This is a genomic window from Lysobacter sp. Root604 (genome assembly GCF_001427505.1).
Taxonomy (GTDB): Bacteria; Pseudomonadota; Gammaproteobacteria; order Xanthomonadales; family Xanthomonadaceae; genus Lysobacter.
The window spans coordinates 575,127-682,190 of sequence record NZ_LMGS01000009.1; the positions used below are offsets into that span (position 1 = coordinate 575,127).

Below are 107,064 nucleotides of genomic sequence, written 5' to 3' on the forward strand. Positions count from 1 at the left end.
AGAACAGACCGAAGCGCTTTTTGGCGACGTTGCGCCGGTTCGGGGCGATGAGGTCGTCGAGATCGGCGAACTTGTCCAGCAGGCCGTCGGTGCCCTTGCGCAGCTTGAGTTCGCGTTCCTCCGGGTACAGCGGCACCACGGCGAGGAAGTGGATCTCCTTGTCCTCGTCGATGCGCAGGCGGTGGAAGCCGTCCGGCACGGTGACCGAGGGCAGCAGGATCGCCGAATCCAGGCGCGTGTTGGCGGCGTAGGCTTCGGGCGGATCGCCGTTGGCGATGGAATGGCCCCAGCCCAGCCAGGTGCGCTGCTTGTGCGGAAAGCGCGCGAGCATCTTCAGCAGCCGCACCGGCCAGTACCAGCGTTCGTCCTGCATCGATTCCTGATCCAGCCGCCAGTCCGCCGGCAGGGTCGCGATCAGTTCCAGATGGCGCGGCGCGTCGGAGCCGGCGGGCACCGTCATCGCCAGATCGCTCATGCCGGAGGTCACCAGCCGGGTATAGGGGTAGGCGTCGTTGGCCGACAGGAAATGCACGTCGATGTGGACCAGGTCCGAGACCAGCTCGTGGAAGACGCTGCCGATCGGGCCCAGATGGGCTTCGATGTGATCGGAAATCCGCTCCAGGCAGATCTCGCCCTGGACCGGTTCCCACCCGGGCGCCTGATCGTAGTGGTAGATCGGGCTACCGCTGAGGCTGACCACCTCGGCCTTCTTGTCCGTCATCCCCGCCTCCCCCTGAGGCTGGTCCGCGCCGCGGCGCGTCCGTCATTGCGTATCCGTCATTCGACCTTGCCGCGCAGCTTTTCCAGCACGCCGTCCAGCGAGTCCAGGTCGCTGTAATGGATCACCAGGCGGCCCTTGCCGCCGCGGCCGTGCAGCACGTTGACCTGGGTATTGAGCGATTCCGACAGCTCGCGCTCGAGCGTGGCGATGTCGGCCTGCGGCTTGGCCTTGGCCGGTTTGGGCTTGCCCGTGGTCGGGACCTTGCCGGCGGCCAGCTGCTGCACGCGGTGTTCGACGTCGCGCACGGACCAGCCCAGTTCGGCGGCCTGGCGCGCCAGCGCGATCGCGGCCTGCGGGGCCAGGGTCAGCAGGGCGCGCGCGTGGCCCATGTCCAGGGCGCGGGTCTCGACCAGCACCCGGATCTCGGCCGGCAGTTCCAGCAGGCGCAGCAGGTTGGACACCGCCACCCGCGAACGGCCCACCGCTTCGGCGGCCTGGGCGTGGGTGAGGTCGAATTCGTCGATCAGGCGCTGCAGCGCGTTGGCCTCTTCCAGCGGGTTGAGGTCCTCGCGCTGGATGTTCTCGATCAGCGCCATCGCGACCACGGTGCGGTCGTCGACTTCGCGGATCACCACCGGAATTTCGGTCAGCCCGGCCAGTTGGGTCGCGCGCCAGCGGCGTTCGCCGGCGATGATTTCGTAGCGCTTGCCGCCGATGTCGCGCACCACGATCGGCTGGATCACGCCCTGGGCCTTGATCGACTCGGCCAGCTCGGCCAGCTTGTCGTGGTCCCAGGTCTTGCGCGGCTGGTACTTGCCGGCGATCAGCGCGTCCACCGGCAGCTTGCGCATCACGTCGGATTCGGTGGCTTCCAGGATCGGCGCCTCGGCGGCCGCCTTCGGGCCGAGCAGGGCTTCCAGCCCGCGGCCGAGGCCGCGCTTCTTCGCCGCACTCATGCCACGGTCTCCTTGTGGTCGCGTTGCGCCGTCTTGGCGGCCTGCTCGCGCTCGCGCTGGCGGCGCAGCACTTCGCCGGCCAGGCCCAGATAGGCGATGCCGCCGCGGCTGGCCTTGTCGTAGCCGACGATGCTCTGGCCGTGGCTGGGCGCCTCGGCCAGGCGCACGTTGCGCGGCACGATGGTGCGGAACACGCGGTCGCCGAAGTGGTTGGTCAGCTCGGCCGAGACCGCGTTGGCCAGGTTGTTGCGCACGTCGAACATGGTGCGCAGCACGCCTTCGATCTCCAGCTCCGGATTGAGCTTGGCCTTGAGCGCGTTGATGGTGTCGAGCAGGGCGCTGATGCCTTCCAGGGCGTAGTACTCGCACTGCATCGGCACGATGATCGAATCGGCCGCGGTCAGCGCGTTGAGCGTGAGCAGCGACAGCGCCGGCGGGCAGTCGATCAGGATGTAGTCGTAATTGGCGCGCAGCGGCGCCAGCGCGGTCTTCAGACGCTGCTCGCGCGCGTCCTCGCCCATCAGGCGGATTTCGGCCGCGGTCAGCTCGATGTTGGCCGGCAGCAGGTCGAAGTCTTCCGGCGCGCGCAGCAGGATCGAAGCGGCGTCGGCTTCGCCCAGCATCACATCGCAGATCGAGTCCTCGATCGTGCGCTTGTCGATGCCGCTGCCCATCGTGGCGTTGCCCTGCGGGTCCAGATCGACCAGCAGCACGCGCTTGGGCGTGCGCGCGAGCGCGGCGGCCAGGTTGACCGCGGTGGTGGTCTTGCCGACCCCGCCTTTCTGATTGGCGACGGCGATGATGCGGGCCATGCGGCTCGTCCCCTGGCTATACGGGCTGTGAAAAGTGGCCGCTCGGCGCCGGGCGCCGGTCGGACTGGGGATTATGCCCGGACGGGGCGCGTTCGCGCTCCGTCATGCGGGAATTGGGTCCGCGTCCGGGCTCGTGTCCGGATCGGGACCGGCCCCGGCGCGGGCGACCACGACCAGATGGCGCTCGGCGTCCAGCCCAGGCACGGCCAGCGGATGCGAGGCGCGCACGCGCCAGCCCGCGGGCAGCGCGGCGATTTCGTCGGCCGGATGGGCGCCCTTCATCGCCAGCAGCACGCCCTCGGGCTTGAGCAGGTGGCCGCCCAGTTCCAGGATCAGCGGCAGGGTCGCCAACGCGCGCGCGGTGATCGCGTCGTAGGCGCCGGGCTCGTCGAAGGCCTCGATCCGCGACTCGGCCACGCGCGCGTCCTTCAGGCCCAGGGTGCGCAAGGCTTCGCGCATGAAGCGCGCCTTCTTGCCGGCGCTCTCCACCAGGGTCACGCGCAGACCCGGCTTGACGATCGCCAGCGGGATCCCGGGCAGGCCGGCGCCGGTGCCCAGATCGGCCAAGGCCCCGCCGCGCTGGGCGATCGCATCGACGTAGCGATGCATGGCCAGCGAGTCGAGCAGGTGCTTGGTCACCATCTCCTGCGGGTCGCGCACGGCGGTGAGGTTGTAGGTGCGGTTCCAGCGCGCGAGCAGGGCCAGGTAGTCCAGCAGCGGCGCGGCCAGGGCCGGATCCAGGGCCAGCGCGGACAGGCCCGATTCGAGCTCGCGACGGAGCCCGGGCGGAAGGGGAGCGGGTGCGTTCATTGGCGACAGTATCGCCGATGGCGGCGATGGGCTCAGCGCGGGTCGCCGATCGAATCCGCGGGCGCGCCCGGGTGCGGGCGCCAGGCCAGCGCGCCGACGTAACCCGCGGCGGGCGCCAGTTCCTGCAGCCGCCACTCCTCGGGCGCACCCAATTCGGGGTCGCTGTCGACCAGGCGCAGCGCGCCCGCGCGCTCCTCGAAGCGCAGCCGGTGCAGGCCGAAGGACAGCCCGTGCCCGTGCGCCTTGAGCACCGCTTCCTTGGCGCACCACAGGCGCAGGAACGCCCGGTCGCGCTCGGCCTGAGCATCCAGCCAGGCGGTCTCGGCGGCGGTGAAGTAGCGTTCGGACACCGCCAGCGCGCGCGGCCGCGCGCGCAGCCGTTCCAGATCGACTCCGACCCGGCCCTGCCCGGTCAAGGCGATCAGCAGGCTGTCGCCGCTGTGGCTCCAGTTGCAGTCCCAGCCCTGGTACGGCGGTTGCAATGTGGGGCGCTGGCGGCCGTCGCGGACCAGCGGCAGGGCCTCCGCGCTGGTGCCCAATTGCGCGGCCAGCCAATGGCGCGCCTGCGCCTCGGCAGCGCGACCGGGCGTGTGCGGCTGCCAGGTCCAGCGCGGCATGGGAGGCGGATCGGGCGAAGTCATGGCGAACTCAGGGACATGAACGAGGCGTTTGGCGGAACGCCGGCGCGCCAGCGTAAGCTAAAGCAGGGGACGCGGCGCTGGCCGCGATCGATGCCGCGGCCGTAGGGCCGGCGCTCAGGGGAAGGCGGCCGATGCCGTCGGCGCCGGGTCATGCGCGCGCGGCCGGAGTAACCAATGGCGAACGATGTCAGCAGTTGTTGATCACGATGCGGTACCGGGCGGTGAGCGCGTCGCCTTAGTGGCCGGCGCGCAGGCGCGCCTGCTCGCGTACGCGCACGACGATGCGATCGCGCAGTCGCGTTTCGAACGCGAGGTGCGCGCGCTGGCCGCGGCGCTGCCGGCGGCGCGCTATGCGATCAATCTGTGCGAGGACCGTTACCGTTTCCTGGTCGCGTTCTGCGCGGCCGCGCTGCGCGGGCAGACCACGCTGCTGCCGTCCTCGCGCGCGCCGGCGGTGATCGGCGACGCGCTCGCCCAGCACGCCGACAGTTATTGCCTGGGCGACATCGCCCTGGATCCGCCGCCGCCGCAGTACTGGCGCCTGCCCGAGACCCTGGCGCAGGCCGAGGGCGCGCCGCCGACGATAGCGAACGACGCGCTGGTCGCGATCGGTTTCACTTCCGGCAGCACCGGCCAGCCCAAACCCAATCCCAAGACCTGGCGCGCGTTCCGCGCCAGCACCGCGCAGAACCTGGCCGCGCTGGCCGACCTGCTCGCGCCGAACCGGGTTACCCCGCTGGTCGCGACCGTGCCGCCGCAGCATATGTACGGCATGGAGATGTCGGTGCTGCTGCCGCTGCTGGGGCCGATCGCGGTGCATGCGGCGCGGCCGTTCTTCCCCAGCGATGTCGCCCAGGCCCTGGCCGACGCACCGGCGCCGCCCTTGCTGGTGACTACGCCCGTGCATCTGCGCGCGCTGGTCGAATCCGGCATCGTGCTGCCGCCGCTGGCCGGCATCGTTTCGGCCACCGCGCCGCTGGCGCAGGATCTGGCCCTGGCCGCGGAAACGCGCTACGGCTGCGAGGTGCGCGAAGTGTTCGGTTCCACCGAAACCTGCGTGATCGCGCGCCGCCGCACTGCCCACGAGCTGGCCTGGACGCCGCTGCCGGGCGTGCGCGTGTCGCCGCAGCCCGACGGCACCGCGGTGTACGCCCCGCATCTGCCCGAGCCGGTGGTGCTGGCCGATCTGATGGAAGTCGGCGCCGACGGCCGCTTCGTGTTGCGCGGGCGCAGCGCGGATCTGCTGGAGATCGCCGGCAAGCGCGCCTCGCTGGGCGATCTCACCCGCAAGCTGCTCGCGATCGAGGGCGTGGAGGACGGCGTGGTGTTCCAACTCGACGCCGCCGAGGGCGCGGTGCGCCGGATCGCGGCGCTCGCGGTCGCGCCCACCCTGGACGAAGCCGGCATCCTGCACGCGCTGCGCGCGAGCATCGATCCGGTCTTTCTGCCGCGCCCGCTGCGCATCGTCGAGGCCTTGCCGCGCAACGAAACCGGCAAGCTGCCGCGCGATCGCCTGCTGCGATTGCTGCAGGGCGACGCCGGCTGAGTCAGCGCTGTGAATTCGCGCGCGGCGTGTCTACGTTGCGTGAAGCGCACCGGGTCTGCGCTGACATCTCCGTCACGAAGCCACGCCCAGACTGCCTGCGTCCCGAGGCGGCAGAGGCTGCGTATTCGTCGGTGCGAATGCGTATCGGGCGTCATTGGAACGGACAGGAGACAGCATCATGATGGGCATCATTATTTGGTTGGTCGTAGGCGGCGTTATCGGTTGGCTCGCAAGCATGATCATGAAAACCGACGGCCAGCAGGGCATTTTCCTGAACGTGATCGTCGGCATCGTCGGCGCCTTCCTCGGTGGTTGGCTGGGCGGCTTGCTGGGTCTGGGCGCGGGCGACATCAACGACGGCAATTTCAGCCTCAACGGGCTGCTGCTTTCGCTGGTGGGCGCGATCGTGCTGTTGGGCATCGTCAATTTGTTCCGACGCGGCCGCGTGCGTTAAGCGGTTCGCGAGGTCTCGACAAAAAAGCCCGGCGATGCCGGGCTTTTTTTTGTGGGCCGGGCGGACGTGGAGCCGTGTTGCTTACTAGCCACAGGCTCGTGCGTCGCTGAACGCCAGTAGGCTCTTGCACTTAGCCCCCTCCTTTGAAAAAGGAGGGTTGGGGAGGATTTGCTGTTGCTTTGCTTTCGTTGTTTCTGACCGAAGGTCAAAGGCTTCCGCCTGCTGCGCATGCGGGTCACTTTCTCTTGCTAGCCCAAGAGAACGTAACCAAAGAGAAGGGCTAGCGTGACCAACCCTCCCTTGCGAGTTCGGTGCGTGCGCCGGGATTTTTCGATAGGACATCCTTGTCCTATCGAAAAACGGCGCGCGTCCTGCGCGCCGCCCTTCGGGTCTACGGCTGATCGGCGAGTGCGTTGCAATGGATTCCAATGCCGGGGCAACTGCAACGGCGTCTGCCTGATCTTGCTGCGCGCGGAGCTTTAACCCGATGTGGCGGTCGGAGATTCGACTGCGGGCTTGAGCCCGCTTGCGTCTACGTCGAAGGACCGAGGCGGTCTCGCTCGTTTCTCATTGCTCCAGGCTTACTTCAGCCTCGCTCAGCCCAACTCCAGCCAAGCCGGCGCGTGATCGCTGGGGCGCTCCCAAGTGCGGGGTTCGCGGTCGATGCCGGCGCCGGTGCAGCGGGCGCGCAAGGCGTCGGAAATCAGGGCCAGGTCGATGCGCAGGCCGAGGTTGCGGCGGAACGCCGCCTGGCGGTAGTCCCACCAGCTGAATTCGCCGGCGGCATCGTGGTGCATGCGGTAGCTGTCGTGCAGGCCCAGCGCGTACAGGCGCTGCAGGGCGTCGCGTTCGGCGGTGGAGGTGAGTATGTGCGTCTCGTTCCACACCGCCGGGTCGTAGACGTCGCGCTCGTCGGGGGCGATGTTGAAATCGCCCAGCACCACCAGCTGCGGGTGCGCGCGCAGTTCCTCGGCCAGCCAGGCGTGCACCGCATCCAGCCAGCGCAGCTTGTAGGCGTACTTGTCGGTGCCCACGTCCTGGCCGTTGACCACGTACAGGTTGACGATGCGCACGTCGCCGACGGTGGCCGCGATCACGCGCTTTTGTTCGTCGTCCAGGCCGGGCACGCCGATCTGCACGTCTTGCGCCGGTTCGCGCGAGAGAATGGCCACGCCGTTGTAGGTCTTCTGCCCCGCGAACACGCTGCGGTAGCCCAGCGCCGACAGCTCGGTGTCGGGGAAGCGGTGGTCCTCCAGCTTGGTTTCCTGCAGCGCGACCACGTCCGGCGCGCGCAGGCCCAGCCAGGTTTCCAGGTGCGGCATGCGCACGTTGAGCGAGTTGACGTTCCAGCTGACGATTTTCATGGCCGCGAGTGTAACCACGGCCGCCGCGTTTTGGCCTGTGCCGGGCTTGCGCGCCGGCGCCGGCTCACTTGGACAGCAAGCGGATCAGGCGGTCGATCTTTCCGGTGTACGGCGGCTTGAGCCAGTCGCTGGCGGCCATGCGGCGCTGGCGGAACACCGGCAGCAGCTTGCTGAAGGTGTCGAAGCCGTTGCGGCCGTGGATCGCGCCGATGCCGCTGGGGCCGATGCCGCCGAAGGGCAGGTCGTGGGCGCCGAAGTGCAGCAGGGTGTCGTTGACGGTGACGCCGCCGGCCAGGGTCTGGCCGAGAATGCGCTCGACCTGGGCGCGGTCGTAGCCGAACGGGTACAGCGCCAGCGGCCGGTCCAGGGCGTTGATGCGCGCGATCGCTTCGTCCAGGTTGCGGTAGGACAGCACCGGCAGGATCGGGCCGAAGATCTCGTGCTGCATGACCTGGGCGTCGGCGCCGGGTTCGATCACCAGGGTCGGCGCGAACAGGCGTTCGCGCGCGGCGGTGTCCGGATCGATCGCGAAGGGTTCGATCACCTGCAGGCCGCGTGCGCGCGCGTCGTCGAGGTAGCCGCGCAGGCGCGCGTACTGGCTGTCGTTGATGATGCGGGTGTAGTCCTGGGGCGCGTCCAGTTGGCCGTAGCGCCTGCGCAGTTCGGCCTGCAGCGCGGCGACCAGGGCGTCGCGGCGGGCCGCGTCGACCAGCACGTAGTCCACGCCGATGCAGGTCTGGCCGGCGTTGAACCATTTGCCGCTGGCGATGCGCGAGGCCGCCAGTTCGATCGGGAAATCGTCGCAGATCACCGCCGGCGCCTTGCCGCCTAGCTCCAGGGTGACCGGGGTCAGGTTGGGCGCGGCCGCGGCCATGACCTTGCGCCCGACCGCGGTCGAGCCGGTGAACAACAGGTGGTCGAAGGGCAGGGCCGAGAACGCGGCGCCGACTTCGGCGCCGCCCATCGCCACCGCGACGCGGTCGGCCGGGAACACCTCGGCCAGCAGCTCGCGCAGGTAGGCGCTGGTGCGCGGGGTGTGTTCGGAGGGCTTCAGATAGACGTGGTTGCCGGCCGCGATCGCCGACACCAGCGGCACCAGGGCCAGGTTCACCGGGTAGTTCCACGGCGACAGGATGCCGACCACGCCGACCGGCTCGGGCCGGATCTCGGCGCGCGCGGGCCAGAAACGCCAGCCCACCGCGGCCCGGCGCGGGCGCATCCAGCGGCGCAGGCGGCCGATCGCGTGGTCGATCTCGGCCAGGGTGATCATGGCCTCCGACAGCAGGTTCTCGTGGCTGGAGCGGTGGCCGAAATCGGCCTGGATCGCTGCGTCCATCTCCGCCACCCGGGCCCGGAACGCGTCGCGCAGGCGCAGCAGATCGGCGCGGCGCTGGGCGTAGTCGGGCTTGCGCGCGCGCCAGGCCGAGCGCAGACGCTCGCGGGTGGCGGCCAGTTCGCTGGGGGTGGTGTCGGCGGTGATGTCCATACGCCGCAGTGTAGTCGCGCCGGGGCGCCAGGGGGCGTCGCCGGTGGGGCGGAACAGGCCAGGCGTGGGGGGCGGCGCGGCCGTCCTTGGCGCCGGGGCCGGCACGGTGCCGGGATCGCCCGGGCGCGCGGCCAGGTCGGCCTGCGCCGCCATGGCCATCGATGCGTGCGTGTTCGCCCGCACGCGCAGCCAGCATCGCGCGACGGCAAGCGTTGAAACGACCGCGCTTGCGCCCAGCCGTGGCCATGGCGTCGGCGCGCGCGGCTTACAATCCGGGCATGAGCCTGCGTCCCTATCTTGAGCACACCCCCGAACTCGGCGAGCGCGTCTACGTCGATCCCGCCGCCACCGTCATCGGCCAGGTCGCCCTGGGCGACGATGTGTCGATCTGGCCCGGCTGCGTGGTGCGCGGCGATGTGAACTTCATCCGCATCGGCGCGCGCACCAACATCCAGGACGGCACCATCGTCCACGTCACCCACGAGGGGCCGTTCACGCGCCCGGGTGGGCTGCCCACCCTGATCGCCAACGACGTCACCATCGGCCACGGCGCGATCGTGCACGCCTGCCGGATCGAGGAATTCGCCCTGATCGGCATGGGCGCCAAGATCCTCGACGGCGCGACCGTGCAGCGTTTCGGCTTCGTCGGCGCGGGCGCGGTGATCGCGCCCGGCAAGACGGTCGGCGAGGGCGAGCTGTGGCTGGGCAATCCGGCACGTTTAGCGCGCAAGTTGAGTGAGCGCGAGATCGAACAGCTGCAATACAGCGCCCAGCACTACGTGCGCCTGAAGGATCGTTACCTGGGCATGGCGGACGCGGGCTAGGCACGGCCCTGGGCCGCGTTTACAGTCGTCGCAGGGGAGAAGCCGGAAACCGCATGGACGAGTTGCACCGAACACAGGCCGCGCGCTGCCCGACGCGACCGACGCCGCCCGCAGGCGCCGCGCCGCTGTGATGCTGGATACCTACCGCGAAGTGGTGACGCCCGAAGGCGTCGCCCTGCGACTGCCCGCGGCCGGGCCGGTGCCGCGCGCGCTGGCCTGGACCATCGATTTCTGCATCCGCCTGGCCTTGCTGTTCGTCGGCTCGCTGGCGTTCGGCCTGCTCGGCAAGGGCGGCATGGGGTTTTATCTGGTGCTGATGTTCGTGCTGCTGTGGTTCTACCACGTCGCCTTCGAGGCGATGTGGGACGGCCGCACGCCGGGCAAGCGCGCGCTGGGTCTGCGTGTGGTCGCCGAAAACGGCGCGCCGGTGGGCTGGATGCAATCGTTCGTGCGCAACCTGCTGCGGGTGGTCGACATGCTGCCGTTCGGCTACGCCTTCGGCCTGATCGCCAGCTACGCCGATCCTTACGGCCGGCGCCTGGGCGACATGGTCGCCGGCACCCTGGTCGTGCACGAGGCGCGCCGCCACGAAGCGGCGGCCGCGCCGCCCGGGGCGGCGAGCGCGCCGGCGGTGCCGCTGCTGCCTTACGAACAGGCGGCCATGGTCGCCTTCGCCGAACGCGCGCCGCGCTTGGCCGCCGCGCGCCAGATCGAACTGGCCGACCTGGTGCAGCCCCTGACCGGCGCGCGCGGCGAAACCGCGGTCGCGCGGGTCTACGGCATCGCCAACTGGCTGCTGGGGCGCAGATGAGTCAGGTCTCCGTGGTCAAGCAGGAACGTTTCGTCGAGCGCCACCAGGCCGAATGGAACCAGTTGGAGGCGTGGCTGGACGCGCGCGGCGACAGCGCCAAGCGCGCGCGCGCCGATCGCCGCAGCTGGCAAGGCCTGCCCGATTACGAAGTGCCGGCGCGCTATCGCCGCCTGTGCCAGCAGCTCGCGCTGGCGCGCCGTCGCGGTTACAGCGCGGCGGTCACCGATCGCCTGCAGGATCTGATGCAGCGCGGTCACGGCCTGCTGTACCGCGCGCCGCGGCCGCGTTGGCGGCGCGCGCTGGAATTCCTGTTCGCCGGCTTCCCGCGCCTGGTGCGCGCCGAGCGCGGCTGCATGGCCGCCGCCGCGGCCCTGTTCTGGCTGCCGCTGATCACCATGTTCGTGGCGATCCAGATCCAGCCCGAGCTGGCCAGTGCGCTGTTTCCGCCGGAGCAGCTGGCCGAGTTCGAGCACATGTACGACCCCAACAGCCCGCTGCAGAAGCTCGGCCGCGGCGCCGAGACCGATCTGGCGATGTTCGGCTACTACATCCTCAACAACGTCAGCATCGGCTTTCGCACCTTCGCCAGCGGCTTCCTGTTCGGCCTGGGCTCGATCGCGGTGCTGATCATGAACGGCGTGGTGATCGGCGGTGTGGCCGGCCATCTGCAGGCGGTCGGTCACGGCGATCCGTTCTGGCGCTTCGTCGCCGGGCACTCGGCGCCGGAGCTCACCGCGATCTGGATCGCCGGCGGCGCCGGCCTGCGCCTGGGCTTGAACCTGGTCGCGCCCGGCCAGCGCCGGCGCATCGACGCCCTGATCGAAGGCGGCAAGCGCGGCGCCAAGATCTGCGTGGGCGTATTGGCGATGCTGGTGTTCGCCGCGTTCGTGGAAGCGTTCTGGTCGTCGATCGCGACCATACCGGCGGCGGTCAAATACGGCGTGGGCGCGCTGCTGTGGGCGGCGGTCGGCGGCTGGCTGTGGTTCGGCGGCCGCAACCAGAACGTCGCGATCGAGGACCGGGTCGAGTCATGAAGATCGAGTCGCTCACCGTCGCGTTGCGTCCGCGCACGGCCTGGGAAGCGGTCGAGCTGGGCACCGCGCTCACGCGTCGGCATGCCGTCGCGATCTGGAAGCCCTACCTGCTGCTGACCCTGCCGCTGTTCGTCGCGCTCAACGCCGCGGCCTGGGCGCTGGACATGCTGTGGCTGGCCGCGCTGCTGATGTGGTGGCTCAAGCCGGTGTTCGACCGCATCCCGCTGTACGTGCTGTCGCGGGCGGTGTTCGGTGACGTGCCCAGCACCGGCCAGACCGTGCGCGCGCAGCTGCGTTGGGGCGCGCGCTGGGCCCTGCCTTATCTGACCTGGCGTCGGCTCAGTCCGGCGCGCTCGCTGTACCTGCCGGTGGATCTGCTGGAAGGCGGGCGCGGCGCCGAGGCGCGCCAGCGCCGCAGCGCCCTGGGCGCGCCGGTGTACGGCGTGGCCGCGCTGCTGACCCTGGTCTGCTTCCATTTCGAAGGCGCGCTGTACCTGGGCATCGCGGCCGGCGCGGCGATGTTCATTCCCGCCGAATACCTGTCCGAATCCGCGCAGAGCATCTGGCAGGCGCTGTTGGCGGAAGCGACCTGGGTGCAGCTGGCCGGCAACATACTGGCCTGGGCCGCGACCTGTCTGATCGAGCCCTTCTACGTCGGCGCCGGTTTCGGCCTGTATCTCAACCGCCGCACCGAGATCGAGGCCTGGGACATCGAGATCGTGTTCCGGCGCCTGCGCGCGCGCCTGAGCGCCGCCAGCGCGCCGCTGCTGCTGGCGCTGTGTTTCGGCTTGGGCGTGTTGCCGGACGCTTCGGCGCAGCAGGCCGCGCCCAGCGCGCCGAGGGCGCCGTCGGCCGAGGCCGCCGCGATGGACGACGCGGCCGTCGACGAAGAGGCCGTCGACGAAGAGGCGGCGGACGAGTCGAACGAGGAGTTCGTCGAGGCCGCGGATGCGGCTTCGATCGGCGCACCGTTGCGCGATCCGGTGGGGTCGGACGATGTCGAAGCGTCCGAGGACGGCGAGGAGGCACTGCAGAAGGCCGTCGCCGCCAAGGAAGCGCAGGCGCCGCCGACCCTGGACGAGGTGTTCGGCGATGCGCGCGCCGAGGAGGCCGACTTGCGCGAGGCGGTCGATCAGGCCTATCGGGATCCGACGGTCACGCCCAAGCGCAAGGTCACCACCTGGAAAGCGCGCAACCCGGACAAGCCCCGCGAACCCAAATCGCCGCCGGCGCTGGAAGGCCTGGGCGTGGTCCTGGCGCTGATCGGCAAGTACGGCCTGTGGCTGCTGCTCGGTACGCTGGTGGTGTTGATCCTGGTGACCGCGCCGCGTTGGCTGCGTTGGCTGCGCGACAGCGCGCGCGCCGAGGAGCGCGAACCCAAGCCGGTACAGACCGGCGTGGTGGTCGAGGTGGAACCGCTGCCCGATGACATCCCCACCGCCGCGCGCCGGCTGTGGCAGTCCGGCCGGCAGCGCGACGCCCTGGCCCTGCTGTATCGCGCCAGCGTCGAAGCCATGGTCGCGCGCGCCCAGGTCGTGCTGGTGCCCGGCGCGACCGAGGCCGAATGCCTGCGCGCCTCGCGCAAGATGCCGCTGGCCGAGGACCGCGAAGTCTTCGCCAGCGCCGTGCGCACCTGGCAGTACGCGGCCTATGCCCAGCGTCTGCCCGCGCTCGATGAGTTCGACGCCTTGCTGCGCACGCTCAGCCAACGTTTCGGGTGGGCCGCATGAATCTGCGCACCGCATTGGCGACCGCGCTGGTGGTCCTGCTGTTGGCGGGCCTGGGCTATTGGTGGTGGCGCACCCACGAGCGGGTCGAGGAATGGATCGATCTGCCGCGCAGCGGCGAGGCCGCCAGCAATCCGCTGTACGTGCTCAAGCTGGCCCTGAAGAAGGATGGGGTGAAGGCGCTCTCGCGCCAGCGCCTGCAGCCGGATCGGTACCCGCTGGGCGCGCGCGACACCGTGCTGCTGCTGCGCGATCCGCGCCAGCTGTCGGCGTCGGACGCCAAGGCCCTGTTGGCCTGGGTGCATGGCGGCGGCCACCTGATCGTGCGGACGCCGCCGCTGGGCGAGCTCAGCGCGGCCGCGTCGATCCCGGTGCTGACCGAGCTGGGCGTGAAGTTCTTCCCGCAGCGCGAGACCGACTGCGTGGCGATGTACGTCGAGCACCAGGATTCGCACGTCGAGTTCTGCCAGGGCCGGCGCTTCCTGTTGATGGAGCGCGCGCCGGTGCCGCTGCGCGCCTGGGGCGCGGACGACACCGGGTATGTGTTCGCGCGCCTGCCGCAGGGGCGCGGCAGCGTCGACGTGATCGCCGACCTCGACTTCGCGGTCAACGCCGCCGGCGAGGAGCACGAGGAAGCGATCAAGGACGCACCGCACATCGCCCTGCTGCGCCAGCTGCTGGCGCCGAACTATCGCAGCGGCGGCACCGTGCACCTGATCTACGCGGCCGATGTGCCGTCCCTGTGGATGACCCTGCTGACCCGCAGCTGGATGGCCTGGGGCCCGATGCTGTTGGCCCTGCTGCTGTGGCTATGGCGGCGCGCGCAGCGCTTCGGGCCGCTGCTGCCGTCGCCGGCCAGCGAGCGCCGGTCCTTGCTCGAACACGTGCTGGCCAGCGGCGAGCATGTCTACCGCTACGGCTACGGCCATCTGCTGCATGCGGCCGTGCGCAATGCCTTCCTGCTGCGCCTGCGCCGCCGCGACCCGCAGGCCGCCGCGCTCGACGGCGAGCCGCAGGCGGCTCTGTTGGCCGAACGTTTCAAGCTCACGCCCGCGGAAATCCGCGAAGCGTTGGCCACGCCGGTCGCGCGCGATCACGCCGCGTTCCGTTCCCGCATCGCCACTTTGATCCGACTGAGAAACTCGCTATGACCACGCCCGCGAACGTGCCCGCACCGATCACCGGTACCGAACTGGCGCAACGCGCCGCCGCCGTGCGCGACGAGGTCGGCAAGGCCTTCATCGGCCAGGCCGAGGCGCTGGATCAGATCCTGATCGCCCTGCTCGCCGGCGGCCACGCCCTGATCGAGGGCGTGCCCGGCCTGGGCAAGACATTGCTGGTGCGCGCCCTGTCCAAGGCGCTGGACTGCGGCTACGCGCGCGTGCAGTTCACGCCCGACCTGATGCCCAGCGACATCAGCGGCCACGCGGTCTACGACCCCAAGACCGAGAGCTTCAACATCCGCCGCGGCCCGGTGTTCACCAACCTGCTGCTGGCCGACGAAATCAATCGCGCCCCGGCCAAGACCCAGTCGGCGCTGCTGGAGGCGATGCAGGAACTGCAGGTCACCATCGAAGGCCACAGCTTCGAGCTGGCGCCGCCGTTCCTGACCTTGGCCACGCAGAACCCGGTCGAGCAGGAAGGCACCTACCCGTTGCCGGAAGCGCAGCTCGATCGCTTCCTGCTCAAGGTGTTGATCGGCTACCCCAGCCGCGCGGATGAGAAGCGCATGGTGACCGCGGTCAGCCAGGGCCGCAGCGCCTCGGACTTCGATCTCTCGCAGGTGCAGCGCGTGCTCGGGCCGGAGGAGATCGTGGCCATGCAGCACGGCACCTCCCTGATCACGGTCGACGACGCGGTGATCGACTACGCCGTGCGCATCGCCGCGGCCACCCGCGAGTGGGCGGGCATCGCGCTGGGCGCCGGCCCGCGCGGCAGCCTGGCGCTGGTGCGCGCGGCGCGTGCGCAGGCGGTGCTGTCGGGCCGCGACTTCGTCACTCCCGACGACGTGCGCGAGATCGCCAAGCCGGCCCTGCGCCACCGCATCGCGCTGTCGCCGGAAATGCAGATCGAGGGCCAGTCGCCCGACGACGTGCTGCACGCCCTGCTGGCCAAGGTCGAAGCGCCGCGGCAATGAGCGCCGTCGTCGCCCCGGTTCCTGCCACGCCCGCGCGCAGCCTGCCGCGGCCGGCGCCGGCCTTGCTGGCGCTGCTGGTGCTGTGGGGCGCGTTCGGCCTGGTCGCGAGCATCGGCTGGGCGCCGGCGCGCGCCTGGTGGATCGCCGGTGCGGCGCTGGCCGCGATCGCCTTGTTCGATGCCTGGCGCGTGACCCTGGTGGCGACCCCGCGCGTGCAGCGGCACATGCCCGATACCTGGCCGATCGGCCTGGAGCGCGAGGTCGGCCTGACCCTGGACGGCGATGCGCGCCAGCAACCGCTGGACGTGTTCGACCTGCATCCGGGCGGCTGGTCCATGCAGGGGCTGCCGCGTCGCCTGACCCTGCGCCGCGGCGAGAGCAGCAGCATCGACTACCGCCTGCGCGCCAACGCGCGCGGCGATTTCGCCTTCGAAGGCGTGCAGTTGCGCCTGCATTCGCCGTGGCGGCTGTGGTGGCATTCGCGCGTGGCCGGCGCCGCGCAGCCGGTACGCGTGTTCCCCAATTTCGCGCCGCTGGCCAAGTTCGCGATGTTCAGCGCCGAACAGGCCTCGCGCCTGGTCGGCGCGCACCTCAAGCGCCGTCGCGGCGAAGGCACCGACTTCCATCAGATGCGCGAGTACCGCGTCGGCGACAGCCTGCGCCAGATCGACTGGAAGGCGACCGCACGCGCGCGTCGCCTGATCTCGCGCGAGTACCAGGACGAGCGCAACCAGCAACTGGTGCTGATGCTGGACACCGGCCGACGCCTGCTCGCGCGCGACGGCGAGTTCTCTCATTTCGATCGCGTGCTCGACGCCGCGCTGGTGGTGGCCTATCTGGCGCTGCGCCAGGGCGATGCGGTCGGCCTGCTCGCCAGCGGCGGGGCCTCGGCCTGGGTGCCGCCGCGTCGCGGCGTGGGCGCGATCGACAGCCTGCTGCGCGCGAGCTACGCGCTGCAGCCGCAGCCCATCGCCACCGACTTCCTCGCCGCCGCCACCGAGCTGTCGCTGCGCCAGCGCCGACGCTCGCTGGTGATGCTGGTCACCAACCTGCGCGACGAAGACATGGACGACGTGCTGACCGCGGTGCAGATGCTGCGCAAGCGCCATCTGGTGTGCGTGGCGTCCCTGCGCGAGGATTCGCTGGACACCGCCCTGGCCGGCGAGGTCCACGACCTGCGCGACGCGATCCGCGCCGGCGCCACCGCGCAATACCTGGAACAGCGCGCCGCCGCCCACGACGCCCTGCGCAACCACGGCGTGATGGTGCTGGACGTGTCCTGCGATCAGCTCGCCGCGTCGCTGGTGGAGAAGTACCTGGCGGTGAAGCGCGACGGCTTGTTGTAACGGCCGCGCCACTTCGGTGCCGCGCTCATACTCCGCGTTCGCGTCGCCAGCCCCTGTGGAGCGACCTAAGTCGCCATTGGAGCTGGACGCGCAAGCGAATCGTCGAATCCAGGCGGAGTTCGATCGCGACTTAGGTCGCTCCCACAGAAGGCGGCGACGCCGCGTCGGGTTGGGTGGCGAGCTCCAGGGCCGACAGCAGCGCCATCGCTTCGCTGCGACTGGCGCCGCACATGTCGGCTGACGGCCGCAGCGAGGCGCAGAACGCCGGGCGTTCGGGCCGGCCGAACAAACGGCAGCGCAGCTGATCGTCCAACTGCACGCAGGGCATGCCGGCGGGCTTGCCGTGCGGCATGCCGGGAATGGGCGAGGCGATCGAGGGCGCGGTGCAGCAAGCCGCGCAGCCGCCGCGGCAGCTCAGCGCGCTCACTGCGGTGCCTGGAACGGTTCGGCCGTGCGCACCGCCGTCAGCGGGATCGGTCCGTAGACATGCGGATAGGCTTCGCCGCTGCGAGGGCTGAGGTCGTAGCGCAAGGCGTCGCCGAGTGCGACCGCATCGAGGTGCAAGAGGACCAAAGCGCCGCGTCCGCGCTGATGGCGTTCGATCACGCCCGCCAGTTGCGCGGCGGTAGCGCAGTGCAGGAAGCCTTCGCGCTGCAGGCCTGGGTTGCGGTACGCGCCGGTGTCCTGCGCGTGCGCCCAATCGACCGGATCGGCGAAGTGGTAGACGGTGTCCGGATGCGTCCCGTCGTGGTGGCTGGCGTTCGACATGGCTTCAATCGGATGCGGCGTGTTCGGCCGCGCTCAGGCCGCGCGCGCCGGCCGCCGCACCAGGATCGCGGCGATCAGCAGCCCCATCGCGATCGTGTGCAGCAGGGTCGCGAACGCACTGAACATGCCCATGCTCATCGCGATAGAAGCCGCCGAGGGATCGCCGTTCTGGCGCATCCACAACAGCCAGGCATGGCCGCCCAAGCCTAGCAGCGAGCCGAAGATGAACAAGCCGAAGCCCGCGCAGGCGTAGGTGCCGGCCGCGCCCAACGCGGGGCGACGCATCAGGCACAGCACCAGGCCGACCGCGCACACAAGCAGATGCGGCGTGGCGTACAGCACGGGGCCTAGCAGCATGGCGAACAGAGCACTGGAATCCATCGGCGTTCCCGTTGCGTGCCCGCACGTCGACACGGCCGCGCAACGCGGCCGCACGCCGTGCGCGGCGGATCAGTCGGCGGTGACCAGGGCGTCGTCGCGCTCGCGCAGGGCGGCGTACACGGGGTCGGTTTCCGGTCGCACGCGATGCCAGCGTTCGAAGCTCTCCGCCGCCTGTTCGACCAGCATGCCCAGGCCGTCGATGCGGTCGTGGGCGCCGGCCGCCTTGGCCCAGGCCAGGAATGGGATCGCGACTTCGCCGTAGCTCAGGTCCACCGCCGCGGTGCGCTGGGTGACCAGGCCCATTGGCAGCGACGGCAGCTGCGCGTCGCGCGCGGCGGAGGTCGCGTTGACGATCAGGTCGAAGGCGCCCAGCGCGACCGCGTCCTTGAGATAACGCGGATGCACACGGCCGGGCTGGCCCAGCGCGTCGGCCAGGGCGTCGGCGCGCTCCGGGGTGCGGTTGACGATGTAGAGGTCGCCGATGCCGGCGTCGAGCAGGGCCGGCGCTACGCCGCGCGCGGCGCCGCCGGCGCCGATCAGCAGGGTGCGGCGTTCGCGCAGGTCCAGGCCGTGGCGCTCGGTGAGATCGCGCACCAGGCCGACGCCATCGGTGTTGTCGCCTTCCCAGCCGGTGGCGCTGCGGATCAGTGTGTTGGCGGCGCCGGCGCGGCGCGCGCGTTCGCTCAAGTGGCTGCAGATGCCGGCCGCGCGGGTCTTATGCGGCAGGGTGATGTTGGCGCCCAGGCCGCCCTCGGCGGCGAACTCGGCCAGCAAGGCGTCGAACTGCTCCGGTGCGGCGTCGATGGCGACGTACTCCAGGGCGATCCCGAGCTGGCGTCCGAATGCGGCGTGGATACGCGGCGACAGCGAGTGCGCCACCGGGTGGCCGATCACCGCAAAACGTGGAATGGACATGGGCAGCCTCGTTGGTGATGCTGATAGGGAATACTCAAGGGAGACGCACTATGCGGCGCGCCGCGGCCTGGTCTGGCCTCAGTCTACTCTCCGGCTTGCTGCTGGCCATGCCCGCATCGGGCTTTCTGTCGGAGTTCGGCATCGAGGGCATGGGCGTGGTGTCCACCCCGCACTCGGAGGTGCGCGCCAGCGTGAGTCCCGACGGGCAGCGCATCGTCTGGGGCAGCACCGACCGTCCTGGCGGCGCGGGCGGCTGGGATCTGTGGCAGGCCCGCCTGAAACAGGGGCGCTGGCAGGACCCCTCGCCGCTATCCCTGAACACCGGCGCCAAGGAATTCGATCCGGCCTTCAGCGCCGACGGCCGTTGGCTGTACTTCTTTTCCAACCGCCCCGGCGGCCGCGGCGGCGACGACCTGTACCGCGCGCCGGTGCTCGCCGACGGCGGCATCGGGCCCGCCGAACACCTGGGCGCGGGCGTGAACGGCCGCGGCGACGAGTGGGCGCCCACGCCCAGCCGCGACGGCCGCCACCTGCTGTTCGCCAGCGACAGTTTCGGCGGCGCCGGGCGCCACGATCTGTTCGTCGCGACCTGGAACGGCAAGGCCTACGTCGATCCCAAGCCGGTGGCGGGCGTGAACACCGCCGCCGACGAATTCGATGCGGCCTGGCTGGGCGACGGTCGCGCGATCGTGTTCGCGCGCTCGCAAGACGTGGAGCAACAGCCGATCCGGCTCTACCTGGCCCAGTGCGACGGCGCCAAGTACGCCGCCGCCACGCCGCTGGCGCTGTCGTTCAACGGCGAGGACGGCACCACCCTGGGCCCGGCGATCGACTGGAACAAGCCCGGCGAGCTGCTGGTCACCGGCAGCGCTAAATCGCCGAAGGCCGGCAAGCTGGACCTCTATCGCATGAAGGCGCCGGCGGCGACGGGGCAAGGCGGTTGCGTCGCGCCATGAGCGGTGAGAAGAAGATCGTGTTGCATTCCTTGAGCGGCTATCGGCCCGAACTGAACGTGATGGTCCAGGAATGGATCGACGAGGGCGTGGTCTACGTGGGCGTCGTAGGAGTGAGCGCCGCGCACCTGGAGGACTGGATCGACGAGTGCTGCGTCGAGCGCGAGTACTTCATGCTCACCGCTTCGCACGAAGGCGAAACGCTCGACGATGCGATTTCCCTCGCATCCATGCTGACCGGCGAGTATGCGGGGCCGTTTCGACTGGTCGAGTTCTAGTCGTTGGAACTGCCAGCGATCACGGTTGGTATGGGCCTTTGGTGCGTTGCGGCGATGTGATTCACCGTCGATTCACCGCGCCCTGCGAAGCCATGCGGCGCAAGGGTGCTCGAGATCGATGCGCTGAATGTTATCGATAAGGGTTTGGCGGTGAATGCAAGAAAAGCCTGCTTTTCAGCGCTTTTCTCTTAATTATCGATAAATTCCGTCGGTCTGTTCCGAGTCGCCGGGCATCCGAAAGCCCGTGACAGCACGCAACGCGGCTTGCTTATCTGCGCGAGCTACATGACGTAGCGAAAAAAAGGAATTCACCATGCGTATGGATCGCAAAGCAAGCCTGCTGCTTTCTTCGTTGTTGTTGGTCGTTGCCTTGCCGCTCAATGCCACTCAGGTTGGCGGGCCTCGCCCGTCCTTGCCCCCGTTGCAGCCTCTGGAAGGCGTGTGGGAGGCCACCGTTCGATCCTGGCAATACAACTCGGTCACTGGGGGCTACATCGAAGTATTTACGCCCATCAGTGCGTCGACCAGAGAGGGCTGCGAAGCGCAGCTCAGTAATATCGATTCCAGCGCGACGATAGTGAAGTTCTGTACGTTCAGGGCCTACTGATGCAAGCGGCCGCGAGGCTCATCGAGCCTCGCGGCCGTCACCGTGGGATGCGGTCCGCGCCGGTTATTTCGCCTCGCGCAACCAGCGCGCGGCATCCAGCGCGAAGTAGGTGAGGATGCCGTCGGCGCCGGCGCGCTTGATCGAGGTCAGCGCTTCCAGCACGCAGCCGCGCTCGTCCAGCCAGCCGTTCTGGATCGCCGCGCGCAGCATCGCGTACTCGCCGCTGACCTGGTAGACGAAGGTGGGCGCGCCGAACTCGTCCTTGGCGCGGCGCACGATGTCCAGGTAGGGCATGCCCGGCTTGACCATGATCATGTCGGCGCCTTCGTCGAGGTCGAGCGCGATCTCGCGCATGGCTTCGTCGCTGTTGGCCGGGTCCATCTGGTAGGTGTACTTGTTGCCTTTGCCCAGCGCGCCCGCGCTGCCGACGGCGTCGCGGAACGGGCCGTAGAAGCTGGACGCGTACTTGGCGCTGTAGGCCATGATGCGGGTGTGGATGTGGCCGTCGAGCTCCAGCGCTTCGCGGATCCGGCCGATGCGGCCGTCCATCATGTCGCTGGGCGCGACCACGTCGGCGCCGGCGACCGCGTGCGACAGCGCCTGCTTGACCAGGGCCTCCACGGTCTCGTCGTTCATGACGTAACCGCTGTCGTCGATCAGCCCGTCCTGGCCGTGGGTGGTGTAAGGGTCCAGGGCGACGTCGGTGATCACGCCCAGTTCCGGGAAGCGCTGCTTGAGCGCACGCACCGCGCGCTGGCACAGGCCGTCGTCGCGCCAGGCATCCTCGGCGGTCAGCGATTTGGCGTCCGGCGCGGTGACCGGGAACAGGGCCAGGGCCGGCACGCGCAGTTCGCTGGCCTGTTCGGCCACGCGCAGCAGCTCGTCGATCGACAGACGCTCGATGCCGGGCATCGAGGCGACCGCGGCGCGGCCCTGCAGTTCGTGCACGAACACCGGATAGATCAGGTCGTTCGCGGTGAGGACCGTCTCGCGCATCAGGCGGCGCGAGAACTCGTCGCGGCGCATCCGCCGCGGGCGTACGTAGGGATAGCTCATGGGCGCTAGTTTACTCCCGGCTGCGCGCGGGCCGGCTGCTGAGGGCACGGGTGGGACGTTTTGTCATAGGCGGCAAGGCGGCGCTGCCTTTAGCCCCTCTCCCTTCGGCGTGAGGGCCGGGGTATGGGTTGGGGTGAGCGTCCGGCGCGAGCATGTAGCTCCAACCTCATCCCGGACCCATCCGGCCCTAGGGCCACCTTCTCCCGGTGGGAGAAGGGAAAAGCCGCAGCACTACTTATGCCGAATACACCCGGTACCGCAGCGGCCGCACCCCGACCGTCCCGCTGATCGCCGGCACCACCGCATCCGGCGTCGCCACCAGGTCCAGTTCCAGCGCGCGCGCCTGCCCGTCCAGCTGCAGTTCCACGGTGATGCGGTCGGCCAGACGGTGCAGCGCCAGCACGCGTGCGGACAGCCCGTCGCCGGCGGCGGTCAGGGCCAGGTCGTGCGGACGCAGATACAGCTTGGCCGCGCCGTCGGCGACGCCGTCGGCCGGCAGGCGCAGGGCGTGGCCGTCGATCGCGAACTGGCCGCGCTCGACCCGGCCTTCCAGGGTGTTGGCGCGACCGATGAAATCGAACACGTAGGCCGACGACGGCTCGCGGTAGATCTGCTCGGGCGTGCCGACCTGCTCGATGCGCCCGTCGCGCAGCACGACGACGCGGTCGGCCAGCTCCAGCGCTTCTTCCTGGTCGTGGGTGACGAACAGCGTGGTCTGCCCGGTCTGCTCGTGCAGGCGCCGCAGCCAGCGCCGCAGCTCGACCCGGACCTTGGCGTCGAGCGCGCCGAAGGGTTCGTCCAGCAGCAGCACGGTGGGATCGATCGCCAGCGCGCGCGCCAGCGCGACGCGCTGCTTCTGGCCGCCCGACAGCTGCTCGGGATAACGGCCGCCGAGTTCCGGCAACTGGATCAGGTTCAACAACTCCTGCACCCGGCGCGCGATCGTGGCCTTGTCGGGGCGCCGCTTGCGCGGGCGGCTGCGCAGGCCGAAGGCGATGTTCTCGGCCACGGTCATGTGCTTGAACAAAGCGTAGTGCTGGAACACGAAGCCGACGTTGCGCTCGCGCAGGCTCAGGCGGGTCGCGTCTTCGTCGCCGAACAGCAGGCGGCCGCTGTCGGGATGCAGCAGGCCGGCGATCACGCGCAGCAGGGTGGTCTTGCCGGAGCCCGACGGACCCAGCAAGGCGACCAGCTCGCCCGAGGCGATGTCCAGATCGACCGCGTCCAGCGCGGCGACGTTCGCGTACCGCTTGCCGATGCCCTGAATATGCAGGTCCATGCCCTTGCCCTGAACCGTTCCGCGGCCATCATGACGCAAGGGCGGTGAAGGCACGACCTCGACGGGCGAGGCCGCATCCAGCTCCGCCGCGCGCCACAGCGCGGGATCGTTCACTCTCGCAAGATTCATATCAATGCCGCCTGTGTGATTGCGCCAGGGCGTCGCCATGACGCGCTTCCAGCCAGAACTTGATCACCAGCGTGACCAGGGCCAGGCCGGCCAGCAGCGACGCGGCCGCGAAGGCCGCGGTGCTGTCGAATTCGTTGTAGAGGATCTCGATGTGCAGCGGCAGGGTGTTGGTCAGGCCGCGAATGTGGCCGGACACCACCGACACCGCGCCGAACTCGCCCATCGCGCGCGCGCCGCACAGCAGCACGCCGTACAGCAGGCCCCATTTGATGTTGGGCAGGGTCACGCGGCGGAACATGGTCCAGGCGCCGGCGCCCAGCGAGCGCGCGGCCAGCTCCTCGTCGGCGCCCTGCTGCTGCATCAGCGGGATCAGCTCGCGCACCACGAAGGGGAAGGTGATGAACAGCGTCGCCAGTACGATGCCGGGGCGCGCGAACAGGATCTTGATGTCGTACTGCGCCAGCAGCTCGGCGAACCAGCCGTGCGAGCCGAACAGCAGCACCAGGCACAGGCCCGCCACCACCGGCGAGACCGCGAACGGCAAGTCGATCAGGGCCAGCAGCACGCGCTTGCCGGTGAACTCGAAGCGGGTGACCGCCCAGGCCGTGAACACGCCGAACACCGCGTTGAGCGGAATCACGATCGCGGCGGTGAACAGGGTCAGCTTGAGCGCGGCGACCGCATCGGGTTCCTTGAGCGCGGCGAACCAGACGCCGACGCCCTTGGCGAAGGCCGCGCCCAGCACCATCAGCAGCGGCATCACCACCAGCAGCGCCATCACCAACACCGCCGACAGGATCAGAGTCCAGCGCAGCCACGCGGGTTCTTGCAGGTCGTCGCGCTCATGGGCCATGGCGGCGCTCCCGGCGTTCGTGCGCGAACAGCGACGGAATCGCGTTGATCGCCAGCAGACAGACGAAGGACGCCGCCAGCAACAGCGCGGCGATCGCGATGGCGCCGTTGTAGTCGTACTCCTCCAGGCGGATCGTGATCAGCAGCGGCGCGATTTCGGTCTTGTAGGGCAGGTTGCCGGCGATGAAGATCACCGAGCCGTATTCGCCCAGCCCGCGCGCGAACGCGAGCGAGAAACCGGTCAGCAGCGCCGGCAGCAGTTCGGGCAGGATCACCCGGCGCAGCGTGGTCAGGCGCGAGGCGCCCAGCGAGGCGGCGGCCTCTTCCTGTTCGCGCCCCAGCGCTTCCAGCACCGGCTGCACCGTGCGCACCGCGAACGGCAGGCCGATGAACACCAGCGCGATCACGATGCCGGCCGGCGCATAGGCGATCTTGAAGCCGGCCGGTTCCAGCCAGCGCCCGACCCAACCGTTGGAGGAATAGATCGCGGTCAGGGCGATACCGGCCACCGCGGTCGGCAGCGCGAACGGCAGATCGACCAGGGCGTCGAGCAGCCGCCGGCCCGGGAAGCGATAACGCACCAGCACCCAGGCGATCAGCGCGCCGGCGAACAAGGCCAGCACCGAGGCCGCGAACGCGGCGCCGAAACTGAGCTTGAGCGCGGCCTGCACGCGCGGATCCTGCACCGCGCGCAGCCAGCCTTCCGTGCCCAGCCCGGCGGCGCGGATGGTCAGCGCCGCCAGCGGCAGCAGCACCACCAGGCTCAGCCACGCCAGGCCCAGGCCGATGCTGAGGCCGAAGCCCGGCAAAGGGCGGCGCCAGCGTGAGGCGGTTAGGGGTGGGAGGGCGATGGTGCTCATGGGTGGCGTGTCTTCGTCTGCTTCGGTATGCGTGTTTGCGTCTGCTCTTTCTTGCTCGTCATTCCCGCGAAAGCGGAGCCCGCTTTCGCGGGAATGACGGTGACGGAGATGCGATAGGTCGGATGCATTCGTCCGTATCGGGTTCGACTGGCTTCGCAACCGTCGCGCCTCACTTCACCGCACCACCGGTCATCGATCCGCGCTGGGTCCAATAGCCCAGCGCGGCATGCCATCCACCAACCCTCACTTCGGCTGATAAATCCGATCGAAGAACCCGCCGTCGGCGAAATGCTCCGCCTGCGCCTTCTTCCAACCGCCGAAGGCACCGTCGATCGTCACCTGCTTGACCTGGGCGAACTGGTTCAGCTCGGCGGCCGGCACCTTGTCCGGCTCGGCCGGGCGGTAGTGGTGCTTGGCGGCCAGGCGCTGGCCTTGCGGTGTGTAGAGGAAACGCAGATAGGCCTCGGCCTGCTTGCGTGTGCCGTGCTTGGCCACGTTCTTGTCGACCCAGGCCACCGGCGGTTCGGCCTTGATGCTCAGGCTGGGCACGACGATTTCGTACTTGCCGCGATTGCCGGGCTCGTCCAGGGTCAGCAGGGCTTCGTTCTCCCAGGCCAGCAGCACGTCGCCGATGCCGCGCTCGACGAAGGTGGTGGTGGCGCCGCGTGCGCCGGTGTCCAGCACGGGCACGTTCTTGAACAAGCGGGTGAGGTAATCGACGACCTTGCCGCCGTCGCGGTACTGCTGCGAGGCCCAGGCCCAGGCCGCCAGATAGTTCCAACGCGCGCCGCCGGAGGTCTTGGGGTTGGGCGTGATCACCGCCACGCCCGGCTTGACCAGGTCGCCCCAGTCGCGCACGCCCTTGGGGTTGCCCTTGCGCACCAGGAACACGATGGTCGAGGTGTAGGGCGAGCTCTGGTGCGGCAAACGCGACTGCCAGTTGGCCGGCAGCAGCTTGCCGTTGGTGGCGATGGCGTCGATGTCGGCGGCCAGCGCCAGGGTGACCACGTCGGCTTCCAGGCCGTCGATCACCGAGCGCGCCTGCTTGCCCGAACCGCCGTGCGAAGCGCGGATCTTCAGGGTCTCGCCGGTGTCTTGTTTCCACTGCGCGGCGAAGGCGGTGTTGACCTCGGCGTAGAACTCGCGCGTCGGGTCGTAGGAGACGTTGAGCAGTTCCACGTCCTTGGCCACGGCCGAGCCGGTGACCAGGGACAGGGCGACGACGAGGGAGGAGAGTAGGGTTTTCATGTGGGGGTCTCTTTGCGTCGTGACGGGCGCGGTCTAAGCGCCGGTGAGGAGCATGCTCAGAAGGAGAATTGCGCCCGCGTGAAGAAAGCCTTTTCGTCTTCGCGATCGGCGCCGGCCGGCGCGCCGCCCTCGAAGTCGGTCTGGGTGTAGTTGGCGACCAGCTTGAAGTTGCTGGTCAGATACCAGTTCAGGCCCAGGCCCCAACTGCTGGCCTCGGACGCGACCGCGGCCGGATCGGCGTAGCGCGGGAAGGCGTCGTCGTCGATATCGAGACGGCCGTAACGCGCGACCAGTTCGAACGCGCCCCAACCGGCGCCGCCGGGCGTGAACGGCTGACTGGGCTTGACCACGCCCTTGTAGCTGGCGTCCTCGCCGGTGAGCACCCAGCCGGCGGTGAGCTGCCAAGCCTCGTGATCGAGCGCGGCGCGCGCGCCGCTGGCCGGCAGCAGCAGTTCCTGACGCGAGCGGATGTATTCGCCGAGCAGGCCCAGGCGGTTGCGGTAGTAGTAGGCCTGCGGCGACCAGCGCGTGTGTTCGCCGTCGGCAACCACGGTGCTGCGGTAGTTGAAGAACTGCGCCTGTCCCGGCGTGCGGTAGCGCGGCAGGAAGTTGTTGCCGGTGCCGCGCTTGTCGCCCTGGCTGGCGCCGACGCCGAAACCCAGGCCCGACAGCGCAGTGCCGCTGTTCTTCCACGGCTCCACGAACACGCGGCCGATCAGCTCGAATTCGTTGTCGGGATTGGTGGTGGCGCCGTCGCGGCCGTCGGGCGCGCCGTTGAAGGCGCCCACCGCATAGCTGAGCGCGCCGTCGGCGAATTCGCCTTGCAGCTGCACGCCCAGGTCGCGCACCGGCGCCAGTTCGCTGGCGAAACCGCCTTCGACCATCGCGCCGGCGCTGCTGGACTGCAGGCGCTCCAGGCCCAGCGGCACCTTGTAGCGGCCCACGCGCACGGTCGCGCGCGGGCTGAAGCGCACGTCGACATAGGCGTCGTTGACGGTGGCGCTGTCGCCGGCCAGCTGGGCGCCGAGGCGGAACGCGAACAGCGAACCCCAGGTGCCTTCGATGGTGGGTTCGACGCGGCGGAACAGGAAGGTGTCGTTCTGCGGCGCGCGCTGGTCGTCGATGAAGAAACGGCCGTCGGCCTGGATCAGGCCGCGGAACTTGATTTCGAGATCGCCGGGCGGTGCCGATTTCACCGACAGGCCCTTGGCCGCGCTCAGCGTCACCACGGGCGTGGAGGCCACGCGCGCGCTTTCGGCTTCGGCCTGCAGTTCCAGCTTGCGTTCGATCACGCGCAGGCGCTGGTCGAGGTCGGCCGGATCGACCGCGGCGGTGCCGGCGTCGGCGGGCGCGGTGCCCAGGCGTTGTTCGATCGCCTGCAGACGGCGCGCCAGGTCTTCGACGCTGACGCCGGAGGACTGCGCCTGCGCGGGCAGGGCCAGCGCGCAGGCCAGCGCGCCCAGCAGGCGGGCGGAGGAGGCGGTCGCGGTGCCAGGTCGCCGATGTCGATGGGGCATGGCGGGTTCCTTGGTAAAGAGTAGGTGGGAGAGAGAGTAGGGCGTGCGCGGCGTAAGGCCTCAGTCCGTCGAAGCCGGGAGCGGGCGTCGACAGCGGTACGCGGGCCGGCGTGGCGACGCGCTCACAGCGGCCGGCTCCGCGGCTCTTCCACCCGCACGCGCTCGCTGCGCGTGATCTGCACGATCCGCGAGCCGTGCACCACTACTTCCACCTGACCGTAACCGATCTCGCGCAGCGCGGTCAGCACCGCGAATTCGCTGTCGCTGAGGTTGACGATGTTGACCGCAGGTTCGAACTCGCCCACGGGCGTATCGCCCGCGGCCTGTCCGCGCGATTTGCGCCGGGCCGCGTTCATGCCGCGTCTCCGGCCAGCAACGCGGCGCCTTGGCCGCGCGCGAGCTCGCCCAGGCTGCAGCCGTCCAGCACCCGCGACAGCGCATCGCGCGCCTCGCGCATCAGCGCGCGCAGTTCGCATTGGGCCGGGTCCGGGCAGTCGGCGCAGGCGCGGTAAGCGCTGACGCTGGCGCAGCGCACCGGCGCCAGCGGCCCGTCGATGGCGCGGATCAGATCGCCGACCCGGATCTGCTCGGCCGGACGCGCGAGCGCGTGCCCGCCCTTCTGGCCGCGGCGGCTGTGGATGAAGCCCGCCTCGCGCAGGTCGACCAGGATCGATTCCAGGAATTTTTCCGGCGTGCGGCTGTGTTCGGCGATCGCCCGGGCTTGCAGCCGGCCGTCGTCGGCGCGCGCCAGCGCGCACATCGCGCGCAGTGCGTATTTCGCCTTCATCGTCAGCATTTCCTATTCGCCATGTAGGGAATAAGGCCGCAAAGGCCGCCACGACGGAAAAGGCGATGCGTCATCTGCATATGCCCAGGCGGCATGTGCCCGTTAGGATGCGCGCATGCGATCCCTGCGACCCCTCCCGCCCGTGGCCCGCGCCTGCCTGATCGCGCTGGCCGCGTTGGCCGCGCTGTGCTGGCTGGGCCCGTGGCTGAGCGCCTACGACCCGCATACGCCCGATTGGGAGGCGCTGTCGGTCGCGCCGGGTACCGCCGGGCACTGGTTCGGCACCGATGCGATCGGCCGCGATGTGTACGCGCGCACCCTGGCCGGCGGGCGTCTGTCGTTGACCATCGGCCTGCTCGCCAGTGTGGTCGCGCTGGCGATCGGGCTGGGCTACGGCGCCATCGCCGGGCTCGCCGGCGGCCGTGTCGAGCGCGCCCTGCTGCGCGTGCTGGACGTGTTCTCGGCGCTGCCGTTCCTGTTGGTGGTGATCCTGCTGCTGACCCTGTTCGAGCGCTCGCTGGGCCTGTTGCTGGCGGCGATCGGCGGCTATGTCTGGATCGACCTGGCGCGGGTGATGCGCGCGGAGGCCGCGCGCCTGCGCGAGGCGCCGTTCGTGTTGGCCGCCCAGGCCGCCGGCGCCGCGTTCGGCCAGCGCCTGCGCTGGCACGTGCTGCCCAACCTGCTGCCGCTGGCGTTCGTGTATCTGGGCCTGATCCTGCCGCAGGCGATCCTGGTCGAGAGCTTCCTCGGGTTTCTCGGCCTGTCGGTGGACGAACCCTCGGCCAGTTGGGGCACCTTGCTGTCGGAAGGCGTGCAGGAACTCGACAGCGCGCCCTGGACCCTGCTGTTTCCGGCCGGCTTCCTGGTCGCGACCCTGGCCACCTTCCAGTTCCTCGGCGACGGCCTGCGCGATTGGCTGGACGTGCGCGGCGAACACGAGTCCGCGGCCGCATGAGCGCGACCCTGGCGCTGCACGGGTTGGTCGTGGACGCGGGCGCGCGTCGCTTGCTGGGGCCCCTGGACCTGGAACTGCAGGCCGGGCAGTGTCTGGGCGTGGTCGGCGAAAGCGGCAGCGGCAAAAGTCTGAGCGCCTTGTCCCTGCTCGGCCTGCTGCCGCCGGGCCTGCGCGCCGAGGGCCGGCTGAGCGTGGACGGCGAGACGGTCGCGCTGGGTTCGCGCGCGCATGCGGCGCTGCGCGGGCGCGTGTTGGGCTGGGTGCCGCAGGATCCGTTGGCGGCGCTGCATCCGCTGCGCAGCGTCGGCAGCCAGCTGCTGGAAACGCTGCGACGGGTGCGCGGCCTGGCGCGCGACGCCGCCCAGGATGAGGCGCGCGCCTTGCTGGCGCGCGTGCAACTGCCCGATCCGGACGCGGCCTTGCGCCGCTATCCGCACCAGTTCTCCGGCGGCCAGCGCCAACGCATCGCGATCGCGCTGGCGTTGGCGACGCGGCCGCGGCTGTTGATCGCCGACGAACCGACCTCGGCCCTGGATGCGCGCATCGCGCGCGAGATCCTCGACCTGCTCGACGCGCTGCGGCGCGAGGACGGTCTGGCCTTGCTGCTGATCAGCCACGATCTGCCGCTGGTGGGCGCCTACGCGCAGCGCCTGGTGGTGCTGCAACGCGGGCAGGCGGTGGAACGCGGCGATACCGCCACGGTGTTCGCCTCGCCGCAGCACGCCTACACGCGCGAGCTGCTGGCTGCCGATGCGATCGCGCCCGCACCGGCCGACCCCTTGGCCGCGGATGCGCCGGTGCTGCTGCGCGGCGAGGGCCTGGGCATGCGGTATCCGCGCGCAGCGCGCCCCGCCTTGGACGAGGTGTCGATCGAGCTGCGTCGCGGCGAGGGCCTGGCCCTGGTCGGCGAAAGCGGCAGCGGCAAGAGCACGCTGGGTCGCGTCTTGTTGCGGCTCTTGCGCGGCGCGCAGGGCCGCGTGCTGCTGGACGGCATCGATCTGAGCGCCGCGTCGCCGCGCGCCTTGCGCCAGCTGCGCGCACGCACCGGCGTGGTGTTCCAGGACCCCTACGCCTCGCTGGACCCGCGCATGCGCGTGGCCGAGATCGTGGCCGAACCCTTGCGCATCCACGCGCGCGGCGATGCCGCCGCGCGCCGCGTGCGCGCGGGCGAGCTGCTGCGGTCGGTGGGCCTGGACGCATCCATGCTGGACCGCTACCCGCACCAGTTTTCCGGCGGCCAACGCCAGCGCATCGCGATCGCGCGCGCGCTGGCCACCGACCCCGACCTGCTGGTCTGCGACGAGGCGGTATCGGCGCTGGACGCGCACCACCGCGGCGCGATCCTGGCCCTGTTGGCGCAGCTCAAGCGCGAACGCGGCCTGGCCCTGCTGTTCGTCACCCACGACCTGGCCGCGGCGGCCGCGGTGTGCGAGCGCATCGCCGTGCTGGAGGCCGGCCGCATCGTCGAAACCGGCGCCACCGCCGAGGTGTTGCGCGCGCCCAAGCATGCGCATACACAGGCGCTGCTGGCGGCGCGGCCGAAGACGGCTGTGGGGGTAGGAGCGGCGTAAGCCGCGACCGCGCTCCTTCGGCTACGACGTGGTCGCGGCTTACGCCGCTCCTACCCCAAAGCTGAAGCCGTCGCGGCATCACACAGGGCGGCTGCGAAACCACCCTGTGCGGATCACGGTGCTACGTGCGAACTCAGATGATGCCGCCGCCCATCGACAGGCGGATCACGCCGACCACGATCACGATGGCGTTGAGCACCAGGCCGGTCTTGGCGCGGCCGCGGTTCTGCTCGCGCGTGAACAGGATGCCGATCGCGGCGATGATGGCGCCGACCGCCGCGAACGGGATCAGCAGCCAATTGCCCCAGCCCAGCAGCGGAATCAGGGCGATCACCATCCAGATCATCGCGAGGATGCCCCAAATCAGGCTGATCAATCCCATCGTGCGTTCTCCCATGCGGGCGCGGATGCGCTCGCGACCATGATGCTGCCGAATCGCGGCGATTCAAGGGCTGGAGGGGGTGTCTTTCGGCACCCCTGGCGGGTGTGGGCGGCGACGCGGGTGGCGTGAGGGCACGCTGGGGCGGTTCGCCGTTGGCTCACCGCACCCCACGCTTCGCGCCGGCGACGCTCAGAGGTCGTGGACGCCGTCGATTTCCACGCGCAGTTCGCGCCGGCAGACCGCCGCCTGCAGCACGATGCGCTGGATGCCGGGCAGGCGCGCGTCCATCGCCGCCATCACCGCCGGCACTTCCTCGCGGTCGCGCACGTAGACCTTCAGGCGCGCGCCGGCGCCGAAGCGCGCCGGCAGCGACGGCCGTTGCGCGCGCGCGGCGGCGATCAGGCTGTCGAAGTTGGCCAGGGTCTCGTCGAGCTGGGTGTCGACCGAGTCGATGTGGCGCGACTCGTGGCCGACGATGGCCGCGGTGCCCGACAGCAGCAGCGGCATCGCGCTGCCCAGCGGCGGCAGCATCGCGCGCGCGAAGCTGGGCGGCTGCGGGCCGTATTGGCGCGGGTAGCGGTAGGCGCTGATCTGGCGCGGGTTCTCCAGCGGCGTGCCGGGCGTGCGCGAGGCCAGCCAGTACACCAGCAGGCGGCGGCTTGCGCCGGCCTCGCTGACTTTGCCGATCGCGGTCGCGGCCGGCAGCTGGCCGGGTTCGAAATCGCCCAGGCCGGCGGCGCGGCCGACGCAGAACACGCGGTAGCGCTCGGCGTCGCCCTGGCCGACGGTGATGCCGTCGAGGTAGTTCCAGATCCGCAACAGGTGCGGGTAGCCGCGCGCGCGGGTGAATTCGACCATGCGCGCGTAGATGGTCTCGGCGACCGCGGCGATGCCGTCGTTGACGTGCAGGCCCGGCGGTTCGTCCAGTTCCAGCGCACCGAACTGCAGCGCGCCGTCCTCCGACCAGGCCAGGTCGCCGTCGCGGCCGCAGGCCACCGGCGCCGAACCGCGCCAGACTTCCAGCTTGGCCTCGCCGTAAGGCTCCAGCGCCACGCGCAGATAGCGCGGGTCGTCGTGATGCGGGGCGTTCGCGCCGAAGCCGAACACCGCCAGCACGTCGTCGCCGGCCAGCGCCTGCGCGGGCGTGGCGTCGGTGTAGTCGACGCTGTAGCGCGGCGTGGCGGCCACCAGGGTCGCGGCCGCGCTCACGGGTTGCCCTGCTGCAGCGTGTCGCCGCGGAAATCGACGCCGACCTGGCGCTTGCGCCGCAACCAGCCGCGCAGCGCCTGCGGCGCCATGCGGATCGCGGTCATCGCATAGATGAAGCGGAACATGCGCAGGCGGCGCAGCACCGCCGGGTTGTCGAACACGTCGCCGGCCAGCATCGAGATCACCGCCTGTTCGACCTGCCAATAGTTGCGCGGCGCGCTGAACAGCGCGCGCATCACCGGCGTGGTGAAGCGGTAGATGAACCACTGGAAGTGCTTGAGGCCGCGCTTGAGGCGCTTGACCATCGCGCGCTGCAGCTCGGCCTCGCGCGCGGGATCGCGCAGCGCGCCGTCGACCACCTCGGCCGCCTGCTCGCCGCTGTTCATGCCCAGGTAGACGCCGGAGGAGAACACCGGATCGACGAAGGCGTAGGCGTCGCCGACCATGACCCAGCCCGGCCCGGTCATCCGGGTGCAGGTGTAGGAGTAGTTGCCGGTGACGTGGACCGCGCCGACGCGCTGGGCGCCCTGCATGCGCGCCCATACCTGCGGCTCGGACTCCAGGGTCTTCATCAGGAACGCCTCGGTCTCGCCGCGGCGCTGCTTGAGGTATTCGGGGAAGCACACCGCGCCGACGCTCATCACGTCCTTCTGCAGCGGGATCAGCCACATCCAGCCGTGCGAGAAACGCTGCACGGTGATGTTGCCGGCGTCCTCGCCGTCGCGGCGTTCGACGCCGGTGAAATGGCTGAAGATCGCCGCCGACTGGTGCAGCGGGTTTTTCTTCTTGAGCTTGAGCTGGCTGCCGAAGAACGCGTCGCGGCCGCTGCCGTCGACCACGTAGCGCGGCCGCACGGTCAGGGCGGCGCCGTCGGCGTCGCGCGCGTGCACCAGCGACGGACGCCCGTCGGCGCCGAACTCCACCTTCTCGACCTTGACCCGCTCGCGCGCGTCCACGCCGTTGGCCTGGGCGTTGCGGAACAGCAGTTGGTCGAATTCCTCGCGCTTGACCTGGTAGGCGTAGCCGAACTTGGGATCCAGCGCGCGCTCGAAGCGGAAGGTGTTGTAGTTGTGCTCGTCGATCGGGAACTCGGCGCCCGGCTTGTGGGTGCCGATGGCCTTGACCTGCTCGAGCACGCCCAGGCGCTCGAGGATGGGCAGGTTCATCGGCAGCAGCGATTCGCCGATGTGGAAGCGCGGGTGCGCGTCCTTCTCCAGCAGCAGCACCTTCCAGCCCTTGCGCGCGAGCAGGGTCGCGGCGGTGGTGCCGGCGGGGCCGCCGCCGATGACCAGGACGTCGGGGCTGAGTTCCGAGGTGGAGGCGGGGCTGTTCAGGTTTGCGTCCGGCGGGGCGTCGGCGGGGCCGGGCGCGGGGATGGTTGAGCTCATCGGAGAATGATAGCTCGCCGTTCGTGATCGCTGTCCGGGGCGGACCGGACCTGGGGACGGTTGCGCGCGGCCGCCCGATGCCGGATCGTGGCGCACCTTGCCGCCCGCCGTTGGATCGACCCGATGTCCGAACAGAACCCCGCCGAACGCGAACTCGCGCAGCTCCTGGTCGAAAGCCTGAACCTGGAGGATGTCGATCCGGCCCAAATCGACCCCGAGGCGGCGCTGTTCGGCGACGGACTGGGCCTGGACTCGATCGATGCCTTGGAGCTGGCCCTGGCGGTGTCCAAGCAGTACGGCTTCCAATTGCGCTCGGACAGCGAGGAAAACCGCCGCATCTTCGGTTCGCTGCGCGCGCTGTCGGCCCACATCGAACAAAGCCGGGCCGCCTGAGCGCGCCCGCGCCCGGCCGCCGCTCGCGCGCACGGACCGTCCAGCCATGACCGGCGCCGTGCTGCGGCTGCTGCTGGCGATCGCCTACCCCCTGCTGGCGCACTGGGCCAGCCACGACGGCGGCGGCTGGCCGGCGGCGATCGCCCTGATCGACCTGGCCCTGATCGTGCAGATCGAGGCCTTGCTGCACCTGCGCGTGGGCGCCTGGCTGCTGTTCGCGGCGATCGTGGCCGGCTTGGCCGCGATCGCCCACACGATCTATCCGCAGCTGTTGCTGCTGACCCCGCCGGTGCTGTTCACCGGCGCCCTGTCGTGGTGGTTCGCGCGCAGCCTGCGCGCGCCGCGCGAGGGCCTGATCACCCGCATCGTCGCCGCCCTGGACGCCTGCACGCCCAGCCAGTTGCGGGCCGATGTCTACCGCTACTCGCGCCAGCTCACCGCGATCTGGGCCTGGCTGCTGGGCGGGCTGGCGCTGGCCAACGCCGCGCTGGCGATGATCGCCGTGCCCGGCGGCGTGCTCGCGCGGCTGGGCCAGACCCCGCCGATCGCGATCAGCCAGGACCAGTGGTCGCTGTTCGCCAACCTGCTCAACTACGGCATCGTCGGCGGCTTCTTCATCGGCGAGTACCAGTTCCGCAAGCGCGTGTTCCAGGACCGGCCCTACCGCAATTTCTGGGATTTCCTGCGCCGCATGGGCGGGTTGGGCCCGGCGTTCTGGCGCAGCCTGTTCGACTGACGCCAGGATCGGCATGGCGTCACCGGCCGTGGCTTATCCTGTCGCCGGACCACCGCCGAACGCCTCCCGCATGGAATTCCGCATCGCCGCCGACCACCCCAGCCTGCCCGGGCATTTCCCCGGCCGGCCGGTCGTGCCGGGCGTGGTCGTGTTGGACCGGGTGCTGGACGCGATCGAAACCGGGCACGGTCCGCTGAACGGGCTGCGCCTGCCGCAGGTGAAGTTCGCCCAGCCGCTGCTGCCCGAACAGACCGCGCGCATCGAGCTGGACGGCGCCGCGCCGCGCTGGCGCTTTCGGGTGCTGCGCGGCGACACCCTGCTGGCCAGCGGCGAAGTCGTCGCGGACGCGCCGGCATGAGCGGCGAGCACTGGAAGCAGCGCCCCGAGGGCGGCAGCCCCTTCGCCCTGCGCGTGCTGCGCGCGATCGCCCGCCACGGCGGACGCGGCCTGGCGCGGCTGTGCCTGTACCCGATCACCGTCTACTTCGTGCTGGTGCGCGGCCCCGAGCGGCGCGCCTCGCGCGCTTATCTGGCGCGCGCCCTGAATCGCGCGCCGGGCCTGTGGGACGTGGCCCGTCACATCCACACCTTCGCCGCGACCATCCTCGACCGCTTGTTCATGCTCGGCGGGCAGATGCATTACTTCGACGTCCGGGTGAGCGGGCTGGAGGAGCTGCGCGCCCAGCACGCGCGCGGCGGCGCGCTGATCTTCGGTTCCCATCTGGGCAGCTTCGAGGCCCTGCGCGTGCTCGCGCGCAGCGCGCCGGAGGTGCAGGTGCGGGTGGTGTTCGACAAGTCGCACAACCCGGCCATGACCCAGTTGCTGGATTCGCTGGATCCGCGCATCGCCGCCGGCGTGATCGACGCCGGCCAGGACGGCCCGGCGATCGTGCTGGCGGTGAAGCAGGCCCTGGACGAAGGCGCGTTGGTGGCCTTGCTGGTCGATCGCGCGCGCCCCGGCGAGCCCTGGCTGCGCACGCCGTTCCTGGGCGCGCCGGCGCCGTTTCCGCTGGCGCCCTGGCTGGTCGCCGCGACCCTGAGGGCGCCGGTGCTGCTGGCGTTCGGCGTGTACCGCGGCGGCGCCCGCTACGATCTGGTGTTCGAGCCGTTCAGCGACGGATCGGCGATCGCGCGCCAGGATCGGGCGCGGGTGCTGGCGAAGATGGTCGAACGCTATGCCGCGCGCCTGCAGCACCACGCCTACGACGCCCCCTACAACTGGTTCAACTTCTACGACTTCTGGCATGCCGATGACGCGGTTCAAGACAGCACAGCGCAAGACAGCGGCGCCCATGAAGGCGGCAGCGCACCCGACGATCCGGCCGCGCCGCTGGGCCTGGGCGCTGGCGCTGGCCTGCGTCGCCGGCTCGCTGAGCGCCGCTCCGCCTGAGCCGGCCGCGAGCGGCTCAGGCGCGGCGGTGGACCCGGACTGGATCCTGGCGCGCCTGGCCCAGCCGGCGTCGATGCGCACCGCCTTCGTCGAGATCCGCGGCTCGGCCCTGCTCAAGGCGCCGCTGCGCCTGAGCGGCGAGTACCAGCGCCTGGAATACGACACTCTGGTGCGCGAGGTGCGCGCGCCCTATGCCGAGACCACCACCATCCGCGCCGGCGAAGTGAAGATCCAGCGCGCCGGCAAGGCCGCGCGCACGTTCTCGCTGGCGCGCGCGCCGGAACTGGCCGGCCTGCAGGCCAGCTTCGGCGCCCTGCTGGCCGGCGACCGCAAACGCCTGGAGCAGCAGTACCTGGTCGCCGCCGAAGGCACGCGCCAGCAGTGGACCATGACGCTCACGCCGCGCAGCAGCGCGGTCGCGGCCAAGCTGCAGGGCATCACCCTGCGCGGGCGCGGCGCCGAGCTGCGCTGCATCGAAGCGCGCCCCGCGCGTTCGGACGCCAGCGGCGGCATCGAACTGCAGCGCACCTTGCTGGCCGGCGCGGCGCGCGAAGCGGCCAACGTCACCGACGCCAGCCAATTCGCGGCGCTGTGCCGCGGCCACGGCGCCGCCCAGCGATGACGCCGGCGCGTCGTCTCGCCCTCGCGCTGCTGTGGCTGGCCGCGCTGGCGCTCGCGGGCTGGGCGATCAGCGGGCACCTGGAGCTCAGCGGCGATCTGCGCCGCTTCATGCCCAGCGCGCGCACGCCCGCGCAGAAGCTGTTGATCGACGAACTCGGCGAAGGCCCGGGCTCGCGTCTGCTGTTGGTGGCGTTGTCGGGCGACACGCCGCAAACGCTGGCGGCGCAGTCGCAGGCGATGCGCGCGGCGCTCGCGACCAAACCGGAATTCAAGCTGGTCGCCAACGGCGCCGACCTCGGCCTGGACGCGATCCCCGAACGCCTGCGCCCGTACCGCTACCTGTTGTCGCCGACCTTGGACACCCAGGCCTTCGACGCCGCCTATCTGGGCGAGGAGCTGCAGGCGCGCGTGCAGGATCTGGGCTCGCCGGCCTCGGCGATGCTGGAGCCGCTGCTGCCGAACGATCCCACCCTGGAAACCCTGAAGCTGGCCGAGGCCTGGCAGCCGGCGAACGCGCCGCAGCGCTTGCATGGGGTCTGGTTCGACCGCGCCGGGCGCGAAGCGCTGCTGGCGCTGGAAACGCGCGCGGCGGGCTTCGATCCCACCGGCCAGCAGGCCGCGGTGGACGCGATCCGTGCCGCGTTCGCGCAGGCGCGCGGCGCGTCCAAGGCGCAGCTCACCCTGAGCGGGCCGGGCGCGTTCTCGGTCGAGATCGGCGGCCGCACCGCGCGCGAGGCCAGCCTGATCGGCACCATCGACAGCCTGGTGTTCGTGCTGCTGCTGTGGCTGGCCTATCGCAGCTGGAAAGCGCCGCTGCTGGGCGGCCTGCCGCTGGCCAGCGCCGGTCTGGCCGGCCTGGGCGCGGTCGCGCTGATGTTCGATGGCGTGCACGGCATCACCGTCGCGTTCGGTTTCACCTTGATCGGCGTCGCCCAGGACTATCCGATCCATCTGTTCAGCCATCAGCGGCCGGGCCTGTCGCCCTGGGCCAGCGCGCGCGCGCTGTGGCCGACCCTGGGCACCGGCGTGGCCTCGACCTGCATCGCCTATCTGACCTTCCTGGTCTCCGGCGTGGACGGGCTCAAGCAGTTGGCGGTGTTCACCATCGTCGGCCTGGGCACGGCCGCGCTGACCACGCGCTTCCTGCTGCCGGCGCTGATCGATCCGTCGCCGCGCGACGCCGCCGATTCGGCCTGGCTGGCGCGCGCCTGGGCGGCGCTGGCGCGGCTGCCGCGTCTGCGCGTGCCGGCGATGCTGGCGCTGGCCGCGCTCGCGCTGGGCGTGGCCTGGCTGGCGCCGGGCGCGTTCTGGCAGAACGATCTGGCCAAGCTCACCCCGGTGCCGGCCGACGCGCTCGCGCGCGACGCGCAACTGCGCGGCGAGCTGGGCGCGCCCGACGTGCGTTACGTGATCGCGTTGGAGGCCGGCGATGCCGAGGCCGCGCTGCGCGCTTCCGAACGCCTGCTGCCGGCGCTGCAAACCTTGCGCGCGCAGGGCGCGATCGCCGGCTACGACCTGGCCGCGCGCTATCTGCCCAGCGCGGCCACCCAGCGCGCGCGCCAGATCAAACTGCCGGGCGCGGCCACGCTGGATGCGGCGCTAGCCTCGGCGGTCGCCGACAGCCCGTTCCGCGCCGATGCCTTCGCCGGTTTCGCTGCCGACGTCGCCGCCGCGCGTAGCGCGCCGCCGCTGATCGCGGCCGACCTGGACGGCACGCCGCTGGCGGCCAGCGTCGCCGGCCTACTGCTGCAGCGGCCCGGCCACGCCACCGCGCTGGTCTCGCTGAACGGATTGAAAGACCCGGCCGCGGTCGCGCGCGTGGCCAGCGCGCACGGCGCCCAACTGCTGGATCTCAAGCAGGCCTCCGAGTCGCTGGTCGCCGCCTACCGCGGGCGCGTGCTGTTGGCCCTGGGCCTGGCGGCGTTGCTGCTGACGCTCACGGTATGGATCGCGCTGCGCTCGCCGCGGCGGGTGCTGCGGGTGCTGGCGCCGATGGCGCTGACCACGCTGTTGATTCTGGCGGTGCTGCGCGGGCTGGGCATCGAGCTCAACCTGTTCCATCTGGTCGCGCTGATCCTGGCCGCCGGCCTGGGCCTGGATTACGCGCTGTTCTTCGACCACGCCGGCGACGACTACGCCGAACAGCTGCGCACCCTGCACGCGGTGATCGTCTGCAGCCTGACCACCTTGCTGGTGTTCGCGCTGTTGGCGTCCTCGTCGATTCCGGTGCTGCGCGCGATCGGCGCCACGGTCGCGCTGGGCGTGGCCTTCAACTTCGTGCTCGCGCTATTGATCGTGCGCGAGCCGGCGAGCATGCGGGAGCGCGCCGATGCGCAGCCGTGAGGACATCGCCGCGCTGATTCCGCACCAGGGCACGATGTGCCTGTGGGAGGAGGTGCTGGACTGGAACGCCGACGCCATTCGTTTGCGCAGCCACGGGCATCGCGATCCCGCGCATCCGCTGCGCAGCCACGGCCGCCTGCGCGCGCTGCACCTGTGCGAGTACGGCGCGCAGGCGATGGCGGTGCATGGCGGCCTGCTCGCGCGCGCGTCCGGCGGCGCGGCACGCCCCGGCTTTCTGGTGGCCTTGCGCGGCGTCGAACTGCGCGTGGCCCGCATCGACGATCTGCCCGGCGCGATCGAGGCGCAGGCGCGCAAGCTGGTCGACGGCGGCGACAGCTGGCAATACGAGTTCGACGTGCATCACGAGGGCGTCGTGCTCGCCCGCGGCCGCGCCGCGGTGATGCTGCGCCCGGACTGAGCGTTCACAGCGCCGGCGGCGGCGCGTTCCAGGTAGATGTCGCGCGGGTTCGCGCCGCCGCTACCGGAGAACCGCCATGAGCCTCGAGTTCGAATTGCTGAGCGTGGAGCCGTATCAGGCCGACGGCCAGTTCGGCCATCGCTTCACCTTGCGCATCGCCCTGCAGGAGCGCGACAACGCGCGCCTGAACTGGATCGAGCGCACCGACCGCCCCTACGTCGAGGGCATGGCGCCGGATACCTGGACCGACCTGTTCCAACTGGTGCACGGCCAGTCGATGGTGTTCAACGGCTGGAACCAGAGCCAGGACGACAGCGGCGCGGTCACGGTGAGTTTCGTGGATCCGCCCTCGATGCGGATGGAGCCTTACGCGCAGCGCACGCTGCAGTTCTGGATCGTGGTGCTGGACGGCAACGGCGAGGACTGGGCGGTGTGGGAGGGCAGCCAGCAGCTGGCTTGCAGCGACACCGGCGCGATCGTCACCCAGACCCTGGCGCAGACCGCCAACAGCAGCGGCGACGACGGCGATCCGCCGTATCCGGAAGGTTTCGCGCCGTACTGAGCCGGCGCGCACCCGGCCGCCGCGCCCGGTCGCGACGCTAGCGCGCACGCCACCGTGTCCGCGCAGGGCGCTTTCGCCGCAGCCGCGCTGCGGGGACAATCGCGGTTTCCGCCGCCGCGAGCCCTGCGCATGAGCCAGTCGTCCTCCACCGCCCGTCGCGCCCTGGTCACCGGCGGCAGCGGCGATCTCGGCGCGGCGATCTGCGCGCGCCTGGGCGCCGACGGCCTGCACGTGATCGTGCACGCCAACGCCAATCCCGAACGCGCCCAGGCCACGGTCGCGGCGATCCGCGAAGCCGGCGGCAGCGCCCAGGCGGTGGCCTTCGACGTCGCCGACGGCGAGGCCGCGCGCGCGGCGATCGAGGGGCTGCTGGCCGACGGCCCGGTCCAGGTCGTGGTCAACAACGCCGGCGTGCACGACGATGCGCCGATGGCCGGCATGAGCGATGCGCAGTGGAAGCGCGTGATCGACATTTCGCTGCACGGCTTCTTCCACGTGACCCAGCCGCTGCTGCTGCCGATGGCGCGCACGCGCTGGGGCCGGATCGTGAGCGTGTCGTCGGTGGCGGCGGTGCTGGGCAATCGCGGCCAGACCAACTACGCCGCGGCCAAGGCCGGCCTGCACGGTGCCTCGATGTCGCTGGCGCGCGAAATGGCCTCGCGCGGGATCACCGTCAACGTGGTCGCGCCGGGCGTGATCGAAGGCCGCATGGCCGCCGACGCGTTTCCGCCCGAGACCCTGCGCCAGCTGGTGCCGGCTGGCCGCGCCGGCCGCCCGGACGAGGTCGCGGCCCTGGTCGGCTTTCTGTGCTCGGACGCGGCCGGCTACATCAACGGCCAGGTGATCGGGATCAACGGCGGCATGGGTTAGGGGCCGGGAATCGGGATTGGCGATTCGGGATTCGGGATTGGGGATTGGGGATTGGGGATTGGGGATACTGGAAGGGCTACGGCCACCAGCATGGTTTCGATCCGTCATCCCCGCGAAGGCGGGGATCCAGTGACTTGGTTCTCCTCCGCCCGCGACGACAGCCGATCGAAGCCGTGCACTCCCGTCGTCGTCGCACCCGCCCCCATCACCCCACCCGTCGGCCCGCGACGCCCGTTCGGCGCGCCGTCACCCCACCTCCCGGGGTCGGGGGTAGCATGGCCGCAACTGTCCACCCGCGGAGTCGCGCCATGCGCCGTCGTCTCGCTATCGCCCTGCTGATTCCGATGCTGGCCGCCTGCGCCAGTTCGCACGTCCTGGTCGGCTCGCCGCGGCCGCCGATCGATCCGGCTCAGGTGCGCGTGTACTTCGCGCCGCCGCCGGGCGGTTACGAGCAGATCGCCACGCTGCAGAGCAACAGCGGTGCGTTCACCTACGGCGAACAGAACAAGATGAACTCGGTGATCGGCAAGCTGCGCACCGAGGCCGCCAAGCTCGGCGCCAACGGCGTGCTGTTCCAGGGCACCGAGGACGGCTACGGCGGCGGCGGGGTCAGCGTCGGCGCCGGCGGCGGCCGTTACGGCGGCCGCAGCTTCAGTTCCGGCGGCGTCGGCATCGACATCACGCCGCGTCAGAAGTACGGCCACGGCGTCGCGATCTGGGTCGCCAATCCGCCGCCGCTCGGCGATCCCGGCCCGAGCGCGCCGCTGCCGCCGGTGCCGCCGCGCAACTGAGTCGCGCGCGTCCTAGCGCCGCGTGCCTTGTGCGCGTGGCGCGTCGGGCAGCGCCGCGCGGCCGGCGAACAGGCTCAGCAGCGGCGAGGTCATCACCGTGGTCGCGATCGCCATCGCCAGCAGCATGGTGAACAGCTCCGGCCCGATCAGGCCCGCGTCCAGGCCGACCTTCATCACGATCAGCTCCATCAGCCCGCGCGCGTTCATCAGCGCGCCCGTGGCCAGGCTGTCGCGCCAGCCGTAGCCGGCGATGCGCGCGCCCAGCGCGCCGCCGGCGATCTTGCCGGCCACCGCCACCACCAGGATCAGCGCCAACGCGCCCAGGCCTGCGCCGACGAAGGCCTCGGCGCGGGTGTTGAGACCGGCCAGGGCGAAGAAGATCGGCATCAGGATCACCACCGCCGCGTATTCCAGGCGCTCGGTCAGGGTGCGCAGCAGGCGGTCGTCGCGCGGCAGGCAGGCGCCGAACACGAAGGCGCCGAACACCGCGTGCAGGCCCAGCCATTCGGTCAGCGCGGCGCAGGCGAGCAGCCCGATCACCAGCGCGGCCAGCATCGCCACCGAGGGATGGCCGTCGGGCGCGTAGCGGCGCAGCAGGGCCGCGTAGGCGGGCTTGAGCACGCCGAAGGCCAGGCCCAGCAGCGCCAGCAGGCCGATGCAGATCTTGGCGAAGCCCCAGGCGCCTTCGCCGCTGCCGACCAGGGCCACCACCAGCGCCAGCACGATCCAGGCGAACACGTCGGCGATCGCCGCCGAGCCCAGCGCCAGCCGGCCCAGGCGGGTCTGGCTGAGGCCGCGGTCCTTGAGGATGCGCGCCATCACCGGGAAGGCGGTGATCGACATCGCCGCGGCCATGAACAGCGCGAACGGCCAGAAGCCGACGCCCGCTGGCGCCAGCGGATGCAGCCAGGGCGACACCGCGATGCCCAGGACCACCGGCAGCAGCACGCCGAACAAACCGACCGCGCCGGCCTCGCGCAATTGCGCGCGCACGCCGTCGGGCGCGCGCAGCTCGGCGCCGACGATGAACATGAACAACACCAGGCCCAAGGTCGACAGCGAGCCCAGCGCCGGCAGCGAGGCCGGCGCGAACAAGGCCGCATGCGCCTCGGGCAGCACCGCGCCGAACACCACCGGGCCGAGCACGAAACCGGCGGCCATCTCGCCGACCACCGCGGGCTGGCCGAAGCGCTTCAGCACCGCGCCGCAGGCGCGCGCCACCACCAGGATCACCAGCAGTTGCAGCAGCAGGGTATGGGTCATCGGCGCGGCTTCCGGTGTCGTGCGTGGCTCGCGCGCTCAGCGCGGTTCGGCGGGCAGGTCGCGCTCGCGGCCGCCGGCGAATTCGCCGCTGGGGTCGTCGATCACCGGCGCGGCCGCGCGCGTGCGCCGGTACTCCTCCATTACGTCGCCATGGCCCCAGACCTGCGCCACCACGTGCGAGGTGATGCGGTACAGATCGCGCAGCGGACGGAAGTGGCTCTTGCGGAACCGCACCTCGTCGTTGGCCTGCTGATAGCGCGATTCGATCGGCACCGAGACCACGCCGGTGCCGAGCCGGCGCGCGGCCGAGATCAGGATCTGCGCCTCGAACACGAAGTCCTCGCCGGGCACCTCGTCCAGCGCGCACACCGCCGCCGGGTAATAGCGTTGGCCGCTCTGGCTGTCGGCGATGCGGTAACCGCAGCCCCAGCCGATGCCCCAGTCGCCGAACTCGTTGGCCAGGCGCCGGTACACTGGCGCCGAGGCGCGCTTGCGCAAACGCGCGCCGATCACGATGCAGCCGGGGTGGCGCTGCGCGCTGGCCAGCAAGCGCGGCAGATCGGCGGGGTCGTGCTGGCCATCGCCGTCCAGGGTCAGCACGCCGGCGTAGCCGCGTCGCAGCGCCTCGCGGAAGCCGTCGCGCAGGCTCGCGCCCTTGCCCATGCGCCGCGGGTGGCGCAGCACCGTCGCCGGCAAGTCGGCGATGCACTCGGCGGTGCCGTCGTCGGAACCGTCGTCGATCACGATCACGTTCGGGCAGTGCGCGAGCGCGCCGATCACGGTCTCGCGGATGCGCAAGGATTCGTTGAGCGCGGGGATCACCACCGCGACGTTGTCGCGTTCCGGGCGCCCGGGCTCAGTCATGCGCAAGCTCCAGTTCCAGCACGCGATCGGCGCCCGCGGCCAGGCACACCTGCGCGCTGGCGGCGGCCAGCGCATCGAACAAAGGCAGCATCGCCGCCATCGCATTGCCCTGCGAGCGCTGCGTGAGGGCGCCGCCGGCGTCGGCCGCGCCGTCGCGCAGCCGCGCGCGCATGCCCACCGTGCCCGCGCGCGGCGTGCGCGACAGCACCAGCGCGCCGCCGATCAGGCCGGTGCTGGGCGCGACCGTGGCCAGCGCGCCGCCGGCTTCGCCGTCGTAGCCGACCAGCAACACCGCCTCGGCGTTGTCGCCCAACTGCGCCAGCGCCTCGATCAGGCCTTGGGCGAAGCTGGCCTGTCCGGCGCCGATCGCGGTCGCGGCGCGCATGCAGCCGGCGCCGATGGTCCAGTAGCCGGCCGCGGCGTTGTGCACCGAGTTGTGGAAGCGCGTGGGCGAGATCGCGCGCGGATCCTCGGCCAGGGTCGCGCACATGTAGTCGGTGATCGCCAGGTCGCCGTGCGCGGACGCGAACACCGAGGCCAGCGTGGCCGGGTCGCGTCCCGCCGCCTGGCAGGCCGCAAGCGCCACTTCCAGCGCCACCGCCACGGTTTCCGGCGCGCGCCGGCGCTCGTTGGCCGGCAGCAACTGCGGCGAAGGCCGCACGGGCGCGTCGGCGACCGCCTCGGCGCCGCCGGCGTAGTCGCGCGCGGCGGTCCACGAGGGCAGGCCGCGGCTCCAATAGGCGATGCCTTCGATGTAAGCGATGGCGGTCATGCGCGTCCGAACACCAGCGAGCAGTTGTTGCCGCCGAAACCGAAGGAATTGTTCATCGCGTAACGGATCGGCTTGTGCGCATTGTCGAAACGGATCTGCGGACCGCACACCGGGTCGGGCGCGGTGCTGTTGAGAATGCCGGGCAGCTCGCCGCGCTCCAGCGCGAGCAGCGCGACCGTCGATTCGACGATGCCGGCCGCGCCCAGGGTGTGGCCGGTCCAGCCCTTGGTCGAGCTGGCGTGCAGGCCGTCGGGGAACAGCGCGGCCACCGCGATCGCCTCGGCCTGATCGTTGGCCGGCGTGGCGGTGCCGTGCAGATTGAGATAGCCGACCTGGGCCGCGTCGATGCCCGCGCGCGCGAGCGCGTCGCGCATCGCCAGCTGCGCGCCCAGGCCTTGCGGGTGCGGCGCGGACATGTGGTGGGCGTCGCTGGATTCGCCATAGCCGCGCAGTTGCAGCGCGCCGGCATCATCGCCGTCGATACGTTCGATCAGGGCGTAACCGCCCGCCTCGCCCAGCGACAGGCCCACGCGCGCGGCATCGAACGGCTTGCAGGGTTCGCTGGCGACCAACTGCAGCGAGTTGAATCCGAACAGCACGCTGCCGCACAAGGTATCGACGCCGCCGACCAGGGCCGCGTCGGCGTAACCGGCGGCGATCAGGCGTGCGGCTTGGGCGAATACCTTGGCGCTGGACGAGCAGGCGGTGGCCACGGTCACGCAGGGGCCGCGCAGGCCGGTCGCGCGTTGCACGAAGCCGCCCAGGGAATGCGGCTGATGGATTTCGCCGCGCGCGAGGTCGGCCGGAAAGCGGCCGTCGGTCAGGCGCGTATAGGCTTCCTCGGTGGCGCCGATGCTGGCCGTGGAGGTGCCCAGCACCAGCGCCACGCGCTCGGCGCCGCGGCGCGCGACCAGCGCGGTCAGGGCCTCGGGCAGGCCGTCCTGGTTCAGCGCCAGCCAGGCCAGGCGGTTGTTGCGGCAGTCCCAGTCGGCCAGCTCGGCCGGCAGCGCCAGGCTTTCCAGGCCGTCGACGCGGCCGATCCAGCAGTCCAGCGGGTCGTGGCCGAAGTCGTTGCGGCGCAGGCCGCCGCGGCGTTCGCGCAGGGCCTGGGCCTGGGCCTCGCGGCCGCGGCCCAGGGCGGTGGTCGCGGTGTACGCGCGGATCGCCAGCGCGGGCATGGGCGGGGGCGGCAACGACTCAAGCGACACGCAGGACTCCGGGCGAGACGAGGCCGGAGTATAGCCAGCGCGGCGTGGAGCGATTAGGCCGCGGCGTTCAGCTTGCTGTCGCTTGCGCCAGGGCGGGCCCGCGGCATGCGGCGCGGCGCTGGCGCAGGCGTAGACTGCGCATCCCACCGCCATTCCGTCCGCCTGCGCGCATGTCCAGCCGTACCGCCCACCGCCTTGCCTTGTTCGGCGATCGCGACGTGCTGCACGCCTGCGCGGTCGCCGCCACGGTATGCGCCCTGAGCGCGGGCCTGGTCTATGTCGGCTACTTCGTGCACGTGCTGCGGGTGGCGCGCAACGCGCCTTGCCAGCCCGAGCGCGGCGAATGCGTGCTGCTGTTCGGCAAGCACGCGCCGCGCGGGCGCATCGACCGCGATTTCGAAGCGCGCCTGGACCGCGCGGTGTCGCTGTGGCGCGCGCGTCCGCCGGCCAGCGTGGTGCTGTTGGGCGGCGGCGCGCCGGACGAGCCCAGCGAAGCCGAGGTCGCGCGCGGCGGCCTGTTCGCGCGCGGTTTGTCGCCGGATGCGCCCTTGCGCCTGGAAGCCGAATCGCGCGACACCCTGCAGAACCTGCGCAACGCCCGCCATCTGCTGGGCGATGGCATGCGCTCGCGCGTGACCCTGCTCAGCAGCCGCTATCACCTCGCGCGCTGCGCCCTGTTCGCCCGTCAGCTGGGTTTCGATTGGGAGCTGTGCGCGGCCGAACCGCGGCTGCAGCTGGGCCCGCGCATGCTGCTGCGCCTGGCCGGCGAAGCGGCCTACGTGTGCATGAGCGACATCGGCGCGCGCTGGGCGCGCCTGATCGGCCATCGCCGCATGCTGTCGCGGGTGAGCTGAACCCGGCCGCGTCGGCGTTTTTGCGGAGGCGGTCGCGCCCTGGCAGGTAGGGGGGCGCGGCGCGGATTTACGCTACGGCGGCTGTTTTCCGATCAAGAAAGCGTCCCGGCGCAACGCCGGTGCGCGCGCGATCCGGCGCTGTTTTCCAGCGCGAATCGGCTTGTGGCGGCGTGCGCGAGCGCGCCGGTTCAGCCGGCGGCGCGGCGCCGGGGCGGGGCGGGGCGGCTTGCGGCGGGAGCGGTCGCGCCGCGCGCGGAGTTCGCGCCGGCCTGATAGCTCGCGCGCAGGCTTTCGGGCGGTTCGGATTCGGTGCACACCGACAGCACCCGGCAGGTCGCATCGCCGACCGCGATGTAGGCGTGGCCCATGTTGCTGTCGAAATAGATCGAGTCGCCCACTTCCAGACGCGCGGGCGCATACAGATCGGTGTGCAGCTCCAGCGAACCTTCCAGCACCAGCGCGAATTCCTCGCCCGGGTGGCGGATCAGTTCGCCGAACTCCTGCAGCGAACGCGCGCGGATCTCGGCCACGATCGGGGTGAAGCGCTTCTGGCGCAGCTCCGAGGCCGGAAAACGCTGGCCGTAGTTGTCGGTGTCGATCGCATAGCCTTCGTTGGCGCGGGTGATGCTGCGCCGTCCGGTCGGCACCTGCTGCGGCGCCGCGGCTTGCGAGGACGAGCCGAACAGGTCGGCGATATCGATCTCCAGCCCGCGGCTGATGCGGGTCAGCTTGTCGTAGGTCAGCGACATGCGGTTGTTCTCGACCTTGGATAGGGTCGAGATCGGCAGTCCGGTGCGATCGCTGAGTTCCGACAAGGTCCAGCCGCGCTGGGTACGCAAGGCGCGCAGCGTGTCGCCCGGTTGCGAGGCGATGCCGGAGACGCTGCCTTTCGGGTCACGCTTGGGGCGCACTGCGCGTGTGTTCGAGGTCATGGTCGAACTTTAGGGCCTAGACGAGAGGCCTGCCAAGCGATCATGGAGTGGTCCTTTTTAGAAAACGTTTGTCCGTAATGGCAAAATCCTACCGCAATCCCGGTCGCGACGGGTCCTGGCGCTTAGGATGTGGCGCGCCGCCGATCGCGTCGGCCGCACAGGGGGAGTCGTGGTGTCCAAATCGCTGCAGTCGCTGATGGGCCGGGTCGGCCTGTGTTCGCTCGTACTGGTGCTGGCGACCGCCGGACTGCGGCCGCCGCCGGCGCTGGCGGCCCCGCCGGCCGCCGCCGCGCCCGCCGCGTCGCCGCAGACCGGCGTCGCGCCGCCGGCGGACGCGTCCGTGCCCGCCGAGCCGGTGCCGGCCGCGGCCGATCCCGCTGCGGTCGTGTTCGAGCAGGAGACCCCGCGTCCCGGCGTGGCGCCCAGCCGCAGCTCCAGTACCGACGTGATTCCGCTCGCGCCGCCCGCCGCGCCCGAGCCCGCCGGCGCCGATCCGGCCGGCGCCCAAGACGGCGCCGCGGCGCTCGCGGTCACGCCCGTCCAGGACGAGGCGCCGGCGATCGCCTTGCCCGAGTTCCTGCCGGATCCGGCCGCGTTCGCGCCCGGCGCCGCGATCGCGCTGCAAGCCGATGCCGCGCCGCAACTGGAGGCCGCCGACGCCCTGGCCTATTTCGACGGTGTGATCGGCAGCGCGCTCGCGCGCAGCGACATCGCCGGCGTGACCCTGTCCGTGGTCAAGGACGGTCGCCTGCTGTTGAGCAAGGGCTACGGCTACGCCGATGTCGCGCGCCGCACCCCGGTCGATCCGGCGCGCACCCTGTTCCGCCCGGGCTCGGTGTCCAAACTGTTCACCTGGACCGCGGTGATGCAGCAGGTCGAACGCGGCCGCATCGACCTGGACGCCGACCTCAACCGCTACCTGGATTTCAAGATTCCGCCTTACCGCGGCCGGCCGGCGACCATGCGCCAGCTGATGACGCACACCGCCGGTTTCGAGGAATCGCTGAAGCATCTGTTCGCGGCCGACGCCCGCACCCTGCGCGGCAACGCGCGCTATCTCAAGTCGGTGCAGCCCGAGCGCGTGTTCGCGCCCGGCGAAGTGCCGGCCTATTCCAACTACGGCGCCGCGCTGGCCGGTTATGTGGTCGAGCGCGTGACCCGTCAGCGCTACGAGGATTACATCGAGGCCGAAATACTGCGGCCCCTGGGCATGTACCGCGCCAGCTTCCGTCAGCCGCTGCCCAAGGCGCTGGCGGCGGACCTGGCCGGCGCCTACCGCGACGGACGCGGCGCGCCGCCGCACGCGTTCGAACTGGTCAATCCGGCGCCCGCCGGCGGCCTGTCGGCCTCGGCCGAGGACATGGCGCGCTTCATGCTGATGCAGCTGGGCGAAGGCCGATTGGGCGAGGCGGTGCTGCTGCAGCCCGACACCGCGCGTCGCATGCACGCGCCGGCGTATCGCGCGTTCCCGGCCTTGAACGCGATGGCTCTGGGCTATTTCCGCAACGATCACAACGGCGTGCTCACGATCGGCCACGACGGCGCCACCGAGGCTTTCCAAAGCAGCTTGCTGCTGTTCCCGCAGTCGCAGGTCGGCCTGTTCGTATCGGTGGACGGGCCCACCGCGAGCGCGGCGGCGCTGCGCCGCGAAGTGGTGCGCGGTTTCAAGCAGCGTTATTTCCCGCGCGCGGGCAAACCCGAGCCGACCCTGGCCAGCGCCGCGACCCACGGCCGCCAACTGGTCGGCCGTTACGAAAGCAGCCGCGCCTCGTTCGACAACGTCTTCGTGCTCGCGCGTTACCTGTCGCAGACCAAGATAGCGCTGCACGCCGACGGCAGCCTCACGGTCTCGTCGCTGCGCGGCGCGGACGACAAGCCGCGGCGTTGGCGCGAGGTGCGACCCTACGTCTGGCGCGAGATCGACGGCGACGCGCTGTTGGCGGCGAAGCTGGATCGCGGCCGGGTGGTCGCGGTCGCCAGCGACGCGCATCCGCCGGCGGTGTGGCTGCAGCCGGTGCCGGCCTGGCGTTCGGCGGGCTGGTCGCTGCCCTTGTTGTTGGCCGTGTTGGCGCTGCACGCGCTGATGCTGTCGCTGTGGCCGGTGGCGGCCCTGGTGCGGCGTCACTACGGCCGGCGCCTGGTCCTGGATCGCCGCGCGCGCCGTCTGCGCCTGGCGACGCGGCTGGGCCTGCTTTCGAACCTGGCCATGGCCGGTATGTGGCTATGGCTGCTGGCGCGCGCCGACGCCGACATCGCCTTGCTGGACGGCGGCCTGGACGGCTGGATCCGCCTCGCCCAGTGCCTCGCCCTGCTGTCGCTGCCGATCGCCGCGCTCGCGATCGCGAACGCAATCCAGGTCTGGCGCGCGCCGCGCGACCGCTGGCATCGCCTCGGCGCCAGCCTGATCGCGCTGGCCTGCACGATCCTGGTCGGCTTCGTGTTCGCCTTGCATGTGCTGACGCTCACCTTGAACTATTGAGGGTGTTCGTCGCCGCAACCCCGGTTGGCAAGTTCGGACGTTGCTGTTCATGATGCCGAAAGGACTGGGGGACGGTCATGCGTGCATGCGATGAGCTCAAGGGATGGCTGACGGCGGCGCTGTGCGCGATGGCGCTGACGGCGCCGGCGCAGGCCGCGACCGCAGAGGGCGTTCAGGTCGAAGCCGACATGAATCTCGACTCCCTGACCATCGCGTTCGACCGCCCGATGCGGGTCTGGGACAACAGCATCGCCGCCGACCAGATTCGCATCGAGCCCGCGTTGCCCTTGCAGTGCGCATGGAGCGACGACCTCAGGATCCTATGCCGCTACGGCGAGGGTCGTCATCCGGCGACCGCCACCGAGTACGCGATACGGCTAGGCGCAGGCCTGCGTACCGGCGACGGCGCCGCCGTTCCCGCCCAAACCTTGAAACTGGAATACCTGCGGCCGGATTTGTCGGCTGAGGTGAGGGACTGGAAAAACGGCGTCCCCACGATCGAATTGTCCACCAGCGCCAAGAGCACCATGGCGCAGGTCGCCGATGTTCTGACGCTGACGGTAGATGGGCGCGATATGCCGCTGCCCGCATTGAAGTCTCTGCCGCCGTCGTGGGCGTGGCAGGCCGGCTCGCGTTTCGCCTTTGATCTGTCGACCGTTGCGCAGCCGGACGCACGCGTGGTGTTGTCGCAACGCCCGGGCCTGCGCGGTAGCGAGGGTCCGTTGCGGAGCATCGCTTCCGGCAAGCTGGCCGACCTGGTCGTCAATGAGCGCTTTCGCCTGCGCGGCGTGGTGTGCGACGGGCGCGACGCGACCCACAAGGTCGTTCCGGTCGACGGTGCGCTCGCGATCGAATGCTTGCCTGGCGAAAAAGTGCAGATGGTGTTCTCGCACCGTTTGCGCGAGGACGCGGCGGCATGGGCGGCCAAGCTGCCGGCTGAAGTGAAGGTCCTCAATCGGCCCTACGATCTTCACAGTTACTCCGAACCGCGTTTCGGGCCAGACAAGGACGGCCCCAAGCGCGCGCCGAGTCAGGCTTTGGACCTGAGCGTCGACGCGGCCCAAGTCGAACGCAGCCTTATTCTGGACGATGCATTGCGGTCCATGGCCGACGGCAGCGCGGTGGCGCCGGTGACTTTGCGAATCCGCACGCGCGATTACCGGCCTGCGCTGCGATCGGCGCACGAACGCGGATTGATCGCCGATGGTCGGCACCCGCCTGCCTTGCTGCACGCCGTCGGCGTGGAGCGCCTCAAAACCGAGGTGATCGGCCTGTCGGATCGGCCCCGCGCAGAAATCGCGACGGTATCCATGAGCTCGCTGGGCCCGGCCGCGGTGAAGCCGCCTGCGGTCGTCGCCCAGGTCCTGGACGGCGACGGCTGGTTGCAATGGTGGGTCAAGCCGAACGAGGCGCTGGAATTCGCCGCGCCCGCGTTCGATCTGTTCGTCGTCGCCGGCCGCCGCGAGGTACTGGCCTGGGCCAGCGATTGGAACGGAGGCGGCGCCGTCGCCGGGGCGACGGTCGAGCTGTTGCTGCGCGATGCCGACGCCGTGCCGCCGCGGGTAGTGGCCCGTGGAATCACCGCCGTCGACGGCACGGTCGCGCTGCAGCTGCCGCCGGACCTGGCCCTGCCGGAGCCGGGCCGGCACTCCCGCAACCAGGCGCCCGCGGCATGGTGGTTGCGCGCCACGGACGGCCGTGGCCAGCGCGCGGCGCGTGCCGTATTGCCGCTGGGCGAGAACGATTGGCAGTTTGAGCTGGGCCGCCCCTACGCGCGTCGATTCTGGGGGGTCGCCGACAAGCCGCTGTATCGCGCCGGCGAGACCGTGCGCTATCGGATTTGGCAGCGCGAGTTGCACGGCACGCGCATGAAGAGCGGCGCGCGCGGCTTGCAGCAGCGCCTGGGCCTGGTCGGCCCGTTTGAAAGGAACGTGCTGGAATGGGACGTCGTCGCCGACGACAGCGGCGCCTTGCAGGGCGAACTCGTACTCCCGGCGCATCTGCCGGACGATAGCTACTGCATCGGCATTGCCGAGCGCGGCGACACCCAGGGCACCTGTTTCTTCGTCGGCACCTACCGAGGCCAGGACCTGTGGGCGCAAGCCAGCGCGCCGGATCGCTTGCTGCGCGATGGCGACCGTTTCGAGATCGACCTGAGCGCGGGCTTCTATTCGGGCGGTCCGGCCGTGGCCGCGAAAGTCGCGGAAGTGTCCGGCATGCTGACCGGCTTGCCGCTCGATCAGGCCTACCCGCAGTACCGCGACTACGAGTTTGTCGACGTGCGTACCCCCGCCGCGGAGAGCGGGATTCCCTTGCAGGGAGATCGCGGCGAGCTGGGGCGCACCAACGGTGAAGGGCAGCTGCGCCTGAGCCTGCCGGTCGCGTTCACGCTCAGGGATCCGGACACCGACAAACTGCCCGCGTTCGGCCGTCTGCAAGTCATCGCCGCGGTGATCCCCAGCGAGCGCGACGGTACCTCCAGCAATGCGGTGCAGGCGCGCTATGCGCGTTATCCGCGCTACGTCGGGCTACGCACCGAGCCGGCCTGGGCGCTGGAGCGCGATCGGACGCCGCAGCTGGAAGCGGTGGTGATCGATGCCGAGGGACGCGAAATCGCGGATGCCTCGGTCGAAGTCGAGGTGCGACACGCCGATGACGACGCGACGGTGCTGCAGCGCTGCGTGCTGACGGTGCGCAGGCTGACGCCTTGCGACTTTCCGCATGCGAAATCCGGCGAGTACCGTCTGCTTGCGCGCAGCGGCACGGCGGCGCCGGCGACACTCACCCGTTACGTATGGAGCGGATGGAGCGGCGCCGAAGGAGCGCCTAAAGAACCCAGTTTGCGACTGCTGCGGAACCCCGAGGCGGGCGATACGACGGCGCGTGTGCAACTGATGCAGCCGTATGCGCGAGCGCAGGTGCTGCTGCTGACGCGCGATGCGGATCGCTTGATCGGACATCGCATCAAAATGGTGACCGAACCGGCGGTAAGCTTCGATATCGAGCTGGGCGATCGGGCTCGGGAGGGCGTGGACGTGTCGGCCTACGTGCTCGATGCGACGCCGGCTTCCGAACCTTTGGATGCGGACGGCTTCCGCCGCCCGCCGGCGCGCAGCCATGCCGAGCTGCGGATCGAACTGCCGGCGCCCGCACCGTCGGCGCCACCGCTGGAGCTGCGCTTCGACGCGGTCTCCGCTCGCCCCGGCGATACGGTGACGTTGCTGGTGCGCAACCGCAGCGGCCAGGCACGCGAGGTGACTTTGACGGTGCTGGACGATGCCTTGCGCGCCCTGGCGGGCGAGGAGTGGGCCTTGTTCGATCCCCAGGGCCAGCAATGGCTGGGTGGGGTCGGCCACCACGGCAGACTGCGCGATAGCTCCTTCCAGGGCTGGGTCCGTGGGCCGTGGCGATTGCAACTGCCGTGGCCGGGAACCACGGTCGACGGCGATGCGATCGCCCTGGATCGCATCGAAGTCACCGCATCGCGCATCAAGCGCGCCGACGTCGAAACCGGGACGACGCTGGACCGGATCGAGGTGACCGGTTCGCGCATCGATCTGAAGGACATTTTCTACGGGGGAGTGGGACGACTCGACGCGCCCGCGCGGCCGCGCGACGCCCGGCATGGTCTGGCGGCGCTGGCGCGCGTGCGCACACAGTTCGCCGATACCGCCGCATGGATGCCGGGGCTGCGTCTGGCAGCCGGCGAGACGCGCCGGATCCAACTGAAGCTGCCCGACAACCTGGCCCGCTGGCGCGCGGTGGCCTGGAGCAATGGCGCCGACGAGGATTTCGGCATGAGCGAGGCCACGCTCGAGGTCGGGCTGCCGCTGGAGGTGCGCTTGCAGACGCCTACGCGCCTGTATCCGGGCGATCGCGCGCGTCTGGCCGCGAACGCACGCCAGAGCGGCGAACGCGCGATCGACGTGCGTACCGTACTGCAGACCGAGGGCAGCGCGGCCACGCGCAGCGAAGGCAAGCTGGAACTGGCGCCACGCGGGCAGACCGGGTATTCCAGCGAGCTCCTCGCCGACGCCGTCGGCAGCATGCTCGCCACCGCCGCGGTAGAGGCCGGCGCCGATCGCGACGCGGTCGCGGCGCCGATCGAGGTCGCCTCGCCCTACATCGCGGCGCGGCGCCGGCAAGCCGGTTGGCTAGGCGAGGGCATCATGACCCTGGCATTGCCCGCGCTGCCCGCCAGCGCGTTGGATCCGACATTGCAGTTGAGCTTGCAGCGCGGCAGCGGCGCCCTGGTGGATCGCTGGACCGCGGACCTGCGCGACTATCCGCATCGCTGCTGGGAGCAGATTCTCAGCCGCGCGGTCGCGGCCGCACTGGCCTTGCAACGCGACGGCGGTGCGCAGTGGCCGGGCGCCAAAGCGGCGGTGCGCGAGGCGTTGGACAACGCCGCGGTGTTCCAGAGGGACGACGGCGGTTTTCGCTACTTCACCGACGATGGCAACGACTACGGCTTGGATTTCCAACGCGATCCGCGCGAGCAGCCGCAGATCGCGCTGACCGCTTACACCGCCGAGGCCCTGCAGCTGCTGCATAGCCTGGGCCAGCCGGTGCCTGCGACCTTGCGCGACCGCGCCGCCGGTTTCCTGCGCAGCCATGCCGCGGTGCGGGCGCTGGACGCGCGTACCGAGGAACAGATCGAGTCGTTGAACCGCGCGGCGCTCGCGCTGGGCGCGCAAGGCGTGGCCGACGCCGATGCGCTGACGCCCTTCTGGAAGCAGTGGCAGCGCCTGTCCCTGCCCGCGCAGATCGCGCTGACGCGCGGCTCGGCGCAGCTGGGCGACGAACGCGCGCGTTTAGGGGTGAAAGAGCTGCTGGCGCGCGCGCCCGCGCGCGGGCCGTCGCGGGTGCTGTCGGCGGGCACGGATTACGAGCGCTGGATGAGTTCCGACTTGCGCGAGCAGTGCGCGCTGATCGATCTGTTGCGCGAGTACCCGGACCTGGCCAACGCGAGCGCGCGCCGGGAACTGATCGCCGGCCTCACCGACCTGTACGCAGGCGGCGAGGAACGCATCGATACTCAGAGCGGCGCGGTCTGCCTGGCGGCCTTGCGCGACGATGCCGTCGCCAAGGCCAGCGAGCCCTACGCGGCCCAGGTCGCATTGGGCGCCGAACGCAGCGAGCTTCGTCTGGCGCCCGGCGAGGCTCTGACGCAGTGGCGGCCGCAGGCGGCTGCCGTCGGCACGCTGAGGATCGAACCGGGGCGGCCGGGCGCCGCACCGGTGGCCTATTTCGCCGAGGTCGATTATCGCGAAGACGCGCGCCACGCCCAGGCTAGCGCGGTCGGGCTGGCGATCGAACGCAGCTACGCGGTGCTGCGCGACGGACGCTGGATCCCGGTCGCGAAGACCGAGGTGCGCGTCGGAGACTGGCTGCGCGTCAGTCTAGTCGTGCACAACGGCGCGACGCGCCACTTCGTCGCCATCACCGACGACGCGCCCGGTGGTCTGCGTCCCACCGATCTGAGCTTGAACGGCGTCGCCGGCCTGGACCTCAAGCGCGTGTCCGATCCGGGCACTTACTGGTTCAACACGCGCCGGCTGGACGCGCGCAGTCCGCGCTTCTACGCCGAATACCTGCCGCCCGGGCGCCACGAGCTGCATTACTTCGCGCTGGCCGGCAACGGCGGCGACTATCTGGCCGCGCCGGCGCGGGTGGAACTGATGTACGGCAAGGCCAGCCACGCGCGCACCGCGTCGGCGCGCCTGCATATCCTGGCGCCGGCCGCCGAGCGCGCGCGGCCCTGAAAAAAACAGGCCGCGGGAGACGGGCTCCCGCGGCCTGCGCATCGCGGCCGATCAGCGCTTGCGTTGCGCCGGCACGAAGTTCTCGCGCACCGCCTTGGCCAGCTGGTCCGGCGGCAGCAGGCCCTGGTCGAGCAGGAAGTTGTTGAACGCCAGGCGGTCGAACTTGTCGCCCAGCGCCAGCTCGGTTTCCATGCGCAGCTCGAGGATGCGGCTGTAGCCGTAGAAGTAGCTGCCGGCCTGACCGGGTGCGTTGAAGGTGTAGCGGTCCAGTTCCTGCTTGGTCATCGCCGGCGACAGGCCGACCTGCTCGCGCAGCACCTTGCCCGCGCTTTCGCGGTCGGTCAGGCCCAGGTTGAGCATGGGGTCCAGCATCGCGCGCGCGGCGCGCATCAGGCGGAACTGCAGCGCGATCAGCTGACCGTCCAACGGCTCGTACGGCACCATCTCGGCTTCGGCGTACAGCGCCCAGCCTTCGACGTTGACCGAGTTGAACGCGAACATGGTGCGCGCCAGCGAGATGCCGCGTTCGACCATGGCGGTGAACTGCAGTTCGTGGCCGGGGCGGCCCTCGTGCGCCGACAGGGTCCAGGCAACGGAGTCGAAGTTGAAATCGTCGTAGTGCAGGGTGCTGCCGTCGGGATTCGGAACGGCGATCGGCAATACGAACTGGCCCTGCTGGCCGGTGTTGCCGATCAGCGGCGCCGGCAGGAAGTGCGGCGCCGGCTGCGCCGCCGATTCGGCCTCGCTGCCCAGGCGCATCACCATCGGGCGCTGCGGCACGTCGACGATCTTTTCCTTGCGGATGATCGGATCGATCGCGTCGATCACCGTGCGGTAGCGCGCTTCCAACTGATCGTTGGGGATGCTGTTCTTCTTCAGCGCATTGATGACGGCGACGTAGTCGTGGCTGTCGATGCCGGTGATGCCCTTGGCCTGGGCGACCAGCGGCGCGAGCTGGCGCATCGCCGCGCGGGTTTCCATGAACTCGACCTGGGCGCGGCGGATCAGCAGCTGCGGGTCGACGTCGATGCCGTACTGCTTGAGCCCGAACGCGTACAGCTCGGGCGGCAGGCGGTTGTCGGTGCGCGCCTGCGGCAGCACCGTGGCGCGCGCCCAGGTCGCGTAATCCTTGAATTGCTGCTCCATCGCCTTCAGCGCCGGCTCGGCGTCGGCGATCTTGTACTTCTCGAACAGCTTGCGGATGCCGGCCGCGTAGGTCTCGACGTTGCCCAGCGCCTGCTCGACCTCAAGCTTGGTCGGACGCAACTTGGCGGCATCGGTCGCGCGCTCTTCGTAGCGCTGGCGCGCGAGCACGGTGATCGGCGTGGCATCGGCGCCCTGGCCGACGTAGTTCTTCAGGCGCGCCAGCGCGCGTGCGCGACGCTCCGGCGGGGTCTGGTCGGACAGCAGGCCCTGCATGCCCTGGAACACCATCTGCGGGGCGTCGTTCCACGGCAGGGTCAGGCGTTCGTTGAGCTCGCTGCCGGCGATGCTCTGGTCGGCGGCGGCGATCATGATCTCCAGGTCCTGGCGCACGTCCGGGTTGCGCTCGAGCTGGAGCTTGCCGCGCAGTTCGTCGCGCGCCTTGGCGATGGTGGCGCGGTAGCGCGCGCCGGTGTCGGGCTTGAGGTCGGCGACGCGCTCGTCGAAGCCGGGCACGCCGAAGAACGACATCTGCTCCGGCGCGAACTCGCCTTGCGCCTTGAGCAGGATCTGGGCGTAGCCGTTGCTGGTGGTGACCCAGGCAGGTACCGGCTTGGTGGCGGCAGCGGCGGGTTTGGCGGCCGCCTGCGCGGCGAGCGCGGCGGTCGGCGCGAGCAGCGCCAGGGAAATCGCGAGAGCGAGGGTCTTCATGGGCGACGGAGGGCCGGTGGGAGGTCCGCCGACCATAGGCCCCAAGCCCGGCGCGGGCATGCGCCGTAGGTCACGTACCGCGAATCAGGCGTCGTCGACGTCGGAAGCCTCGGAATCGTCGGCATCGGACGCAGGCCGGTCGCAGCAGGGCGGGTCGGACGACTCGTCCAGGGCCGGCGCGGTGGTCGGGATCAGCGAAATCTCGCGTCCGTCCGCCAGCCGCACCAGCATGGTCGCGTACTCCCAGCCCTTGCCCTCGTTGAGCGCCGCCACCGTCAGCTTGGCTTCGGCCTTGGCGCCGACCAGGGGGATTTCGAGATAGGCATGGCCTTCGTCCTTGCCGCTGACGCTACCCATCACGAACATGCCGGTCTCGATCGGCTTGCCCAACGCGGCGGCGACCTGGGGATCGTTGCGCGCCCGCGTCACCGCTTCGACGTAGGCAGGGTGGGATTTCATGTCCTTCATGATCATCGAGAACACGCCGCCGGCGATGGCCAGCGGTACCACCAGGCACAGCACCGCCAGCAGCGGCAGCAGCCACAGACGATTGCGTTGCGCCCAATCGCGCTTGGGCAGGGGCGGCGGAGCGATGGACATGCGGGCGTTCCCTCGTGCGTATGGACGCAGTATCCGCAGTCGCGGGCTTCGCGCCAAGGCGGTGCGCCGGGGCGCTGGCGCCGTGGTAAAACGCAGGAAAAGAGGGGGATGCCATGGCTCAGGTACCGAAGATCGACTCGCCGTGTCCGTTGGGGATCGACGAACAACGCCGGCTGGACGGGCATTGCGGGCGCTGCGACAAGCAGGTGCATCGCCTGGATGCCTTGAGCGATGGCGAACGGCGTGCGCTGCTGAGCGCCGCCGACGGGCCGATCTGCGTGGCCTACCGCGCCGAACGCCCGCGTGCGACCCGGCGCAGCGCGGGCTTCGGTATCGCGATCGCGGCGACCCTGGTCTCGGGCGGCGCGTTCGCCGCCGACTCGCCTACGTCGCTGATCTCGCCCGTGAAGGGACCGCCGGTGTTGCTGGTGCCGCAGGACGAGACGAAGGACTGCGCCGATGAAGCTGAGGTCACGAGTATCGAGAGAATCGAAATGGTGGGCGGGGTCAACGACCCAGCCGACGCGCACTGGGTCGACGACAGCGACCTGCCCGAACTGCCGATGCGCGAGGCCGCCGCGCTGGACGACGGGATGGCCGGGCTAGATCGCGCCGGCGCCGTTGAACCCAACGCAAACCCCGATTCCACGCGTTAGCCGTTAACGACGGTATCCCACCCTCGCAGGAACGCTCGCCATGGCCCTGGTACCCAAGATCGACCAGCCTTGTCCGCTCGGCATCGACGAACTGCGCCGCTTGAACGGCTACTGCGGCCACTGCAAGACCCAGGTGCACGCCCTGGACGGCTTGAGCGAGGCGGAGCAACGCGCCTTGCTGCAGGCCGCCTCCGGGCCGATCTGCGTGTCCTACCGGGTGCCCAGACCGGCGCCCGCGCGCCGCGGCGCCGGTTTCGGCCTCGCGATCGCCGCGACCCTGGTGTCGGGCGGCGCGTTCGCGGCCGATCCGCCGTCGCTGTTGGCGCCGGCCGCGACCGAGCCCGCCGCCACGCCGGTCGCCGCCACGCCTTTGCTGCCGGCCGCCGACGCCGTTGAATGCGAGTCGACCGAGCTCGATTTCGTCACCATCACCGGCGGCGGCGTCAGCGATCCGCAAGACGCGCAATGGGTCGACGACAGCGACTTGCCCGAACTGCCGATGCGCGATGCCGCCCATCTGGATGGCGCTTCGGCGTTGGCCGATCTCGACGACGAGAGCGTCGCGCGCCCCGAGCGTTGAATGCCGCGCTCAGCGCGCGTCTTCGATCACGCCGCTGGCTTCGATCACCTTGAGGCGGCCGATCGCCGCCAACACGCCGGCGCCGTCCTCGGGCAGGCCGTCGCCGATGCGCAAGGCGATATGGCCGCTGTCGAAACGGCCCAGGCCGGCGTCGTAGCTGATCCAGCGCCGGCCGTCCCAGGCCTGCACCCACACGTGCGGACCGAACACATGGCTTTGGCCGGTGAAGCGGCTGGCGTACGCGACGCCGTAGGCGACGCGGGTCGGGATGCCTTGCGCGCGCCCTAGCGCGGCCAGCAGCACGGCGAACTCGGTGCAGTCGCCGCCGCGCGAGGCCAGCGCCTGCGAGGCGCTGAGATAATCGCGGTAAGCGATAGGGCCGTTCATGTGCTGCTGCACGGCCTTGACCAGCGATTGCATACGGCGTTCGACGCCCTGGCCGCGCGCGTGCTGGCGTGCGAACGCACGCACGCTGCGCTGGTCGCTGTCGATCCAGGCGTTGGGCGCGAGATAGCGTCGCAGTTCGGCCGGGTCGGGCGCCGCTTCATCGCCGCAGTCGGCGCAGACGTCGATCAGCGCGGTCGCGGCGGCGGCATCGCGCACGCGCACGCGTTGTTCGCCGGTGGCCGGCCAGGGCCAGACCAGGGCGGGCTCGAACGCGAGTGCGTAACGGATGCGGCCGCTGCGCGCGCGCTCGGACATCTTGTAAGGCGAGGCGACCAGGCGCGCCTGGATCAGCGCGCGCGCCTGCGACTCGCTCGCGCCCAGCGTCGGCGCCTGCGCCTGGGCGACGGCGCAGGCCAGCAGGGCCGCCGCGCTCAGCGGCCCGCGCCAGGCGCGTAGCGCGGCCGCGATCACGGCTTCAGACAGCGCGCGAAGAAGTTTTCGGTGATGCGCATCCGGTGCAGATTGTCCTTGCCCTTGAGGCCGTGTTTGGCGCCGGGGTAGGTCATCAGTTCGAAGGGCTGGCCGCGTTGCTGCAGCGCGCTCATCAGCACGGTGGAATTGCTGAACAGCACGTTGTCGTCGGCCATGCCGTGGATCAGCAGCAGCGGCGACTTCAGCCCGTCGATGTGCTCGAGCACGCGCGCTTCGCGATAGCCGGCGACGTTCTGGTCGGGCAAGCCCATGTAGCGCTCGGTGTAGTGACTGTCGTACAGCGCCCAGTCGGTGACCGGCGCGCCGGCGACGCCGCAGGCGTAGGCATCGCTGGCCTTGGCCAGCAGCATCAGGGTCATGTAGCCGCCGTTGGACCAGCCGTAGACGCCGATGCGTTCGCCGTCCACCCAGGGCTGCGACTTCAGCCAGGCCACGCCCTTGAGCTGGTCGGCGACTTCCACCGTGCCCTGCTTGGCGTACAGCGCGCCGCCGAAGGCCGCGCCGCGGCGCGGCGTGCCGCGGTTGTCGATCGAGAACACCACATAGCCGTGCTGGGCCAGGTACTGGTTGAAGTCGGGCGCCCAGGTGCGCTTGACCGTCTGCGCGGCCGGACCGCCGTAGACGTTGACCACCACCGGATAGCGCTTGGCCGGGTCGAAGCCGCTAGGCTTGAGCACGCTGTATTGCAATCGGGTCTTGCCGTCGGCCGCGGTCAGGCTGCCGAACTCGATTTCGCGATGGGCCTGGCGGTAGCGCGCATAGGGATGCCTGGCGTCGGCGGGATCGTTGTCGATCAGCGCGGCGATGCGGCTGCCGTCGTTGCGGTACAGCTCCAACTGCGGCGGAGTCAGCGGGTTGGACCAGTTGTCGACATAGACGCTGGCGTTGCGCGCGAAGCTGGCGCTGTGGATGCCGTCGGTCTTGGACAGGCGTTCGATCGCGCCGCCGCTCAGGGCCACGCGGTAGATCTGCACGTCCAGCGGCGAGTCCTTGCCGGCGGCGAAGTAGACCTGGCCGGCGTCCTCGTCCACCGCCAGCACGCTGTCCACCGGCCAGTCGCCGGAGGTCAGCGCGGTGGCCTTGCGGCCGTCGGCGGACAGCAGATAAAGGTGCTCATAGCCGCTGCGCTCGCTGTTCCACAGGATGCGGCCGTCCTTGAGGAAATGCAGATCGTTGTTGAGCGGCACCCAGGTCTTGGCGCGCTCGGTTACCAGCGTGCGCTGCTTGCCGCTGTCCAGGTCGGCCTCGATCAGTTCCAGCAGGTGCTGATCGCGCGATTGGCGCTGGAAAGTCAGGTGCCGCGGATCGCGCCAGTCGACGCGGGCCAGATAGATGTCGGGGTTCTTGCCCAGGTCCACCCAGCGCGCAGCGCCGCCGCTGGGCGCGATCACGCCCAGCTGGATCAGCACGTTGCGGTCGCCCGCGGCCGGATAGCGCTGCTCGACCACGTCGGTGCGGTCGGGATAGACCTCGTAGCGCTTCTGCACCGGCACCGGGCTTTCGTCGATGCGCGCGAACGCGATCGCCGAATCGTCCGGCGCCCACCAGTAGCCGGTGTGGCGGTCCATTTCCTCGTCGGCGACGAACTCGGCGATGCCGTTGCCGATCGTGTCGCTGCCGTCGCGGGTCAGCTGGGTGGCCTTGCCGTCGGCCAGGTCGATCACCCACAGGTTGCGGTCGCGCACGAAACTCACGTAACCGCCCTTGGGCGAGAGCTTGGGATCGGTGGCGAAACCTTCGCCATGGGTGAGCTTGCGCACCGCGGCCTTGCCGGTCTTGCTCAGGTCGTAGAGGTAGAGCTCGCCGCCGAGCGGGAACAGCAGGGTCTTGGCGTCGGGCGACCACTGGTAATCGACGATCCCCGACAGCGCGGCGATGCGCTGGCGCTCGCGGCGCGCCTTCTCGGCGTCGCTGAGCACTTCCGCGCCCGGCAGCACGTCGTCGGAATCGACCAGCAGCTTGGATTTGCCGCTGGCGATGTCGTAGGCCCACAGGTCCAGGCGGTTCTTGTCGCGCTCCTTGCCGCGCAGGAAGCCGACCCGGCTGCCGTCGGGCGCGATGCGCGGCTTGGTCAGGCTGGGGCCCGACAGCGGGGCGTCGCCGGCCAGGGCTTCCAGCGTGAGTTTTTCGGGAGCGTTCTGCGATAGCGCGGGGATGGCGGTGAGCGACATGGCGAGCAACAGGCAGGCGGCGAGGCCGCGGCGGGCGAAGGGAGTGTTCATGCGGTGCGGGCCGGGGTTCCGAACAGGTGTTTGCGCGCCTCGTCGGTCATCTCGCGAGACGGGCGGTAGGTTTGCTCCAACGCATACGCGCGCTGGAACGCGGGGCGGGCGGCGAGGGCGTCGTGCCAGCGCTGGACCTGGGGATAGTCGGCCAGGTCGATGTAGTGCCAGGCATGCGCATGCGCCCAGGGGTGGCAGGCGAAATCGGCGATGCTGAGGGCGTCGCCGGCGATGTACTCGCGCCCGGCCAGGCGGCGGTCGAGTACGCCGTACAGGCGCTGGGTTTCGCGCTCGTAGCGTTCGATCGCGTAGGGAATCTTGTCCGGCGCGTAGCGGTTGAAGTGATGGTTCTGGCCCAGCATGGGGCCGTAGCCGCCGACCTGCCAGAACAGCCACTCGTCGACCTCGACCCGGCCGCGCGGTTCGGCGGGCAGGTATGTGCCGATCTTGGCGGCCAGGTAATGCAGGATCGCGCCGGACTCGAACACGCTGATCGGCGCGCCGCCGTCCGCGGGCGCGTGGTCGACGATCGCGGGCATGCGGTTGTTGGGCGAAATCGCCAGGAATTCGGGCTTGAACTGGTCGCCGGCGCCGATGTCGACCGGGCGGATGCGGTAGTCCAGCCCGGCTTCTTCCAACAACAGGGTGATCTTGTGGCCGTTGGGCGTGGGCCAGTAATACAGGTCGATCATGGGCGGGCCGAGCGGGGACGAAGGGCGAGTGTAAGCGCAGCGCCGGGCGGCGGTCCCGGCCGGCGGGGAACGCCGCGTTCCGGCCGCGTGGGCCCTGAAGCGGCGCGCTTCGTTCAGGCGCCGACTTGGCGCGGTCATGGGCGCGCCGTTACCCTGGACGACCTTTGACACCAGCCCGCCAGGCCCTCGCATGACCGTCGAGCGTACCGAACGCCTCAATCCGCTGCCCGCGCTGATCTTCAGCTCGCGCTGGCTGCAGCTGCCGTTGTACCTGGGCCTGATCGTCGCCCAAGGCGTCTACGTGTTCTTGTTCATCAAGGAACTGTGGCACCTGATCCACGGCGCCAACACCTTGAACGAGCAGGGGATCATGCTGATCGTGCTGGGCCTGATCGACGTGGTGATGATCTCCAACCTGCTGGTGATGGTGATCGTGGGCGGCTACGAAACCTTCGTTTCGCGCCTGCGCCTGGAAGGGCACCCGGACCAGCCGGAGTGGCTGAGCCACGTCAACGCCTCGGTGCTCAAGGTCAAGCTGGCGATGGCGATCATCGGCATCTCCTCGATCCACCTGCTCAAGACCTTCATCGCCGCAGGCGACCTGGGCCTGCCGATGTGCAACACGCTGGAGGCGATCAACGCCAGCCGTGCGGCCGCCGACGCGGTCGCCGCCGGCATGAAGGACGTGGTGGCCAAGTGCACCACCTCGACCTCGACCGGCGTGATGTGGCAGACCATCATCCACATGGTCTTCATCGTCTCGGCGATCGGCATCGCCATGACCGACAAGCTGATGGCGCACGCGCCCAAGGCCAAGCCGGCGCACTGAGCCTGTCGGGCGCGTCTAGTGGCGCGCGACGGGATGGAAGACGCAGAGGCGCTCGCCTCTGCGTCCGGCGCCCGGGATCAGAGCGGTATGCAGTTGTTGCCGTTCCAGTCGCAGACGTACTGCAGCATGAAATTCCACTGGCTGCCGTCGCATTCCCAGACGATGTAGCCGGAGCCGAATTGAGTGGCGGTTTGCGCACCCGCGTTGGAGGCGTTGCAGGTGTCGGTCGGCGGCGGCCACGCGTTCGCGCTGGAGCTCATTCCCAGGCCGATCAGCGCGATCGTCGCGCCTAACAAGATCTTGTGCATCTGTAAGACTCCTTGTCCGATGCCGCTATGCGAGTGGTGGGTACCGGCAGCCAGCGGCGTCTCTGCCGATTCCATGGCCTAACGCGTCACCGTCGCAATCTATCATCGGTATCCAGGCCTCGGCGGGGCCGGACGCACCCATGCGCCGAACCGGGTCGATGCGTTCAAGGCGCCGCGTTGCGCGCGCGTGGGCCCATGATCGCAGTGCGCAATTTTTGCGCATCGGCGCGCGGCGAATAGCCCAGTCCGCTGCCGCCATCGGGCTCCAGGCCCAACGCGGCGTAGGCCGCGCTCAGATCCGGAAACTCGCGCGAACGCGCATAGCGCCGGTACAGCCGCGCGAACACGCCGTCGCCGCCCAGGCGGTCCAACTCGGCCGCGAAGTCCTGCGGCGATACCGCATCCATGTCGTCCGCGGTCGCGTCCAGACAACAGCGGGCGTAGCGCGACAGCACCGTGTCCAGGTCCAGTCCGCGCTCGCGGCGCAGGGCCAGGTCCGCTTCCAGCCAATACGCCGCGCCGGCCCAATACACGCGCATGGTCCCGCCGCGCCCCAATTCGGCCAGGGCGGGGCCTGGGCCGAGCCGACGGCCGCGGCCGAAACCGGCGTCCAGCGCGCGCCAGGCCTGGTCCTGGCTGAGCAGGCCCGCACGCGCGCGCAACACGTTCTGGTAATAGCTGGCCAGGCCTTCGGCCATCCAGCGGCCCTCGCGGCCCAGATAGGGATGAAACAGGTGCGACAGCTCGTGCACCGCGGTCCAGTCGGCGCGCAGCTGGGCCAGGCTGGCGTCGCGGCGCACGAACAGCAGCACCGCCACGCCATCGCCGCGCCGGGTCTGGCCCCAAGGCACCGGGCTGGGGTCGCGGCTGTCGATCTCGCGCACCCGCACCTGCGCCGTGCGCAGCGGGTAGCGCCCGAACGCGGTCAGGGCCGCGTCCGCGCATTCGGCGACCCAGGCTTGCAGCAAGGCCGCGCGTTCCGGGTCGGCCACGCCCTCCACGCGTACCTGCAGCGCATTGCCGCCGCCGCTGCGCAGGGTGCGCGCGACGCCCGCGTCGTCGTCGGCGCGCGCGGGCGGGCCGGCCAGGGCCAGCGCGCAGACGGTCAGCAGCAGACAGGGCATGAGGCGCATGCGCATTGGATACCCAGGCCCGAGCAAGGTTCCCGCGGGTGCGGCCGCTACAATACGACGATGGACGTATCGCACCTGCTCGACGCACTCAATCCCGCTCAACGCGAAGCCGTATCGGCCGCCCCCGGCCACTATCTGGTCCTGGCCGGCGCCGGCTCGGGCAAAACCCGCGTCCTCACCCACCGCATCGCCTGGCTCAACGAAGTCTTCGGCGTGCCCACCCACGGCATCCTCGCGGTCACCTTCACCAACAAGGCCGCCGGCGAGATGCGCAACCGCGTCGAGCTGCAGCTGCGCAACGGCGCGCGCGGCATGTGGATCGGCACCTTCCACGGCCTGGCCCACCGCCTGCTGCGCCTGCACTGGCAGGACGCCAAGCTGCCGGAAGGCTTCCAGGTCCTGGACAGCGACGACCAGCTGCGCCTGGTCAAGCGCGTGGTGCAGTCGCTGGAACTGGACGAGGCGCGTTTCCCGCCGCGCCAGATCGCCTGGTGGATCAACGCCCAGAAGGACGAAGGCCGCCGCCCCGAGCACATCCAGCCGGCCGCCGATCCCTGGGCCGACGCGATGCGGCGCGCCTACGAGGCCTACCAGGAACGCTGCGAGCGCGCCGGTCTGGTCGACTTCGCCGAGCTGCTGCTGCGCGCGCACGAACTGCTGCGCGACAACCCGGCCCTGCTGGCGCACTACCGCCACCGCTTCCGCGAGATCCTGGTCGACGAGTTCCAGGACACCAACGCGATCCAGTACGCCTTCGTGCGCGTGCTGGCCGGCGACAGCGGCCGCGTGTTCGTGGTCGGCGACGACGACCAGGCCATCTACGGCTGGCGCGGCGCCAAGGTCGAAAACGTGCAGCGCTTCCTGCGCGATTTCCCCGGCGCCCAGACCATCCGCCTGGAGCAGAACTACCGCTCCAGCGCCAACATCCTGGAAGCCGCCAACGCGGTGATCGCGCACAACCCCGATCGCCTGGGCAAGAAGCTGTGGACCGACACCGGCCAGGGCGAGCCGATCGATCTGTACGCGGCCTACAACGAAATGGACGAGGCCCGCTTCGTGGTCGAGCGCCTGCGCCAGTGGGTGCGCGACGGCGGCAGCCATGGCGACGTCGCCATCCTCTATCGCAGCAACGCGCAGTCGCGCGCCTACGAAGAAGCCTTGCTGTCCGAACAGGTGCCTTACCGCGTCTACGGCGGCCAGCGCTTCTTCGAGCGCGCCGAGATCAAGGACACCCTGGCTTATCTGCGGCTGGTCGCCAACCGCGCCGACGACGCCGCCTTCGAGCGCGCGGTCAACACGCCCACGCGCGGCATCGGCGAGCGCACCCTGGACGAAGTGCGCAAGCGCGCGCGCGCCGACGGCGCGCCGCTGTGGGTGGCCGCGCGCTGGATGGCCGGCGAAAGCCTGCTGGCCGCGCGCGCGCGCAACGCGCTGGCCGGTTTCGTCAAGCTGATCGACGAGCTCGAAGCCGAGCTGGTGTCGATGCCGCTGCCGGAGAAGATCGATCACGTCCTGCAGCGCTCGGGCCTGCGCGAGCACTACGCCAACGAATCGCGCGGCCAGCTCGATTCGCGCACCGACAACCTGGACGAACTGGTCTCGGTGGCCTCGCGCTTCACCCGCAGCGACGAAGACGACGCCGCGGCCATGCCGGAGCTGATCGCCTTCCTCAGCTACGCCGCGCTCGAGGCCGGCGAAGGTCAGGCCCAGGCCGGCGACGACGGCGTGCAGCTGATGACCCTGCACAGCGCCAAGGGCCTGGAATTTCCGCTGGTGTTCCTGGGCGGCCTGGAAGAGGGCCTGTTCCCCAGCAACCGTTCCACCGAGGAGTCCGGACGCCTGGAAGAGGAGCGCCGCCTGGCCTACGTGGGCATCACCCGCGCGCGTCAGAAGCTGGTGCTCAGCTACGCCGAGACCCGGCGCATCCACGGCATGGACATGTACGGGGTGCCCTCGCGCTTCCTGCGCGAGATCCCGCCGTCGCTGCTGCACGAGGTGCGGCCCAAGGTGCAGGTCTCGCGGCCGGTGTTCGGCAACCAGCCGCGCCGCGACTACGGCCACGCCGCGATCGAAGCGCCGCCGGTCAAGCTGGGCGCGCAGGTGCGCCACGCCAGTTTCGGCGTCGGCACCGTGACCGACTACGAGGGCAGCGGCGCGCACGCGCGCGTGCAGATCAACTTCGACGACGCCGGCAGCAAATGGCTGGTGCTGGCCTACGCCAACCTGCAGCCCGCCTGAGCCGGTGCGATGCGCCGGGCCCTAGCCCGGCGCATCGACGATGAAACTAGCGCTTCAAACCCTCACTGCTCCGGCCTGGCGTCGTCCGGCACGCCGTTGCGGTCCTCGTCCTTGGACACGCCGGTGCGGATGTCGATCAGATCGTCCTGGCCGTTGCGGTTGAGGTCCGGCACCACGCCGCCCACCTGGTAGTAGATGGTGTTCTGCTGCGGCCCCTGCACGAACTTGCGCAGACGCGGATCCCAATAGGTCGCATTGGGCTGGATCACGTTCGCGACCAGGTAGGTGTAGGTGTTCGGGAACAGGCTCAGCGCATTGCCCTTGTGGCAGTACTTGATCTCGCCGCTGGCATGGTCGCCGGGCCCCTGCCTGGACGCGCCCTTGGCGCCTTGCGGGCAGTCCTCGGGCTTGTAGACGATGTCCACGGTGCGCGGATCGGTGAGCTTGCCCAGCGGGATCTGCAGGCGGTCGGCCACGATCTGCTTGCGGATGATGCTGCTGGAGTGGAACTCCACCGGTTGCCCGCGCACGTCGACCGGTCGGCCGTCGCGCATCATCGCCGAGATATCCAGCATGCGCGGCGAACGGAAGATCTGCACCTCCGACAACTCCAGCGCGCCCGCGGCGGGGTTGGTGTTGAAGAAGTTCAGATTGAACGCGCCGCTGGCGACGTCGATGTCGCCGGCGTCGTAGCCGGCCAGGCGCGGCGCCAGCGGCAACAGGGTGGCGCCGTTGAACAACTGCACGTCGAACACGATCACGCTGGCGCTGCCGGCGAAGCTGGCGCCGGTATGGAACGGCGCGGCCGGCATCACCACGCCCGCGGTCGGCCCGCTCCAGGGCTTGGCGGTGGCGAAGTCCAGGTTGTGCACGTAGTAGACGTTGCCCTGGAAGTTCTGGGTGCCGCCGGTGTAGGTCACCGTCGGGTTCTGCCAGGGGCTTTCCGAGCCGTTGTACCACCAGTTGATGCTCAAGCTGTTGCTGGTGCTGAGCAGCTTGATGCGCATCTTGTTGGCGTTGGTGTTGTTGGGATTGACGAAGTCCCAGTTGTGCAGGGTCTTGGTGTTGAGACCGACGTTGTGGCCCAGGATCTCGTACTCGGTGTCGCTGAAGTGGCGATTGCGCGCGGCCCGCATCTCGCCGGTCAGGCCGGTCGAGCCGGTCGCCATGATGTGCCAGTTCTGCGCGTCCTCGGTCGGTCGTGGCGCGGAGTGACCGTGCGCGGCGCCGTAGTTGTGCGCGGCTTCGTGCGAGGTGGTGGTGCCGATCGCGGTGGACCAGCGCTCCAGGGTGGAGCCGATGCCGTTGAGCGGCTGGCCGGCGGCGCCGTAGGTGTCCTTGAAGGATTTGGCCCACACGCGCGCGTAGTCCTGCGGGTCGGCGTCGTTGGTGTCCACGGCCTGGGCCTGGCCGAACAGGCTGCCGGCGGTGTCTGAGCCGACCGCCACGATCTGCCAGCGCGGTTCCGTCGGGCTGGGCAGCGCGGTGACCGGATTGATCTTGACGTTGAACTCGCAGTAATCGTCGACGATGAAATCGGTGATGCGATTGCGCAGCGTCGTGGTGCTGCCCACCACCGGGTCCAGATCGGCGACATTGAACGGCGCCGCCGAGGTGGACGGGCCGATCGACGGGAACGGCGTGGTGACGGTGGGATACAGCACGTACAGCTGATTGGTCTTCGGCTGGGCGAGGACGTTGGCGGGACAGGTGGGGGCCGCATTGGCGGCCGGTGCGATCAGCGCAAGGGCGATCAGCGCAGACAGGCTGCGCGGCTTCAGACTAAGCATCGATGAACCTCCATGTTGAGCATCGGAACCGGCCTTCAAGGCCGGACCGGCGCGAGCGATTCCACGCCGGCGCCTAGATTTAACGCGGGCGCGTGCGCCGAAATCACTGTTTCGGCAAAGTCGTTTGTGCGCGCTGTCGCAGATCGGCGCCAATGCGGCGACGAACGGCAGCCGCGCGGGCGCATGCGCGCGCTAACGCGTTGCGCGCCGCCGCCGAGCGCGGCGATCGCGCCCAGCCAACTTGCAATCGGCTTGAGCTAGGCGCGCGCCGTGGAGCCACGCAGGCCCGGAAACGCCAGGCCATGGGATGCGATGAACGCGGCGAACCGCATCGCCGCGCCGGCTACTCGCCCAGCGCGATCCCGAAATGAAAGGCTTCGATGCGCAGGCCTTCGCGCAGATAGAACGCATGCGCGTCGCGGCGCTGAGTGCCCGAATCCAACTGCAGGCGCGCGCAGCCCAGGCGCAGCGCCTCGGCCTTGAGCCAATCCAGCATGGCCTTGCCGTAACCGCGGCTGCGCACGGTCTGGTCGGTGACCAGGTCGTCGACGTAGACGTGCAGGCCGACCGCCAGCATCTCCATCACCCGCCAGCACGCGAACGCGCGCGGCGCGCCGCCATCGTCGAACAGCACCGTGACGCGGCAGCCCTGGGCGATTTGGCGTTGGATCTGGGCGAGGAAGCGCGCTTCGTCGAACTCCGGGCGCAGCTGCGACACCAGCGGCCAGATCGCGCGCAGCTCGTCCTCGCCGCTGAGGATGCGGATGTCATGTCCGGACATGGGGCCGCCGTGCTTACCAGCTGAACAGCTTGTACTGCACCGGCGAGATCGGACCCTCGCCCTTGCTGCTGTCCAGGGTGCCGTCGCCGTCGCTGTCGACCAGGTAATAGACCGGTCCGCGCAGCGGCGTGATCTTGACCACGCGCAGCTGGCCGGCGACGCGGTATTCCTCGACGTTGTCGCCGTCGGGGGTGGCGCGGCGGGTGACCTCGGGGTTGCTGAGGTCGGCGGTGGGGTCGCCGCCGCCCATCGTGGCGCAGCCGGCCAGGGGAGCGAGCAGCAGCAGGGCGAGCGATGCGGTGAGGGTGCGCATGGCGGTTCTCCGGAATCCAGGCCCTCAGAATACCCCCGCCCGCTGTGAAGCGGCCGCATCGAAGCAGCGGAACAAGAGCCCGCTTAAGTTACGGGGGCGGCCTTCAGGAGGAAGGCGGGGTTGTGGGATGCAATCCGAATCGCCACGAAGCGAGGATTTCCGCGCTGCTTTCCGACCCCAGCCTCCGCATTCGCGGCAGGCGCGACCGGCCGGCGTAGAATCCGGGGCATGAAACGACTCGTCCTGATCGATGGCTCCAGCTATCTCTACCGTGCCTTCCATGCGTTGCCGCCGCTGAGCAACGACGCGGGCGAACCCACCGGCGCGCTGTTCGGCGTGGTCAACATGTTGCGCGCGACCTTGAACGAACGCCCGGACTACGTGGCCTTCGTGGTCGACGCGCCCGGCAAGACCTTCCGCGACGATCTGGACCCGCAGTACAAGGCCAATCGCCCGCCGATGCCCGAGGATCTGCGCGCGCAGGTGCTGCCGATGTGCGAGATCGTCGAGGCGCTCGGCATTCCGATCCTGCGCATCGACGGCGTCGAGGCCGACGACGTGATCGGTACCCTGGCGCTGCGCGCCGCCGGCGACGGCATCGACGTCACCATCTCCACCGGCGATAAGGACTTCGCTCAGCTGGTGCGCCCGGGCGTGGCCCTGGTCAACACCATGACCGGCAGCCGCATGGACTCCGACGACAGCGTGATCGCCAAGTTCGGCGTGCGTCCGAACCAGGTCATCGACCTGCTGTCGCTGATGGGCGACAGCGTCGACAACATCCCCGGGGTCGAGAAGTGCGGCCCCAAGACCGCGGCCAAGTGGCTGGCCGAGTACGACAGCCTGGACGGCGTGATCGCGCATGCCGATCAGATCAAGGGCAAGATCGGCGAGAACCTGCGCGCGGCGCTGGCGCGGCTGCCGCTGAACCGCCAGCTGGCGACGATCAAGACCGACGTGGGCCTGGAGCGCGGCCCGACCGAGCTGGCGCTGCGCGAGCGCCACGCCGAGGACCTGCGCCGGCTGTACGCGCGCTACGGCTTCAAACAGGCGCTGCGCGAGCTCGAGGGCGCCACCGGCAACGCCGACAACGAACTTGCCGCCGACCGCGCCGGCCTGCGCGCCACCGCGGCCGGCCACGCGCGCTCGTCCGCGCCCGCCGAAGCGCCCGACGCCGCGCTGGCGGCCAAGGGCGAGTACGAGACGGTGGTCGAGCCGGCGCAACTGCAAGCCCTGGTCGCGGCCCTGCAGAACTCGCAGGAGTTCGCTTTCGACTGCGAGACCGATTCGCTGGATCCGATGCGCGCGCGCCTGGTCGGCCTGAGCTTCGCGGTCGAACCCGGCCGCGCCTGGTACATCCCGCTGGGCCACGACTATCCGGGCGTGCCGGCGCAACTGGCCATGGACGCGGTGTTGGGCGCGCTGCGCCCGGTGTTCGCCGATCCGGCCCGGCGCAAGCTGGGCCAGCACGGCAAGTACGACCTGCACGTGCTGCGCCGCCACGGCGTCGAGGTGGCCGGTTACGCCGACGACACCATGCTGGAGAGCTTCGTCTACAACGCCACCGGCAGCCGCCACGACATGGATTCGCTGGCCAAGCGTTACCTGGGCTACGACACCATCAAGTACTCGGACGTGACCGGCAAGGGCGCCAAGGCGATCTCGTTCTCGCAGGTCGCGCTGGACGACGCCACCCGCTACGCCGCCGAGGACGCCGACGTGACCCTGCGCCTGCACCGCGTGCTGGGCCCCAAGCTCGCGGCCGAGCCGGCGCTGGAGCGCGTCTACCGCGAGATCGAGATCCCGCTGGTGCCGGTGCTGGAGCGTATCGAGGCCAACGGCGTGATGATCGACGCCGACGAGCTGCGCCGGCAGTCGCAGGACTTGGGCAAGCGCATGCTCGCGGCCCAGCAGAAGGCCACCGAGCTGGCCGGGCGCACCTTCAACCTGGATTCGCCCAAGCAGCTGCAGGCGCTGCTGTTCGACGAGCTCAAGCTGCCGGCGCTGATCAAGACGCCCACCGGCCAGCCCAGCACCAACGAGGAAGCGCTGGAGGCGATCGCCGACCAGCACGAGCTGCCGCGCATCATCCTGGAGTACCGCGGCCTGGCCAAGCTGCGCAGCACCTACACCGACAAGCTGTCGGAGATCGTCAATCCCGACACCGGCCGCGTCCATACCAGCTACCACCAGGCCGGCGCCGCGACCGGGCGCCTGGCCTCCAGCGATCCCAACCTGCAGAACATTCCGATCCGCACCGAGGACGGCCGCCGCATCCGCCGCGCCTTCGTCGCGCCGGCGGGCTGCAAGCTGGTGGCCTGCGACTATTCGCAGATCGAGCTGCGGATCATGGCCCACCTGTCCGAGGACGAGGGCCTGCTGCGCGCGTTCGCGTCCGGCGCCGACATCCACCGCGCCACCGCCGCGGAAGTGTTCGGCAAGGCCATGGACGAGGTCAGCGGCAACGAGCGCCGCGCCGCCAAGGCGATCAACTTCGGCCTGATGTACGGCATGAGCGCGTTCGGCCTGGCGCGCCAGCTCGGCATCGGCCGCGGCGAGGCCCAGGATTACATCGCGCTCTACTTCAGCCGCTACCCCGGCGTGCGCGACTTCATGGAGCGCACCCGCCAGGACGCGCGCGAGCGGGGCTACGTCGAGACCGTGTTCGGCCGCCGCCTGTACCTGGAGAACATCAAGGCCTCCAACCAGGGCCTGCGCGCGGGCGCCGAGCGCGCCGCGATCAACGCACCCATGCAGGGCACCGCCGCCGACATCATCAAGCGCGCCATGATCGCCATCGACGCCTGGCTGGCCGGGCAGGGCGGCCAGGCCCGGATGATCCTGCAGGTGCACGACGAACTGGTTTTCGAGGTCCAGGCCGGGTTCGTGGACACCCTGCTCGCCCAGGCCGGGGCGATGATGTCCGGGGCGGCCGAACTAAAGGTGCCGCTCGTCGTCGACAGCGGGGTCGGTGATAATTGGGACGAAGCGCATTAATAATCGGGAAAGCCCGTCGTTGCTGGGTTTGGCAGAATGAATCGGTCCTGAATCCAACAAATTATTAACTTCGATCTTCACGAACTATCCATGTGCCAGGTGGTCATATAGGTCGCGACAGATGCAACGTCTGTCGCTGATCTCTCCCTCCCCTGGAGTGATCCCGGAGCGAAGGCCCCTCCCCAGGTCCCGCTCCACCAGCCCCGCCGGCCCCCCCTGCCTGCGGGGCTTTTTATTTGTGCCGTCAGAACCGCGGCGCCCCGCATGCGATCCGATGGCCGGCGCCGACCGCGTCGCGCCTTGCCCGCGGTCGTGCATGTCGCCGGCCCCGGTCCGCGCGCGGGCCATACGCGTTGCGCACGCGGACCGGCCACAATCCCCGCCAACGCCATCGCCCAGCAGGAGCCTCCTCCATGTCCGACGCCTTCGATCTGTCGATGCCGTGGTGGCAATACGTACTGCGCGCCTGCGTCGTCTACTTCGTGCTGCTGGCGATGATCCGTCTGTCGGGCAAGCGCACGATGGGGCAGTTCACCTCGTTCGACATGCTGCTGATCGTGCTGCTGGGCAACGCGGTGCAGAACGCGCTGCTGGGCACCGACACCACCGTCGGCGGCGGCCTGATCCTGGCCGCGACGCTGATGCTGTTGAACTGGGGCGTCGGCTACCTGACCTCGCGCAGCGATCGCTTCGAACGCGCGTTGGAAGGCGTGCCGGTGGTGCTGGCGCGCGACGGCCACGTCTACCGCGAGGTATTGCGGCGCGAACTGGTCAGCCGCGCCGATTTCCACAAGGCCATGCGCGAGAACGACTGCGCCGAGGTCGACGAGATCGGCCTGGCGATGCTGGAGACCAATGGCCACATCACGATTTTGAGTCGCGAGAAGGGGCACGCGCCGCCGCGGTGATGGGCGAGAAGTCAGCGTAGAGGAGTGAGCAGTGAGTAAGGGCGGCTTTCGCTCACTGCTCACTCCTCTACGCTCACTCCTGCTTCAAAGCCAGTCGCGCGGCACCAGGTACTGCGCCAGGCGCGCCTCGGCGCTGTCCGGCTCCGGCGCATAGCCGTACTCCCAGCGCACCAGCGGCGGCAGGCTCATCAGGATCGACTCGGTGCGCCCGCCCGACTGCAGGCCGAACAGGGTGCCGCGGTCCAGGACCAGATTGAATTCGACGTAGCGGCCGCGCCGATAGAGCTGGAACTGGCGCTCGCGGTCGCCGTAGGGCGTGTCGCGGCGGCGCTCGACCAGGGGCAGGTAGGCGTCGAGGAAACCGTCGCCGACCGCGCGCTGATAGGCGAAGTCGCGCTCGAAGTCCTCGTGCAGGTCGTCGAAGAACAGGCCGCCGACGCCGCGCGTTTCGTTGCGGTGCTTGAGGAAGAAGTATTCGTCGCACCAGCGCTTGTGCGCGGGATAGCGCTGCTCACCGTAGGGCGCGCACAGCGCCTGCGCGGTGCGGTGCCAGTGCTGCACGTCTTCGTCGAAGGGATAGAACGGGGTCAGGTCGAAGCCGCCGCCGAACCACCAGGCCACGGTTTCGCCGTCGCGCACCGCGCGGAAGTGGCGCACGTTGGCGTGGGTGGTGGGCAGGTAGGGGTTGTGCGGGTGGAACACCAGCGACACCCCGACCGCGCGCCAGGACGCGCCGGCCAGTTCCGGGCGCGCCGCGGTCGCCGACGGCGGCAGTTGGGTGCCGGCGACGTCGGAGAAGCCGATCCCGGCCTGTTCGAACACCTTGCCGCCGCGCAGGATGCGGGTGCGTCCGCCGCCGCCCTCGGCGCGTTGCCAGACGTCCTCGACGAAGCGCGCGCCGCCGTCGGCCTGTTCGATGGCGGCGCAGATGCGGTCCTGCAGGCCGGTGAGATAGTCGCGTACGCGGTCGAAATCGCTCATGGCGCGTATTCTACCGGGCCGCGTGCGCGCGCTCGACGCCGCCCCGCGAACCGCCCGGCGCGGTACGGCTCAGGGCTGGGTCGTGGGCGCGACCGAGATGACGAAATCGGAGCCGCCGTTGGCCGCGGGCTGGTGCTTGACCGTCAGCGCGACCTGGGTGCCGCAGCCCTTGAGCAGCCAGCGCTCGGTGGCGCCGGCGTCGGCCTTGGCGGTTTCCAGCACGCTGCCTTCGATGCTGTCGAACTCCGGGCAGCCGTTGGCCGCGCTGCCGGCGACGATGGCCTGCTTGTAGATGTCGAAGCGCAGTTCCTGCGAGGTGCGGGTGTCGCCGCTGAACGGAATCGGCAGGCCGCTGATGAAGGTCGACAGCGCCGCCGAACAGGCCTCGGCGGGATTGGCCTCGATGCCCGGCTTCAGGCTTTTGTCGAACTGCTTGCGGAAGTTGCTGCGCTGCGCGGCGGCGCTGCCGCCCAGGTCCGGGTAGCGAGTGAGCGCGGCGACCTGTCCGGTGGCGATGGAGACTTCGCGCGGCGTGCGCCATTGCAAGTAAGCCGTCTGCAGCTGATCGATGCCGGCATAGCCCTTGGCGCGACACTCGGCGACGATGGCCTCGCGCATCAGCGAGGTGGTGAAGTTGCGCAGCGCGATCTGCTCCTGGTAGCCGGGCTTGGTGGCGCGACCGTCCTGGGCGATGGCCAAGGCGGGAAGCAACAGAGCGCTGAGCGCGCAGCGGAACAGACGGTTCTTCATGGCGGTTCTTTCCGGATCGCGGGCGATGCTAGCACCGCGCTATCCGCATTGGTCTGCGCGGCGGCTGCGTTTTCGACCTGCATCAGGCTGCGCGCGCTGGCGACCAAGACCAGCCATGGGACCAGCAGGCCCAGGACGCTCCACCAATATTGCATTATCGCGTCGCCGAACCAGGCCCAGGCCGTAAAGGCGCTGGGCCGGGCGACCAGATGCGTGTCGAGCATATGTGCGATCGAGGGAAGAAAGAAGGTCGCGTCCAAAGCGACGGCGAGCAGCGGCGGCGCGAGGACGAACACGAGCAGGCCCGCGACCAGCCACTGCACCGCGAACCCGCGCCGCAGACGGACCCAGCGCAGCGCGTCGCGCAGGTTCGCCGGCATCCGCGCCCAGCGCGTGTGCCGCAACCACAGCAGTACCCCGACCGTCAGCACGACCGATTGCAGCAACCAGCCGACCAGCGCTGCCGGCCAGTCCAAGGCTGGCAGCGCCGACACCAGGGCCGCCTCGGCGTACGTGGCCATCGCCGCCAGAAAGCCGCAGGCTATGGCCGCGCCGATCGCCGGCCACCCGGGCCAACCGGGTCGCCAGGCCAGCGGCGGCGCTGCGCGCGCGATGATGTCGCGGCGCAGACAAAACAGCGGGAAGGACAACATGTAAGCAATGGGCAGCAGCAAGATGGCCAAGAGGTCATCGGTGTGCAGGAGCATCGACAACAGCATCGCCACCCCGAGCACGGCCGCCAGCCCCAGGATCCACAGCACCAGCATCGGCAAGGTGCGCAGGCACCAGCGCAGCGAGGTGCGCGCAGCTTCATCGCGATCGAGCCAGTGCAGCACCAGCAGCCAAACCAAGGCCAGGGCCGCGACTGCGACGAAGGCGCTCAGCGCCAGCGTCAGCCAGGGCGGCCATGCGGACAGCGAAAGCAACCGCGCCACGGCCCGGCCGGGCATGTCCATCAGCGCGAGCGCTTGCCGGCGTACCGGTTCGTCCAGCAGCGCATAGCCCAATCGCGGCAGCGACAGGCACAGCGCGGCCCACGCGCCCGCAAGCGCGGCCCAGGCCGCGCTACGGCCGGCGCGCCAGGAGGATGAGCGGGATGGGATGGCGTCGGTATCGATCATGGTGGCGACGATATCGATTTCGCGCCTGCCGTACGAGAGCCGGTACTCGGCACCGGCCGGCCGGAGCGCACAGTGTTGGCCGTGCGCTCCGTATGCCGTCTTACTTGAGATTGCGCTCGAACAACTCGTAGATCCGCCGGTACTCGTCGTACCAGCTGTCCGGATGGGTGAAGCCGTGGCGCTCCATCGGGTAGGGCGCCAGTTCCCACTTGTCCTTGCGCAGCTCGATCAGGCGCTGCGACAGCATCACCGAGTCCTTGAAGAACACGTTGTCGTCGATCATGCCGTGCGCGATCAGCAGGTGATCCTGCAGGCCTTGCGCGTACTCGATCGGCGAGGACTTCTTGTAGGCCTCCGGATCCAGTTCGGGCGTGTTGAGGATGTTGGAGGTGTACTCGTGGTTGTACTGCGACCAGTCGGTGACCGGGCGCAGCGCGGCGCCGGCCTTGAACTTGCCGGGTTCGCGGAACAGCGCCATGAAGGTCATGAAGCCGCCGTAGGAGCCGCCGTAGATGCCGGCGCGATCGCCGTCGCCCTGCTTGTTCGCGATCAGCCAGTCGCGGCCGTCCAGGTAGTCCTCGAGCTCCGGATGGCCCATCTGGCGGTAGATCGCGGTGCGCCAGTCGCGGCCCAGGCCGGCGCTGGCGCGGTAGTCCAGGTCCAGCACCACATAGCCCTGCTGCACCAGCAGGTTGTGGAACATCTGCTCGCGGAAGTAGTTCGGGTAACGCTCGGTGACGTTCTGCAGGTAGCCGGCGCCGTGCACGAACATCACGATCGGGTACTTCTTGCCCGGCTCGTAGTTCTTCGGCCCGTAGAACTTGCCCCAGATCGTGCCGGCGCCGTGCTTGGACGGCACCTGCACGTACTCGGGCTGGATCCACTCGCGGTTCTTGAATTCGGGCTTGCGGGTGTCGGTGAGCCGGGTCAGTCCCTCGCCGTCGCTGCCGATCACCGCCAGCTGCGCGGGCATGTAGCTGGACGAGTAGCGCAGCAGCAGACGCTTGCCGTCGGGCGAGAGCGTGAAATCCTCGACGCCGTTCAGGGCGGTGACTTCGCGCACCGCGCCGCCGCTGCGGTCGACCGCACAGACTTCGTAGTCGCCGGGCCACTTGCGGTTGCAGACGAAGTAGACGCTGCGGCCGTCGGCGCTTACTTGCGGCGAGGACACTTCCCAGCGCCCGGAGGTGAGCGCGCGTCCGGCGCCGTTGCCTTCGCCTACATAAAGATGGGCGTAGCCGCTCTGCTCGGAGACCCACCACAACGCGGCCGCGCCGTTGCCGGTGGCCGGCAGCCAACCGAAGTCGCTGGTGTTCCAGCCGACCCAGGCGGGGTCGTTGCTGCGGTTGCGCACCACCAGCGCGGCCTGGGCCAGATCCACCGTGGTCAGCCAGCGGTCCTTGTTGTCGATCGCGCGCACCAGCACCGCGACCTGGCGGCCGTCGTCGCTCCAGCGGATCGCCGGGCCGCTGCCGTCGCCGTCGGTCTCGACGCGCACCGCGCGGTCGCCCTTGAGCGGATCCTTCTTGGCGGCCTTGCGCATCGCCGCCAGCGGGTCCTCGCCGATGCCGGGCAGGCGGTCGAACTTGAGTTCGGTGGCTTTGCCGGCGGCCACGTCGATCAGCCACAGCTTCTGCGGCAGCGGCGCGTTGCGGCCGACGCGGGTGCGCACTTCCTCGAATTCCTCGTAACCCGATTCGGTCACGTACTTGGGCATCTTGCCGCCCTGGCCGGCGTCGGCGCCCTTGGCCTGAGTGACCGCGAGCATCCAGCGGCCATCGGGCGACAGCGCGCTGTCGGAGATCTCGACATCGCTGCCCAGATAGACAGGCGCCGGCGCGCGGCTGTTGTCGGCGCGCCGCCAGGCTTCGTCCTGCTCGCGCGCGGCCTCGCGCTTGTCGCGATCGTCCTTGAGCGTGCGGATGGTGGCCAGCTGACGCTCGCGCAAGTCGTCGGCCTTGGGCGGCTTGGCCGGGTCGTTCTCGGCCTTAAGCTGCGCGGCCTGGCTCACGCCCTGGCCCGCGCGCCACGCATACCAATTGTTATCGACGCGGAACACGAGCTGGCCGTCGTGGCTCCACTGCGGGCGCGATTCCTTGTCGTTGCTGCGCGTGACCTGGGTCAGCGCGCCGCTGCGCAGATCGCGCACGAACACATCGCCGTTGCGCACATAGGCCATGCGCGCGCGCTGCGCGTCGTAGACCGGCTGCGCGGCGTCGAGATCGGCGCGCGCGGCGCCGTCGATCTTGGCGGCCACCGCGTTCGCGCCGGTGCCTTGCTGCCAGGTGTCCCGTACCGTCGCGCCCTCGCGTTTGAGCTGGTACTGCACGCGCTGTCCGTCCCAGGCCCACCAGGCCTGTTCGACCGGCGGCCCGATCCAGTCGGGATCGGCCATGGTCTGGGCGAGCGTGATCGGCGTTTGGGCATGGACGCTGGGGGCCAGCAACAGCACGGCCAGCGACAGGGTCAGAGCGTTCGGAACTAGGCGCATCGGCGGACCTGGTTGGAAGTCTAGGGTGGGCAAATTGACGCAGGTTAGCAGCCTCAATGGTTTGCGTGATTGGGCCATGGGTCACGGTGCTTTACCGGCCCGATGACGCGGCGCACAATGGCCCTGCGAATCTGAAGCCCCGTTGCAATTGCGGGACATGACAGGAGTCGTGCCGTGGATGCTTTGATGCTGTCGCGTATCCAGTTCGGGTTCGTGATTTCGTTCCACATCCTGTTCCCGGCCTTCACGATCGGACTGGCGAGCTGGCTCGCGTTCCTGGAATGGCGCTGGCTGCGCACGCGCGACACCGTCTGGCGCGACCTGTTTTTCTTCTGGACCAAGATCTTCGCCGTGTCCTTCGGCATGGGCGTGGTGTCCGGCATCGTCATGAGCTTCCAGTTCGGCACCAATTGGGCCGTGCTGAGCGAACAAGCCGGCAATATCCTCGGCCCGCTGCTGTCCTACGAAGTGCTCACCGCCTTTTTCCTGGAAGCGACCTTCCTGGGCGTGATGCTGTTCGGCTGGAATCGGGTCGAGGAGAAGATGCATTTCCTTGCGACCTGCATGGTCGCGCTGGGCACCTTGATCTCCACGTTCTGGATCATCTCGGCCAACAGCTGGATGCAGACGCCGGCCGGTTACAAGATCGTCGAGGGCGTGTTCGAACCCGCCAGCTGGTGGGCGATCGTTTTCAATCCGTCCTTCCCCTACCGCCTCGCGCACATGGTGCTGGCGGCGTTCATCACCACCTGCTTCCTGATCGGCGGCGTCAGCGCGGGTTATCTGCGCCGCGGCGTGCACGTCGATGCCGCCAAGCGCATGTTGAAGGCGGCGGTGGTGTTCGCCGCGATCACGGTGCCGACCCAGGTCTACGTGGGCGATCTGCACGGCCTCAACGCGCGCGAGCATCAGCCGATCAAGGTCGCGGCGATGGAAGCGCATTGGGAGGCCAAGCCCCGGGGCGAGGGCGTGCCGCTGGTGCTGTTCGCGGTGCCCAACGAGCGTGCCGAGCGCAACGACTACGAAATCGCGATCCCTAAACTCGGCAGCCTGATCCTCACCCACACCCTGGACGGCGAGATCCAGCCGCTGAAGTCGGTGCCGCCGGAGGAACGTCCGCCGGTGAAGCCGGTGTTCTACGCCTTCCGCATCATGGTCGGCCTGGGCGTGGCCATGCTGCTGCTGGTGCTGGCCTCGCTGTGGGCGTGGAAGCGCAAGCAGCTCTACGAAGGCCGCGGCTTCGGGCGCTGGGTCTTGAACGGCTGGCGCGCGATGACCCTGAGCGGCTTCGTGGCGATCCTGGCCGGCTGGTACGTGGTCGAGATCGGGCGCCAGCCGTACGTGATCTACGGATTGTTGCGCACGGCCGATGCGGTCAGCGCGATCAATGCGGGCAGCGTGTTGACCTCGTTGATCGTATTCGCGGTGGTCTACCTGACCGTGTTCGGCGCGGGCATCGGTTATCTGGTCAAGTTGATTCGCAAGGGGCCGCATCCACACGAGCCCGCGCCGCGCCAAGGCCAGGGCGAGAAGACCCCGGCGCGGCCGTTGTCGGTGCCGGACGAGCCGTCCGAAAGCAAAGCGTGATCGCCAGCGCGCAGCATGCGCGCTTCATGAAGTCCCGCCGCGGCGGGAGCGACGCAGAAGGTGGTGGACGATGGAATACTGGCTGCCAATCGTATGGTTCGGCGTGATCGGTTTCGGCGTGCTGATGTACGTGCTGCTGGACGGCTTCGTGCTCGGCCTGGGCATCCTGGCGCCGTTCGCCGAGGACGAGGGCCAGCTCGATCACATGATGAACACCGCCGCGCCGATCTGGGACGGCAACGAGACCTGGCTGGTGCTGGGCGGCGCGGGTTTGCTGGCGGCGTTTCCTAAGGCCTACGCGGTGGTGCTGTCGGCGTTGTATCTGCCGGTGTTGCTGATGCTGATCGCGCTGGTGTTCCGCGGCGTGGCGTTCGAGTTCCGTTTCAAGGCGCAGCGCGCCAAGCCGGCCTGGGGCGCGGCGTTCGCGCTGGGGTCGTTGCTGTGCGCATTCGCGCAAGGCGTGATCCTGGGCGCGCTGGTGGAGGGCATGCCGCTGCAGGGCGGCAAGTACATCGGCGGTGCGTTCGAGTGGTTCAGTCCGTTTTCGATGCTGACCGGCGCGGCGGTGGTGTTCGGCTATGCGTTGCTGGGTTCGACCTGGCTGATCCTCAAGACCGAGGGGCGCATGCAGGAGGTCGCGCGCACGCTCACGCGGCCGTTGGTGCTGGTGGTGGTGGTGTTCATGGGGCTGGTCAGCGCGTGGTTGCCGTTCCTGGACTCGCGGATCATGGCGCGCTGGTTCGAGGGCGCGAATTTCCTGTGGTTGTCGCCGGTGCCGCTGCTGGTGCTGGCCAACGCGTTCGCGCTGTGGCGCGCGGCGATGCGCGAGGGGCGCGATGTGGCGCCGTTCGTGTTGACGCTGTGTTTCTTCGTGCTCGGTTTCGCGGGCTTGGTGCTGGGTATTTGGCCGAACATCGTGCCGCCGGGTTTGACGATCTGGGAGGCGGCGTCGCCGCCTTCGTCGCAGGGCTTCGTCTTGGTGGGGCTGGTGGTGTTGTTGCCGGCGATCCTGGGCTACACGTATTGGTCGTATAGCGTGTTCAAGGGGAAGATCGCGGCGGATGCGGGGTATCACTGAGTCCTTGGCTTGTTTATGGCCGGCTGCATCCGACTGGTGCGCGGGATGGGCGCTGACTCATCAACGGCTTTCGTCTGTTGCGCATGCGAGTTGCTTCCTCTCGCTTCTGGCTCCCTCCTTCGAAGAGGGTGAAGCCCCGCGGCTTACGAACCGCAGGTTCGTGCACGGCTGAACACTAGCAAGCTCATGCTCCTAGCTCCCTCCTTTGAAAAAGGAGGGTTGGGGAGGATTTGCTTTTGCTGTTGCTTCGTCCGCTTCGGCTCGAAGGTCAACGGCTTCCGCCTGCTGCGCATGCGGGTCACCTTCTCTTGCTAGCCCAAGAATCCGTCTGGATTCCCTTCGGTCAAAAGTTACCAAAGAGAAGGGCTAGCGTGACCAACCCTCCCCTGCGGGTTCGGTGCTTTCGCCGGGATTTTTCGAATGGACGTCCCAGTCCATTCGAAAAACGGCGCGCGTCCTGCGCGCCGCCCTACGGGTCTACGACTGGTCGTGTGGGTGCGTTGCTTTTGGACTTGAATGCCGCAGCAACAGCAACAGCAACAGCACAACAGCCGCAGCGACGAGTGGGGTAGGCGGTAGCTGGAACTCAGGGGCCGGCGGCGGCGCGACAGGCTTGAAGGGGGAGGCCCGGGGTCGCCCAAGCGCCCGGCCAGGCCGTCACGCGGCCGTGAGCCCCGTCACGCCAGCCCGCCCGCTAGCAGCCGCTCCCGCGCCTGACGCTGAACGTCAGAGTTCGCGTGACGCGGATGGGCAGGTATGCTGTGCGTCACATAAACCCGCACCGAAAATCCGACCGGGAGCCGAGCCGTCCAGCGCATGCAAGCCTACGTCTACAAGAGCCTTCGCAAGGACGAAACCTACGTCTTCCTGGCCGCGCGCGACGACTTCGAGCGCGTGCCGGAACCGCTGCGCGCCCAGTTGGGCGCGCTGCAGTTCGTGCTTGAGGTGGCGTTGACGCCCGAGCGCCAGCTGGCCCGGGGCGACAGCGCGGTGGTGCGCGAGAACCTGGCCAGTCGTGGGTTCCATATCCAGTTCCCGCCGCGACACGACGAAGTGCGGTCCGATGCCTGAGCGCCGCAGTCCCTGGTCCGACCCCAAGCACGCCCGGCTGCGACTGGCCGCGACCGCGGCGGCGGGGCTGGTATTGGCGCTGCTGACCGGCTTTGGCGGCGTCGTCGCCGCGCTGGCCGGCACCCTCGCGCAGCCGGCCTACGCGCTGGCGGCGCGGTTCTGGCGCGACGACGCCGAGCAGCCGCGCCCGGTCTGGCTGCGCGATGGCGGCACCCTGGTGCTGTTGTGGGGCGCGGGCGTGACCGCCCTGGCCCTGGTCGTGGCCTGGCCGCTGTCCTCGCTGCTGCAGACCGGCTCGCTGATGGCGGCGCTGGGTCTGAGCATGGTCGGCGGCATCGCCCTGCTGGGCCTGTGGCGGGTCTGGCCGCTGTGGCATGAACTCGAACGCGACGGCGGTGGCCTGCGCGAGTACTGGCAGGCGCTGAGCGAACTCGAACTCGGGGCCTGGCGCGGGCTGGGCGTGGCCGCGATCGTCTCGGCGCTGGCCGCGGCGGTGGTGGCGCTGGCCTGGCCGGACCTGCTGACGCAGGGCGCGCGCTGGGGTCTGGCGATCGCGCTGGCGCTGGGCTCGCCGCTGCTGCACTGGCTGCTGCAGGGGATCGAACCGGCCGACCCGCTGCCGGGGCTGGATTTCGTCGCCGACGACGAGCCGCTGGATCTCGCCCAGGCGCCGCTGCTCAGCGGCGAGCCGCTGGAGCCGGCGCTGTACGCGGCCGCGCGCGGCGGCCGGGTCGAACGCGCGTTGGAACTGATCGAGCTGGGCGCCGACGTCAACGCCGCGCCGCCCACCGACGAACGCGACCAGCGCAGCCTGGCGGTGCTAGCCGCGGTGCTGCCGGACTTGCGCCTGTTGCGCGCGCTGATCGCCCACGGCGTCGACCTCAACGCCGCCACCGCCGGCATGACGCCGTTGCTGGCCGCCACCCGCGACAGCTGGCACGGCCGCCCCGACGCGGTCATGACCCTGCTGGCCAATGGCGCCGACCCGCGTCTGGCCGACGGCGACGGCAACACCCCGCTGCATCACGCCGCGCGCAGCTCCGACCCCGGCGTGGCCGCGCTGTTGCGCGACGCCCAGGCCGAGCTCGATCCGCTCAACCGCGACGGCCAATCACCGCTGGGCGTGGCCTGCGCGAGCGGCAACTGGCGCCTGGCCAAGTTCCTGCTCGAACGCGGCGCGCGTCCCGAGCCCGCCGGCGGTCAGCCTGTGCTGTTGGCCGCGGCCGGCACCGAGGAAGACGACCCGGCCGGCGTCAGTCTGCTGCTCAAGCAGAAGGCCAAGATCGACGCGCGCGACGCGCACGGGCGCAGCGCCCTGCACGAAGCCGCCTACGCCGGCCATCTCGATATCGTGACCGTGCTGTTGGCCGCGGGCGCCGATCCGAACGCGATCGATGCGCGCAGCCGTACCCCGCTGCTGGAAGCCGCGCGTGGCGCGCGCCTGGGCGTGCTCGACCGCCTGCTCGAACACCTGCCGCGCGGCGGCGCCGCCGAGGCGGCGATGACCGACGCCGAGGGCCGCAACGCGCTGGCCCTGGCCTGCATGGCCGACAACGCCACGCCGCAACTGGTGCAGCGCCTGCTCGACCTGGGCGTGGACCCGGAACAGCGCGACGCGATCGGCAAGCGCGCGGTGGATCGCGCCGCCGAGGCCGGCCGCTGGTCGCTGGTGGCCGCGCTCGATCGCGCCTATCCCTTGCCGGCCGCGGTCAGCGACGACGACGGCGGCGACGCGCCGTTGCCCGACCGCATGCCCGCCAGCCTGCTGCGCGACGGCCTGCGCGAAGGCCGCGCCGCAGAACTCGGCGGCCTGGCCAAGCTGCTCACGCCGGCCGAGTTGGGCGCGCAGCTGCACGACGAAGACAACGCACTTTCGCCCGAGCGCATCGCCTGGTTGCTATCTCAAGGCGCCGACGCCGAAACCCGCGACGCCCACGGCGACACCCCGATGTTCGCCCTGCTGGGCCGCGGCCCGACCGCGGTGCCGGCCTTGCAGGCGCTGCTGCGGCGCGGTGTTTCGCCGGCCGGCGCCGGCGGTCTGGCGCGCTTTCTCGCCGCCTGCGCCAGCGCCGAACAGGCCGCGCGCGGGCTGGAGCAGTTCGCGCTGGACCTGATCGAACGCGGCGCCGATCCGTTCGCGCATTCGCGCAACGGCGACCCGACCCTCGCGCTGTCGGTGCGTCTGGGCTGGACCCGTCTGGTCGACCGCCTGGTCGCAATCGGCGTGGCCCTGGACACCCGCGACAGCCACGGCATGAGCGCGCTGCACCTGGCCGCCGCGCTCGGCCGCGAGACCATGCTCAAGCGCCTGGTCGCGCAGGGCGCTTCGCCCGATCTGCTGGCCGCCGACGGCCAGACCCCGCTGGGCGTGGCGCTGTCGTCCGGCCGCCGCGACCTCGCCGACTGGCTGGATTGGCGCGGCTGGCCGCTGCCTAAGCGCCCGCTGCAGGCCTACGACGTGCCGGCCGCCGCGATCGTCGGCGATGCCGATGCGGTGCGTCGCCTGCTCGACCTCGGCCTGGCGGTGGACGCGCTCGATCGCCAGGGCTGTAGCGCGCTGCTGCGCGCGGCCGGCGGCGGCCATCGCGCCGTCGTCGACCTGCTACTGGCGCGCGGCGCCGATCCGCAGCTGCCCGCGCATTCCGGCGCGACCCCGCTCTCGGCCGCGGTCAGCATGCGCCACGGCGACATCGTCGATCGACTGGTCTCGGCCGGCGCTTCGCTGGAACAACGCCTGCCGGGCGGCCTGACCGTGCTGATGGTGGCTTGCGCGCTGGGCCTGACCGATTTGGCCGCGCGCCTGCTCGCCGCCGGCGCCGACGTCCACGCGCAAGACGCACAAGGGCGCATGGCCCTGCATTGCGCGGCGATGTACGGCTTCACCGCGCGCGAGCGCAGCCGCCTGGTGGCGCTGTTCGACACCTTGCTGCTGGCCGGCGTCGACGCCGACGAGTCCGCCGCCGGCGCCACCCCGCTGCTGTTGCTGCTGGGGGCGCGCGCCGAGCCGGGCACCGCCGCCGACGAGGAAGTGCTGGTCGCCGGCCTCGATCTGCTGCTGGATCACGACGCCGCGCTCGACGCCCAGGATCCGCGCGGCTTCGGCCCGCTGCATCTGGCCGCTTTGCACGGTCTGCTGCGTGTGGTCCAGCGCCTGCTGCGCGCGGGCGCCGACCCGGACCTGCGCGATGCCCTCAACCGCACCCCGCGCGAGATCGCGGTGATGCGCGGCTTCGTCGACATCGCGGCCGAATTCGCCCCGCCCGCACCGGGCAACGGCGTGTCGATGGCGCGTTTCCTGCGCGAGCGTTGAGCGCGGTCTGAACTTGGCTGCGGCGCACTGGCGGTGCCGCATGCCTCAATGCGGCGAACGCCGCTTGAGTTTTCGACGCGTCCTAATTGTCGACCCGGCTAGGCGCGCATCAGACGGCAGAGCTTCCTTGCGGTGCCGAACGGCGTTTACTTTGCGAATTGCGAATCGGGTCGAAATGAGTGGATAGTTTCCCAAACGAGTAGCGCGCTGTATGACAGGCGGCCACGGGGGGAAGATGTCGAAGAATGGATTCGCAGCGGGTATCGCCGCTTTGCTCATCGTTGGCTGCGTCGTGGCCGTCGTGTGGCGGCAGAAAGCGCAAGGCGTTGCTTCGCATTCGGCGACCGAGGCCGCTGGAACTAACGATGCGAGCGTGGCTCGGAGCGGTCGTTTAGGCCTCGATAGTCGCGAGGTCGGGCGATCGAGTGCGCTCGCCATCAAGGCATCTGCCGAATCGATAAAGGATGTTCCTCCTGAAACAGCCTTGGCGCAGGCACAGGTTCTCAGTCGGTGTATTCGGACTGGTGGAGGGAAGCGCATCAGCATGCCAGAGGGGCTGACCGTTGCGCAGCGCCAGCAATTGCTCGCCAGCAGCGGTTTGCTCGATATGAAGTGTCCCGAAGCCATCGACGCTTACAAGGTATATGCCTTGGCCGAGCACTCCGCGGAGTCCGGGAATCTCCAGGCTCAACTCGACTTCCCGGTCTTGGTGGAGGGCGTTTTCCTGTCGCAGGAGGCCAGGTTGGACACAGAGTTGATCGCCAAGTTCAAGCGCGACTCGATGCGCTTTCTCGAAATGGCGAGACAGGCGGGTAGTGCCGAGGCGTTACTCCGGATTTCGGAGAACTATGATGCGGGCCTGTTGGTCGACAAGGACCCCATGAAGGCGTACGCGTATTGCTACGCATGGGGGCAGCGCTCTGTGTCTGCGATCGCGGCGCAACGGCTGACGACCCTAGGGAGAGCGCTCTCGCCGACACAGATACTCAGAGCACAGCAGCACGCTCAGACCTTGCTCATGCCGTCGGCCACACAGGAAGGGGTGGGGAAATGAAGAAGGTAACTAAGCTGCTTCTTGTTCTGACATTGGTCGGTATTGGCGGCATTGCTTTGGCCAAGTACGTAGGACGCTTTTATTGCGCAAACTGCGAAGTAGGAGCGGGCTTGGCGGATGGAACCACGCTGGCCTTCATACGCGAAGTGGTCAATCGACTGGACAATCAGGGCAGTTGGGTAAACCCCGAGGGACGGCCGAACCAAGTCACCGTTTGCAATGGAACTAAGTGCTCGATCTACACTGTGGCGGTAATGTCCGCGATGTTCGTGTCTGAAGGCTATTGGTATAGCGATTGGAAGGGCGAAGGCGACAACACTGGCGGCGGCGCCAGTGGCGGAATCGGCGATTGGGGTGGGTCTGACCCGGTAGGGGAAGGTCCATACGACAACTGCTTTTCCCAGCCCGGCGGTGGCGGTTGTGTGTCGGTGGGCGGCGGCCAGTACCACTGCGAAGCGCGGTACACCGAGCTGATATGTCCAGGCGTCTAAGCGGAGGGACTGATCTGCACGAACAACGCCCCGAGATCGGGGCGTTGTTGTTTCCGGGGTAGCCCCTAGTGCAACGAGCGCTGCGCGGCCGCGTCGGCGTCGGCGGTGATCTCGCCCAGGAGGCCTTCGCCCTGGTCGGCTTCGAACAGTTCCTCCAGCTCCTTGCGCGCGTCCTTGGCCGATTGCAGCAGCGCGGCCTCGTCGTCGTGGACCAGGTACTGGGCGTTGAGCATGCGCTCGTCGTGTTCGCGGAAACGCTCGGTGTGGTCGCGCGCGACTTCCGGCGCCACGCCCAATGAGGTCAGCACGTGTTCGCCCAGCTTGAGGCTGGAATGGAAGGTCTCGCGGATCGGTTCGGCGCCCAGGTCCATCAGCTGCCAGGCATGCCGGCGATCGCGTGCGCGCGCGAACACCTTGGCGCGCGGGTACAGACGGCGCAGGGTGCGCACGGTGCGGATGTTGCCGTCGTGGTCGTCGATGGCGATCACGAATACATCGACCTGGGCGGCGCCGGCAGAACGCAGCAGCTCCGGGCGCGCCGGGTCGCCGTAATAGACCATGTTGCCGAAGCGGCGCATGAAGTCGACCTGGTCGGCGCTGTTCTCGATCGCGATGAACGGCACTTTGTGGGCCAGCAGCAGGCGCGCCACGATCTGGCCGAAGCGGCCCATACCCGCGATCAGGACCTTGGGGTGGTTGTCGGGAATCTGGTCGAACTCGCGCTTGGGCTTGGCCTTGGGCGCGGCCGACAAGGCGCGCGAGATCGCGATCAGCAGCAATGGCGTCAACGCCATCGACACGCCAACCGCGGCGATCAAACGGTCGCGCGAGGGGTCGTCGAGCAGACCGGCGTTGACCGCTTCGTTGAACACGATGAAGGCGAACTCGCCGCCTAGCGACATCACCGCGGCCAGTTGCACCGATTCGCGACGGTCCAGGCCGCCCGGGTGCAGGCCGACGCCGAACAGCAGGGCGAACTTGACCAGCATCAGTACCGCCACCATCGCCGCGATCATCGCCGGCTCGGAGACCACGCGCTGCAGGTCGATGCTCATGCCCACGGCCATGAAGAACAGACCCAGCAGCAGGCCCTTGAACGGGTCGATCTGCGATTCGAGCTCGTGGCGGAATTCCGAATCGGCCAGCAGCACACCGGCGATGAAGGCACCCAGGCCCGCGGACAGGCCGGCGATCTGCATCACCCAGGCCGCGCCCAGCACCGTCAACAGCGCCGCGCCGGTGAACACTTCCGGCATCTGGGTGCGCGCCACGATCCGGAACACGTGCCGCAGCAACACGCGGCCGCCGAAAATCACCGCACCGATCGCGCCGACCGCCTTGGCGATCGCGACCCATTCCATGCCGCCGCCCTGGACCGACGCGGCCTTGCCCAGCAGCGGAATCGCCGCCAGCAGCGGGATCGCGGCCAGGTCCTGGAACAGCAGGATCGCGAACGCGAGCCGGCCGTAGTCGCTGGTCAGTTCCTTGCGCTCGGACATCAGCTGCAGGCAGACCGCGGTCGAGGACAGGGCCAGGCCCACGCCCACCACCACCGCCGCCTTCCAGCCCAGGCCGCCGCCGAACATCGCGATCGCGCCCAGGGCCAGGCCGCTGAGCAGCACCTGCAGGCCGCCGGCGCCGAACACCGGCTTGCGCATCACCCGCAGACGCGATGGCGACAGCTCCAGACCGATCACGAACAGCATCATCACCACGCCGATTTCCGACGCGGCCAGCACCGGTTCGGCGTTGCGGATCACCTTGACCCCGTAGGGGCCCAGCACCACGCCGGCGGCCAGGTAGCCCAGCACCGCGCCCAGTCCGAACTTGCGGAACACCGGCACCGCGATCACCGCGGCCAGCAGGAAGACCAGCGCAAGTTCCAGACCGCCGCTATGCATGCATCACCCTCGTCGCCCGCCAGATCGCCGCCATCCGCGACGCCTTCATCTTACCGACCGCGGCGGACGCGGTGGTGGCGCATGGGCGGGAAACAGCTTCCGCTCCAGCGGTCCAATCGGCGCGCCGCGATGGCGCGTCGCAGCAGGCTCGCGTCCGCGCGTTCTTGCGGCGAAACGGTGAACCCGATGCGCTAGAGGCCGCCTGGGCATTGCTAAGCTCGCAAGGCGCGCGGCCGCCACGGGCAGGAGCCCGGGCCGCGACGCATCCACGCTACATCCACAGGAGCTACACGATGCAAGGAAACTCCCTCCGGCGGACCGCGCTCGCGCTGTCCGCCCTGAGCCTGGCCGCCTCGGCCTGGGCCCAATCCCCACCGGCACCGCCCAAACCGCCGGTGGACTCGATCATGACCACGCGCGTCGACAGCGAGATCGCGATCGACCCCAGCGGCGCCCTGATCGACTACCGCAGCGAGACCCCGCTGCCCGACGACGTCAAGACCAGCCTGGAACGCCAGGTGCGCGCCTGGCGCTTCGAGCCGGTGCTGGTGCAGGGCAAGCCGGTCACCGCCAAGGCGCGCATGCGCGTGACCCTGGCCGCGCGCCAACTCGGCGAGGAGCGCTACGCGGTCACCGTCGACAACGTGACCTTCCCGGCCACCGGCTACGGCGTACTGCCCGATGCGCCGCCGGCCGCGGTCACGATCAGCAGCCGCAAGATCGTGGCGCCGTCCTATCCCGAAGGTCTGGCGCGCGCACGCGTGGGTGGTGTGGTGCTGCTTTACCTGCGCCTGTCCGCGGACGGTCGCGTGCTCGAAGCGGCGCCGGTGCAGACCAGCCTGCTCAACGTCTACGGCAGCGACAAGGCCCTGGCCAAGGGCGTGGCGGCGCTGGAGCAGGCCACCGCGCGCGCCGCGCGCAGCTGGCAGTTCAACGTGCAGTTGCACACCGACCATCCCAGCGCGCGCGATCTCACCGTGAGCATGCCGGTGGAGTTCCAGGCCCCGGGCATGCGCGAGACCCGTCCGGGCCAGTGGCGCTCCGAAGTGCGCGGCGCGCGCCGCGAACCGGCCTGGCTGCAAAGCGACGCCGGCAATCAGCGCATCGGCGTGTCCGATGTCGATGCCGGCGACGTGGTGCCCTTGGCCAGTGCGATCAAGCTGGCCAGCGAAGTGAAGGGCGTCGCGCTGTAAGCCATTGCGGCCGCCGGGCAGTGCGCCCGGCGGCCGTTGTTCATGCGGCGGTGGCGGCCAGGCGACACGGGGATTTTCAATCCCCTGCTCCGCGACCGATCAACCCAGCCAGTCGCGGCAGGCCAACGGCGCGCGGACCCGCGCCTTAGCGTGCCGTGGGCTGCTGCTGGGTCACGCAATGCACCATGCCGCCCCATCGCGCGCGGTCAGGAACAGCGCCGGGGTGGCGATACCGCGCTCGCGTCATTGCCGCAGCACGGTCAGCGCATCGCCATCGGGCCGTCCGCGATCGAGCACGAAGGCGTCGTAGGCGTGGGAGCGCACGAAGGACTCCGCGGGCGCCAGATCCGCAACCTCGTCCACCGCATGCCCATGCGCGCGCAGGCGGCCGGCGACGGTTGCGCGCAGATCGGCTTGGTCTTCGAGTACGAGCAATCGCATGCGCGCAGCTCACCGCCGCCGCCGCGATCGCCGCGCTGTCCGCCGCCGCCGTGCTATTACGTGCGCCTAATTGGGACGGCCGCAAAGGACAGCCTCGATGAGCGCCACGCACGCCTTGCGTCGCCGCCTGCGCGCGCTCGCGCTGACGGCCGGATGGATCGCCGCCGGCGCCGCCGCGGCCCAGACCGGCTCCGGTTATTTCCGCTATGGCGATGCACGCCTGAGCCTGGCGCATGCGATCGCGGTGATCGAGGAGCCGTCCGATCAGACCGAGGAGCGCCGCACCCTGGTGTTCCTCAGCGCCAAGCCGCTGGACGCGGCCGCGGTCGCCGCGGCTTTCGACGCGATGGACGCGGTGCGCGAACAGGCGCCCGCGGGCGGCTACGTGCGCCTGTGCATCGCCGCCGACGGCAGCGAATGCGGTTTGTTCTATTCGCCCGAAGGCTTCAACAGCGGCGGCTACGGCGAACTCGCTCTGCAACGCAACGAGGCCGTGCGCATCGCCGGCCGCTGGCAGCTGGCCGAGGGCGATTTCCTCGGCACGCCCTACGATTTCGATCTGCGCTTCGACACGCCGATCGCGCCCGCGCCCGGCAGCGCCTTGCCGGCCGGCGGCGGCGCGCCCGGCGCGGCCTACAACGCCTGGCTGGAGGCCCTGGCCAAGGGCGACGTCGCCGCCCTGCGCCGCATGGGCGGCGAGGACGCGCGCTGGCGCTTCCCCGAGGACGATGCCGGCACGGTCAAGGAATCGCTGAAGTCCCTGCGCGACGGCGAGCCGTTGCAGGCGCGGATCGCGCGCGGCCGCCAGCACGGCGACCAGGCCGTGCTCTGGGTCGAGGGCGTGGATCGCGACGACATCCGCCGCCGCGGCCGCGTGCTGATGCGCCGCACCGCCGCCGGCTGGCAGCACGCCGAATCCGACCTCAGCAGCGTCGACGAGTAGGGCGGCCACGCCCCGTTACGCCGGCCCAGGAAGGCCGGCGCCAGGCCCGACCCCGCCCCGCCCCGCGGGGGTTTTCCTTTCCGGACCGGATCGGCCGGATGCGGCGAACCCGCCTGGACCGCCCGGGCGCCCACCACACGCCCCCGAATTGCCCCGGTCATTCGACGGGCGCATGATTCAGCTTCGACCCTGGGCCGGAGTGCCCAAGGGTTGGTTCACCAGGAGCTAGTTCACCGGACAAGGAGTAAGTGCTAATGAATGCAGTAGTCGATTCGATTTCGGACGACAGCGGCACACGCGGCGGCAACGCCACGGTGGCCCGTCGTTGGTACGCGGGACAGGGTGCGCCGCAGGACCGCGCCCTCAATTACACGGCGTTGCTGCCCGCCGACGACGAATGGTCGCGCGATACCGTGCTGCGTGCGGTCGTCGCCGACGCCTTGCAGCGCAACGGCCAGGTCGTGGACGAGGACACCCTCGAAGCCACGGTGGCCTCGGTCTCGGGGCCTGGCGGCGCGCTCGCCCAGACCGCCCTGACCTGGAAGCTGTACCCCGGCGAGACCCGCGCCGACGGCCGCGTGTCGCCGCCGTTCCACGGTTATGCGGTGGAATTGCCGGCCACCCTGCAGACCTCGCTGGTCGGTTACGCCAAGAGCTGGTCGGCGCAACGCGACGCCAGCCCCGACGCGCCCGTCGATAAGCCGCTGGCCGAGCTCCAGCAGCTCGCCCAAAGCGGTGGGCACGCCGACGTGGCCCAGACCTTGGCCGCGCTGGAAGCCGCGATCAAGGCCGGCACCGCCGCCAGCCAGGCCGGACAGCCGGTGGACGCGGTGGCGATGGCGGCGGTGCTGCAGTTCGCCACCAGCACCGGGCGCGAACGCGAGGCGGCCAAGATCCTGGAGCGCTACAGCGCGATCAAGGGCGTGGCCAACGACGCCAAGGCCATCGGCCAGGACGCCGAGCGTGTGTTCAACGGCCGCGATCCGATCACCCGCAAGCCGCTGGACACCGACCGCCGCGTCGATGCCGCGTTCGACCTGCTCGGCAACGGCTTCAAGCTGGCCGGCGACGTCGGCCAGACCGCGCTGCTGCTGGGCGCGCGCAACTCCGGCCTGGTCGGCGGCCTGATCGGCGTCGCCCCGGTGGGCGTGGCCATCGTCGCCTTCGCCGCCGGCGCCTATCAATTGATCAAGCACATCCGCGAAGAGATCCTCGCGCCACGCTGGGACGAGTTCCGCGAACGCTTCCCGTTCGCCGAAGGCCTGGAGCCGCGCAAGGCGATCAGCGGCGTGATGCGCCAGATCTCGGGCATGCCCACCGACGCCGGCAACGCCCTGTCCACCGCCACCCGCGTGCTCGATGCGATGGGCGAAAACCCGGAAACGCGCGAGCGCTTCCTGGCCTTCCTCAAGCAGAAGGTGCAGCCCGAGTCGCTGGTCGACATCCTCGCCTCCGGCCAGGGCCTGGAGCGCCTGAGCGCGCAGCAGGCGGTCGATCTGGCCAAGGCCGCGAAGGGTTCGTCCAAGGAGTTCCTGGAACTGGAGCTGCAGGACGTCAAACGCTACGTGCGCGATCGCGACGGCGACCGCGAGCGCGGCACCTACCTGTTGCCCGCGGCCCAGCAGGAAGCGGCCAACCGCAACACCAACAAGGTCGGCGGCGCGGTCGACGAAGGCCTGCGCGTGGCCGGCGTGTTGACCAGCGGCGCGAACGCCTTGAACGGCATGTACAAGGACATGCTGGACAAGCTCAAGGGCGTGGACCCCGCGCAGGTCAAGCTCAACCCGCAGCAGCAGCAGAACCTGGCCGCCGCGCTGGTGCCGGCCACCCGCGACGGCGGCCTGACCCAGGTCGATCACCTGTTCGCCAGCAAGGACGGCAGCAAGCTGTTCGCGGTCCAGGGCGATCCGGCCTCGGCCAACCGGCGCATGGTCTCGATCGACGTCGCGGCCGGCTCCAGCCAAAGTCTGGAAGTGAGCAGCCAGCTCGCCGCGCGCAACATGGCGGCCGGCCAAACACCGGCGCCGCAGACCACGCAGGGCGGCGGTCGCGGGCTGTAAGCGCGACGATCGGGCAATACGACGACGGCCCCGCACACGCGGGGCCGTTTTCTTTGAGGGCTGGCGGTAGAAACGAAAACGCCCCGCAATGCGGGGCGTTTCGTTGACGGTTCGGGCCGCGCCTCAGCGCTTCATCGAACTGAAGAACTCGTCGTTGGACTTGGTGGTCTTCATCTTGTCCAGCAGGAATTCCATCGCGCCGATCTCGTCCATGCCGTGCAGCAGCTTGCGCAGGATCCAGATCTTCTGCAGCAGTTCCGGCTCGATCAGCAGATCCTCGCGGCGGGTGCCGGAGCGGTTGATATTGATCGCGGGGTAGACTCGCTTTTCGGCGATGCGGCGGTCCAGGTGCACTTCCGAGTTGCCGGTGCCCTTGAACTCTTCGTAGATCACCTCGTCCATCTTGCTGCCGGTGTCGATCAAGGCGGTGGCGATGATGGTCAGCGAGCCGCCTTCCTCGACGTTGCGCGCGGCGCCGAAGAAGCGCTTCGGACGGTGCAGGGCGTTGGCGTCGACGCCGCCGGTCAGGACCTTGCCTGAGCTGGGCACGACGTTGTTGTAAGCGCGGGCTAGGCGGGTGATCGAGTCGAGCAGGATCACCACGTCCTTCTTGTGTTCGACCAGGCGCTTGGCGCGCTCGATCACCATCTCGGCGACCTGGACGTGGCGGCCGGCGGGTTCGTCGAAGGTCGAGGAGACCACTTCGCCGCGCACGGTGCGCTGCATTTCGGTCACTTCTTCCGGACGCTCGTCCACCAGCAGCACGATCAGGTGCACGTCGGGGTGGTTGTGGGTGATCGCGGTGGCGACCTGCTGCATCAGCATGGTCTTACCGGCCTTGGGCGGCGACACGATCAGGGCGCGCTGGCCCTTACCCTGCGGCGCCATCAGGTCGAGGATGCGGCCGGTGATGTCTTCGGTCGAACCGTCGCCGCGCTCGAGGCGGAACTTGCGGCGCGGGAACAGCGGGGTCAGGTTCTCGAACAGGACCTTGTTCTTGGACGCTTCCAGCGGCTCGCCGTTGATGGTGTCGACGATGGACAGGGCGAAATAGCGTTCGCCGTCCTTGGGGAAGCGGATGCGGCCGGACAGGTGGTCGCCGGTGCGCAGGTTGAAGCGGCGGATCTGGCTGGGCGAGATGTAGGTGTCGTCCGGGCCGGCCAGGTAGCTGGCCTCGGCCGCGCGCAGGAAGCCGAAGCCGTCGGGCAGGATTTCCAGCACGCCGTCGGCGGCGACGCCTTCGCCGTGGCGGGTCAGCACCTTGAGCAGGGCGAAAATCACGTCCTGCTTGCGGGCGCGGGCCACGCCTTCCTGAATGCTCAGCTGGTCGGCGATTTCGAGCAGCTTGGGCGCCGGCATGCGCTTGAGGTCGCCCAAGGAGTACTGCGGGAAGCCTTCCGGCACCTGCGGGTGCGGACGCGGGACGAAGTTCTCGCCGTTGCCGCCGTCGTTGGACATGCCTTCGTCGCGCGGACGGCCGCCACGGTCGCGATCGCGGTCGCGGCGGTTGCGGAAGCGGTCGCGGCGGTTGTTGTTGCCGCCTCGATCGTTGTTGTAGCCGCCTTCGCCGCGTTGGGCGTTGCCGCCGTCGTTGCCGCCCTGCGGCGCGCCATCTGCGCCGGACGAGGCCGGTGCGGAGTCGCCAGAGTAGGGGGCAGAAGCGGCGGGGGCGGCCGGCGCGGGCGCCGGAGCGGCCGGCGGTGCGCTGGGCGCAGGAGCGGGAGCGGACGGGCTGGCGGCTGCGGGAGCGGCGTCGGCTTTGGCGACACGCGGCTTACGCACGCGCTTTTCGGCGATATCGCCAGCGTCGGGGGTGTTATCGGACAAGCAGGGATTCCTCGCTAAGGGCGAGCGCTCGCAGGCAGCGAGCGGGACGTCGGGGACGTGGGTGGATGATGGTTTTGCGAGAGGGGGTGCGGCGCTGCCAGTGCTACGGTTCGGCGCCGGGTGCTGCGAAACTAGCACTGCTGTTGCGCGGCGGCAAGCGTTATGGGGCCTGCCGTTCACGTTGCCGGGCAAGCCGGCGACCTACGCCCGGCGTGGGCGGGCGTAGGCGGGGGGGCGATCAGATCGCCTTGTCGATCATCTGGGTCAGCAGCGACTTGATGTTCGGCGGGGCGCCGAGCTGGCTGGAATGGACCTGGCCGTCCTTGAACATCAGCAGCATCGGGATGCTGCGCACGTTGTAGCGAACCCCCAGCGACGGGAACTCCTGCACGTCGACCTTCACGACCTTGGCCTTGCCTTCGTACTGGTCGGCGAGCTGTTCGACGATCGGCCCGATCGCCTTGCAGGGGCCACACCAGGGGGCCCAGAAGTCGACCAGGACGGGTTCGGACGACTGCAGCACGGTGGCATCGAAGTCGGAATCGCCAGCATGCAGAACTTTTTCGCTCACGGGGATGATCTCCTGCGGGGGTACGCGCCCGTACGGAACGGGCTCATATTGAATGGTATCCCCGGGCGGGCCGTGCCGGGCGGGGGCTTACTGTAAACTGGGGCGTTTCGCGGCACCTTCAAGGGCTGCGCCACGGCCTCTTCCAGAGGCAGAACGTCGGGTCGGCCATGGGGTCTGCCCGGCCCCGGCAGTCTGCTTCGCCGACGCCACCCACGCAAGCGCAGTTCTGCGCGCGGACCCTTAAGACGCATGAGCGACAAGCCTTTAACCGATATCACGTTTTCCTCGTTCGAACTGCATCCCAGCCTGCTCGCCGGCCTCGAAGCCGCCGGCTTCTCGCGCTGCACGCCGATCCAGGCGCTGACCCTGCCGATCACGCTGACCGGGCGCGACGTCGCCGGCCAGGCCCAGACCGGTACCGGCAAGACGCTGGCCTTCCTGGTCACCGTCATCAACCGCCTGTTGACCAGCCCGGCCCTGGCCGAGCGCAAGCCCGAGGATCCGCGCGCGCTGATCCTGGCCCCGACCCGCGAACTGGCGATCCAGATCCATAAGGACGCGGTCAAGTTCGGTTCCGAGCTGGGCCTGAAGTTCGCCCTGGTCTACGGCGGCGTCGACTACGACAAGCAGCGCGAGCTGCTGCAGAAGGGCGCCGACGTCATCATCGCCACGCCCGGCCGCCTGATCGACTACGTCAAGCAGCACAAGGTCGTGTCGCTGCATGCCTGCGAAATGTGCGTGCTCGACGAAGCCGACCGCATGTTCGACCTGGGCTTCATCAAGGACATCCGCTTCCTGCTGCGTCGCATGCCGATCCGCACCGAGCGCCAGACCTTGCTGTTCTCGGCCACCTTGAGCCACCGCGTGCTCGAGCTGGCCTACGAGCACATGAACGAGCCCGAGAAGATCGTCGTCGAGACCGAGTTCATCACCGCGGCCAAGGTGCGCCAGAAGGTGTACTTCCCGTCCGACGAGGAAAAGATCCCGCTGCTGCTGGGCCTGCTGTCGCGCTCCGAGGGCGCGCGCACCATGGTGTTCGTCAACACCAAGGTCTGGGTCGAGCGCGTGGCGCGTTCGCTGGAGCGCGGCGGCTACCGGGTCGGCGTGCTGTCGGGCGACGTGCCGCAGAAGAAGCGCGAGTCGCTGCTCAACAAGTTCCAGAAGGGCCAGCTCGAGATCCTGGTCGCCACCGACGTGGCCGCCCGCGGCCTGCACATCGACGGCGTCAGCCACGTCTACAACTACGACCTGCCGTTCGATGCCGAGGACTACGTCCACCGCATCGGCCGCACCGCGCGCCTGGGCGCCGAGGGCGACGCGATCAGCTTCGCCTGCGAGCGCTACGCGATGAGCCTGCCGGACATCGAAAGCTACATCGAGCAGAAGCTGCCGGTGGCCACGGTCGACGCCGACCTGCTGGTCGCGCTGCCGCGCAAGCCGCGCGAAGTGCCGGCGGGCGAGGAAGGCGAGGAGAACGAAAGCATCGGCGCGATCTTCAAGGAAGCGCGCGAGCAGCGCGCCGCCGACGAAGAACGCCGTGGCGGCGGTCGCAGCGGCAGCCGCAGCGGCGGTTCGCGCGACGGTGGTCGTCGCGAGGGAGGCCCGCGCCGCGAAGGTTCGCGCAGCGAGCGTCCGCGTCGCGAAGCCGGCGCCGCCGCACCCGCGGCCGAGGGCGCCGCACCGCGTCCGCCGCGTCCTGAGCGCAAGCCGCGTCCGGAAACCGAGGCCGCTGCGGTCGCCACCGCTCCGGCGGCGGTCGAGGGCGAGCACGCCCCGCGCAAGCGGCGTCGCCGTCGCGGCGGTCGCCGCATCGAGGGCGCCGAGGGCGCGACGGCCCAGACCGCCCCGGTCACCGCGACCAAGGCGGCACCGGCGGCGAAGTCCGGCCCCGCCAAGCCGGCTCCGGCGGGCGAGGGCGAGGCCAAGCCCGGCGGTTTGCTCAGCCGCATCGGCCGCGGCCTGAAGTCGCTGGTCACGCGCGCGCCGCGTTCGCAGCACTGAGGCGGACGGGCCGCAGGCCCGTGCCGTCGAACGATACGGGCGCCCTGGGGCGCCCGTTTTCGTTGCGTCCGAGCGTGCCGCGATCGGTCGCGATGACCTAAGCGGGCTGGGTGCGCCCGGTTTCAGAGCGCCCGGTTGAGGAACACGGTCCAGGTGTTGGGCGCGGTTTCCAGCAGCTGGAACACGTCCAGATCGCCATCGCTGTCGACGTCGAGCAACTGGAATTGATTGCCGTAGTTCGGCGGCGGCGGCCAGCCGACCCCGAAGGCGCCGCCCAGGTTGGGCCAGGGCGCGAACACGCCGCCGCCGCCCGGTTCGAAGTGGGTGCGGCGTCCGGCGCTGGCGGCGCTGCACCAGATCGTCAGGCGCCAGTTCGGCGGCGCGCTGCCCCAGGACGGGAACACGATGAAGCGGGCGTTGCCGTAGCCGGTGGAGCCGGCCGGGCAACCGATGGTGCCGATGTTGAGCGGCGGGTCGTACTGCTCGGCGCGGGCGCTCTGGCTGTGCAGGCCCAAGGCCAGGGCCAGGGCGAACGCGATTTGTAGCCGGGTGGTTTGCATATTCTTCTCCTTAAGAATGAAAGCCGGAACCGAACGCCAGCCGGTGTCGACTGGCCGGCGACGGTGGTCGATCGTGGTGCCTTCCTTGTTGCACGACGTCAGGGCGCTGCCGGGCCGTTGCCGGGCATGAAGCGAGTGCTGCGGGAACGGTGCGCGCGCCGGCGTTGCGCCGGCGACCGTTGCGGCTGGCCGACCGGCGCGTTGCGCCCGCGGTGAGCCGGGAAGGTCGTGGGGCGGGGCGTCGACGACCCCGCCGTTGCGACCGAGTCGTCCCTGCCGACCGCAGGGCCACGCTAGTGCAAGCCCGCGCCGGGAAACGTGATGTGTTCTCGCGAATCGCGCATCTGCGATACTTCCGCCATGACCGTACTGCGCTTCGACAACGTCAGTAAACGCTACAGCAGCGGCCACGAGGCGCTGAGCGAAGTCAGCTTCGAGGTGGCCCCCGGCGAGATGCTGTTCGTGACCGGCCATTCCGGCGCCGGCAAGAGCACGCTGCTGAAGCTGATCCACCTCAGCGAGCGGCCCAGCCGCGGCGCGGTGCTGTTCGGCGAGAAGAACCTGCTCAAGGTGCGCGGCCGCCGCGTCGCCCTGCACCGGCGCGACATCGGCGTGGTCTACCAGGACCATCGCCTGCTCGCCGATCGCAGCGTCGCCGACAACGTCGGCCTGCCGCTGCTGCTACGCGGCCTGCGCCGCGGCGATATCGCCAAGCGCGTGCGCGCGGTGCTGGACAAGGTCGGCCTGGCCACGCGCGAGCGTGCGCTGCCGGGCGAGCTGTCGGCCGGCGAGCAACAGCGCGTCGGCATCGCCCGCGCGATCGTCGGCGAACCGCGTCTGCTGGTGGCCGACGAACCCACCGGCAACCTCGACCCGACCCTGTCGGCCGAGATCCTGGCCCTGTTCGCCTCGCTGCCCGAGCGCGGCACCAGCGTGCTCGTCGCCAGCCACGACCTCAGCCTGGTCAAGCGCATGCGCAAGCGCGTGCTGGTCTTGAATCAGGGGCGCCTGGTCGACGACATCTCGCCGGAGGATCTGGCCGAATGAACGCCAAAGCCGCCGCGCCCTCCGATTCGCGTTCGCGCCTGGGCACCTGGGTCGATCACCACGTCTACAGTCTGGTCGCCAGCCTGGGCCGCATGCTGCGCAAGCCCTGGTCGACCGCGCTCACCGTCGGCGTGATGGCGGTGGCGCTGGCCCTGCCGCTGGGCCTGTGGGCGGCGCTGGCCAACATCGAACGCTTCACCGGCGACGTCGAGCAATCGCGCCAGATCGCGCTGTTCCTCAAGCCCGGTCTCGCCGCCGAACGCGCCAGCGCGCTCGCCGACGAATTGCGCGCGCGTCGCGACATCGCCGCGATCGAATTGCGTACGCCCGAACAAGGCCTGGCCGAGCTGCGCGAAAAGAGCGGCCTGGGCGAGGCGATCGGCACCCTCGAAGGCAATCCGCTGCCCAACCTGCTGCTGATCACGCCCAAGGGCGACGAGCTACTGCTGGCCGAATCGCTCAAGGCCCTGCCCGACGCCGATCTGGTCCAGCACGATGCCGGGTGGCGACAGCGCCTGGACGGCTGGCTGCGCTTCGGCAGCCGCCTGGCCTGGGTTCTGGCGGCGCTGCTGGGTCTGGGTGCGCTGCTGGTGGTGGGCAACACCGTGCGGCTGGACATCCAGTCGCGGCGCGAGGAGATCGGCGTGCTGCAGCTGCTGGGCGCGACCGACGGATTCATCCGGCGCCCGTTCCTGTACCTGGGCGCGTGCTACGGCCTGGCCGCGGGCGCGCTGGCCTTGGCCCTGCTGACCGCCGCCGACTTCGCCCTGCGCGAGCCGCTGGCCGAACTCGCGCGCAGCTACGGCAGCGCATTCGCCCTGCACGGCTTCGATCTGCGCTACGCCGCGGCGATCGTCGTCGGCGCGGCGGTGCTGGGCTGGTTGGGCGCGGGGCTGGTGACCGGGCATTACCTGCGCCAGACCCGGCCCACCGACACCTGAGCGGCGCGGTCGCCGTAGACGATCTGGCCGGGACGGAACGCGAGACTCGGAATCCGTAGCCGTTCGCGCCTAAACTCGGACTCCCTTGCGCCGTCGTCGATAGCGACCCGATCCGTCCCGCATGCATAGCCACGATCTACGCCATTTCGACAACGCCGCCCCCCGGGTGATGGTGGTCGACGGTTCCAAACTGGTGCGCAAGCTCATCGGCGACGTGCTCGCGCGCGAGCTGCCCAATGTCGAGGTCGTGCCCTGCGGCAGCATCGCCGAGGCGCGCGCGGCGCTGGACGGCGGCGCGGTCGATCTGGTGACGACCTCGCTGGTGTTGCCCGATGGCGATGGCATCGGCCTGGCGCGCAGCGTGCGCGAAGCCGGCGGCCAGGCCTACGTGCCGGTGATCGTGGTCTCGGGCGATGCCCAGGCCCATCTGGAGTCGCGCAGCTTCACCGAGGACGTCACCGACTATTTCGACAAGGCGCTGGGCCACAGCGCGCTCGCGGCCTTCATTCGCGGCTACGTGCAGCCCGAGCCGATCCCGGGCGCGCGCGTGCTCTACGTCGAGGACAGCCGCGTGGTCGCGGTGGCGACCAAGCGCATGCTCGAACGCCACGGCCTGCAGGTGCTGCATTTCATCGGCGTCGAAGAAGCGCTGGAGTATCTGGAAACCCACCGCGGCGCCGAGGACGTCGGCGCCGATCTGGTGCTGACCGACGTCTATCTGAAAGGCGCGCTCAGCGGCAACGACCTGCTCGAGCGCCTGCGCCAGGACTTCAAGTACGGCAAGCGCCGCCTGCCGGTGCTGGTGATGACCGGCGACGCCAACCGCCACAACCAGAGCGAGCTGCTGCGCGCCGGCGCCAACGACCTGGTGCTCAAGCCGATCGAAGAGCGCCTGCTGGTCACCAAGACCTTGTTCCAGCTGCGCCTGGCCCGGCTGCCCGAGCGCGCGTCCTCATGAACGGCGACAGCGGCGAGCGGGTCAAGCTGGAGCCGTCGTGGAAAGCGCGCGTCGGCGATTGGTTCGAGCGCGAGGACATGCGCGCGCTGTCGGCGTTCCTGCGCGAACGCAAGGCGGCCGGCGCCCGCATCTATCCGCCGGGCCCGCAGATCTTCGCCGCCTTCGACGCCACTCCGTTCGATCAGGTCAAGGTGGTCGTGCTCGGCCAGGATCCGTACCACGGGCCGGGCCAGGCCCACGGCCTGTGCTTCTCGGTGCAGCCGGGCGTGACGGTGCCGCCGTCGCTGGAGAACATCTATAAGGAAATCCATCGCGACCTGGGCCTGGCGCGTCCCGACCACGGTTACCTGATGGCGTGGGCACGCCAGGGCGTGCTGTTGCTCAACGCGGTGCTGACGGTCGAGGAGAGCCGCGCCGGCAGCCATCAGGGCAAGGGCTGGGAAGGCTTCACCGACCACGTCGTGGATACCCTCAACCGCGAGCGCGAGGGGCTGGTGTTCCTGCTCTGGGGCAGCTACGCCCAGGCCAAGGGCAAGGTGATCGACGCGCGCCGCCATCGCGTGCTCAAGGCGCCGCACCCCTCGCCGCTGTCGGCCCATCGCGGCTTCATGGGCTGCGGGCATTTCTCGGCCGTCAACGACTACCTGAGCCGGCAGGACCTGGCCGCGATCGACTGGTCGTTGCCGCCGCGCAGCGCGCTCTGATCGCCTCGCCGCGCCGCAAAAAAATCGCCCCGACCTAGGCCGGGGCTCAAAAGACAGCTACTCAGCGTCGATACCGGCGGCGAGGCTCGCGTCTTACTGCAGCGGCGGCACCTAGGAAGTGCCACGAATTCCGCTCAGCTAGGCCGCGTGGCCTGGATGTGTCGTTCGCTACGCTTGCGAGCGCCCGACCATGCCCGTGCCGATTGCAATCGGCACGCATAATTCTCACCGTAAGACTAATTGTCCAGATCGGAGAATTGCAAGCCGTTTCGACAAATATGTGAGGCTAAATTGTGCATTCCGTCAATAAACCGGGTCCGGCGGCAAGCGCGGCCGGGATCCGGGCGGCTTCGCACCCGCCTCGGGTCTAGTCGTTCGTCGCCATCAGGGCTTCGATGACGCTCTGATCGTCGTCGGTCGCGGCCACCGCCATCACCGTGGCGGCGTCGGAATCGGGCCCGATCACATACGCGTGACCCATGTTGGAGTCGATGTAGACCGACTCGCCTTCCTCCAGGGTCAGCGGATCGTAGAACTCGGTGTGCAGCACCACCGTGCCCTTGAGGACGTAGATGAATTCCTCGCCGGCATGGCGCAGGAACGGGCCGAACTCTTCCAGGCTACGCGCGCGCAGGTTCGCCACGCTCGGCACCATGCGCTTGCGGCGCAGTTCCGGGCATAGATAGAAGTATTCGTAGTTCTTGGAGTCGATGCGCACGGCATCGCTGACCCGGCCGATGCTGCGGCGTGCGGTCACCGCCGGCACGCTGGCATCCTCGCTTTCGGCGAACAGTTCCGACATGCGGATGTTCAAGCGCTCGCTGAGCTGCTGCAGGCGGTCGTAGGTCAGCGACAGACGGTCGTGCTCGATCTTGGACAGGGTGGATAACGGAATCCCGGAGCGTTCGCTCATCTGCTTCAACGTCCATTTGTTGCGCGCGCGCAGCGAACGCAACAGGCCGCCGATGGTCGGGTGAGACGACTTCATGGGATGTGGGTCTCCGCAAGCATGGAAACGGTACCAATTGCCTTGAATCGAAGCGGGAGACGCAAACGCCGCGTCGGGACGGGCAAAAGGTTCAGCTTGTGAAAAATACACAAGACTGGTGCAAAAAGTCAGCCTAACTTGTTGCTGGACCGTGATTTTCCGATTTGGAACACGGTCTTCACATTGTTCGTCTTGTGCCTCGCAATCTCAAGTGCTTGCGTGCATTGCGTGTGCGCGGATGGAGAGCCCAGGCGCATGGTCGAGCCTCTGTACGCAGCCAAAAGCCATCAATTTAGAGCCTCCAGTGGGCATTAAGTGTGCCTGTTCGCGCCAGGCGTCCGCCCCGATCGTGGCCCTGTCCCTGTAGCGGGCGTGCCCTGCGATGTCCTCTGTGGCCGCGCTTCCGCGATCCATATCAACGGACCCGGTCCGGATGCGGCGCGATTGGGCTGAGCAGGAGAAAGATTTGGTGGCTTAGATGTGCCGCCCCCGCCCAGCCGAAGCCCAGCGCCCCGGACATCGGTAGCCGCACCGCCGATGCGCCAGGTCCGCTGCTGCAACCGATGTACGCCGGTTTTGGCCAAGTCTTTACCGCTCCGGCGGGGGCGGAAGCCGTTCGGCACCTGCGCTGTTAAGGACGTTTTGAGTCACCAAGTGACGCTGAAGGTCCTAAAAATTGTGAAAGAACGCCCGAAATAAAACGGATCCGGGACTGGGACCGTTTTCTTATTGGCATGGTAATTGCCTATACAATCCTGATTGGGACAAAAAAATCCCATTAGGGGAACTGGCGCAGCTCGATGGCTCGGATGGCCGCTCGGGGGTGTTGGCGGTGGGTACGAGGCTGAAATGGTTCAGGGGGAGTGCAACGTGGCTGCAGACATCAATCGAGCGCTGACGGTAGTCGGTCGCTGCTTTCGCAAGTCGCTGCTGCTCCTGCTGCTGGGGGCGGTCTCGCTGCCCGCGTTGGCTCAGAACGCCGTCAACACCGCCACGGTCACGCCGCCCACCGGTGTGCAGAACCCAGGCACGCTGTGCACCAGCACCAATGGCGCGGCCAACTTCAACAGCACCACCGGCGTCTGCACCGCGACCGATAGCGATCCGATCCAGCGCAACATCACCCTGACCAAGGCCTGGACCAACGCGCTCGCCGGCGACGCGGTCAGCCTCACCATCACCGGCGCCAACGGCGCCGTCGCGGGTTCCTCCACCGCGCCGTCCACGACCACCAACGCCACGGCCACCGCCGGCGGTGGCGTCACGGTCACGCTGACCGAAGCCTTCACCACGGGCGCCGCCACCAACTACACCACCACCCTGGTGTGTACGGACGCCAGCAGCAACCCGGTGACAGTGACCGGGACCGGCCTGAGCCGCACCATCACCATGCCGGGCAGTGCGGTCACCTGTACCTACACCAATGCGCGCATCGCCCAGCAGCTGAACCTGGCCAAGAGCTGGGCGGCGGGCAGCGTGAGCGGCCACACCGCCTCGGCCACCACCACCGGCGGCACCGCCAACCCGACCTTCAGCGCGACCGCGCCGACCAACACCACCGGCACGGCTGTGACCGTGTTCGCGGGCGATGTCGTCACCCTGCCGGCCGAAACCTTCGGCGGCGGTGCCACCGCGGCCGGATACACCACTACCGTGGCTTGCGCCGGCGGCAGTACGCTGGCTAGCGGTGCTACTGGACGTAGCCTCACGATCGGCGCCAGCGCCACTGCGACCACGTGTACGTATTCCAACACGCCGGTTCCCGCGACGCTGACCCTGCAGAAGACCGTGGTGAACACCGGTGGCGGCACCGCCATCGACACCAACTGGACACTGACGGCAACCGGTCCGACCACGATCACCGGCACCGAAGGCGCCGCGACCGTCACCAATGCCCAGGTCAATCCGGGCAACTACCTCCTGACGGAAGCCGGTGGCCCCGCGGGTTACACCGCTTCGAGCTGGGTGTGCACGGGCGCCACCGTCACCGGTGGCAACCAGATCACCTTGGCGCTGGGAGATGCCGCCACTTGTACGATCACCAATACCTTCGCGCCTGCGCCTTCGCTGACGATCGATAAGGTCGCCGGTGCGCCTACGGGTGCGACGGCGGGCAGCACGATCCCGTACACGTTCACGGTGACGAACACG

94 protein-coding genes and 1 pseudogene (1 of these 95 cut by a window edge) are annotated in these 107,064 nt (G+C 69.8%); 48 read left to right on the top strand and 47 right to left on the bottom strand.

Going from position 1 to position 107,064, the window contains the following annotated elements; translation table 11 throughout:
- From ASD69_RS10895 to ASD69_RS10915, 5 genes are all read right to left on the bottom strand, one after another.
- Positions 1-721, bottom strand: partial view of a suppressor of fused domain protein gene (locus ASD69_RS10895; protein WP_056177722.1) — the 5' portion only. It extends 2 nt beyond the left edge of the window; 721 of the gene's 723 nt are visible here — the first part of the coding sequence; its start codon is at positions 719-721; its stop codon straddles the left edge of the window (only 1 of its three bases is visible, at position 1).
- A 56-nt stretch (positions 722-777) separates the two neighbouring features.
- Complete coding sequence (locus tag ASD69_RS10900) at positions 778-1,677, bottom strand: ParB/RepB/Spo0J family partition protein (protein WP_056177723.1); 900 nt, start codon at positions 1,675-1,677, stop codon at positions 778-780.
- The gene (locus ASD69_RS10905; RefSeq protein ID WP_056177725.1) at positions 1,674-2,489 is read right to left on the bottom strand and encodes an AAA family ATPase; all 816 of its coding nucleotides are present in this window, start codon (positions 2,487-2,489) and stop codon (positions 1,674-1,676) included. The genes ASD69_RS10900 and ASD69_RS10905 overlap by 4 nt, the downstream gene beginning before the upstream one ends.
- 102 nt (positions 2,490-2,591) lie before the next feature.
- The gene (gene rsmG, locus ASD69_RS10910) at positions 2,592-3,299 is read right to left on the bottom strand and encodes a 16S rRNA (guanine(527)-N(7))-methyltransferase RsmG (RefSeq protein ID WP_056177727.1); all 708 of its coding nucleotides are present in this window, start codon (positions 3,297-3,299) and stop codon (positions 2,592-2,594) included.
- Between the two features lie 32 nt (positions 3,300-3,331).
- Complete coding sequence (locus ASD69_RS10915; protein WP_056177729.1) at positions 3,332-3,940, bottom strand: 4'-phosphopantetheinyl transferase superfamily protein; 609 nt, start codon at positions 3,938-3,940, stop codon at positions 3,332-3,334.
- Between the two features lie 184 nt (positions 3,941-4,124).
- On the opposite strand from ASD69_RS10915, the gene ASD69_RS10920 reads away from it, so the two are divergent.
- Both ASD69_RS10920 and ASD69_RS10925 read left to right on the top strand, forming a co-directional pair.
- Complete coding sequence (locus ASD69_RS10920; protein WP_056177731.1) at positions 4,125-5,486, top strand: AMP-binding protein; 1,362 nt, start codon at positions 4,125-4,127, stop codon at positions 5,484-5,486.
- A 181-nt stretch (positions 5,487-5,667) separates the two neighbouring features.
- Positions 5,668-5,940 (top strand): GlsB/YeaQ/YmgE family stress response membrane protein, encoded by a 273-nt coding sequence (locus ASD69_RS10925; RefSeq protein ID WP_056179815.1) that lies wholly within the window; start codon positions 5,668-5,670, stop codon positions 5,938-5,940.
- 596 nt (positions 5,941-6,536) lie between these two features.
- Here the strand turns inward: ASD69_RS10925 and xth are convergent.
- Both xth and ASD69_RS10935 read right to left on the bottom strand, forming a co-directional pair.
- Positions 6,537-7,304, bottom strand: coding sequence for an exodeoxyribonuclease III (gene xth, locus ASD69_RS10930; protein WP_056177733.1), 768 nt, complete (start codon positions 7,302-7,304; stop codon positions 6,537-6,539).
- 64 nt (positions 7,305-7,368) lie between these two features.
- Complete coding sequence (locus tag ASD69_RS10935; RefSeq protein ID WP_056179818.1) at positions 7,369-8,790, bottom strand: coniferyl aldehyde dehydrogenase; 1,422 nt, start codon at positions 8,788-8,790, stop codon at positions 7,369-7,371.
- Positions 8,791-9,068: 278 nt separating this feature from the next.
- On the opposite strand from ASD69_RS10935, the gene ASD69_RS10940 reads away from it, so the two are divergent.
- From ASD69_RS10940 to ASD69_RS10970, 7 genes are all read left to right on the top strand, one after another.
- On the top strand, positions 9,069-9,614 hold the full coding sequence (locus ASD69_RS10940) for a gamma carbonic anhydrase family protein (protein WP_056179821.1): 546 nt from the start codon (positions 9,069-9,071) through the stop codon (positions 9,612-9,614).
- Positions 9,615-9,744: 130 nt separating this feature from the next.
- Positions 9,745-10,425, top strand: a complete 681-nt coding sequence (locus ASD69_RS10945; protein WP_056177736.1) for an RDD family protein — start codon at positions 9,745-9,747, stop codon at positions 10,423-10,425.
- On the top strand, positions 10,422-11,459 hold the full coding sequence (locus ASD69_RS10950) for a stage II sporulation protein M (protein ID WP_056177738.1): 1,038 nt from the start codon (positions 10,422-10,424) through the stop codon (positions 11,457-11,459). Before ASD69_RS10945 ends, ASD69_RS10950 begins: the two co-directional genes overlap by 4 nt.
- The gene (locus ASD69_RS10955) at positions 11,456-13,189 is read left to right on the top strand and encodes a hypothetical protein (RefSeq protein ID WP_056177740.1); all 1,734 of its coding nucleotides are present in this window, start codon (positions 11,456-11,458) and stop codon (positions 13,187-13,189) included. The genes ASD69_RS10950 and ASD69_RS10955 overlap by 4 nt, the downstream gene beginning before the upstream one ends.
- Complete coding sequence (locus tag ASD69_RS10960; protein WP_082576522.1) at positions 13,186-14,337, top strand: DUF4350 domain-containing protein; 1,152 nt, start codon at positions 13,186-13,188, stop codon at positions 14,335-14,337. The genes ASD69_RS10955 and ASD69_RS10960 overlap by 4 nt, the downstream gene beginning before the upstream one ends.
- The gene (locus ASD69_RS10965; protein WP_056177744.1) at positions 14,334-15,323 is read left to right on the top strand and encodes a MoxR family ATPase; all 990 of its coding nucleotides are present in this window, start codon (positions 14,334-14,336) and stop codon (positions 15,321-15,323) included. Before ASD69_RS10960 ends, ASD69_RS10965 begins: the two co-directional genes overlap by 4 nt.
- Positions 15,320-16,669, top strand: coding sequence for a DUF58 domain-containing protein (locus ASD69_RS10970; protein WP_056177747.1), 1,350 nt, complete (start codon positions 15,320-15,322; stop codon positions 16,667-16,669). The genes ASD69_RS10965 and ASD69_RS10970 overlap by 4 nt, the downstream gene beginning before the upstream one ends.
- Positions 16,670-16,799: 130 nt before the next feature.
- On the opposite strand, the gene ASD69_RS10975 is transcribed toward ASD69_RS10970, so the two are convergent.
- The 4 genes from ASD69_RS10975 to aroE form a co-directional block, all read right to left on the bottom strand.
- Positions 16,800-17,087 carry a YkgJ family cysteine cluster protein gene (locus ASD69_RS10975; RefSeq protein WP_235567227.1) on the bottom strand — a complete coding sequence of 96 codons (288 nt, stop codon included), beginning with the start codon at positions 17,085-17,087 and terminating at the stop codon, positions 16,800-16,802.
- Positions 17,088-17,092: 5 nt separating this feature from the next.
- Complete coding sequence (locus ASD69_RS10980; RefSeq protein ID WP_056177751.1) at positions 17,093-17,437, bottom strand: DUF952 domain-containing protein; 345 nt, start codon at positions 17,435-17,437, stop codon at positions 17,093-17,095.
- A 33-nt stretch (positions 17,438-17,470) separates the two neighbouring features.
- On the bottom strand, positions 17,471-17,818 hold the full coding sequence (locus ASD69_RS10985) for a hypothetical protein (RefSeq protein ID WP_056177753.1): 348 nt from the start codon (positions 17,816-17,818) through the stop codon (positions 17,471-17,473).
- Positions 17,819-17,887: 69 nt separating this feature from the next.
- The gene (aroE, locus tag ASD69_RS10990; RefSeq protein ID WP_056177755.1) at positions 17,888-18,733 is read right to left on the bottom strand and encodes a shikimate dehydrogenase; all 846 of its coding nucleotides are present in this window, start codon (positions 18,731-18,733) and stop codon (positions 17,888-17,890) included.
- A gap of 50 nt (positions 18,734-18,783) precedes the next feature.
- Here aroE and ASD69_RS10995 point away from each other — a divergent pair, with 50 nt between their 5' ends.
- The 3 genes from ASD69_RS10995 (at position 18,784) to ASD69_RS11005 (ending at position 20,571) form a co-directional block, all read left to right on the top strand.
- Positions 18,784-19,689, top strand: coding sequence for a PD40 domain-containing protein (locus ASD69_RS10995; RefSeq protein WP_056177757.1), 906 nt, complete (start codon positions 18,784-18,786; stop codon positions 19,687-19,689).
- Positions 19,686-19,964: a hypothetical protein gene (locus tag ASD69_RS11000; protein ID WP_056179823.1), complete on the top strand. Its 279-nt coding sequence runs from the start codon at positions 19,686-19,688 to the stop codon at positions 19,962-19,964. Before ASD69_RS10995 ends, ASD69_RS11000 begins: the two co-directional genes overlap by 4 nt.
- 313 nt (positions 19,965-20,277) lie before the next feature.
- Positions 20,278-20,571, top strand: coding sequence for a hypothetical protein (locus tag ASD69_RS11005; RefSeq protein ID WP_057164379.1), 294 nt, complete (start codon positions 20,278-20,280; stop codon positions 20,569-20,571).
- Positions 20,572-20,634: 63 nt separating this feature from the next.
- On the opposite strand, the gene hemB is transcribed toward ASD69_RS11005, so the two are convergent.
- From hemB to ASD69_RS11045, 8 genes are all read right to left on the bottom strand, one after another.
- Complete coding sequence (gene hemB, locus ASD69_RS11010; RefSeq protein ID WP_056177761.1) at positions 20,635-21,627, bottom strand: porphobilinogen synthase; 993 nt, start codon at positions 21,625-21,627, stop codon at positions 20,635-20,637.
- 235 nt (positions 21,628-21,862) lie between these two features.
- On the bottom strand, positions 21,863-22,906 hold the full coding sequence (locus ASD69_RS11015; protein ID WP_056179826.1) for a sulfate/molybdate ABC transporter ATP-binding protein: 1,044 nt from the start codon (positions 22,904-22,906) through the stop codon (positions 21,863-21,865).
- A gap of 130 nt (positions 22,907-23,036) precedes the next feature.
- Positions 23,037-23,888 (bottom strand): sulfate ABC transporter permease subunit CysW, encoded by an 852-nt coding sequence (gene cysW / locus ASD69_RS11020; RefSeq protein WP_056177763.1) that lies wholly within the window; start codon positions 23,886-23,888, stop codon positions 23,037-23,039.
- The gene (gene cysT / locus ASD69_RS11025; protein WP_056177765.1) at positions 23,878-24,747 is read right to left on the bottom strand and encodes a sulfate ABC transporter permease subunit CysT; all 870 of its coding nucleotides are present in this window, start codon (positions 24,745-24,747) and stop codon (positions 23,878-23,880) included. Before cysT ends, cysW begins: the two co-directional genes overlap by 11 nt.
- Positions 24,748-24,990: 243 nt before the next feature.
- On the bottom strand, positions 24,991-25,995 hold the full coding sequence (locus ASD69_RS11030; RefSeq protein WP_056177768.1) for a sulfate ABC transporter substrate-binding protein: 1,005 nt from the start codon (positions 25,993-25,995) through the stop codon (positions 24,991-24,993).
- A gap of 56 nt (positions 25,996-26,051) precedes the next feature.
- Positions 26,052-27,512 (bottom strand): porin, encoded by a 1,461-nt coding sequence (locus ASD69_RS11035; protein ID WP_056177770.1) that lies wholly within the window; start codon positions 27,510-27,512, stop codon positions 26,052-26,054.
- 122 nt (positions 27,513-27,634) lie between these two features.
- Positions 27,635-27,868, bottom strand: a complete 234-nt coding sequence (locus tag ASD69_RS11040) for a DUF2292 domain-containing protein (RefSeq protein ID WP_056177772.1) — start codon at positions 27,866-27,868, stop codon at positions 27,635-27,637.
- Positions 27,865-28,299 carry an Rrf2 family transcriptional regulator gene (locus tag ASD69_RS11045; RefSeq protein ID WP_200943983.1) on the bottom strand — a complete coding sequence of 145 codons (435 nt, stop codon included), beginning with the start codon at positions 28,297-28,299 and terminating at the stop codon, positions 27,865-27,867. The genes ASD69_RS11040 and ASD69_RS11045 overlap by 4 nt, the downstream gene beginning before the upstream one ends.
- Positions 28,300-28,414: 115 nt before the next feature.
- Between ASD69_RS11045 and ASD69_RS11050 the strand changes: the two genes are divergently transcribed.
- Both ASD69_RS11050 and ASD69_RS11055 read left to right on the top strand, forming a co-directional pair.
- Positions 28,415-29,254 carry an ABC transporter permease gene (locus tag ASD69_RS11050; RefSeq protein ID WP_056177776.1) on the top strand — a complete coding sequence of 280 codons (840 nt, stop codon included), beginning with the start codon at positions 28,415-28,417 and terminating at the stop codon, positions 29,252-29,254.
- On the top strand, positions 29,251-30,825 hold the full coding sequence (locus ASD69_RS11055) for an ABC transporter ATP-binding protein (RefSeq protein WP_056177778.1): 1,575 nt from the start codon (positions 29,251-29,253) through the stop codon (positions 30,823-30,825). The genes ASD69_RS11050 and ASD69_RS11055 overlap by 4 nt, the downstream gene beginning before the upstream one ends.
- A 133-nt stretch (positions 30,826-30,958) precedes the next feature.
- On the opposite strand, the gene ASD69_RS11060 is transcribed toward ASD69_RS11055, so the two are convergent.
- The 3 genes from ASD69_RS11060 to ASD69_RS11070 all read right to left on the bottom strand — a co-directional run bounded on the left by ASD69_RS11060 (position 30,959) and on the right by ASD69_RS11070 (position 33,804).
- The gene (locus ASD69_RS11060) at positions 30,959-31,207 is read right to left on the bottom strand and encodes a hypothetical protein (RefSeq protein ID WP_056177780.1); all 249 of its coding nucleotides are present in this window, start codon (positions 31,205-31,207) and stop codon (positions 30,959-30,961) included.
- 189 nt (positions 31,208-31,396) lie between these two features.
- Complete coding sequence (locus tag ASD69_RS11065; RefSeq protein ID WP_056177782.1) at positions 31,397-32,416, bottom strand: hypothetical protein; 1,020 nt, start codon at positions 32,414-32,416, stop codon at positions 31,397-31,399.
- Positions 32,413-33,804 (bottom strand): NAD(P)/FAD-dependent oxidoreductase, encoded by a 1,392-nt coding sequence (locus ASD69_RS11070; protein ID WP_082576428.1) that lies wholly within the window; start codon positions 33,802-33,804, stop codon positions 32,413-32,415. The genes ASD69_RS11065 and ASD69_RS11070 overlap by 4 nt, the downstream gene beginning before the upstream one ends.
- A gap of 123 nt (positions 33,805-33,927) precedes the next feature.
- On the opposite strand from ASD69_RS11070, the gene ASD69_RS11075 reads away from it, so the two are divergent.
- The 10 genes from ASD69_RS11075 (at position 33,928) to ASD69_RS11120 (ending at position 41,927) form a co-directional block, all read left to right on the top strand.
- Positions 33,928-34,197 carry a phosphopantetheine-binding protein gene (locus tag ASD69_RS11075; RefSeq protein ID WP_056177784.1) on the top strand — a complete coding sequence of 90 codons (270 nt, stop codon included), beginning with the start codon at positions 33,928-33,930 and terminating at the stop codon, positions 34,195-34,197.
- Between the two features lie 46 nt (positions 34,198-34,243).
- A complete protein-coding gene (locus tag ASD69_RS11080) occupies positions 34,244-34,933 on the top strand; it encodes a hypothetical protein (protein ID WP_056177786.1) in 690 nt (229 codons plus the stop codon).
- 70 nt (positions 34,934-35,003) lie between these two features.
- Positions 35,004-35,291 carry a dehydratase gene (locus ASD69_RS11085; RefSeq protein ID WP_056177788.1) on the top strand — a complete coding sequence of 96 codons (288 nt, stop codon included), beginning with the start codon at positions 35,004-35,006 and terminating at the stop codon, positions 35,289-35,291.
- Positions 35,288-36,322 (top strand): acyltransferase, encoded by a 1,035-nt coding sequence (locus ASD69_RS11090; RefSeq protein ID WP_056177791.1) that lies wholly within the window; start codon positions 35,288-35,290, stop codon positions 36,320-36,322. The genes ASD69_RS11085 and ASD69_RS11090 overlap by 4 nt, the downstream gene beginning before the upstream one ends.
- Complete coding sequence (locus ASD69_RS11095) at positions 36,225-36,944, top strand: LolA-related protein (protein ID WP_304438365.1); 720 nt, start codon at positions 36,225-36,227, stop codon at positions 36,942-36,944. Before ASD69_RS11090 ends, ASD69_RS11095 begins: the two co-directional genes overlap by 98 nt.
- A complete protein-coding gene (locus tag ASD69_RS11100) occupies positions 36,941-39,286 on the top strand; it encodes an MMPL family transporter (RefSeq protein ID WP_056177793.1) in 2,346 nt (781 codons plus the stop codon). The genes ASD69_RS11095 and ASD69_RS11100 overlap by 4 nt, the downstream gene beginning before the upstream one ends.
- On the top strand, positions 39,273-39,704 hold the full coding sequence (locus ASD69_RS11105; RefSeq protein ID WP_056177795.1) for a hypothetical protein: 432 nt from the start codon (positions 39,273-39,275) through the stop codon (positions 39,702-39,704). The genes ASD69_RS11100 and ASD69_RS11105 overlap by 14 nt, the downstream gene beginning before the upstream one ends.
- A 76-nt stretch (positions 39,705-39,780) precedes the next feature.
- A complete protein-coding gene (locus tag ASD69_RS11110; RefSeq protein ID WP_056177797.1) occupies positions 39,781-40,266 on the top strand; it encodes a hypothetical protein in 486 nt (161 codons plus the stop codon).
- A 129-nt stretch (positions 40,267-40,395) separates the two neighbouring features.
- Positions 40,396-41,136 (top strand): 3-oxoacyl-ACP reductase FabG, encoded by a 741-nt coding sequence (gene fabG / locus ASD69_RS11115; protein WP_056177799.1) that lies wholly within the window; start codon positions 40,396-40,398, stop codon positions 41,134-41,136.
- Positions 41,137-41,444: 308 nt separating this feature from the next.
- Positions 41,445-41,927, top strand: coding sequence for a hypothetical protein (locus ASD69_RS11120; RefSeq protein WP_200943984.1), 483 nt, complete (start codon positions 41,445-41,447; stop codon positions 41,925-41,927).
- Between the two features lie 12 nt (positions 41,928-41,939).
- On the opposite strand, the gene ASD69_RS11125 is transcribed toward ASD69_RS11120, so the two are convergent.
- The 4 genes from ASD69_RS11125 to ASD69_RS11140 are packed head-to-tail and all read right to left on the bottom strand — an operon-like array spanning position 41,940 to position 46,004.
- Positions 41,940-43,190 carry a cation:proton antiporter gene (locus ASD69_RS11125; RefSeq protein ID WP_056177801.1) on the bottom strand — a complete coding sequence of 417 codons (1,251 nt, stop codon included), beginning with the start codon at positions 43,188-43,190 and terminating at the stop codon, positions 41,940-41,942.
- A gap of 36 nt (positions 43,191-43,226) precedes the next feature.
- Positions 43,227-44,054: a glycosyltransferase family 2 protein gene (locus tag ASD69_RS11130; RefSeq protein ID WP_056177803.1), complete on the bottom strand. Its 828-nt coding sequence runs from the start codon at positions 44,052-44,054 to the stop codon at positions 43,227-43,229.
- A complete protein-coding gene (locus ASD69_RS11135; protein WP_056177804.1) occupies positions 44,047-44,826 on the bottom strand; it encodes a beta-ketoacyl synthase chain length factor in 780 nt (259 codons plus the stop codon). The genes ASD69_RS11130 and ASD69_RS11135 overlap by 8 nt, the downstream gene beginning before the upstream one ends.
- Complete coding sequence (locus ASD69_RS11140) at positions 44,823-46,004, bottom strand: beta-ketoacyl-[acyl-carrier-protein] synthase family protein (RefSeq protein WP_056177806.1); 1,182 nt, start codon at positions 46,002-46,004, stop codon at positions 44,823-44,825. The genes ASD69_RS11135 and ASD69_RS11140 overlap by 4 nt, the downstream gene beginning before the upstream one ends.
- Before the next feature lie 200 nt (positions 46,005-46,204).
- On the opposite strand from ASD69_RS11140, the gene ASD69_RS11145 reads away from it, so the two are divergent.
- Positions 46,205-46,888, top strand: coding sequence for a YdcF family protein (locus ASD69_RS11145; RefSeq protein WP_056177808.1), 684 nt, complete (start codon positions 46,205-46,207; stop codon positions 46,886-46,888).
- Between the two features lie 188 nt (positions 46,889-47,076).
- Here ASD69_RS11145 and ASD69_RS11150 read toward each other — a convergent pair whose 3' ends face one another.
- Complete coding sequence (locus ASD69_RS11150) at positions 47,077-47,820, bottom strand: XRE family transcriptional regulator (protein ID WP_082576430.1); 744 nt, start codon at positions 47,818-47,820, stop codon at positions 47,077-47,079.
- A 172-nt stretch (positions 47,821-47,992) separates the two neighbouring features.
- Between ASD69_RS11150 and ASD69_RS11155 the strand changes: the two genes are divergently transcribed.
- Together ASD69_RS11155 and ASD69_RS11160 are read left to right on the top strand one after the other, a co-directional pair.
- Positions 47,993-50,299 carry a serine hydrolase domain-containing protein gene (locus tag ASD69_RS11155; protein WP_157499155.1) on the top strand — a complete coding sequence of 769 codons (2,307 nt, stop codon included), beginning with the start codon at positions 47,993-47,995 and terminating at the stop codon, positions 50,297-50,299.
- Between the two features lie 77 nt (positions 50,300-50,376).
- The gene (locus tag ASD69_RS11160; RefSeq protein ID WP_157499156.1) at positions 50,377-56,064 is read left to right on the top strand and encodes an alpha-2-macroglobulin family protein; all 5,688 of its coding nucleotides are present in this window, start codon (positions 50,377-50,379) and stop codon (positions 56,062-56,064) included.
- Positions 56,065-56,115: 51 nt separating this feature from the next.
- Here ASD69_RS11160 and ASD69_RS11165 read toward each other — a convergent pair whose 3' ends face one another.
- Positions 56,116-57,918 carry a DUF885 domain-containing protein gene (locus tag ASD69_RS11165; protein WP_056177813.1) on the bottom strand — a complete coding sequence of 601 codons (1,803 nt, stop codon included), beginning with the start codon at positions 57,916-57,918 and terminating at the stop codon, positions 56,116-56,118.
- An 84-nt stretch (positions 57,919-58,002) separates the two neighbouring features.
- On the bottom strand, positions 58,003-58,518 hold the full coding sequence (locus ASD69_RS11170; protein WP_056177815.1) for a cytochrome c oxidase assembly factor Coa1 family protein: 516 nt from the start codon (positions 58,516-58,518) through the stop codon (positions 58,003-58,005).
- A gap of 113 nt (positions 58,519-58,631) precedes the next feature.
- Here ASD69_RS11170 and ASD69_RS11175 point away from each other — a divergent pair, with 113 nt between their 5' ends.
- Both ASD69_RS11175 and ASD69_RS11180 read left to right on the top strand, forming a co-directional pair.
- The gene (locus ASD69_RS11175; RefSeq protein ID WP_157499157.1) at positions 58,632-59,174 is read left to right on the top strand and encodes a hypothetical protein; all 543 of its coding nucleotides are present in this window, start codon (positions 58,632-58,634) and stop codon (positions 59,172-59,174) included.
- Positions 59,175-59,214: 40 nt separating this feature from the next.
- Positions 59,215-59,754, top strand: a complete 540-nt coding sequence (locus ASD69_RS11180) for a hypothetical protein (RefSeq protein ID WP_056177819.1) — start codon at positions 59,215-59,217, stop codon at positions 59,752-59,754.
- Positions 59,755-59,763: 9 nt separating this feature from the next.
- Here the strand turns inward: ASD69_RS11180 and ASD69_RS22480 are convergent, their stop codons facing one another.
- Genes ASD69_RS22480 through ASD69_RS11195 form a run of 3 tightly spaced genes read right to left on the bottom strand, consistent with a single transcriptional unit; the run spans position 59,764 to position 63,547 of the window.
- Positions 59,764-60,612: a transglutaminase-like domain-containing protein gene (locus ASD69_RS22480; RefSeq protein WP_056177821.1), complete on the bottom strand. Its 849-nt coding sequence runs from the start codon at positions 60,610-60,612 to the stop codon at positions 59,764-59,766.
- The gene (locus tag ASD69_RS11190) at positions 60,609-62,804 is read right to left on the bottom strand and encodes a S9 family peptidase (RefSeq protein WP_056179834.1); all 2,196 of its coding nucleotides are present in this window, start codon (positions 62,802-62,804) and stop codon (positions 60,609-60,611) included. Before ASD69_RS11190 ends, ASD69_RS22480 begins: the two co-directional genes overlap by 4 nt.
- Before the next feature lie 47 nt (positions 62,805-62,851).
- The gene (locus tag ASD69_RS11195) at positions 62,852-63,547 is read right to left on the bottom strand and encodes a glutathione S-transferase N-terminal domain-containing protein (protein ID WP_056177823.1); all 696 of its coding nucleotides are present in this window, start codon (positions 63,545-63,547) and stop codon (positions 62,852-62,854) included.
- Positions 63,548-63,737: 190 nt separating this feature from the next.
- On the opposite strand from ASD69_RS11195, the gene ASD69_RS11200 reads away from it, so the two are divergent.
- Positions 63,738-64,376: a TIGR00645 family protein gene (locus ASD69_RS11200; protein ID WP_056177824.1), complete on the top strand. Its 639-nt coding sequence runs from the start codon at positions 63,738-63,740 to the stop codon at positions 64,374-64,376.
- Between the two features lie 77 nt (positions 64,377-64,453).
- Here the strand turns inward: ASD69_RS11200 and ASD69_RS11205 are convergent, their stop codons facing one another.
- Together ASD69_RS11205 and ASD69_RS11210 are read right to left on the bottom strand one after the other, a co-directional pair.
- The gene (locus tag ASD69_RS11205) at positions 64,454-64,684 is read right to left on the bottom strand and encodes a hypothetical protein (protein ID WP_056177826.1); all 231 of its coding nucleotides are present in this window, start codon (positions 64,682-64,684) and stop codon (positions 64,454-64,456) included.
- 164 nt (positions 64,685-64,848) lie between these two features.
- The gene (locus ASD69_RS11210) at positions 64,849-65,808 is read right to left on the bottom strand and encodes a hypothetical protein (protein WP_162250645.1); all 960 of its coding nucleotides are present in this window, start codon (positions 65,806-65,808) and stop codon (positions 64,849-64,851) included.
- 69 nt (positions 65,809-65,877) lie between these two features.
- On the opposite strand from ASD69_RS11210, the gene uvrD reads away from it, so the two are divergent.
- A complete protein-coding gene (gene uvrD, locus ASD69_RS11215) occupies positions 65,878-68,055 on the top strand; it encodes a DNA helicase II (protein ID WP_056177831.1) in 2,178 nt (725 codons plus the stop codon).
- Between the two features lie 62 nt (positions 68,056-68,117).
- Here the strand turns inward: uvrD and ASD69_RS11220 are convergent, their stop codons facing one another.
- The 3 genes from ASD69_RS11220 to ASD69_RS11230 all read right to left on the bottom strand — a co-directional run bounded on the left by ASD69_RS11220 (position 68,118) and on the right by ASD69_RS11230 (position 70,939).
- A complete protein-coding gene (locus ASD69_RS11220; RefSeq protein WP_056177833.1) occupies positions 68,118-69,845 on the bottom strand; it encodes a hypothetical protein in 1,728 nt (575 codons plus the stop codon).
- Between the two features lie 343 nt (positions 69,846-70,188).
- Positions 70,189-70,626 carry a GNAT family N-acetyltransferase gene (locus ASD69_RS11225; RefSeq protein WP_056177835.1) on the bottom strand — a complete coding sequence of 146 codons (438 nt, stop codon included), beginning with the start codon at positions 70,624-70,626 and terminating at the stop codon, positions 70,189-70,191.
- 13 nt (positions 70,627-70,639) lie between these two features.
- Entirely contained in the window at positions 70,640-70,939 is a 300-nt protein-coding gene (locus ASD69_RS11230) for a DUF2782 domain-containing protein (protein ID WP_056177837.1), read from the bottom strand.
- A gap of 228 nt (positions 70,940-71,167) precedes the next feature.
- On the opposite strand from ASD69_RS11230, the gene polA reads away from it, so the two are divergent.
- Positions 71,168-73,936 carry a DNA polymerase I gene (gene polA, locus ASD69_RS11235; protein WP_056177839.1) on the top strand — a complete coding sequence of 923 codons (2,769 nt, stop codon included), beginning with the start codon at positions 71,168-71,170 and terminating at the stop codon, positions 73,934-73,936.
- A 413-nt stretch (positions 73,937-74,349) separates the two neighbouring features.
- Positions 74,350-74,844: a YetF domain-containing protein gene (locus ASD69_RS11240; RefSeq protein ID WP_056177841.1), complete on the top strand. Its 495-nt coding sequence runs from the start codon at positions 74,350-74,352 to the stop codon at positions 74,842-74,844.
- A gap of 84 nt (positions 74,845-74,928) precedes the next feature.
- Here the strand turns inward: ASD69_RS11240 and hemF are convergent, their stop codons facing one another.
- From hemF to ASD69_RS11260, 4 genes are all read right to left on the bottom strand, one after another.
- The gene (gene hemF / locus ASD69_RS11245; protein ID WP_056177843.1) at positions 74,929-75,825 is read right to left on the bottom strand and encodes an oxygen-dependent coproporphyrinogen oxidase; all 897 of its coding nucleotides are present in this window, start codon (positions 75,823-75,825) and stop codon (positions 74,929-74,931) included.
- A gap of 69 nt (positions 75,826-75,894) precedes the next feature.
- Positions 75,895-76,575, bottom strand: coding sequence for a hypothetical protein (locus ASD69_RS11250; RefSeq protein WP_056177845.1), 681 nt, complete (start codon positions 76,573-76,575; stop codon positions 75,895-75,897).
- Positions 76,572-77,696 (bottom strand): hypothetical protein, encoded by a 1,125-nt coding sequence (locus ASD69_RS11255; RefSeq protein ID WP_056177847.1) that lies wholly within the window; start codon positions 77,694-77,696, stop codon positions 76,572-76,574. Before ASD69_RS11255 ends, ASD69_RS11250 begins: the two co-directional genes overlap by 4 nt.
- A 100-nt stretch (positions 77,697-77,796) precedes the next feature.
- Entirely contained in the window at positions 77,797-80,187 is a 2,391-nt protein-coding gene (locus tag ASD69_RS11260) for a S9 family peptidase (RefSeq protein WP_056177849.1), read from the bottom strand.
- 174 nt (positions 80,188-80,361) lie between these two features.
- Here ASD69_RS11260 and ASD69_RS11265 point away from each other — a divergent pair, with 174 nt between their 5' ends.
- From ASD69_RS11265 to ASD69_RS21920, 6 genes are all read left to right on the top strand, one after another.
- A complete protein-coding gene (locus tag ASD69_RS11265) occupies positions 80,362-81,774 on the top strand; it encodes a cytochrome ubiquinol oxidase subunit I (RefSeq protein WP_056177851.1) in 1,413 nt (470 codons plus the stop codon).
- Between the two features lie 70 nt (positions 81,775-81,844).
- Positions 81,845-82,852: a cytochrome d ubiquinol oxidase subunit II gene (cydB, locus tag ASD69_RS11270; protein ID WP_056177853.1), complete on the top strand. Its 1,008-nt coding sequence runs from the start codon at positions 81,845-81,847 to the stop codon at positions 82,850-82,852.
- 816 nt (positions 82,853-83,668) lie between these two features.
- Positions 83,669-83,923 (top strand): YcgL domain-containing protein, encoded by a 255-nt coding sequence (locus ASD69_RS11275; protein WP_056177855.1) that lies wholly within the window; start codon positions 83,669-83,671, stop codon positions 83,921-83,923.
- Positions 83,916-87,233: an ankyrin repeat domain-containing protein gene (locus ASD69_RS11280; RefSeq protein ID WP_056177857.1), complete on the top strand. Its 3,318-nt coding sequence runs from the start codon at positions 83,916-83,918 to the stop codon at positions 87,231-87,233. The genes ASD69_RS11275 and ASD69_RS11280 overlap by 8 nt, the downstream gene beginning before the upstream one ends.
- 235 nt (positions 87,234-87,468) lie before the next feature.
- Positions 87,469-88,287, top strand: a complete 819-nt coding sequence (locus tag ASD69_RS21915) for a hypothetical protein (RefSeq protein ID WP_157499158.1) — start codon at positions 87,469-87,471, stop codon at positions 88,285-88,287.
- Positions 88,284-88,778, top strand: a complete 495-nt coding sequence (locus ASD69_RS21920) for a hypothetical protein (RefSeq protein WP_157499159.1) — start codon at positions 88,284-88,286, stop codon at positions 88,776-88,778. Before ASD69_RS21915 ends, ASD69_RS21920 begins: the two co-directional genes overlap by 4 nt.
- A 65-nt stretch (positions 88,779-88,843) precedes the next feature.
- Here ASD69_RS21920 and ASD69_RS11290 read toward each other — a convergent pair whose 3' ends face one another.
- On the bottom strand, positions 88,844-90,679 hold the full coding sequence (locus tag ASD69_RS11290; RefSeq protein ID WP_056177861.1) for a monovalent cation:proton antiporter-2 (CPA2) family protein: 1,836 nt from the start codon (positions 90,677-90,679) through the stop codon (positions 88,844-88,846).
- Between the two features lie 293 nt (positions 90,680-90,972).
- Here ASD69_RS11290 and ASD69_RS11295 point away from each other — a divergent pair, with 293 nt between their 5' ends.
- Positions 90,973-91,872 (top strand): hypothetical protein, encoded by a 900-nt coding sequence (locus ASD69_RS11295; protein ID WP_157499160.1) that lies wholly within the window; start codon positions 90,973-90,975, stop codon positions 91,870-91,872.
- A 243-nt stretch (positions 91,873-92,115) separates the two neighbouring features.
- Here ASD69_RS11295 and ASD69_RS11300 read toward each other — a convergent pair whose 3' ends face one another.
- A complete protein-coding gene (locus ASD69_RS11300; protein WP_056177865.1) occupies positions 92,116-92,313 on the bottom strand; it encodes a hypothetical protein in 198 nt (65 codons plus the stop codon).
- Positions 92,314-92,410: 97 nt separating this feature from the next.
- Between ASD69_RS11300 and ASD69_RS11305 the strand changes: the two genes are divergently transcribed.
- Entirely contained in the window at positions 92,411-93,256 is an 846-nt protein-coding gene (locus ASD69_RS11305) for a hypothetical protein (RefSeq protein ID WP_056177867.1), read from the top strand.
- Positions 93,257-93,510: 254 nt separating this feature from the next.
- Positions 93,511-95,316 (top strand): XVIPCD domain-containing protein, encoded by a 1,806-nt coding sequence (locus ASD69_RS11310; RefSeq protein WP_056177868.1) that lies wholly within the window; start codon positions 93,511-93,513, stop codon positions 95,314-95,316.
- A gap of 123 nt (positions 95,317-95,439) precedes the next feature.
- Here ASD69_RS11310 and rho read toward each other — a convergent pair whose 3' ends face one another.
- Together rho and trxA are read right to left on the bottom strand one after the other, a co-directional pair.
- On the bottom strand, positions 95,440-97,143 hold the full coding sequence (gene rho / locus ASD69_RS11315; RefSeq protein WP_056177870.1) for a transcription termination factor Rho: 1,704 nt from the start codon (positions 97,141-97,143) through the stop codon (positions 95,440-95,442).
- Positions 97,144-97,381: 238 nt separating this feature from the next.
- A complete protein-coding gene (gene trxA, locus ASD69_RS11320) occupies positions 97,382-97,714 on the bottom strand; it encodes a thioredoxin (RefSeq protein ID WP_056177872.1) in 333 nt (110 codons plus the stop codon).
- 249 nt (positions 97,715-97,963) lie between these two features.
- On the opposite strand from trxA, the gene rhlB reads away from it, so the two are divergent.
- Positions 97,964-99,715 (top strand): ATP-dependent RNA helicase RhlB, encoded by a 1,752-nt coding sequence (rhlB, locus tag ASD69_RS11325; RefSeq protein ID WP_056177874.1) that lies wholly within the window; start codon positions 97,964-97,966, stop codon positions 99,713-99,715.
- A gap of 122 nt (positions 99,716-99,837) precedes the next feature.
- Here rhlB and ASD69_RS11330 read toward each other — a convergent pair whose 3' ends face one another.
- Positions 99,838-100,275 (bottom strand): hypothetical protein, encoded by a 438-nt coding sequence (locus ASD69_RS11330; RefSeq protein ID WP_056177876.1) that lies wholly within the window; start codon positions 100,273-100,275, stop codon positions 99,838-99,840.
- 360 nt (positions 100,276-100,635) lie between these two features.
- Between ASD69_RS11330 and ftsE the strand changes: the two genes are divergently transcribed.
- The 4 genes from ftsE (at position 100,636) to ung (ending at position 103,925) form a co-directional block, all read left to right on the top strand.
- Positions 100,636-101,322: a cell division ATP-binding protein FtsE gene (gene ftsE, locus ASD69_RS11335; protein WP_056177878.1), complete on the top strand. Its 687-nt coding sequence runs from the start codon at positions 100,636-100,638 to the stop codon at positions 101,320-101,322.
- Positions 101,319-102,263 carry a permease-like cell division protein FtsX gene (gene ftsX / locus ASD69_RS11340; protein WP_056177880.1) on the top strand — a complete coding sequence of 315 codons (945 nt, stop codon included), beginning with the start codon at positions 101,319-101,321 and terminating at the stop codon, positions 102,261-102,263. The genes ftsE and ftsX overlap by 4 nt, the downstream gene beginning before the upstream one ends.
- A gap of 121 nt (positions 102,264-102,384) precedes the next feature.
- Positions 102,385-103,221: a response regulator gene (locus tag ASD69_RS11345; RefSeq protein ID WP_056177881.1), complete on the top strand. Its 837-nt coding sequence runs from the start codon at positions 102,385-102,387 to the stop codon at positions 103,219-103,221.
- Complete coding sequence (gene ung / locus ASD69_RS11350; protein ID WP_056177883.1) at positions 103,218-103,925, top strand: uracil-DNA glycosylase; 708 nt, start codon at positions 103,218-103,220, stop codon at positions 103,923-103,925. The genes ASD69_RS11345 and ung overlap by 4 nt, the downstream gene beginning before the upstream one ends.
- A gap of 367 nt (positions 103,926-104,292) precedes the next feature.
- On the opposite strand, the gene ASD69_RS11355 is transcribed toward ung, so the two are convergent.
- Positions 104,293-104,913 carry an XRE family transcriptional regulator gene (locus ASD69_RS11355; RefSeq protein WP_056177885.1) on the bottom strand — a complete coding sequence of 207 codons (621 nt, stop codon included), beginning with the start codon at positions 104,911-104,913 and terminating at the stop codon, positions 104,293-104,295.
- Positions 104,914-105,783: 870 nt separating this feature from the next.
- On the opposite strand from ASD69_RS11355, the pseudogene ASD69_RS22240 reads away from it, so the two are divergent.
- Positions 105,784-107,064 (top strand): annotated as a pseudogene (locus ASD69_RS22240) (hypothetical protein); the annotation flags it as partial.

Excerpts from the sequence above, each read along its gene's own strand:
- ASD69_RS10950 (WP_056177738.1), top strand. The coding sequence starts at position 10,422 with ATGAGTCAGGTCTCCGTGGTCAAGCAGGAACGTTTCGTCGAGCGCCAC.
- ASD69_RS11190 (WP_056179834.1), bottom strand. The coding sequence starts at position 62,804 with ATGTCGCTCACCGCCATCCCCGCGCTATCGCAGAACGCTCCCGAAAAA.
- ASD69_RS10935 (WP_056179818.1), bottom strand. The coding sequence starts at position 8,790 with ATGGACATCACCGCCGACACCACCCCCAGCGAACTGGCCGCCACCCGC.
- ASD69_RS11075 (WP_056177784.1), top strand. The coding sequence starts at position 33,928 with ATGTCCGAACAGAACCCCGCCGAACGCGAACTCGCGCAGCTCCTGGTC.
- xth (WP_056177733.1), bottom strand. The coding sequence starts at position 7,304 with ATGAAAATCGTCAGCTGGAACGTCAACTCGCTCAACGTGCGCATGCCG.
- hemF (WP_056177843.1), bottom strand. The coding sequence starts at position 75,825 with ATGAGCGATTTCGACCGCGTACGCGACTATCTCACCGGCCTGCAGGAC.
- ASD69_RS11165 (WP_056177813.1), bottom strand. The coding sequence starts at position 57,918 with ATGAAGACCCTCGCTCTCGCGATTTCCCTGGCGCTGCTCGCGCCGACC.
- ASD69_RS11175 (WP_157499157.1), top strand. The coding sequence starts at position 58,632 with ATGGCTCAGGTACCGAAGATCGACTCGCCGTGTCCGTTGGGGATCGAC.
- ASD69_RS11195 (WP_056177823.1), bottom strand. The coding sequence starts at position 63,547 with ATGATCGACCTGTATTACTGGCCCACGCCCAACGGCCACAAGATCACC.
- ASD69_RS11090 (WP_056177791.1), top strand. The coding sequence starts at position 35,288 with ATGAGCGGCGAGCACTGGAAGCAGCGCCCCGAGGGCGGCAGCCCCTTC.
- ASD69_RS11310 (WP_056177868.1), top strand. The coding sequence starts at position 93,511 with ATGAATGCAGTAGTCGATTCGATTTCGGACGACAGCGGCACACGCGGC.
- ASD69_RS11085 (WP_056177788.1), top strand. The coding sequence starts at position 35,004 with ATGGAATTCCGCATCGCCGCCGACCACCCCAGCCTGCCCGGGCATTTC.
- ASD69_RS11060 (WP_056177780.1), bottom strand. The coding sequence starts at position 31,207 with ATGGGATTGATCAGCCTGATTTGGGGCATCCTCGCGATGATCTGGATG.
- ASD69_RS11045 (WP_200943983.1), bottom strand. The coding sequence starts at position 28,299 with ATGAAGGCGAAATACGCACTGCGCGCGATGTGCGCGCTGGCGCGCGCC.
- ASD69_RS11140 (WP_056177806.1), bottom strand. The coding sequence starts at position 46,004 with ATGCCCGCGCTGGCGATCCGCGCGTACACCGCGACCACCGCCCTGGGC.
- ASD69_RS11120 (WP_200943984.1), top strand. The coding sequence starts at position 41,445 with ATGCGCCGTCGTCTCGCTATCGCCCTGCTGATTCCGATGCTGGCCGCC.
- ASD69_RS10905 (WP_056177725.1), bottom strand. The coding sequence starts at position 2,489 with ATGGCCCGCATCATCGCCGTCGCCAATCAGAAAGGCGGGGTCGGCAAG.
- ASD69_RS11070 (WP_082576428.1), bottom strand. The coding sequence starts at position 33,804 with ATGAGCTCAACCATCCCCGCGCCCGGCCCCGCCGACGCCCCGCCGGAC.
- ASD69_RS10945 (WP_056177736.1), top strand. The coding sequence starts at position 9,745 with ATGCTGGATACCTACCGCGAAGTGGTGACGCCCGAAGGCGTCGCCCTG.
- cysW (WP_056177763.1), bottom strand. The coding sequence starts at position 23,888 with ATGGCCCATGAGCGCGACGACCTGCAAGAACCCGCGTGGCTGCGCTGG.
- ASD69_RS11055 (WP_056177778.1), top strand. The coding sequence starts at position 29,251 with ATGAGCGCGACCCTGGCGCTGCACGGGTTGGTCGTGGACGCGGGCGCG.
- ASD69_RS11300 (WP_056177865.1), bottom strand. The coding sequence starts at position 92,313 with ATGCGATTGCTCGTACTCGAAGACCAAGCCGATCTGCGCGCAACCGTC.
- ASD69_RS11250 (WP_056177845.1), bottom strand. The coding sequence starts at position 76,575 with ATGAAGAACCGTCTGTTCCGCTGCGCGCTCAGCGCTCTGTTGCTTCCC.
- ASD69_RS11305 (WP_056177867.1), top strand. The coding sequence starts at position 92,411 with ATGAGCGCCACGCACGCCTTGCGTCGCCGCCTGCGCGCGCTCGCGCTG.
- ASD69_RS11255 (WP_056177847.1), bottom strand. The coding sequence starts at position 77,696 with ATGATCGATACCGACGCCATCCCATCCCGCTCATCCTCCTGGCGCGCC.
- ASD69_RS11280 (WP_056177857.1), top strand. The coding sequence starts at position 83,916 with ATGCCTGAGCGCCGCAGTCCCTGGTCCGACCCCAAGCACGCCCGGCTG.
- ASD69_RS11230 (WP_056177837.1), bottom strand. The coding sequence starts at position 70,939 with ATGCGCACCCTCACCGCATCGCTCGCCCTGCTGCTGCTCGCTCCCCTG.
- aroE (WP_056177755.1), bottom strand. The coding sequence starts at position 18,733 with ATGTCCATTCCACGTTTTGCGGTGATCGGCCACCCGGTGGCGCACTCG.
- ASD69_RS21915 (WP_157499158.1), top strand. The coding sequence starts at position 87,469 with ATGTCGAAGAATGGATTCGCAGCGGGTATCGCCGCTTTGCTCATCGTT.
- rhlB (WP_056177874.1), top strand. The coding sequence starts at position 97,964 with ATGAGCGACAAGCCTTTAACCGATATCACGTTTTCCTCGTTCGAACTG.
- ASD69_RS11125 (WP_056177801.1), bottom strand. The coding sequence starts at position 43,190 with ATGACCCATACCCTGCTGCTGCAACTGCTGGTGATCCTGGTGGTGGCG.
- ASD69_RS10940 (WP_056179821.1), top strand. The coding sequence starts at position 9,069 with ATGAGCCTGCGTCCCTATCTTGAGCACACCCCCGAACTCGGCGAGCGC.
- cysT (WP_056177765.1), bottom strand. The coding sequence starts at position 24,747 with ATGAGCACCATCGCCCTCCCACCCCTAACCGCCTCACGCTGGCGCCGC.
- ASD69_RS11015 (WP_056179826.1), bottom strand. The coding sequence starts at position 22,906 with ATGGACCTGCATATTCAGGGCATCGGCAAGCGGTACGCGAACGTCGCC.
- ASD69_RS11220 (WP_056177833.1), bottom strand. The coding sequence starts at position 69,845 with ATGCTTAGTCTGAAGCCGCGCAGCCTGTCTGCGCTGATCGCCCTTGCG.
- ASD69_RS11180 (WP_056177819.1), top strand. The coding sequence starts at position 59,215 with ATGGCCCTGGTACCCAAGATCGACCAGCCTTGTCCGCTCGGCATCGAC.
- ASD69_RS11290 (WP_056177861.1), bottom strand. The coding sequence starts at position 90,679 with ATGCATAGCGGCGGTCTGGAACTTGCGCTGGTCTTCCTGCTGGCCGCG.
- ASD69_RS11210 (WP_162250645.1), bottom strand. The coding sequence starts at position 65,808 with ATGCCCTGTCTGCTGCTGACCGTCTGCGCGCTGGCCCTGGCCGGCCCG.
- ASD69_RS11110 (WP_056177797.1), top strand. The coding sequence starts at position 39,781 with ATGAGCCTCGAGTTCGAATTGCTGAGCGTGGAGCCGTATCAGGCCGAC.
- ASD69_RS11145 (WP_056177808.1), top strand. The coding sequence starts at position 46,205 with ATGTCCAGCCGTACCGCCCACCGCCTTGCCTTGTTCGGCGATCGCGAC.
- fabG (WP_056177799.1), top strand. The coding sequence starts at position 40,396 with ATGAGCCAGTCGTCCTCCACCGCCCGTCGCGCCCTGGTCACCGGCGGC.
- ASD69_RS21920 (WP_157499159.1), top strand. The coding sequence starts at position 88,284 with ATGAAGAAGGTAACTAAGCTGCTTCTTGTTCTGACATTGGTCGGTATT.
- rsmG (WP_056177727.1), bottom strand. The coding sequence starts at position 3,299 with ATGAACGCACCCGCTCCCCTTCCGCCCGGGCTCCGTCGCGAGCTCGAA.
- ASD69_RS11005 (WP_057164379.1), top strand. The coding sequence starts at position 20,278 with ATGCGTATGGATCGCAAAGCAAGCCTGCTGCTTTCTTCGTTGTTGTTG.
- ASD69_RS11030 (WP_056177768.1), bottom strand. The coding sequence starts at position 25,995 with ATGAAAACCCTACTCTCCTCCCTCGTCGTCGCCCTGTCCCTGGTCACC.
- ASD69_RS11260 (WP_056177849.1), bottom strand. The coding sequence starts at position 80,187 with ATGCGCCTAGTTCCGAACGCTCTGACCCTGTCGCTGGCCGTGCTGTTG.
- ASD69_RS11040 (WP_056177772.1), bottom strand. The coding sequence starts at position 27,868 with ATGAACGCGGCCCGGCGCAAATCGCGCGGACAGGCCGCGGGCGATACG.
- ASD69_RS11035 (WP_056177770.1), bottom strand. The coding sequence starts at position 27,512 with ATGCCCCATCGACATCGGCGACCTGGCACCGCGACCGCCTCCTCCGCC.
- ASD69_RS10925 (WP_056179815.1), top strand. The coding sequence starts at position 5,668 with ATGGGCATCATTATTTGGTTGGTCGTAGGCGGCGTTATCGGTTGGCTC.
- ASD69_RS11105 (WP_056177795.1), top strand. The coding sequence starts at position 39,273 with ATGCGCAGCCGTGAGGACATCGCCGCGCTGATTCCGCACCAGGGCACG.
- ASD69_RS10970 (WP_056177747.1), top strand. The coding sequence starts at position 15,320 with ATGAGCGCCGTCGTCGCCCCGGTTCCTGCCACGCCCGCGCGCAGCCTG.
- ASD69_RS11240 (WP_056177841.1), top strand. The coding sequence starts at position 74,350 with ATGTCCGACGCCTTCGATCTGTCGATGCCGTGGTGGCAATACGTACTG.
- cydB (WP_056177853.1), top strand. The coding sequence starts at position 81,845 with ATGGAATACTGGCTGCCAATCGTATGGTTCGGCGTGATCGGTTTCGGC.
- ASD69_RS10920 (WP_056177731.1), top strand. The coding sequence starts at position 4,125 with ATGTCAGCAGTTGTTGATCACGATGCGGTACCGGGCGGTGAGCGCGTC.
- ftsX (WP_056177880.1), top strand. The coding sequence starts at position 101,319 with ATGAACGCCAAAGCCGCCGCGCCCTCCGATTCGCGTTCGCGCCTGGGC.
- ASD69_RS11200 (WP_056177824.1), top strand. The coding sequence starts at position 63,738 with ATGACCGTCGAGCGTACCGAACGCCTCAATCCGCTGCCCGCGCTGATC.
- ftsE (WP_056177878.1), top strand. The coding sequence starts at position 100,636 with ATGACCGTACTGCGCTTCGACAACGTCAGTAAACGCTACAGCAGCGGC.
- ung (WP_056177883.1), top strand. The coding sequence starts at position 103,218 with ATGAACGGCGACAGCGGCGAGCGGGTCAAGCTGGAGCCGTCGTGGAAA.
- ASD69_RS11345 (WP_056177881.1), top strand. The coding sequence starts at position 102,385 with ATGCATAGCCACGATCTACGCCATTTCGACAACGCCGCCCCCCGGGTG.
- ASD69_RS11160 (WP_157499156.1), top strand. The coding sequence starts at position 50,377 with ATGCGTGCATGCGATGAGCTCAAGGGATGGCTGACGGCGGCGCTGTGC.
- ASD69_RS11225 (WP_056177835.1), bottom strand. The coding sequence starts at position 70,626 with ATGTCCGGACATGACATCCGCATCCTCAGCGGCGAGGACGAGCTGCGC.
- ASD69_RS11355 (WP_056177885.1), bottom strand. The coding sequence starts at position 104,913 with ATGAAGTCGTCTCACCCGACCATCGGCGGCCTGTTGCGTTCGCTGCGC.
- ASD69_RS10995 (WP_056177757.1), top strand. The coding sequence starts at position 18,784 with ATGCGGCGCGCCGCGGCCTGGTCTGGCCTCAGTCTACTCTCCGGCTTG.
- ASD69_RS11050 (WP_056177776.1), top strand. The coding sequence starts at position 28,415 with ATGCGATCCCTGCGACCCCTCCCGCCCGTGGCCCGCGCCTGCCTGATC.
- uvrD (WP_056177831.1), top strand. The coding sequence starts at position 65,878 with ATGGACGTATCGCACCTGCTCGACGCACTCAATCCCGCTCAACGCGAA.
- hemB (WP_056177761.1), bottom strand. The coding sequence starts at position 21,627 with ATGAGCTATCCCTACGTACGCCCGCGGCGGATGCGCCGCGACGAGTTC.
- ASD69_RS11150 (WP_082576430.1), bottom strand. The coding sequence starts at position 47,820 with ATGACCTCGAACACACGCGCAGTGCGCCCCAAGCGTGACCCGAAAGGC.
- ASD69_RS11205 (WP_056177826.1), bottom strand. The coding sequence starts at position 64,684 with ATGCACAAGATCTTGTTAGGCGCGACGATCGCGCTGATCGGCCTGGGA.
- ASD69_RS11130 (WP_056177803.1), bottom strand. The coding sequence starts at position 44,054 with ATGACTGAGCCCGGGCGCCCGGAACGCGACAACGTCGCGGTGGTGATC.
- ASD69_RS10965 (WP_056177744.1), top strand. The coding sequence starts at position 14,334 with ATGACCACGCCCGCGAACGTGCCCGCACCGATCACCGGTACCGAACTG.
- polA (WP_056177839.1), top strand. The coding sequence starts at position 71,168 with ATGAAACGACTCGTCCTGATCGATGGCTCCAGCTATCTCTACCGTGCC.
- ASD69_RS11295 (WP_157499160.1), top strand. The coding sequence starts at position 90,973 with ATGCAAGGAAACTCCCTCCGGCGGACCGCGCTCGCGCTGTCCGCCCTG.
- ASD69_RS11135 (WP_056177804.1), bottom strand. The coding sequence starts at position 44,826 with ATGACCGCCATCGCTTACATCGAAGGCATCGCCTATTGGAGCCGCGGC.
- ASD69_RS10955 (WP_056177740.1), top strand. The coding sequence starts at position 11,456 with ATGAAGATCGAGTCGCTCACCGTCGCGTTGCGTCCGCGCACGGCCTGG.
- ASD69_RS10900 (WP_056177723.1), bottom strand. The coding sequence starts at position 1,677 with ATGAGTGCGGCGAAGAAGCGCGGCCTCGGCCGCGGGCTGGAAGCCCTG.
- ASD69_RS11000 (WP_056179823.1), top strand. The coding sequence starts at position 19,686 with ATGAGCGGTGAGAAGAAGATCGTGTTGCATTCCTTGAGCGGCTATCGG.
- ASD69_RS11095 (WP_304438365.1), top strand. The coding sequence starts at position 36,225 with ATGAAGGCGGCAGCGCACCCGACGATCCGGCCGCGCCGCTGGGCCTGG.
- ASD69_RS10985 (WP_056177753.1), bottom strand. The coding sequence starts at position 17,818 with ATGGATTCCAGTGCTCTGTTCGCCATGCTGCTAGGCCCCGTGCTGTAC.
- ASD69_RS11275 (WP_056177855.1), top strand. The coding sequence starts at position 83,669 with ATGCAAGCCTACGTCTACAAGAGCCTTCGCAAGGACGAAACCTACGTC.
- ASD69_RS11100 (WP_056177793.1), top strand. The coding sequence starts at position 36,941 with ATGACGCCGGCGCGTCGTCTCGCCCTCGCGCTGCTGTGGCTGGCCGCG.
- ASD69_RS10960 (WP_082576522.1), top strand. The coding sequence starts at position 13,186 with ATGAATCTGCGCACCGCATTGGCGACCGCGCTGGTGGTCCTGCTGTTG.
- ASD69_RS11170 (WP_056177815.1), bottom strand. The coding sequence starts at position 58,518 with ATGTCCATCGCTCCGCCGCCCCTGCCCAAGCGCGATTGGGCGCAACGC.
- ASD69_RS10915 (WP_056177729.1), bottom strand. The coding sequence starts at position 3,940 with ATGACTTCGCCCGATCCGCCTCCCATGCCGCGCTGGACCTGGCAGCCG.
- ASD69_RS11330 (WP_056177876.1), bottom strand. The coding sequence starts at position 100,275 with ATGCAAACCACCCGGCTACAAATCGCGTTCGCCCTGGCCCTGGCCTTG.
- ASD69_RS10980 (WP_056177751.1), bottom strand. The coding sequence starts at position 17,437 with ATGTCGAACGCCAGCCACCACGACGGGACGCATCCGGACACCGTCTAC.
- ASD69_RS11080 (WP_056177786.1), top strand. The coding sequence starts at position 34,244 with ATGACCGGCGCCGTGCTGCGGCTGCTGCTGGCGATCGCCTACCCCCTG.